Origin of the sequence: Microbacterium testaceum, assembly GCF_001476285.1 — a bacterium.
Lineage (GTDB): Bacteria > Actinomycetota > Actinomycetes > Actinomycetales > Microbacteriaceae > Microbacterium > Microbacterium testaceum_B.
Window position 1 is genome coordinate 1 of sequence record NZ_LDRU01000033.1, and the last position, 81,290, is coordinate 81,290.

The 81,290-nt window shown below is 70.6% G+C and carries 69 protein-coding genes; 33 read left to right on the forward strand and 36 right to left on the reverse strand.

Annotated features, from left to right (window positions below):
• The first annotated feature begins 30 nt into the window (after positions 1 to 30).
• A complete protein-coding gene (locus NS283_RS06735) occupies positions 31 to 1,815 on the forward strand; it encodes a DUF5605 domain-containing protein (protein WP_058596112.1) in 1,785 nt (594 codons plus the stop codon).
• Positions 1,816 to 1,847: 32 nt separating this feature from the next.
• Here NS283_RS06735 and NS283_RS06740 read toward each other — a convergent pair whose 3' ends face one another.
• From NS283_RS06740 to NS283_RS06770, 7 genes are all read right to left on the reverse strand, one after another.
• Positions 1,848 to 3,146, reverse strand: coding sequence for a COG1470 family protein (locus NS283_RS06740; protein WP_058596113.1), 1,299 nt, complete (start codon positions 3,144 to 3,146; stop codon positions 1,848 to 1,850).
• Between the two features lie 56 nt (positions 3,147 to 3,202).
• Positions 3,203 to 3,829, reverse strand: coding sequence for a hypothetical protein (locus NS283_RS06745; RefSeq protein WP_058596114.1), 627 nt, complete (start codon positions 3,827 to 3,829; stop codon positions 3,203 to 3,205).
• 55 nt (positions 3,830 to 3,884) lie between these two features.
• Entirely contained in the window at positions 3,885 to 6,779 is a 2,895-nt protein-coding gene (locus tag NS283_RS06750; RefSeq protein WP_058596115.1) for a hypothetical protein, read from the reverse strand.
• A gap of 103 nt (positions 6,780 to 6,882) precedes the next feature.
• Positions 6,883 to 8,244, reverse strand: a complete 1,362-nt coding sequence (locus NS283_RS06755; protein ID WP_058596116.1) for an ABC transporter substrate-binding protein — start codon at positions 8,242 to 8,244, stop codon at positions 6,883 to 6,885.
• An 85-nt stretch (positions 8,245 to 8,329) separates the two neighbouring features.
• Positions 8,330 to 9,292, reverse strand: a complete 963-nt coding sequence (locus NS283_RS06760) for a carbohydrate ABC transporter permease (RefSeq protein ID WP_081317292.1) — start codon at positions 9,290 to 9,292, stop codon at positions 8,330 to 8,332.
• 9 nt (positions 9,293 to 9,301) lie between these two features.
• Positions 9,302 to 10,246 (reverse strand): carbohydrate ABC transporter permease, encoded by a 945-nt coding sequence (locus tag NS283_RS06765; RefSeq protein WP_440589440.1) that lies wholly within the window; start codon positions 10,244 to 10,246, stop codon positions 9,302 to 9,304.
• Entirely contained in the window at positions 10,243 to 12,432 is a 2,190-nt protein-coding gene (locus tag NS283_RS06770; RefSeq protein ID WP_081317293.1) for an alpha-galactosidase, read from the reverse strand. The genes NS283_RS06765 and NS283_RS06770 overlap by 4 nt, the downstream gene beginning before the upstream one ends.
• Positions 12,433 to 12,565: 133 nt before the next feature.
• Between NS283_RS06770 and NS283_RS06775 the strand changes: the two genes are divergently transcribed.
• Positions 12,566 to 13,594: a LacI family DNA-binding transcriptional regulator gene (locus NS283_RS06775; RefSeq protein WP_058596117.1), complete on the forward strand. Its 1,029-nt coding sequence runs from the start codon at positions 12,566 to 12,568 to the stop codon at positions 13,592 to 13,594.
• A 114-nt stretch (positions 13,595 to 13,708) separates the two neighbouring features.
• Here NS283_RS06775 and NS283_RS06780 read toward each other — a convergent pair whose 3' ends face one another.
• Both NS283_RS06780 and NS283_RS06785 read right to left on the reverse strand, forming a co-directional pair.
• A complete protein-coding gene (locus NS283_RS06780; RefSeq protein ID WP_058596118.1) occupies positions 13,709 to 14,956 on the reverse strand; it encodes a Fic family protein in 1,248 nt (415 codons plus the stop codon).
• A gap of 74 nt (positions 14,957 to 15,030) precedes the next feature.
• On the reverse strand, positions 15,031 to 15,759 hold the full coding sequence (locus NS283_RS06785) for a FadR/GntR family transcriptional regulator (RefSeq protein ID WP_058596119.1): 729 nt from the start codon (positions 15,757 to 15,759) through the stop codon (positions 15,031 to 15,033).
• A 100-nt stretch (positions 15,760 to 15,859) separates the two neighbouring features.
• Here NS283_RS06785 and NS283_RS06790 point away from each other — a divergent pair, with 100 nt between their 5' ends.
• The 9 genes from NS283_RS06790 to NS283_RS06830 all read left to right on the forward strand — a co-directional run bounded on the left by NS283_RS06790 (position 15,860) and on the right by NS283_RS06830 (position 25,419).
• A complete protein-coding gene (locus tag NS283_RS06790; RefSeq protein ID WP_058596170.1) occupies positions 15,860 to 17,230 on the forward strand; it encodes an MFS transporter in 1,371 nt (456 codons plus the stop codon).
• Positions 17,227 to 18,978, forward strand: a complete 1,752-nt coding sequence (locus tag NS283_RS06795) for a dihydroxyacetone kinase family protein (protein WP_058596120.1) — start codon at positions 17,227 to 17,229, stop codon at positions 18,976 to 18,978. The genes NS283_RS06790 and NS283_RS06795 overlap by 4 nt, the downstream gene beginning before the upstream one ends.
• Entirely contained in the window at positions 18,975 to 19,445 is a 471-nt protein-coding gene (locus NS283_RS06800; RefSeq protein WP_058596121.1) for a ribose-5-phosphate isomerase, read from the forward strand. The genes NS283_RS06795 and NS283_RS06800 overlap by 4 nt, the downstream gene beginning before the upstream one ends.
• On the forward strand, positions 19,445 to 20,212 hold the full coding sequence (locus tag NS283_RS06805) for a triose-phosphate isomerase family protein (protein WP_058596122.1): 768 nt from the start codon (positions 19,445 to 19,447) through the stop codon (positions 20,210 to 20,212). The genes NS283_RS06800 and NS283_RS06805 overlap by 1 nt, the downstream gene beginning before the upstream one ends.
• Positions 20,209 to 21,003: a sugar phosphate isomerase/epimerase family protein gene (locus NS283_RS06810; RefSeq protein WP_058596123.1), complete on the forward strand. Its 795-nt coding sequence runs from the start codon at positions 20,209 to 20,211 to the stop codon at positions 21,001 to 21,003. The genes NS283_RS06805 and NS283_RS06810 overlap by 4 nt, the downstream gene beginning before the upstream one ends.
• Positions 21,000 to 21,866: a phosphogluconate dehydrogenase C-terminal domain-containing protein gene (locus NS283_RS06815; RefSeq protein WP_058596124.1), complete on the forward strand. Its 867-nt coding sequence runs from the start codon at positions 21,000 to 21,002 to the stop codon at positions 21,864 to 21,866. The genes NS283_RS06810 and NS283_RS06815 overlap by 4 nt, the downstream gene beginning before the upstream one ends.
• 9 nt (positions 21,867 to 21,875) lie before the next feature.
• On the forward strand, positions 21,876 to 22,628 hold the full coding sequence (locus tag NS283_RS06820) for an SDR family NAD(P)-dependent oxidoreductase (RefSeq protein ID WP_058596125.1): 753 nt from the start codon (positions 21,876 to 21,878) through the stop codon (positions 22,626 to 22,628).
• Position 22,629: 1 nt separating this feature from the next.
• Positions 22,630 to 24,312: a hypothetical protein gene (locus NS283_RS06825; protein WP_058596126.1), complete on the forward strand. Its 1,683-nt coding sequence runs from the start codon at positions 22,630 to 22,632 to the stop codon at positions 24,310 to 24,312.
• Between the two features lie 78 nt (positions 24,313 to 24,390).
• Positions 24,391 to 25,419 carry a S41 family peptidase gene (locus tag NS283_RS06830; RefSeq protein WP_058596127.1) on the forward strand — a complete coding sequence of 343 codons (1,029 nt, stop codon included), beginning with the start codon at positions 24,391 to 24,393 and terminating at the stop codon, positions 25,417 to 25,419.
• Positions 25,420 to 25,456: 37 nt separating this feature from the next.
• Here the strand turns inward: NS283_RS06830 and NS283_RS06835 are convergent, their stop codons facing one another.
• The 4 genes from NS283_RS06835 to NS283_RS06850 all read right to left on the reverse strand — a co-directional run bounded on the left by NS283_RS06835 (position 25,457) and on the right by NS283_RS06850 (position 28,285).
• The gene (locus NS283_RS06835) at positions 25,457 to 25,768 is read right to left on the reverse strand and encodes a winged helix-turn-helix domain-containing protein (RefSeq protein ID WP_058596128.1); all 312 of its coding nucleotides are present in this window, start codon (positions 25,766 to 25,768) and stop codon (positions 25,457 to 25,459) included.
• Positions 25,765 to 26,196, reverse strand: a complete 432-nt coding sequence (locus NS283_RS06840) for a hypothetical protein (RefSeq protein WP_058596129.1) — start codon at positions 26,194 to 26,196, stop codon at positions 25,765 to 25,767. Before NS283_RS06840 ends, NS283_RS06835 begins: the two co-directional genes overlap by 4 nt.
• 137 nt (positions 26,197 to 26,333) lie before the next feature.
• Positions 26,334 to 27,464 carry a Gfo/Idh/MocA family protein gene (locus tag NS283_RS06845; protein WP_058596130.1) on the reverse strand — a complete coding sequence of 377 codons (1,131 nt, stop codon included), beginning with the start codon at positions 27,462 to 27,464 and terminating at the stop codon, positions 26,334 to 26,336.
• On the reverse strand, positions 27,461 to 28,285 hold the full coding sequence (locus NS283_RS06850) for a sugar phosphate isomerase/epimerase family protein (protein WP_058596131.1): 825 nt from the start codon (positions 28,283 to 28,285) through the stop codon (positions 27,461 to 27,463). The genes NS283_RS06845 and NS283_RS06850 overlap by 4 nt, the downstream gene beginning before the upstream one ends.
• Before the next feature lie 111 nt (positions 28,286 to 28,396).
• On the opposite strand from NS283_RS06850, the gene NS283_RS06855 reads away from it, so the two are divergent.
• Entirely contained in the window at positions 28,397 to 29,020 is a 624-nt protein-coding gene (locus NS283_RS06855; RefSeq protein WP_058596132.1) for a TetR/AcrR family transcriptional regulator, read from the forward strand.
• A gap of 61 nt (positions 29,021 to 29,081) precedes the next feature.
• Here NS283_RS06855 and NS283_RS06860 read toward each other — a convergent pair whose 3' ends face one another.
• From NS283_RS06860 to NS283_RS06880, 5 genes are all read right to left on the reverse strand, one after another.
• Positions 29,082 to 30,338: an alpha-hydroxy acid oxidase gene (locus NS283_RS06860; RefSeq protein WP_058596133.1), complete on the reverse strand. Its 1,257-nt coding sequence runs from the start codon at positions 30,336 to 30,338 to the stop codon at positions 29,082 to 29,084.
• A 67-nt stretch (positions 30,339 to 30,405) separates the two neighbouring features.
• The gene (locus tag NS283_RS06865) at positions 30,406 to 31,923 is read right to left on the reverse strand and encodes a rhamnulokinase (RefSeq protein WP_081317294.1); all 1,518 of its coding nucleotides are present in this window, start codon (positions 31,921 to 31,923) and stop codon (positions 30,406 to 30,408) included.
• Entirely contained in the window at positions 31,920 to 33,956 is a 2,037-nt protein-coding gene (locus NS283_RS06870; RefSeq protein WP_058596134.1) for a bifunctional rhamnulose-1-phosphate aldolase/short-chain dehydrogenase, read from the reverse strand. The genes NS283_RS06865 and NS283_RS06870 overlap by 4 nt, the downstream gene beginning before the upstream one ends.
• A 152-nt stretch (positions 33,957 to 34,108) precedes the next feature.
• On the reverse strand, positions 34,109 to 35,275 hold the full coding sequence (gene rhaI, locus NS283_RS06875) for an L-rhamnose isomerase (RefSeq protein ID WP_058596135.1): 1,167 nt from the start codon (positions 35,273 to 35,275) through the stop codon (positions 34,109 to 34,111).
• The gene (locus NS283_RS06880) at positions 35,272 to 35,691 is read right to left on the reverse strand and encodes an L-rhamnose mutarotase (protein ID WP_058596172.1); all 420 of its coding nucleotides are present in this window, start codon (positions 35,689 to 35,691) and stop codon (positions 35,272 to 35,274) included. The genes rhaI and NS283_RS06880 overlap by 4 nt, the downstream gene beginning before the upstream one ends.
• A gap of 83 nt (positions 35,692 to 35,774) precedes the next feature.
• Between NS283_RS06880 and NS283_RS06885 the strand changes: the two genes are divergently transcribed.
• A complete protein-coding gene (locus NS283_RS06885) occupies positions 35,775 to 36,773 on the forward strand; it encodes a LacI family DNA-binding transcriptional regulator (RefSeq protein ID WP_058596136.1) in 999 nt (332 codons plus the stop codon).
• 128 nt (positions 36,774 to 36,901) lie between these two features.
• Here NS283_RS06885 and NS283_RS06890 read toward each other — a convergent pair whose 3' ends face one another.
• Complete coding sequence (locus NS283_RS06890) at positions 36,902 to 38,371, reverse strand: MDR family MFS transporter (protein WP_058596137.1); 1,470 nt, start codon at positions 38,369 to 38,371, stop codon at positions 36,902 to 36,904.
• A gap of 72 nt (positions 38,372 to 38,443) precedes the next feature.
• On the opposite strand from NS283_RS06890, the gene NS283_RS06895 reads away from it, so the two are divergent.
• The gene (locus NS283_RS06895; protein WP_058596138.1) at positions 38,444 to 39,067 is read left to right on the forward strand and encodes a TetR/AcrR family transcriptional regulator; all 624 of its coding nucleotides are present in this window, start codon (positions 38,444 to 38,446) and stop codon (positions 39,065 to 39,067) included.
• Here the strand turns inward: NS283_RS06895 and NS283_RS06900 are convergent.
• From NS283_RS06900 to NS283_RS06910, 3 genes are read right to left on the reverse strand one after another with little or no spacing between them, the layout of a single operon-like run.
• On the reverse strand, positions 39,051 to 39,896 hold the full coding sequence (locus NS283_RS06900; protein WP_058596139.1) for a transglutaminase family protein: 846 nt from the start codon (positions 39,894 to 39,896) through the stop codon (positions 39,051 to 39,053). The genes NS283_RS06895 and NS283_RS06900 overlap by 17 nt on opposite strands.
• 46 nt (positions 39,897 to 39,942) lie before the next feature.
• On the reverse strand, positions 39,943 to 40,875 hold the full coding sequence (locus tag NS283_RS06905; RefSeq protein ID WP_058596140.1) for an alpha-E domain-containing protein: 933 nt from the start codon (positions 40,873 to 40,875) through the stop codon (positions 39,943 to 39,945).
• Entirely contained in the window at positions 40,869 to 42,647 is a 1,779-nt protein-coding gene (locus NS283_RS06910; RefSeq protein WP_058596141.1) for a circularly permuted type 2 ATP-grasp protein, read from the reverse strand. The genes NS283_RS06905 and NS283_RS06910 overlap by 7 nt, the downstream gene beginning before the upstream one ends.
• Positions 42,648 to 42,781: 134 nt before the next feature.
• Between NS283_RS06910 and NS283_RS06915 the strand changes: the two genes are divergently transcribed.
• Genes NS283_RS06915 through NS283_RS06925 form a run of 3 tightly spaced genes read left to right on the forward strand, consistent with a single transcriptional unit; the run spans position 42,782 to position 45,845 of the window.
• Positions 42,782 to 43,639 carry a sugar phosphate isomerase/epimerase family protein gene (locus NS283_RS06915; protein WP_058596142.1) on the forward strand — a complete coding sequence of 286 codons (858 nt, stop codon included), beginning with the start codon at positions 42,782 to 42,784 and terminating at the stop codon, positions 43,637 to 43,639.
• Complete coding sequence (locus tag NS283_RS06920) at positions 43,636 to 45,375, forward strand: dihydroxyacetone kinase family protein (RefSeq protein WP_058596143.1); 1,740 nt, start codon at positions 43,636 to 43,638, stop codon at positions 45,373 to 45,375. Before NS283_RS06915 ends, NS283_RS06920 begins: the two co-directional genes overlap by 4 nt.
• Positions 45,372 to 45,845, forward strand: a complete 474-nt coding sequence (locus NS283_RS06925; RefSeq protein WP_058596144.1) for a ribose-5-phosphate isomerase — start codon at positions 45,372 to 45,374, stop codon at positions 45,843 to 45,845. The genes NS283_RS06920 and NS283_RS06925 overlap by 4 nt, the downstream gene beginning before the upstream one ends.
• A gap of 61 nt (positions 45,846 to 45,906) precedes the next feature.
• Here NS283_RS06925 and NS283_RS06930 read toward each other — a convergent pair whose 3' ends face one another.
• Both NS283_RS06930 and NS283_RS06935 read right to left on the reverse strand, forming a co-directional pair.
• Positions 45,907 to 46,560 carry a GntR family transcriptional regulator gene (locus NS283_RS06930; protein ID WP_153001401.1) on the reverse strand — a complete coding sequence of 218 codons (654 nt, stop codon included), beginning with the start codon at positions 46,558 to 46,560 and terminating at the stop codon, positions 45,907 to 45,909.
• Positions 46,561 to 46,679: 119 nt separating this feature from the next.
• Positions 46,680 to 48,008 (reverse strand): MFS transporter, encoded by a 1,329-nt coding sequence (locus tag NS283_RS06935; RefSeq protein ID WP_058596146.1) that lies wholly within the window; start codon positions 48,006 to 48,008, stop codon positions 46,680 to 46,682.
• A 167-nt stretch (positions 48,009 to 48,175) separates the two neighbouring features.
• Here NS283_RS06935 and NS283_RS06940 point away from each other — a divergent pair, with 167 nt between their 5' ends.
• The 4 genes from NS283_RS06940 (at position 48,176) to NS283_RS06955 (ending at position 52,152) form a co-directional block, all read left to right on the forward strand.
• On the forward strand, positions 48,176 to 48,946 hold the full coding sequence (locus NS283_RS06940; RefSeq protein WP_058596147.1) for an SDR family NAD(P)-dependent oxidoreductase: 771 nt from the start codon (positions 48,176 to 48,178) through the stop codon (positions 48,944 to 48,946).
• 29 nt (positions 48,947 to 48,975) lie between these two features.
• Positions 48,976 to 49,848, forward strand: coding sequence for a transketolase (locus NS283_RS06945; protein WP_058596148.1), 873 nt, complete (start codon positions 48,976 to 48,978; stop codon positions 49,846 to 49,848).
• Complete coding sequence (locus NS283_RS06950; RefSeq protein WP_058596149.1) at positions 49,845 to 50,834, forward strand: transketolase family protein; 990 nt, start codon at positions 49,845 to 49,847, stop codon at positions 50,832 to 50,834. Before NS283_RS06945 ends, NS283_RS06950 begins: the two co-directional genes overlap by 4 nt.
• Positions 50,835 to 50,928: 94 nt before the next feature.
• A complete protein-coding gene (locus NS283_RS06955; protein ID WP_058596150.1) occupies positions 50,929 to 52,152 on the forward strand; it encodes a carbamoyl-phosphate synthase large subunit in 1,224 nt (407 codons plus the stop codon).
• Between the two features lie 133 nt (positions 52,153 to 52,285).
• Here NS283_RS06955 and NS283_RS06960 read toward each other — a convergent pair whose 3' ends face one another.
• The 6 genes from NS283_RS06960 to NS283_RS06985 all read right to left on the reverse strand — a co-directional run bounded on the left by NS283_RS06960 (position 52,286) and on the right by NS283_RS06985 (position 59,092).
• Positions 52,286 to 53,467, reverse strand: a complete 1,182-nt coding sequence (locus NS283_RS06960; protein WP_058596151.1) for a zinc-dependent alcohol dehydrogenase — start codon at positions 53,465 to 53,467, stop codon at positions 52,286 to 52,288.
• Between the two features lie 86 nt (positions 53,468 to 53,553).
• Positions 53,554 to 54,273: a glycosyltransferase gene (locus tag NS283_RS06965; protein ID WP_058596152.1), complete on the reverse strand. Its 720-nt coding sequence runs from the start codon at positions 54,271 to 54,273 to the stop codon at positions 53,554 to 53,556.
• Positions 54,270 to 55,691, reverse strand: a complete 1,422-nt coding sequence (locus NS283_RS06970) for a bifunctional PIG-L family deacetylase/class I SAM-dependent methyltransferase (protein WP_081317295.1) — start codon at positions 55,689 to 55,691, stop codon at positions 54,270 to 54,272. The genes NS283_RS06965 and NS283_RS06970 overlap by 4 nt, the downstream gene beginning before the upstream one ends.
• On the reverse strand, positions 55,685 to 56,731 hold the full coding sequence (locus NS283_RS06975) for an acyl-CoA dehydrogenase (RefSeq protein ID WP_241492204.1): 1,047 nt from the start codon (positions 56,729 to 56,731) through the stop codon (positions 55,685 to 55,687). Before NS283_RS06975 ends, NS283_RS06970 begins: the two co-directional genes overlap by 7 nt.
• 304 nt (positions 56,732 to 57,035) lie before the next feature.
• A complete protein-coding gene (locus tag NS283_RS06980) occupies positions 57,036 to 58,202 on the reverse strand; it encodes an alpha/beta fold hydrolase (protein WP_058596175.1) in 1,167 nt (388 codons plus the stop codon).
• A 50-nt stretch (positions 58,203 to 58,252) separates the two neighbouring features.
• A complete protein-coding gene (locus tag NS283_RS06985; protein WP_058596153.1) occupies positions 58,253 to 59,092 on the reverse strand; it encodes a helix-turn-helix transcriptional regulator in 840 nt (279 codons plus the stop codon).
• Positions 59,093 to 59,243: 151 nt separating this feature from the next.
• Between NS283_RS06985 and NS283_RS06990 the strand changes: the two genes are divergently transcribed.
• Both NS283_RS06990 and NS283_RS06995 read left to right on the forward strand, forming a co-directional pair.
• Positions 59,244 to 60,179 (forward strand): SDR family oxidoreductase, encoded by a 936-nt coding sequence (locus NS283_RS06990; protein ID WP_058596154.1) that lies wholly within the window; start codon positions 59,244 to 59,246, stop codon positions 60,177 to 60,179.
• Positions 60,180 to 60,228: 49 nt separating this feature from the next.
• Positions 60,229 to 61,779 carry a molybdopterin-dependent oxidoreductase gene (locus tag NS283_RS06995; RefSeq protein ID WP_058596155.1) on the forward strand — a complete coding sequence of 517 codons (1,551 nt, stop codon included), beginning with the start codon at positions 60,229 to 60,231 and terminating at the stop codon, positions 61,777 to 61,779.
• A gap of 235 nt (positions 61,780 to 62,014) precedes the next feature.
• On the opposite strand, the gene rocD is transcribed toward NS283_RS06995, so the two are convergent.
• Together rocD and ddaH are read right to left on the reverse strand one after the other, a co-directional pair.
• Positions 62,015 to 63,232 (reverse strand): ornithine--oxo-acid transaminase, encoded by a 1,218-nt coding sequence (gene rocD / locus NS283_RS07000; protein ID WP_058596156.1) that lies wholly within the window; start codon positions 63,230 to 63,232, stop codon positions 62,015 to 62,017.
• Positions 63,232 to 64,110, reverse strand: a complete 879-nt coding sequence (ddaH, locus tag NS283_RS07005) for a dimethylargininase (protein WP_058596157.1) — start codon at positions 64,108 to 64,110, stop codon at positions 63,232 to 63,234. Before ddaH ends, rocD begins: the two co-directional genes overlap by 1 nt.
• 399 nt (positions 64,111 to 64,509) lie before the next feature.
• On the opposite strand from ddaH, the gene NS283_RS07010 reads away from it, so the two are divergent.
• From NS283_RS07010 to mtnB, 9 genes are all read left to right on the forward strand, one after another.
• Complete coding sequence (locus NS283_RS07010) at positions 64,510 to 65,505, forward strand: LacI family DNA-binding transcriptional regulator (RefSeq protein ID WP_058596158.1); 996 nt, start codon at positions 64,510 to 64,512, stop codon at positions 65,503 to 65,505.
• Between the two features lie 98 nt (positions 65,506 to 65,603).
• The gene (locus NS283_RS07015) at positions 65,604 to 66,926 is read left to right on the forward strand and encodes an ABC transporter substrate-binding protein (protein WP_081317298.1); all 1,323 of its coding nucleotides are present in this window, start codon (positions 65,604 to 65,606) and stop codon (positions 66,924 to 66,926) included.
• A gap of 63 nt (positions 66,927 to 66,989) precedes the next feature.
• Entirely contained in the window at positions 66,990 to 67,865 is an 876-nt protein-coding gene (locus NS283_RS07020; protein WP_058596177.1) for a carbohydrate ABC transporter permease, read from the forward strand.
• Positions 67,866 to 67,947: 82 nt separating this feature from the next.
• Positions 67,948 to 68,760, forward strand: coding sequence for a carbohydrate ABC transporter permease (locus NS283_RS07025; protein ID WP_193752640.1), 813 nt, complete (start codon positions 67,948 to 67,950; stop codon positions 68,758 to 68,760).
• A 107-nt stretch (positions 68,761 to 68,867) separates the two neighbouring features.
• On the forward strand, positions 68,868 to 71,252 hold the full coding sequence (locus NS283_RS07030; RefSeq protein ID WP_206542544.1) for a carbohydrate binding domain-containing protein: 2,385 nt from the start codon (positions 68,868 to 68,870) through the stop codon (positions 71,250 to 71,252).
• Positions 71,253 to 71,303: 51 nt separating this feature from the next.
• Entirely contained in the window at positions 71,304 to 72,233 is a 930-nt protein-coding gene (locus NS283_RS07035) for a glycoside hydrolase family 43 protein (protein WP_081317300.1), read from the forward strand.
• Positions 72,234 to 72,416: 183 nt separating this feature from the next.
• Positions 72,417 to 73,595: a hypothetical protein gene (locus NS283_RS07040; protein WP_081317301.1), complete on the forward strand. Its 1,179-nt coding sequence runs from the start codon at positions 72,417 to 72,419 to the stop codon at positions 73,593 to 73,595.
• Positions 73,592 to 74,293 (forward strand): acireductone synthase, encoded by a 702-nt coding sequence (gene mtnC, locus NS283_RS07045; RefSeq protein WP_058596160.1) that lies wholly within the window; start codon positions 73,592 to 73,594, stop codon positions 74,291 to 74,293. The genes NS283_RS07040 and mtnC overlap by 4 nt, the downstream gene beginning before the upstream one ends.
• Complete coding sequence (gene mtnB / locus NS283_RS07050; protein ID WP_058596161.1) at positions 74,290 to 74,922, forward strand: methylthioribulose 1-phosphate dehydratase; 633 nt, start codon at positions 74,290 to 74,292, stop codon at positions 74,920 to 74,922. Before mtnC ends, mtnB begins: the two co-directional genes overlap by 4 nt.
• A gap of 541 nt (positions 74,923 to 75,463) precedes the next feature.
• Here the strand turns inward: mtnB and mtnK are convergent.
• From mtnK to NS283_RS07070, 4 genes are read right to left on the reverse strand one after another with little or no spacing between them, the layout of a single operon-like run.
• Positions 75,464 to 76,660, reverse strand: a complete 1,197-nt coding sequence (gene mtnK, locus NS283_RS07055) for an S-methyl-5-thioribose kinase (protein WP_058596162.1) — start codon at positions 76,658 to 76,660, stop codon at positions 75,464 to 75,466.
• Complete coding sequence (locus tag NS283_RS07060) at positions 76,657 to 77,703, reverse strand: ABC transporter permease (protein WP_058596163.1); 1,047 nt, start codon at positions 77,701 to 77,703, stop codon at positions 76,657 to 76,659. Before NS283_RS07060 ends, mtnK begins: the two co-directional genes overlap by 4 nt.
• On the reverse strand, positions 77,700 to 79,262 hold the full coding sequence (locus NS283_RS07065; protein WP_058596164.1) for a sugar ABC transporter ATP-binding protein: 1,563 nt from the start codon (positions 79,260 to 79,262) through the stop codon (positions 77,700 to 77,702). The genes NS283_RS07060 and NS283_RS07065 overlap by 4 nt, the downstream gene beginning before the upstream one ends.
• Complete coding sequence (locus NS283_RS07070; protein WP_058596165.1) at positions 79,259 to 80,353, reverse strand: substrate-binding domain-containing protein; 1,095 nt, start codon at positions 80,351 to 80,353, stop codon at positions 79,259 to 79,261. The genes NS283_RS07065 and NS283_RS07070 overlap by 4 nt, the downstream gene beginning before the upstream one ends.
• A gap of 215 nt (positions 80,354 to 80,568) precedes the next feature.
• Between NS283_RS07070 and NS283_RS07075 the strand changes: the two genes are divergently transcribed.
• On the forward strand, positions 80,569 to 81,150 hold the full coding sequence (locus NS283_RS07075) for a 1,2-dihydroxy-3-keto-5-methylthiopentene dioxygenase (protein WP_058596166.1): 582 nt from the start codon (positions 80,569 to 80,571) through the stop codon (positions 81,148 to 81,150).
• Positions 81,151 to 81,290: the final 140 nt, after the last annotated feature.

Below are 81,290 nucleotides of genomic sequence, written 5' to 3' on the forward strand. Positions count from 1 at the left end.
GCCCGATACCCCCTGCCCCGAGGAGTTCCCATGTTCGACCGCCGCTCCACCTTCGGCGAAGCCCTCGACCACCCCGGCGCCCGCGCGGTGCTCGAGCGCCTGATGCCCGGCTTCGCGGCCTCGCCCATGGCCGCGCAGTTCCGCGGCGGCCGGCTGGGGTCGCTCGTCGCGCTCGTGCCGTCGCTCGAGTCGCCCGAGGCGCGCGCGCAGCTGTGGGCCGAGCTCGCCGAGATCGGCGACGCGGCAGAACGTCCGGCGTACTCCCCCGCGATCGCGCCGAACCCCGCTTACGAGGGTGACGATGTGGAGCGCGCCTCCGCCGTCATCCGCCCGGTCGCCGAGGCGAGCCGGTGGGGCGTGCTCGAGGTGCGCATCGACGGCCCCTCGCACGGCAACCCCTTCGTCGACGTCGACCTGCACGCCGCTTTCGCGCGCCCCGACGGCTCGACCGTGCGGGTCGGCGGTTTCTACGACGGCGACGGCGAGTGGGTCGTGCGCGTGCTCGCCGACCAGGAGGGCCGCTGGACGTTCTCGACCACCGCGACCGCGCGCTCGCTCGACGGCCTGACCGGGGAGGCTCACGTGGGGACGGCGCTCGACGGGGCGCACGGTCCGGTCCGCGTCGACGGCTTCCACTTCGCGCACGCCGACGGCACGCGCCACCGCCCGCTCGGCACCACGGCCTACGCGTGGACCCACCAGCCCGACGCGCTGCAGGAGCAGACGCTCGAGACGCTCACCGACGGACCGTTCCGCAAGATCCGCATGTGCCTGTTCCCGAAGTCGTACCTCTTCAACGCCAACGAGCCCGACGACTTCGTCTTCCCGGGCTCTCTCGCCGACGGCTTCGACCTCGAGCGTTTCGACCCCGCGCACTTCCGCCGTCTCGAGAAGCGCATCGCCCAGCTCGGCGAACGCGGGATCGAGGCCGACCTGATCCTGTTCCACGCGTACGACCGCTGGGGCTTCGCCGACCTGGGGCCAGCCGTCGACGACCGCTACGTCCGGTACGTCGTGCGCCGCCTCGCCGCGTTCTCGAACGTGTGGTGGTCGATGGCGAACGAGTACGACCTCGTCTGGGCGAAGGACGAGGACGACTGGGAGCGCCTCGCGGCGATCGTCGGCGAGGAGGACCACGCCGACCACCTCAACTCGATCCACAACTGCCGTCCGTTCTACGACTACTCGCGTCCGTGGATCACGCACGTCAGCATCCAGCGCGTCGACGTGTACCGCACCGCCGAGAACACCGACGAGTGGCGCGAGCGCTGGGGGAAGCCCGTCGTGATCGACGAGTGCGCCTACGAGGGCGACATCGACCAGGGCTGGGGCAACATCACCGGCGAAGAGATGACGCGCCGCTTCTGGGAGGGCGCCGTTCGCGGCGGCTACGTCGGCCACGGCGAGACCTATCTCCCCACCCCGGTGGGCGAGGTGGAGGTCCCGGATGCCGCCGGCCCCGACCGCGAAGTCCTCTGGTGGGCGAAGGGCGGCGTGCTGCACGGCTCCTCGCCCGCGCGCATCGGCTTCCTCGAGTGCGTGCTCGCCGAGGTGCCGGGCGGCGTGCTCGACCCCGCCCCCTCCGACTGGGACGTGCCGTGGGCGCAGTCGAGCGACGGCTCGGTCCGCGTCGCCTACTTCGGCTTCAACCGCCCGCGCTTCCGCAACGTCGTTCTCGGCGAGGGCGACTGGGCCATCGACGTCATCGACACCTGGAACATGACGATCGACCGGGTCGACGGCATCCATTCCGGCACCGCCCGGGTGGAGCTTCCGGGTCGGCAGTTCGTGGCGGTGCGACTGTCGCGCGTGTGACGCGCCTGGCTGTGCTCCGCGCCCGACGACGATCAGGATGACGGTTCGGTCGGCGGCGACGACGCGCGCCGCGCCTCTCGACGCCGCGAGATCGTCCAGGCCGTCGCCCCACCCCCGACGACGACCACTCCGCCGACGGCGAGCAGCACGGAAACAGGGGCACCCGTCTGCGCCAGCGCCTGCCCGGTTCCGGGACTCGCCGGTGTCTTCGGCTCGGGGTGCGGTGAGATGTCGACCGTGACATCGACCGGCTCCGACGCGTGGGCGGGCGAGGGAGCCACCCCGAAGGCACCGAACGCAAACAGCACGGCGATGCCGAGAGTCCAGACGCCGGTCGCGGCATCCCGACGTCCCTGTTCCCGCGCTTGCTCCACCATGTCCACCCAGTGACGCCGACGCCGACGCCGGTCCCACAGGGCGAGCGCGACGAGCGCGACGGCGCAGCCCGCGACGAGAAGCTGACCCCAGGGCATCGCGGGCACCGTGACGCGGGCCGTTGCGGTCACGCCGTCGCTGTTCCCGCCCGCGTCGGATGCCGTCGCGGTGACCACAGCGGTCATCGCGAAGAGCGGCCACACATCCTCGACGGTGACCGTCGACGACCTCTCGTCGCCCGGAGCGAGCTCGGGGAGGGGGTCGGAGCGGGTCGTCCGGGCCGCGAGCCCGAGCGGGCCGGTCACGGCGATCTCGTTCTGGGCGGTGAGGCGCGTGTTGCCGGTGTTCCGGGTCGAGAGGTGCACCTCGAGTCTCCCCGGGAGGAAGGGGTTCCAGGACGGCTGGTAGTCGGCGGTCGCGGCGGAGCTCACGGCGAGGGCCAGGTCTCCGGTCACGCGGGTCAGGACGCGGAATCCGATCCGCGACTCGACGCCCACCGTGTCCTGTTCGGAGAAGACGCCCGCGGCCACACCGGCGAGGTGATCGCCCGGCGTGGCATTCGCCGGCACGTCCACCGTGAAGGGAATGACGACGCTGGCACCGGGGTCGACCGAGACGGACGCCGGAAGGGTGATCCACGTGCCGGCATCCACCGAGGATCGTCCCACGGGGAGCATCGTGAACCGTCCGGTCTCGGTGAAGTAGCCGTCGGCTGCCGAGAGCGAGAAGACCACGGCCGCGGCACCGCGATTGGTGACGCGCAGATACTGCTCCTGGCGTGTGCCGGGGTCCATCGTCAGCTCCACCCACGGATGACCGGTCGCGTCGCCGGCCGCGGTGACGGGCTCGACCGACCAGCTGACGGAGCCGGCGGCGTGCGCGGGTGCTCCCGCGACGAGCACGGTGGACGTCGCCATCACGACGGCCAGGAGCAGTCGTCCGAGGAGGGCGCGCATGAGATCCCTTCGGGTGCGGCGTGCGGGTCGGGAACCTCGCACGCCGCACCGGTCGATCATTCGAAGAGAGACAGGGTGATGACGGCGGAGTACGTGCCCGCCTTCACCGTGGGCTCGACTTTCAGCGTGAGGTCGGCCGTCGCCGTCGAACTCACTCCTCCGTCGGGAACCGACTGCGGGTCGCCGAGGGCGAGCAGTTCCTTGTCGACCAGTCCGCGGTTCGTCGCGGCGTCGGTGCCGGTGTTCGGATCCAGCGACGTGCCGACGTCGCCGCCGACCGACACCGAGGCCTCATCGCCCGAGACGAGCCGCGGGCTCCATCCGATGTGGTCGGCGCCGATGGTCGCACCGCCCTCGGCGGTGAAGGCGCTCGAGCTGCCGAGGACGTACCACGACCCTCCCGAGGCGAGCTGATCGGGGGTGCGGGTGTCGGTGACGGTGACCTGCGGCAGCGATCCGGTGAACTGCCGCACCGAATCGGTCGATCCGTTCTCGGTCAGCGTCGCCCGACCGGGCGCGACGGTCATGGTGAGCGCTCCGGGCGGAGTGAGTGAGGTGATGTCGACGTCGACACCGATGTCGGTGTCGGTACCGGGCTGCGCGGCGACGGCGACGGCGGATCCGCCGCTGATGAGCAGCGCCGCCGTCAGCGCGGTCGCGCCCAGCACGAGATGGGTACGCATGGGTTGTCCCTTCGGGTGGGGTCGGTGGGGGCGGTCGCCCGCCCCCACCGAGGTGTCAGTTCTGCGCGTTGTACGCAGCGGTGAGCTGTTGCGTCGCGGCGACGCCGTTGACGGTGCCGCTCAGCGTGATCGTCGCCCGCCCCGCGGGAATCGACGTCTTCGTGGTGTTCAGCGAGACGCTGACCTTCTTGCCGGGCTGGACGGCCGAGAAGGTCTTCTTCCCGTAGCTGGTGTCGATCAGCACGTCGACCGCGACCGACGACGTGTTGGTCACGTCCACCGTGAGGTAGACCTTGCCCGCGAGCTTGCGCGTGGATGCCGTGGCATCCGCCTTGAGGAGCACATCCGCGGTGTTGGTGGTCTTGGTCACGAGGGGCGACAGAGCGAGCCAGTCGATGTTCGGCGCATTGCCCGTGCTGTTGCCCAGTCGGAGCGAGCCGGTCGTCGTCGTCAGGTCGAGCGGGACCGTGTGGGTCCAGAACCCCTTCCAGGTGTAGTTGTTGCGGAAAGCGCCGCGCGTGGTGGCGCCCCCGTCCTCCGTGACATCGAGGAACCGCGTGATCACGTCGGTGTTGTAGGCGTGACCGGTGTTCTTCTGCGCGTTGGAATACCGCACCGTCAGGTCGTACGCCCCCGCTCCGAGGCCCGCGGGGCGGCTCAGGGTGGCGTAGTTGTCGGCGCTGCCGCCGAGCCATCCGAGCTGCTGACCCGAGACGTTGGTGGGCTGGCCCGGCGTCTCGAGGCGGGCGGTGCCGTGCAGCGCGATCTTCGAGCTGTCCTCGCCCTCGACACGCACCGTCGCCGTGTCGCCGTCCGTGGCACGCGTGACGGTGACCGACTGCACGGCGGCGCCCTGCGCGGAGCCGATGCGCAGATCCGAGATGCCCTCGGCGAGGTGCACGCGAGCCGTCGACGTCCACGTTCCGGCCTTGTCCGCTCCCAGCCCGCTGATGCTGCGCGAGTTGAGCGTGACGCCGAGGCCGGCGGCCCCGGTGGTCGAGTAGCGGATCGCCACGTCGTAGTACCCGGTCTCGCGCGCGGACGGGAAGAACGTCGCCGTGCTGTCGCCCGACAGGGTCACGGCTCCCTTCGCGTAGTCGAGGGTTCCCGTGGTGCGCGAGAGCACCGCCGCGTACGTGGTCGTCTCGGGCCCGTCGATGCGGGTCAGGTCGAACCGGTCCAGCGAGACGTCCGATCCGGGGAGCAGCGTCGACCCGTCCGCGCTCATCCGCACGGACAGCTCGTGCCGCCCCTGCGTGAGTTGGACGGTGGTCTCACCGCGACCGCGGTAGCTCCAGTCGAAGCCCGCCTCGTACTCGATCGTCGCGGCGTTCTGACCGTCGACGAACAGCGCGTGCTTGCCGGGCCCGATCTTGGTTCCGTTGACGCCGGCGATCGCGCCGAAGCGGTACGTGCCGGTCGTGGGGACGTCGACGGTCCACGTCAGCGACGAGGTCACCTTGTTGGTGGACCCGACGTCACGACCCCCGGATGCCGAGAACGTCCAGTCCGCGGCCGGATCCTGGTTGTAGGCCGTCACGTCCTTGAGGACCGTGTTCTCGGCTTCGATGCTCGTCGACCACGTGGAATCGACGACGGGCGCGGTGGGCAGGGCCGGAGTGATGACGGCCTGGTAGGCGTCCAGGCGGTTGGTGCTGGGCACCTCCACCTGGATCGTGCCACCGACGGCGACGCGCTTGGTGACCACGACCGGCGGGGCCTGCGCCTCGCCCTCCTGTCCCGACCACTCCGCCTCGCGGATCTGGATGTCGACGGTGTTGCCGAAGACGGCCGGGTCGAGCCCGGACAGGTCGAGGCGCGTGGTGTTGTTTGTGCCGCCGAAGAGCACGGTGGCCTGCTTCTTCGACGTGTCGATCGCGCCGAGGCCCTGCAGGGTGTCGGGGGCGTTCAGCGACGGAGGGGTCACGGCCACCGTCTGTCCGCTGAGATCGCCGTACCACTTGAGCAACCACCATGCGCCGTTGGCACTGTTGTTCTTGGCCATGTTGTCGTTGAGGTTGCCCGCGTACGTCCAGTACGCGGTCTCGGCGTCGACCTTCTCGTCCTCGAACATCGACAGCCACTGCACGAGGTTGCCCGGCACGGACATGTCGCGCCGCATCGCGTACTCGGTGATGTTGACCGGCAGTGCCGTCATGCCGAGGTCGCTCTCGATCTTGCGGTACTCCGCCAGGTGCTGCCGGAAGTACTGCAGGCTGCTGCGCCCCAGCTCGTGCCACGTGAACATGTCGGGCAGGACGTTGTTCGCCTGGGCGTACGTGAGGAAGTCGCGCGTGCGAGTGGACTGCCACCGCGTGTCGCCGTTGCCGGCGATCTTCGCCTCCGGATAGACCTCTTTGATCGCCTGGTAGACGGCCTTCCAGTCCTGGAGGTAGGTGTCCTTCATCGTTCCCCAGTCGGCGTACCAGTTGCCGCCGTCGGGCTCGTTGAAGGGGGTGAAGACGTACTTCTCGGGGTGGTCCGACTCGTCGACGATGCTCTTGACGACCTTGCGGACGATGTCGAGGTAGGTCGAGAAGTCGGAGGGGCGCTTTCCGCCGTTGTAGGCCCAGTCGGGGTAGTAATCCTGAATGTTCGTCATGATGTACTTCCCCCCGTTCTCGAAGAACGCCCCCTCGACCTCGAGGGGGTCGCCGTTGGGGTGCTGGGCGCCGTGGGGAGCCTTCTGCGTCAGATTGGTGGGGTGGGCGCCGGCGATGATGGCATCCGTGGGGACGCCGTCGTCGGACAGGCCGTAGAGCATGCCGGAAGCGCCGCCCTGGACGGCGCCGTCGGTCTTGCTGAAGTCGACGCCGATGACGTCGACGGTCGCGGCGCTGGCCGGTGCGGCGACGCCGAGGCTGAGGCTGAGGCCCGACAGCAGCAGCGCGGACAACGCGGTGCATGCCGTGGCGCGCGTGACGCGCGTGCGGGCGCGGGGAATGGTCACGAGTACTCCTTCGTACGTGGTGCGGTGAGGAAAGGGGGACGTGCGGGTCGTGGGTTCCGGGGCGCCCAGCGGATGCCGAGCGCTGAGCGCCCCGGAAGGGGTGTCACTTGAAGAGCGCGTTGACCTGATCGTTCGCGGCCTTCAGGGCGCTCGCGTCGGAGGCGCCCTTCAGGTACGACTCGATCGCGGCCTTCATGGTGTCGTTGACGTCCGACCAGTGGTCGGCGATCGGGAGGAGCTTGGTCGTGCCGTCGGTCACCTGCTCGGTGAAGCCGGTGACGTCCCAGCCCTTGGCGGTGAAGGCGGCCTCGGCCTTCTCGGTCGAGCTCTTGACTGCGGGGAAGACGACGGCGGCTTCACCGATGACGTCCTGGCACGCGGCGGAGCCGAGGTACTTCACCCACTCCCACGCGGCATCCTGGTTCTTGCTTCCGGCCCAGATGCCGTCGGAGAGGCCGTTGAACAGGCTCGCGCGCTGTCCGCTCGGGCCGACCGGAGTCGGCGCGACCTTGGTCGGGACCTCGCTCTGACCGAGGTACGAGCCGTTCATCCAGCTGCCGTCGGTGACGAGGGCGTAGCGACCGGCGAGGTACCCGTTGAGCGGGTCCTGCTCCGACAGCGCGATGTCGACGCTGGGCATGTAGCCCTTGTCGATGAGGCCCTTGTACCACGAGAGGGTGTCGGCGAACTCCGAGTCGCCGAAGTTCCACGAGCTCGTCCACGGTGTCTTGTCGCCGTAGTACCAGTCGTTGCCCAGCGCGTAGGGCGACCACGTCTGCTGCCCGCTCGCGTTGAGGCCGTTGCCGCTCAGTGCGAGGCCGTAGACCGCGACCTTCGTCTTGTCGAAGCCGGCCTCGTCACCGCGGACGCCGTTCTGGTCGACCGTGAGGTGCGCGACGAGCTTCTCGAAGGAGCCGCCGTCCTTGGTGTTCCAGGCCAGATCGGCGAGCTGGTCGGCGGTGTACCCGGCGTCGGTCACCATCTTCTCGTTGTAGAACGTGGCGACGGTGTCGAAGTCCTTCGGGAGGCCGTACCGGCCGCCCTCCTGCGTGGTCCACAGGTCGGCGAGGCCCTCCTGGTAGATCCCGAGGTCGATGCCGTCCTTCTCGACCCGGTCGGAGATGTCGAGCAGCTGACCCTGCGAGACGAACTCCGGGTAGTACGAGAGGTGGTCGGCGAAGACGTCCGGGGCCGTGCCCGACGCGAAGCCCGTCGTCAGCCCCTGCCAGTAGTCGGACCAGCCGTACTGCTCGATCTTCACCGTGATGCCCGAGGACTTCTGGAAGTCGTCCGCGCACTGCTGGTAAGCGGGCTGCTGGTTGCTGTCCCAGAGCCAGTAAGTGATCGATTTGCCTTCCGCCGCATCGCTGCTGCCCGCGGAGGAACAGCCGGCGAGGATGACGGGAACCGCCGCGGCGAGAGCGGCGACCGCGACGGTGCGGCGCCTGCGTGAGATGGTGCGCATGGGAGTGCCTTTCGTGATGTGGAGGTGCGTTGCGGTTCCCGCCCGGCGGTTCGGGTCGCCGGGCGGGAGATCGGGGCCGGGGGGCCTACTTGATGCCGGAGTAGCCGAGGTTGTCGACGAGCTTCCGGCCGAAGAGGACGAACAGGACGAAGATCGGGAGTGCCGCGATGAGCGTTCCCGCCATCAGCCCGGCCCAGTCGGGTCCGGTCTGAGGGGTCTGCGATCGGAAGATCCCGAGCGCGACGGTCAGCACGCGGGAGTCGTCCGCGCGTCCGACGAGCAGCGGCCAGAAGTACTCGCCCCACGCGGTGATGTAGGTCAGCAGCGCGAGGGTGAAGAGCGGCGTTGATGACATGGGCAGCACGATGCGGAAGAAGATGCGCAGGTGGCCGGCGCCGTCGATCTTGGCCGACTCCTCGACCTCGCGACTGATGCCGAGGAAGAACTGGCGCATGAAGAAGATGGCGAAGGGCGTCATGAAGAAGAACGGCAGGATGATGCCGGCCAGTGTGTTCAGCAGGCCCAGGTCGCGGACGAGGATGAAGTTCGGCAGCTGTACGAAGATCGGCGGGATCATCAACGCGGTCAGGAAGAGGAAGAAGACGGCGTCTCGTCCCTTCCACTCCAGTCGGGCGAACGCGTAGGCCGCCATCGACGAGAACAACACCTGACCGACGGTGATGACGGTCGCGACGATCACGGTGTTGCGCAGGTACAGCCAGAAGTTGATCGACCCCGTCGTCCCGCCCTCGGCGGCGGCCTGCTCCGGGGACGACAGTCCGAGCACGCGCGAGAATCCTCCCCAGCTGAACTCGACCGGCAGCAGGCTTCCCGCATTCGTGTAGAGGGCGGTATTGGTCGAGAGGGCGGTGCGAAGCATCCAGTAGAAGGGGAACAGCGTGACGAAGAGCAGCACGATCAGCGCCGCCCACGCGATGATCCGACCGACGTTGATGCGACGGGCGCGACGAGCGGGAGTGTGCTCTTCTCGCCGCGAGGACGGGGACACCGACGAACGGGTCTGAGGCGGCGTGGCGGTGGCGGTCATCGGGATCTCCTATGCCAGGTCGGACGAGTTGGAGCGCATGATCTTCAGCTGGAAGTACGCGACGACGGCGAGCACGACCAGGAGGAAGACCGACATCGCGGAGGCGTAGCCGAGGTCGAACCGCTCGAAGGCTTGTTGGTAGATGTAGTAATAGATGACCCGGGTCGAGTTGATCGGTCCGCCCTCCGTCGTCACGGCCACGGTGTCGAAGATCTGGAAAGACCCCACGACGGTGATGACGAGGACCAGCGCGAGGACCGGGCGCAGGAGCGGCAGGGTGATGGAGCGGAACATCCGCACCTCGGACGCTCCGTCCAACGCCGCCGCTTCGTACAGCTGCGTGGGGATGGTCTGAAGCCCGGCGAAGACCAGCAGAGCGGTGTAGCCGACGTACCGCCACACGTTGATGAGAGCGATCGTGGGGATGGCGAGATGCTCGTTGCCGAAGAACGCCATCCGGTCTCCCCCGACGAAGTCGAGGAACACGTTGATGATGCCGGTGGAGTAGTCCATCATCCAGAACCACACGAGTGCCACGACGACGTTGGCCACGAGGTACGGCAGCAGGATGATGCCGCGGATCACCGCAGATCGGGTGAGACGGTGCATGAGCACCGCGATCCCGACGGCGAGGACGGTCTGCACGCCGATGTTGATGACGACGTACTCGAGCGTCACCCACAGGGCGTTCCAGAACAGCGGGTCGCCGAACATGCGCGTGTAGTTGTCGAGACCGATGAACTTCCCCGCTCCGATGAGGTTCTGGTCGGTGAAGCTGAACCAGATCCCGCGGAGCGAGGGGATGAGGTAGAACGCGAGGAACCCGAGGGCTGCGGGCGCGATGAAGAACAGGGCGATCTTCGCGTCACCGCGTCGGCGGCGCGAGGCCTTCGGGGCGACGATCGCGCGGGTGTCGAGAGCGCGCGTGTCGAGGGTACGGGTGCGGGTGTTCACGTGAGGGCCTCCACATCGAGCAGAACTGCGGTGTCCGGATCGAGGGCGGGGACGTGCACGCCCACCTCACCGAGGGCGGAGCCGGTGAGGACGATGCCGGTGCGATACCAGGAGGGGTGGATTCGGGGGTCGTACGTGGCGTCGGCCCCGGGACCCGCGACCGTGACCCGGTACTCGCGAGCGGGGTCGAGCCCCGGGAGCTGAACGCGCCCAGCAGGCCAGGTGATGTGCCGCTCCCGGAGAGTGAGCGAGTACAGGGCGCGCGCGTGATCCGGGTCGACGACCCCGTGCAGCCACAGGTCGCCGCTCTCCAGCGTCCGCCGAACGGTGCTCCCGGTGTGCAGGAGAGTGCGCACGGTCTTGTAGTAAGCCACCCATTCCGCGAGACGGGCGCGCTCTTCGGCGCTCGCGGCGGTGAGGTCCCACTCGATCCCGAAGTGGCCGAACAGCGCTGTGGCCGCACGGAAGTCCAGATCGAAGTGGCGGCGGGTGGTGTGCGCGCGTTCCGCGCCGACGTGGCTTCCCACGACCTCCGGAGGGAGAAGCTGCGCCGTCCACCGCTGGATCTGCTGCCGCTCGCGCGCGTCGATGCAGTCCGATGCCCAGACACGATCGGTGTGATTCAGGATCTCGAGGTCGACACGGGCTCCGCCGGAGGAGCACGACTCGATCTCGAGGCCCGGGCACGCCGCCCGGATGGCGTCGAGGAGTCGGTAGGTCGCGAGCGTCTGCTCGTGCACTCCTGCCCGACCGGTGCGGGTGGATCCGGCATCCATGAGGTCGCGGTTGTGGTCCCACTTGATGTAGTCGATCCCGTACTCCCGCACGAGCGAGACGATCTGCCGCTCGACGTGGGCGAACGCGCCCGGGTGCGACAGATCGAGCACCTGCTGGTGACGGAAGTCGATGGGCAAGCGACCGGGAACCTGCAGCAGCCATTCCGGATGGGATGCCGCGAGCTCGGAGGCGACGTTCACCATCTCGGGCTCGAACCAGAGACCGAACTGCATTCCGCGCTGCTTCACGCCGTCGACCAGGGCGCGGAACCGGCCGCCGCCCCACACGTCCTCGGCGATGACCCAGTCGCCCAGGCCGGAGGTGTCGTCTCGGCGAGAACCGAACCATCCGTCATCCAGGACGAACCGCTCGACCCCCACCTGCTGGGCAGCGTCCGCGAGAGCGAGGATCCGGGTCAGGTCGTGGTCGAAGTAGACGGCTTCCCACACGTTCATCACGACGGGACGCGCGGTGCGCGGGTGGCTCGGGCGCGCGCGCAGATACGTGTGGAACCGGGCGGCGACCTCGTCCAGGCCGGCACCGTAGGCAGCGAAGGTCTGCGGCGTCGAGTAGGTCTCCCCCGGCGCGAGCTGGATCTCACCGGGGAGCAGCAGCTCTCCGCCGAACAGGAGACGTTCTCCGGAGAACGCCCGCTCCGCGAGCGTGCGGTGGTTGCCGCTGAAGGCGACGTGCAGACCCCACGCTTCGCCCTGGCCGAAATCGAGGTCGGGCGTGCCGGCGGTCAGGATCGTGGCCGCGTCCGCCCCCGTGCGTCCGTGACGCCCCTCGCGCAGATGTGTGCCCACGGTGAACGCGCGCCACTGCGGGACCTTCTCTTTCCCCCACCGCCCGGCGAGGTCGAAGAGCAGGTCCGCCCGGGTGGGAACCGGCATCGCGAGCTGCAGCCCGTCCAGCGTGTAGGGGCTGTCGCCGGCGTTGGTGAGGCCCGCGGACAACCGCACGAGTCCGCTCGGGAGGAGGTCGATCGAGACGCTGAGGCTCAGGTCGGCGTCGACGTCGACCGCGTGCACGGTGACGGACCCACCCTGGTCCGCGCGGTCGGCGACATCGACGCTCACCGGGACGAACTTCGTCGACCACGCTCGCCCCGAGCGATGTCCGGCCAGCCCGGTCGTTCCCGTCCACCCGCGCGAGTTCTCCGGAAGCACCGAGGCGATGACGCTGGTGTCGACACCGTTCGTGGCGAGCGGAGGCAGGGCGTGGGCGGCGAGTTCGCGCAGGGCTTTGTCGTCCAGCACCCCCAGGTCGGCACCCCAGTGGATGACGAAGGGGAGCGCGTCGTCGGGCAGGCCGAGGATGAGCGAGACCCCCGAGGCACGCAGCGCCACGACGGACTCCCACGGGGCATCGAGCTCACCGGGGAGTTCGGAGATCACCTGAGTGGTCAAAGCTTCTTCGCCTTTCTCGACCCGACATCGGGCCTGCAAACGTTGGTCAAGCTAGCACGCACCGACGCGCTCTGCAAACGTTGGTCAAGATTTTCGCTGAGAAAAGATGAACGTTGGTCATTAGGCTGTCCGAATGTCCCTCGATCACCACGTCCCGGGGATCGTCGACGTCGCCGCGAAGGCCGGGGTCAGCCTGTCCACGGTCTCTCGCGTGCTCTCCGGCCGCACCCGCGTCAGCGACGCACTGCGAGCGAAAGTGGAGGCCGCCGTCGCCGAACTCGGCTACCGCCCCAACGCGGCCGCGCAGTCCCTCGTCAGCGGCCGCCGCTCGACCGTCGCGGTGTTCGCCCGCAACACCATCCGCTACGGGTACGCCGCGACCCTGCAGGGGATCGAGGAGGCCGCGCGCGCGGCCGGGTACGTCGTCCTGATCGCGGTCGTCGAGTCGGCAGACCCCGACGACATCTCACGCGCCGTGAACACCGCTCTCTCCCATCCCCTCGCGGGGGCCATCGTGATCGAGTTCGACAAGGTCGGCGTCGAAACCCTCGCGGCTCTCCCGCCGTCGCTGCCGGTCGTCGCGGCCGCCGGTGCTCGTCGCGCGGCGGGCGATACCCCGCACGCCTTCCTCGAGGATGCCGCCGGAGGCTACGAGGCCACCCGGTATCTGCTCTCCCTCGGGCATTCGACCGTGCACCACCTCGCCATCCCCGCGACCAGGCCGCGCAGCGGACGCGCGTGGGGATGGCGAAAAGCGCTTCTCGAAGCGGGCGCGACCGTGCCGCCGATCGTGCAGGCGAGCTACTCCCCCACCTCGGGGTACGACTCCGCACAGAAGCTGACCAGCGATCCGAGCATCACCGCGCTCCTCTGCGGCAACGACGAGCTCGCCATCGGCGCGGCGCGCGCTTTCCAGGAGAACGGTCGACGCGTCCCCGAGGACGTCAGCATCGTGGGCTTCGACGACCAGCCGTTCGCGCGGATGTGGATGCCGGCACTCACGACGGTCCGGCAGGACTTCGTCGACCTCGGCCGCCGGACGTTCGGGCTCCTCGAAGAGTGGCTGGCGCAGGGCCGGCGCCCCGCGGACTCAGCCGTGACCCCGACGCTCATCGTCCGAGAGAGCAGCGCGGCGCCCTCGCAAGAGCGCGCGACCGCGTAAAGACACCCGCGGGGGTCCGCCCCGCGTCGACGGTCTCGCGTTCGAACGAGTGTCGTGGCGCCCGCGGAACCACGCAGCTCGGGCCCGCGAGGCGTCAGTGGCGAGCGACGCTCCTCACCCGCGCTGGCGGCGCCCCGCTCTCGCGGCGAACGCATCGACAGCGTCCAGGATCTCCTCGCTCCGCCAGAAGGGACCGAGCTTGTGCTCCGCCTTCGAGCGGACGATCCCGGCGTCGACGAGTGCCTTCAGCGGCGGATAGACGTTGGGTTGAGCGACCCCGAGCTCCCGGGCGGCGGTCGCCGAGTCGAGAACGGGTCGGGACGCGAAGATGTCGAGGAGTCTCCAGGCGCTCGAGTCGCGGCGGGCAGTCAGCCGATCGTTCCAGGACGCGCGTATCGCGTCGATGTCGCAGACGAGCTCCCGGCTGTTGGACACCGCACGGAAAGCCGCGGATGCGAACGCGCGGACGATGAGGTTGGGGTCACCCGCGCGGTACGCGGTCAGCGCGGCGTGATAGCCCTCGACGTCCGCGAGGAGGCCCGCAGACACGGGAACAGCGACGTTCCGGGTGACGCCGCGGTAGCGGAGCATCGACTGCGCGAGGGCTCGCCCCGTTCGACCGTTGCCATCCGTATAAGGGTGGATCGTCTCGAACTGCGCGTGGGCGATCGCAACGGAAGTGAGTGACGGCACGTCCCAGCGCGCAACGAACTCAGCGAGGTCGTCGACGAGGGCCGCGACGCGATCGTGATGAGGCGGGACGAACTCGGCCCCGACGGGAGAGTCCCCGCGTGTGCCGATCCAGTTCTGTTCGCGGCGATACTCGCCGGGGGTGTGTCGGGGCTGCAGCTCCATGAGAGCCCGATGCATCGATGCAATGCTCGCGGGAGTGATCTCTTCCGCGAGGTCGAGAGCCGCCTGCAGCGAGCGCGTGTTCGCGGCGACCAGCTCCGCGTTTCGAGACCCCTTGGCCCCGAGCTCGGCGGAGAAGATCGCGCGTGCGGATGCCGTGAGGTTCTCGATCTGCGACGAGGAAGCGGCCTCCGAACGAAGCAGAACCGGGGCGAACCCGGACACCCTGCCACCGAGCTCCGCATCGAACCGTGCGAGTTCAGCCGCCGCCTCGTCCGCGTCAGCCGCGACCTCGGGGAGCAGGACGGGGTGCCGTGAGGCGATCAACGGCGGCACGGATGCGTCGTAGGCGACACTCGCTCGACCCGCGCGCGCGGCGCGGATCCCCATGGCAGCAGCCGGCACCCACTCGCGCTTCTCATGGTCGATCGCCGGCCACGACGGGACGGGCTGCTCGCCCGATTCTCCCGCGGTACCGCGGACGGGCGTCGACGATTCGTCAGAACCCATAAGAAGTCCCCCGAAATTTATGACTTAAGGAACTATCTCATAAAAACGAGTGCGACCCTTGTGGAGAGCCGCCGTCACTCACCCACGAGACGAGCCGACGCCGTCGCCATGTGCACGGCCATCGCGGATGCCGCCGCGTCGGCGTCCCGCGCCTGGATCGCGCGGTGCACGGCGTCGTGCTCGGCGATGGCCCGGGTCGCGTCGTCGGCGCTCTGGACCGCGCGATCGGCGTAGACCTGCAGGAGCGAGCGGACGACGTTGAGCTGGTCGACGAGGAGCGCGTTCCCGGCGGCGAGGCCGAGGGCGTCGTGGAAGGCACGGTCAGCGCGGGCGAACGCGTTGAGGTCGCCCTGCGAGCGCGTCATGTCGGCGAGCGTGGCGGCGAGGCGCTCGTTCGCGACGGCGTCGGCGCGCTCGGCGGCCAGACGGGCGACGTAGATCTCGAGTCCGGCTCGGAAGTCGAGCAACTCGCCGGTGTCGGTCTCACCGAGAAGCAGTCCCCAGCGGAGCGTCTGCGGCAGCAGGGCGCTCGCGGTGCCGCGCAGGTAGGTACCCGACCCGGGACGGACGTCGACGATGCCGAGGATCTCGAGGGCCGCGAGCGCTTCGCGCACCGCGGAACGACCGACGCCGAGCGTCGTGGAGAGCGCGCGTTCGGCGGGAAGGCGCGTCCCCGGCGCGATCGAGCCGGTCGTGAACAGGTCGAGCAGGCGACGCGCGACCTCGCTGACCGGCGACCCCGCGGGGAGGGCCTCGAGAGCGGCCGCGATCTCGTGACTGCGGTCGGCGGGGTAGGCGGGCACGACTTCAACCTAGCGCCCGACGAAGTTGCGCTTGCAATTGGTCAACCGGTTAGCCAATATGGACATGCGCACCGCAGCGTCCTCATCGAACGGAGTCACCGTGGACACCTCTCACCCCCGCGCGACGGAACCCGACGTCGCCCGCCGCGCCATTCGAAAAGTGGCCTGGCGACTGGTCCCCTTCGTCGCCCTGATGTTCTTCATCAACTACCTCGATCGCACCGCGATCGGCTTCGCCGCCCCGAACGGCATGAACGACGACCTCGCCCTGAGCGCCGCGCAGTTCGGCTTCGCCTCGGGCGTCTTCTTCGTCGGCTACATCCTTCTCGAGGTGCCGTCGAACCTCGCCCTGCACCGCTTCGGCGCCCGCCGCTGGCTCGCCCGGATCATGGTCACCTGGGGCATCGTCGCGCTGCTGTTCACGTGGGTGCAGAACTTCGAGCAGCTGGTCGTCCTGCGCTTCCTGCTGGGTGTGGCCGAAGCCGGCTTCTTCCCCGGCGCGATCCTCTTCCTCAGCCTGTGGGTCCCCGCGGCGCACCGCGGTCGCATCCTCATGCTCTTCTACCTCGCCCAGCCGCTCACGACCGTGATCGGTGCACCCCTGGCCGGTGCCCTCATCCAGCAGCACGGGGTGTTCTTCGGCCTCGAGGGCTGGCGCTTCATGTTCTTCGGCGTCGCGATCCCGGCGATCGTGATCGGTGTCATCGCGTGGTTCTACCTCAAGGACAAGCCCGCCGACGCCGGCTGGCTCGCCGCCGACGAGAAGGAGTGGCTGACCGCCGCCCTGGCGAAGGAGTCGGCCGCGACCGCGGCGAGCCAGAAGCACGTCTCTGCGCGCTTCGCCTTCCGCAGCGGCCGCGTGTGGATGCTCTCCTTCATCTACTTCGGCTTCATCTACGGCCTCTACGCCCTCGCGTTCTTCCTGCCCACGATCATCAACGGGTTCCAGGAGCAGACCGGAGCCAGCTTCGACGTGTTCCAGAAGGGCCTCATCACCGCGATCCCGTACGTCCCGGCGGCGATCGCCATGTACTTCTGGTCGCGCGACGCCTCGCGTCGAGGCCTGCGCACGTGGCACATCGTGGTCCCCGCGCTCGTGGGCGCGGTCAGCATCCCGCTGGCCCTGTTCGCGGGCTCGCCCGCCCTGACGATCGCCGTCATCACGCTGACCGCGATGGCGATCTTCGCGGCGCTGCCCAACTTCTGGACGCTGCCCACGAAGTTCCTCACCGGCGCCGCCGCCGCGGCGGGCGTGGCGCTGATCAACACGATCGGCAACCTGGCCGGTTTCAGCGCCCCGTACGTCACCGGCGCCGTGCACGACTGGACCGGCGGCTACGAGGTGCCGATGTTCATCGTCGGCGCCGTGATGCTGGTGTCGGCGATCCTCATGGCGGTCCTCGCTCGCCGGACGGCCTCCGCGCCCGCGGCGACACCCGCACCGGTCGAGGTCGAGGAGTCGACCCGGTGACCCGCCTCTGGAACGAGCCCGCGGCCTTCGCGGACGAGATGATCGACGGCTTCGTCGCCGCCAACGGCCGCTACGTCCGCCGCATCCCGGGAGGGGTCGCCCGCGCGACCACCTCGCCGGCCGGCCAGGTCGCGGTCGTGGTGGGAGGTGGCTCCGGCCACTATCCCGCCTTCGGCGGCCTGGTCGGCCCGGGCCTGGCGCACGCCGCGGCGATGGGCAACCTCTTCGCCTCGCCCTCGACGCAGCAGGTGTACGGCGCGGCGAAGGCCGCCGACAACGGCGGCGGCGTCTTCTTCACCTACGGCAACTACGCCGGCGACGTCCTCAACTTCGACGCGGCCGAGCAGCGCCTGCGCGACGAGGGCATCGACGCGCGGACCGTCACCGTCACCGACGACATCTCCTCCGCGCCGGTCGCGGAACGCCGCCGCCGGCGGGGCATCGCGGGCGACCTCACGGTCTTCCGCGCCGCCGCGGCCGCGGCCGAACGCGGCGACGACCTCGACGGCGTGGCCCGCGTCGCCGCGCTCGCGAACGAACGCACCCGCTCCTTCGGCGTCGCGTTCACCGGCTGCACCCTCCCCGGCGCCGAGGACCCGCTGTTCACCGTCGCCGAGGGCCGCATGGCGGTGGGGCTCGGCATCCACGGCGAACAGGGAATCGACGAGACCGACATCCCGACCGCCGACGGGCTCGCCGAGATGCTCGTCGCGGCCCTGCTCGACCCCGCCGAAGTGCCCGAGGGCGTGGCATCCGTGTCCGGCGCCCGCGTGGTGCCGGTGCTGAACGGGCTCGGCTCGCTCAAGTACGAGGAGATGTTCGTCGTCTATCGGCGCATCGCGCAACTCCTCGAAGGAGCCGGGATCGAGATCGTCGATCCGCACGTGGGCGAGTACTGCACCTCGTTCGACATGGCCGGCACGTCGCTGACGCTGTACTGGCTCGACGACGAGCTCGCGGCACTGTGGGAGCACCCCGTCGACACGCCCGCTTACCGCCGCGGAGCCGTCACCGCGACCGAGCGCGTGTCGGCATCCGCGATCGAGGCCGAGGCCACCGATGAGATCCCGGATGCCGATGACTCCTCGCGCGCGACGGCACATACCGTGCGTCTCGCGGTGACGGCGATCGCCGAGACGATCGACACGCACGTCGACGAGCTGGGGCGCCTGGATGCCGTCGCCGGCGACGGAGACCACGGCATCGGGATGCAGCGCGGGTCCCACGCGGCGCGGGCGGCGGCGGACGCCGCCGCCGACGCGGGCGCCGGGGCCGCCACGACGCTGCAGCGCGCGGCCGACGCCTGGGCCGATCGCGCGGGCGGAACCTCGGGGGCGCTGTGGGGAGTGATGCTCGCGGCGATCGCCCGCACGCTCGGCGACACCGGAACCCCGACCGCAGCCGACGTGGCGGCCGGCGTCTCCGCCGCTTCGCGCGCGGTCACCGACTACGGCAAGGCCGAGCTGGGCGACAAGACGCTCGTCGATGCGCTCGTGCCGTTCGCCACGACCCTCGCGCACGGGGTCGACGGCGGTGCCTCGCTCTCGGCCGCCTGGCGCTCCGCCGCCGTCGCGGCCGACCGCGCCGCCACCGCGACCGCCGACCTGCTGCCCCGCAAGGGCCGCGCCCGCACCCACGGCGAACACGCCGTGGGTACCCCCGACCCGGGCGCCGTCTCACTCGCACTCATCACCGCCGCGGTCGCCGACGTCCTGGCGTCCGCCTCCGAGAAGGGAACCCCCTCATGACCTCTCCCCTGCGCATCGTGGTCGGCTCCGACGACGCCGGCTTCGACTACAAAGAGATCCTCAAACGCGACCTCGAGGCGAACGACGGCGTCGTGTCGGTCATCGACGTGGGAGTGGATGTCGAGGGCCACACGCCCTACCCGACGGTTGCGATCGAAGCGGCCTCCCGCGTCGCGAACGGTGAGGCCGACCGGGCCCTGCTGATCTGCGGCACAGGACTGGGTGTGGCGATCGCGGCCAACAAGGTGCCGGGGATCCGCGCGGTCACGGCACACGATTCGTTCTCCGTCGAGCGCGGGGTGCTGTCCAACAACGCGCAGGTGCTGACGATGGGACAGCGGGTCGTCGGCATCGAGCTCGCCCGGCGCCTCGTGCGCGAGTGGCTCACCTACCGCTTCGACGACTCCTCGGCGAGCGCCGAGAAGGTCGCGGTCCTCACCGCGTACGAGAACACCGGATCTTGCTGATGACCGCGCCCGTGTGGGTGGGGGTGAGCCTGAAGACGTACTTCGGGCACGCCCGCGCTCTCGCGTGGATGGACGAGGTCGCCGCGGTCGTCCGCGAGACACCGGCCATCGCCTCGGGCGCCGTGCGGCTCGTCGTCGTTCCCACCTACGTGCAGATCCCCGCGGCGCTCGAGGCCTTCGCCGGAACGGGCGTGGTGATCGGCGCGCAGGACGTCTCGGCGCACCCGGCCGGGGCCTTCACGGGTGAGATCGCGGCGTCGGAGCTCGCGGAGATCGGCGTCTCGTACGCCGAGATCGGCCATGCCGAGCGCCGGCGCCTGTTCGGCGAGACCGACGCCGACACGGCGGCGAAAGCCACGGCGGCGTTGGCGGCGGGTCTGACTCCTCTGCTGTGTCTGGGTGAGACCGAGCGAGCCGACTCCGACGCCGCTGCCGCGACCGTCGTGGCGCAGCTGCACGCGGATCTCGAGGGCGCCCCCGCGGGTGCGGTCACCGTCGCCTACGAGCCGGTGTGGGCGATCGGCGCGGAGTCTCCGGCATCCATTCCGCACATCGTGCGCGTCACCCGGGCGCTACGCGAAGCTCTCGACGCGCTCCCCGCGCGCGCGGGCAGCGCGGTCGTCTACGGCGGTTCGGCGGGACCGGGCCTGCTCACCGTCCTGGACGGCGCGGTCGACGGCCTGTTCCTCGGGCGCTTCGCCCACGATCCCGCGCAGCTCCGACGTGTCCTCGACGAGGCCGCTACCCGCGCGGAGGTACGAGCATGATCGGCCTCGGGACCTACGCGTTCTTCTGGCAGCACTCGGCCATGGCCCCCGAGCCCCTCACGCTGCGCGGGGCGTTCGAGTCCACCCGCGCGCTCGACGTCGACCTCTTCCAGATCTGCGACTTCGCTCCCCTCGAGCACATGGGAGATCGCGAGCTGTCCGAGGCCGCGGCCGCCGCCCGCGACCTCGGGCTCACCGTGCAGCTCGGCACCAAGGGCCTCACGCCCGAGCGGCTGCAACGCTTCCTGCGTCTCGCCGAGGTCTTCGACGCGCGGCTGATCCGCTCGATGCTCAGCGGGCCGGAGGGCACGCCGTCCCTCGGCCAGGCCGAACTCTGGCTCGCCGACACCCTGCCGTCCTTCGAGGATGCGGGGGTGACCCTGGCCCTCGAGACCTACGAACAGGTCGCCACGGCCGATCTCGTCGACCTGGTGTGGTCGCTGTCGAGCGAGAGCCTGGGCATCTGCCTCGACCCCGCGAACGTGGTGGCACGCCTGGAGCAGCCCACCACCTGCGTCGAGACGTGCGCCGAACTCGTCGCCAACGTGCACGTCAAGGACTTCGCCTTCCAGCGCCGCGACGGCTGGGTCGGCTTCGAGTACACCGGCGCGCCGATGGGCTCCGGGCTGCACGACTACCCCCACCTGCTCGAAACCGTCCGACCGCGCGAACGCGGAATCGACGAGATCGTCGAGCACTGGCTCCCCTGGCAGGGGGATGCCGAGACCACCCTTCGCCGCGAGCGGGAATGGACCCGCACCACCATCGACTACCTGAGGAGCACCCCATGACCGAGACCACCACCGACCTCCACTCGATCGCCGTCATCGGCGCGGGCGGGAAGATGGGGATGCGCGTGTCGAACAACCTCGCGCGCACCGCCCACCCCGTGGCCTACGTCGAGAACTCCCCCGCGGGCCGCGAGCGCACGATCGCCGCGGGCCGCGAGCTCACCGATGCGTCCGTCGCGGTCGCGGACGCCGACATCGTGGTGCTCGCCGTCCCCGACCTCGCCCTCGGTGCGGTCACGGCCGAGCTCGTCCCGCAGCTGAAGGCCGGCGCGATCGTGCTGACGCTCGACCCCGCCGCCGCCTACGCGGGCCTGCTCACCACGCGCGACGACGTGATCCAGGCGGTCGCCCACCCCTGCCATCCCTCGGTCTTCCTCGAGCGCACGACGAAGGAGGAGTGGGCCGACACGTTCGGCGGCATCGCCGCCCCGCAGGACGCGATCGCCGCGATCGAGTCCGACGACCCCGAGAAGAAGGCGATCGTCGAGGCCACCGTCCGCGCGATCTACGCCCCGGTCATCGACGTGCACTGGGTGAGCATCAAGCAGCTCGCACAGCTCGAGCCCACGCTCGTCGAGACGGTCGCGTGCATGATCGGCTCGCTGCTCAACGAAGCGCTCGACGAGGCCATCCACACGATGGGCGTTCCCGAGGCGGCCGCGCGCAGCATCCTGTACGGCCACACGCAGGTGGCGCTCGCGAACGGGCTGCGCGGCGACAACCCCTTCAGCGACGCGTGCCTGATCGCAATGGACTACGGTCGCGAGAGCATCATCAAGGACGACTGGAAGAAGATCTTCCGCGACGACGAGCTCGACAAGAACCTCGCGCGCATGCTGCACCTCGACCACATCGAGCGCTGAGGACCCGACATGACCAGACTCCAGGGAAAGACCGCTCTCATCACCGGAGCGGCCACCGGGATCGGCTTCGCCGTCGCCGCTCGCTTCGCCCGAGAGGGCGCCCGCGTGCTCATCGGCGACAGGGACGCGGATGCCACGGCCGCAGCCGTCGAGCGGATCGGCGAGGCCGCGCGGGCCGCCGTCCTCGACATCTCCGACGAGTCGTCGGTCGCCGCGGCCTTCGCGGACGCGGAGGCCGCGGGCTGGACGCCCGACGTCGTCGTCGCGAACGCCGGCGTGCAGCTGTTCGGTCAGGACGCGCCGATCGCCGACCTCGACCTCGCGGTGTGGCAGCGCACGGTCGACGTGAACCTCACGGGGACCTTCCTCACGATCAAGCACGCGGTCCGCGCGATGCACGACACGGGAGGGTCGATCATCGTGACCGGCAGCCCCACCGGCATCAATGGAGAGGGTCGCGCCTTCACGGCTTACAGCGCCACGAAAGCGGGCATCCACGGGCTCTCGCGCACCGTCGCCGCGGCGTATGCCGATCGCGGCATCCGGGTCAACACCGTCGTGCCCGCCTACACCGAGACCTCTCTCGTGACGACGATCACCGACGACCCCGAGGCGCGCGCCGCGATCATCGGGCGCATCCCGCTCGGTCGCGCGGGCGCCCCCGAAGACGTCGAGGGCATCATGGTGTTCCTCGCCTCGGACGACGGGGCGTTCGCGACGGGATCGCTCTTCGCCGTCGACGGCGGCATGTCGACGCTCTGACATGACGTGGGCGGAGCCGGGACAGGCGTGGACGAGCGGGCGGTGGACGCTCGAGCTGCGTGGCGATGAGCTCGCCGACATCTCCCTCGACGGGACGGTCGTGCTGCGCAGCGTTCGCCTGGTGCTGCGCGACCGCGACTGGGGCACCGTCGATCTCGGGGTGGAGCGGCGCGAGGTCGCGTCCTCGGCGTTGACCCTGCACGTCGGCGGGGGCGGGATCGAGGGCACGGTCGCTGTGCACGCGGACGGCGACCGTCTCGAGGTCGTCGCCGACGTGCGCGCGGACGACGAGATCGAGACCAACCGCCTCGGCCTGGCCGTGCTTCATCCCCCGACAGTCGCCGGGGCGGAGCTCGCCGTTACCCACGCGGACGGCGCGGTGGAGCGCACGCGTTTTCCCCGCACGATCAGTCCGCACCAGCCCGCGTTCGACATCGCGGGGCTGGCGTGGGAGCACCGGGGTCTCGCCGTGTCGATGACTCTCGAGGGCGATGTCTTCGAGATGGAGGACCAGCGCAACTGGACGGATGCCTCGTTCAAGACGTACAGCCGCCCGCTGGAGCTCCCGTTCCCCTACCGGCTCGCCGCCGGGACGCGGGTGCGGCAGACGGTGTCGCTCCGGGCCGCCGGTCGAGCAGGCCTCGCCGCCGCCACCGAGGATGAGATCGTGCTGCAACCGGCCGGAGTCGTCCCCGCGATCGGCATCGGCGCGGCGACCGCCCCGGGGCCCGCACCCGCACCCACGCCGATCGGCTCCTTCGTGCATGTCGAACTCGACCTCGCCTCCCCCGCGTGGCGCGCGGCTCTCGATCGCGCCACCGCGTCGGGGCTCCCTCTCGACGTGCGTTTCGTGCGGGCCTCCGCCCCCGGGCTGTTCGAGGCGGCTCGTGCGCTGCGTGGTGTCCGCGTTCGCACGGTCGGCGCCTTCGCCGGCGACGGTCCTGAGAAACACGTGTCGGATGCCACGACCGTGGCCGCGCTACGTGAGGCGCTGCGCGAGGAAGGGCTCGACCTCCCCGTCGTCGGCGGGGCGCGCACGCACTTCACCGAGCTGAATCGGAGGCACGGCCTGCTCCCCGACGACCTCGACGGCGTCGGATTCGCGGTGACTCCGCTGTTCCACTCGCGCGCCACGGCGCAGCTCGTGGAGTCTCTCGGCATCCTGCCCCTCATCGCGCGGCAGGCTGTGGAGCTGTCGCGAGGCGTCCCCGTGCACGTCGGTCCCGTGACGCTGCGGCCGCACGTCGACGCGGTCGCGACGACTCCGGAACCCGTTCCGAGCGAGCCCGACCTGCGCGACGGCTACGGCCCGGCGCTCCTCGACGCGACCGATCCCCGCCAGAGCGCGCCCGAGCTGGCGGCGTGGACGATCGCGAGCCTCGCCGCGCTGACGACACCGGGCATCGCGTCGGTGGCGTTCTTCGAGGAGTGGGGGCCGCGTGGCATCCGGTCATCCTCCGGAGAGCCGTACCCCGTGGCGGAGGCGCTGGGCGTGCTCGCGGGCCTCGCGGGCGCTCCGGTCGAGGTCGGCAGCAGCGCCGATTCCCGCGTCTGGGTGATGACGGTGACGACACCGGGTGGGCGGGTGACGCTCGCGGCCAACCTCGATGGGACGGCCCGCGAGGTCCGCGTGCGAACGGACAGGATCATCGTGCCCGCCGGCGGATGGCTCCTGCGGGAGTGAGCGCTCGTCAGCCTCACGGAGGGCGGAATACTCCCCTGGACGGATGTGCCCGGCCGGCGGGATCACGACCATGGAAGGGTGAGCAACACCCCGAAGAACGATGCTGTCCGACCTCAGAAGCGCCGGCGGCGTCGGTACGTGATGGGCGCGGTGGCCGCCGTCGTGGTGGTGGTCCTCGGCGGCGCGGCCGCGTGGGGCGCCTACGAGTACGGTCCCCGTTTCGGCTTCTACCTGGTGCCGCCCACCCCCGAGCGGTACGCCGAGATCGTCGTCGACCGCCTCGACACCGGCTACTACGCGACCGGACCCGAGTGGGCCGCGGCGCGGGCCGAACTGCTGCATGCGGCGCCCTCGGCCCGGAGCGCCGAGGAGCTCTACCCGCTGATCGACGCGGCCACCCGCGCCGCGGGCGGGAAGCACTCGAGCTTCCAGCCTCCGGCTGAGACGCCCGGCGTCGAGGAGGTCACCTCGGCCCTCCCGGCGGTGTCGGCGGCCGACGGCGTGGGCGTCGTGACCCTTCCCGAGCTGGTCGACCCCGACGAGCGGACGCAGCAGGACTACGCCGACGTCGTCGCGACCGGGATCGCCGCGCACGCCGACGAGGTGTGCGGATGGATCGTCGACGTGCGCGGAAACGGAGGCGGCAACATGTACCCGATGCTCTCGGGCGTTTCCGCGCTGCTGCCCGACGGCCCGGCCCTGTCGTTCCGCACGCGGAGCGGCGACGCGACCACCGTCACCGTGCAGGACGACGGCGTCGGCCTCGGGGGCCAGACGGTCGTCACCGTGGCCGCGCGCGGGAAGGTCGCCGGCGTTCCCGTGGCGGTGCTTCAGGATGCCGGGACCGGATCGAGCGCCGAGGCCGTCGTGGCCGCGTTTCGAGGCGTCGACGGGGTCCGCAGCTTCGGGGCGCCCACCGCCGGGTACACCTCCGCGAACCTGCCGATCCCGCTGGCCGACGGGGCGAGGATCATCCTCACGCAGAGCATCTACGCCGACCGCACCGGGACGGAGTTCCCCGAGGTCCCGATCGCGCCCGACGAGGCGACCCCGGGCGATGCGGCCGAGGCCGCTCGGGCGTGGATCGGCGCGCAGGGCTGCCGCTGACGCGGGACGCGGCCGCCGGCGAGACGGCCCGCCCGATTCAGTCGAGCGATCCCGCGATCTCGCGCAGCGTCGCGAGGTGAGCCCGCCAGGCGGTGCGACCCTCCTTCGTGAGGGTGAGCGAGGTGCGGGGCATCTTGCCGGCGAAGGATTTGCCGACCGACAGGTAGCCCGCCGCTTCCAGCGTCGACACGTGCTTGCTCAGGGCGGAGTCGGTGATCTCCACGGCATCCCGAACCTCTTTGAAGCTCAGGGTGCTCGCCCGATCCAGGGCCGCGACGATCGAGAACCGCACGGAGTTCTGCAGCAGCTCGTCGAGCTTGTGCCGGGGGTGAGGAACGGCCGTGGTCATGACCGTGCCTCACGGGCGGCGCAGAGGAACGACACGACCAGGATGAGCCCCGATGCGATGCTCGCCAGCACGACCGACCCGTGGGCGAAGATCACCACGGCGAGCGCCGCCGCGTAGGTGACGAACCAGCTCACGATGTACGCCGTCCAGCGACGGCTGCGGGCGAAGGCCGCCCGGTCCTGAATGCTGATCACGAAGAAGAGGATGAGCGCGAAGGCCACGGCCAACGTGGCGACGTAGGCGAGGCCGAAAGCGTCGCCCGTCGCGAGGGCCATGGCGAAAGTCCCCATCGCCGTGGCGACGCCGAGCGCCACGATGAAAGTGATGTACGGCCACCGGGTCGCGTCGTGAGCGGAGCGGCTCAGCCGGTCGGCTCGGTCGAGGAGCTGCTGCGCTTCCGCGGGGGTGAGGGCGGTGTGTGTGTCCATGGGGTTCCTTCCGATACCTCCATGGTGTCAACTACTTTCCATATTGGCAAGTAGTTTCAGGAATTGACCCCTCGCACCCACGACGAACCCCGGCGACGCGACCCGCGAGAGGGCCGCGCCGACGGGGTCGGGGTCGATCAGATCGTGCGCGCGAAGGGATCGAAGTCGCGGGGCACGACCGGCACGGGAGCCGCGAGCGTGCTCTCGACGGTCGTGAAGGCCGCGTTCTCGATCGACTCCTCGGCCGACAGCATGATGTCGAGCACGTGGTAGCCGAGCTCACCGGTGGCGACGTGCGGACGGTCCTCGGCGATCGCGCGGACCATGTCGAGCAGGCCGAGACCGCGGCCGACGACCACGCCCTCCTGCTCGACGTCGATCCACGGCTGGTCGAACCGGGCGCCGTCGCGCAGCACGCCGAGCGGCTTGACGTAGCGCGTCGGCCCCTCGAAGCGGTTGGGGTCGGGCAGCACGATCGTGCCCTCGGTGCCGTGGATCTCGAGCACGCCGTGGCGCTCGAGGGCCGAGTCGAAGCTGAACTGCCCCTGCGCCTGCTGGCCGCTCTCGAACGCCGCGAGGAGTTGCACCGTGGTGGGCACCTCGACGTCGAAGAACGTGCCCTCGTCGGGCCCGGCGTGGATCTCGCGCTTCGCCTGCGGCTTGGCCCCGAGAGCCGCGACCCGGTCCACCGGACCGAGCAGGCTCACGAGCGCGGTCAGATAGTACGGGCCCATGTCGAGCAGGGGGCCGGCGCCGCGCGCGAAGAGGAACTGCGGTCCCGGATGCCAGAGGTCGGGCCCCTGCGTCTGGAACGACGCCTGCGCGAACACGGGCTGACCGATCACGCCGTCGAGGATCGCGCGCTTCGCGGACTGGAAACCCGGGCCGAGGACGGTGTCGGGCGCGGAGCCGATGCGCAGGCCCGCGGCCTCGGCGTCGCGCAGGAGCTGCGCGGTGCCGGCACGGTCGAGCCCGAGCGGCTTCTCCGTCCAGACGTGCTTGCCCGCGGCGATCGCGGCCGACGAGACCTCGACGTGCACGGCGGGGATGGTGAGGTTCACGACGACCTGGATGTCGGGGTTGCCGAGTACCTCGTCGGCGGTGCCCCACGAGGCCACGCCGTACTTCTCGGCCTTGGCGCGAGCGCGCTCGGTGTCGATGTCGCCGACCGCGAGCACCGTCACGTCGGGGAACGACGTGAGGTTCTCGAGGTAGGTGTCGCTGATGACACCGGCACCGATGATGCCGACTCCGACGGGGGCGCTCACGCGGCGAGGCCCTTCTCGAGCAGGAACGCGTAGCTGGCGGCGATGTCGTCGAACACGTCACCGGGAGCCTGGTCGTACTCGATGACCGCGTACTTCACGTCGGCGGCGACCTGCATGGCCTCGACGAGGGGCACCTGGCCCTCGCCGGAACGACGCTGGTCGAGCTGACGCGTGGCGCTGCGGTCGGCATCCGGGGCAAAGGGGTTGGGCACGGGAACGATGCCATCCTTGACGTGCACCGCCACCAGGCGCGAGCCGAGACGCTCGACGAGGGCCGGCACGTCCTGACCGCCGGTGAGCGCCCAGAAGAGGTCGAGCTCGATCGCGACGCGCTCGTCGGTCAGCGAGACGAAGTGCTCGAAGCCGCTCTTGCCGTCGACGTCGATGAGGAACTCCTGCGCGTGGTTGTGGTACCCGACGTTGAGCCCGAAGGTGGCGGCGACGTCGGCCGCCTTGTTCAGTCGCTCGGCGATGTCGGCGATCCCGTCGGCGGTCATCCAGCGTGCCGGGTCCACGAAGGGGTCGATCACGGTCGACATGCCGATCTCGGCGGCGGCTTCGAAGACCACCTCGGGAGCCGGGGTGGGGATCGAGCCGTCGGGCGTCCACAGCTCGTCCGAGAGCAGCGGGGCGTGTCCGGTCGGCGAGGCCAGGCCGCTGGCGTCCAGAGCCGCCCGGATCTCGGCGGGGCGGCGCACGAAGTCGAACGCCTCGACGTTGCGGAGGCCGATCGCGGCGAGGCGGTCGAGCGAGCCGCCCGGGTCAGCGGTGAATTCTGCGGCCAGCGTGTAGAGCTGGACGGAGGGGATAGGGAGCGACATCGGACCTTTCCTTGCTCGTCGTCGAGGGCGCCGCGAAGGCGCCGAGGGCATTGCGGGAACGCTACCACAAAACCGACCACTGGTTGCTTTTATCTCCCCTACACTGACGGGGTGACCAGCGACGACGAAGCCGAGGCTCCCGCGAGCGAGGGCGACGACCGCCTCGGACGCTCCGGCGCGTACACGAAGGGGGTCGCGCGGCGGCAGGAGATCCTCGACCGCGCGATCCACGTCTTCGCCGAGCGCGGGGCCGAGGGGGCGTCGCTCCGCAGCATCGCGCGGGCGCTCGGCGTCTCGCACGCGGCGCTCCTGCACTACTTCGACTCGCGCGAGCAGCTGCTCGTCGCCGTCTACGACCACGCGGCCAAGTCGACGCCCGCCGCCCCTGACGCGACCGCCCTGTCGTCGCTCACCGATTCCGCCGAGAACAACACCTCGGTACCGGGCCTCGTGGAGCTCTACACGACGCTCGTCGCCACGTCGCTCAAAGCCGACAGCGCGACCGCGCGCGAGTACTTCACCGACCGCTTCGCCCGCCTGCGCGAGGAGCTCGCCGACCGCCTCCGCGTCGAGCAGGCCGACGGCCGCGTCCGTGCCGACTGCGACCCCGACCAGGTCGCCGCGCTGTTGATCGCGGCATCCGACGGTCTGCAGGTGCAGTGGCTGCTCGAGCCTTCGATCCCCCTCGCCGACGTGCTCGGCGCCCTCGGCGGGCTGCTCGCTCCGCCGCGCTGACCGGGCCATAACGACGAACCCCCGGCACCCTTGAGGGCACCGGGGGTTCTCAGCGACAGCGTCAGACGCGCGCGTCGACCCCCTGGCCCGCAACAGGCACGAGCCGCGTGAGCTGCGTCACGTGGCGCGGCTCGAGCTCGTCGAGCGACGAGACGCCGAGGAGCGTCATCGTGCGCTCGATCTCGCTGCGCAGGATCGCGATCGTGCGGTCGACGCCCTCGCGTCCGCCGGCCATGAGCCCGTAGAGGTATGCGCGGCCGATGAGCGTGAACTTCGCGCCCAGAGCGATGGATGCCACGATGTCGGCGCCGTTCATGATGCCCGTGTCGACCATGACCGTGGCGTCCTTGCCCACCTCGCGCACGACGTGCGGCAACAGGCGGAACGGGATCGGGGCGCGGTCGAGCTGACGCCCGCCGTGGTTCGAGAGCACGATGCCGTCGACGCCGAGGTCGACCAGGCGCGCGGCATCCTGGACGTTCTGCACACCCTTCACGACGAGCTTGCCCGGCCACATGCCGCGGATGATGTCGAGGTCCTCGTAGCTGATCGTGGGATCCATCGCCGCGTTCAGCAGCTCGCCGACGGTGCCGCCGGTCGTGCTCAGCGAGGCGAACTCGAGCTTGGGCGTGGTGAGGAAGTCGTACCACCACCACGGACGCGGGATCGCGTTGACGATCGTGCCGACGGTTAGCTGCGGCGGGATCGAGAACCCGTTCCGCTTGTCGCGCAGACGGGCGCCGGCGATCGGGGTGTCGACCGTGAACTGCAGCGTGTCGAAACCGGCCTTGGCGGCGCGTTCGACGAGACCGTACGAGATCTCGCGCTGCTTCATGACGTACAGCTGGAACCAGTTGCGGCCGACGGGGTTCGCGGCCTTCACGCCCTCGATCGAGGTGGTGCCGAGCGTCGACAGGGTGAACGGGATGCCGGCGGCCGCCGCCGCGGAGGCCCCCGCCGTCTCACCCTCGGTCTGCATCAGCCGCGTGAAGCCGGTGGGCGCGATGCCGAAGGGCAGCGCCGAGGGGCCGCCGAGGATCTCGCACGACGTGTCGACCTCGTTCGCGGGACGCAGGATGTCGGGGTGGAACTCGACGTCCTCGAATGCGCGGCGAGCGCGATCGAGCGACAGCTCGCCCTCGGCGGCGCCGTCGGTGTAGTCGAAGGCCGCTTTGGGCGTGCGGCGCTTGGCGATCGTCCGCAGATCGCCGATCGTGAGCGCGGCGTCGAGGCGACGCTTGCGCGCGTCGAGCTCGGGCTTCTTGAACTGCATGAGCTCGAGGAGCTCGCCGACTTTGGGGAGCTGTCGCTGCACCATGGGTGTCTCGCTTTCGTGTGGTCTGACCACAGCATAGGGCCTGACGGGGTGCCCGCGGGCCGGGTTTTCAGGAGCGGGGATCGAATCTCACCGCGGGGAAGACGGATGCCACGCGAGCGCGCAGATCCTCGAGGGACGCGTCGGCCCCGAAGCAGCCGAGGGCACGCGTCTGGACGAGGACGTTGCCGAGAGCCGTCGCCTCGACCGGCCCCGCGAGCACCGGCAGTCCGCTGCGATCCGCCGTCGCCTGGCACAGCAGCGCGTTGAGCGCACCGCCGCCGACGAGGTGCACCGTGTCGATCTCGCGGCCGGCGAGCTCCCCCGCCGTGCGCAGCGTCCGGGCGAACGCGTCGGCGATGCTCTCGACGATGACCCTCGCGAAGGCCGCGCGGTCCTCGACGTCGGGTTCCGGCATCCCGAGCAGGGCCGCGATCCGCGCCGGCATGTCGCCGGGGGCGGCGAGCGAGGCGTCGTCGGCGTCGAACAGCCGCGCGGGAGCGGATTGGGCGGCGGCGGCGGCCAGCAGCGCGGGCAGGTCGACCGGGGCACCATCGCGCTCCGACCACGCGCGTACCGTTTCGCTCAGCAGCCAGAGCCCGGTGACGTTATGGAGGAACCGCACACGCCCGTCCACGCCGCCCTCGTTCGTGAAGTTCGCCGCGCGGGCGGCATCCGTCACGATCGGCTCCGCGACCTCGAGACCGACGAGTCCCCACGTGCCGCACGAGATGTAGGCCGCGTTCGACGACGAGAGCGGAACCGCGACGATCGCCGACGCCGTGTCGTGCGAGCCCACCGCGATCACCGGGATGTCCCCCAGCCCCCGCGCGAGCCCGACGGTCTCCCCCGGATCGACCAGGGGCGGCAGGACACGAGAAGGGATGCCGAGAGCCTCGGCGAGCGCGAGATCCCACTCCCCTGTGTGCGCGTCGAGCAGACCCGTGGTCGAGGCATTCGTCCGCTCCGCGACGCGTCGGCCCGTGAGCCGCTCGGCGAGGAGGTCGGGGATGAGCAGGCTCGTTTCGGCCTCGGCCACCAGAGCGTCGGCCGCGTACTGGTACACCGTGTTGAACGAGAGGAATTGCAGGCCGTTGCGGCGGTACAGCTCCTCGAAGGGGACGAGCCCGTGCACCGCGTCCACACCGCGCGCCGTGCGGTCGTCGCGATAGTGGAACGGTTCGGCGAGCAGACCATCCGCTCCGAGCAGGCCGTAATCGACGGCCCACGAGTCGATCCCCACGCTCTCGATGTTCGGTTCGCGACGGAGGGCCTCGGCGAGACCCGCCTGCACGTGCCCCCAGAGCGCCTCGAGATCCCAGTGCCAGCCGTCCTCCCTCTCGACGGGCCCGTTCGGAAAGCGCGCGACCTGCTCCAGCTCGAGCACGCCCTGGCCCACGCGGCCGATCATCACGCGCCCGCTTGTGGCGCCGAGATCGACGGCGGCGACGGCGCGGACGGCGCCGGGCACCGCGGCACCGGCGTCGGCCGCGGCGTCGGCGGCGTCGGAGTCAGCCACCGCGCCGCCGGCCCCGGCAACGATCGCGCCCGCGCCGTTCGCCGCGCCGCCCGCCGACGTCCCGCTCATCGCAGGAACGCCGCGGCGACGCCCGAGTCGACGGGGATGTGGAGGCCCGTCGTGCGCGACAGCTCGGGGCCGGTGAGCACGTACACCGCGTCGGCGACGTTCTCGGGCACGACCTCGCGCTTGAGGATCGTGCGGTTGGCGTAGAACTGGCCGAGGTCCTTCTCGTCGACGCCGTAGGTCGCGGCGCGGTTGGCGCCCCAGCCGGCGGCGAAGATGCCCGAGCCGCGCACGACGCCGTCGGGGTTGATGCCGTTGACGCGCACGCCGTGCTCGCCGAGCTCGACCGCGAGCAGACGCACCTGGTGCGCTTGGTCGGCCTTCGTCGCCGAGTAGGCGATGTTGTTCGGGCCCGCGAACACGGAGTTCTTCGACGAGATGTAGATGACGTCGCCGCCCATTCTCTGCTCGATCAGGGCCTTGGCTGCGGCTTTCGACACGAGGAACGAGCCCTTCGCCATGACGTCGTGCTGCAGGTCCCAGTCCTTCTCGGTGGTCTCGAGCAGCGGCTTCGAGAGCGAGAGCCCGGCGTTGTTGACGACGAGGTCGATGCCGCCGAACGCGAGAAGCGTCGCGTCGATCGCGGCCTGCACGCCCTCGGCATCCGCGACGTTCGCCGCGACGCCGATCGCGACGTCGGTCCCGCCGAGCTCGGCAGCGGCGGCCTGGGCCTTCTCGAGGTCGAGGTCGGCAACGACGACGCACGCCCCCTCCGCGGCGAGGCGGGTCGCGATGGCCTTGCCGATTCCGGATGCCGCGCCCGTGACGAACGCGATGCGTCCCTGATGCGTCTTGGGCTTCGGCATCCGCTGGAGCTTCGCCTCCTCGAGCGCCCAATACTCGATGCGGAACTTCTCGGCATCCGAGATCGGCGCGTAGGTCGAGAGCGCCTCGGCGCCGCGCATGACATTGATCGCGTTGACGTAGAACTCGCCCGCCACGCGCGCGGTCTGCTTGTTGGCGCCGTACGAGAACATGCCCACGCCCGGCACCAGCACGATGAGCGGGTCGGCCCCGCGGATCGCGGGGCTGTCGGCCGTGGCGTGCGCGTCGTAGTACGCCTGGTAGTCGGCGCGGTACTCGGCGTGCAGCTCCTTGAGCCGCGCGATCGCGTCCTCCACCGAGGCGTCGGCGGGCAGGTCGAGGATCAGCGGCTTGACCTTGGTCCGCAAGAAGTGGTCGGGGCAGCTCGTCCCCAGCGCGGCGAGGGCGGGTGCGTTCTCGGATGCCAGGAAGTCCAGCACCACGTCAGCGTCGGTGAAGTGGCCGACCATGGGCTTGTCGGTGGAAGCGAGGCCGCGGATCGTCGCGGCGAGCGTCGCGGCTTTCGCACGGCGCTCGGCCTCGGGCAGCGCGGCGAAGCCGTCGCGAACTCCGCCGAACGGCTCTGCGGCACCGTGTTCGTCGATGTACGCCTGCGCGGTGTCGATGATCCAGAGCGAGTTTGTCTCGGCCTCCTCCGAGGTGTCGCCCCACGCCGTGATGCCGTGCCCACCGAGGATCGTGCCGATCGCCTGGGGGTTCTTCTCCTTGATGGCGGCGATGTCGAGGCCCAGCTGGAAGCCGGGGCGACGCCACGGCACCCACACGACCCTGTCGCCGAAGATCTTCTCCGTCAGCGCCTCGCCGTCGGCGGCGGTGGCGATCGCGATGCCCGCGTCGGGGTGCAGGTGGTCGACGTGCGCGGCATCCACGAGTCCGTGCATCGCGGTGTCGATTGACGGGGCCGCCCCGCCCTTGCCGTGGAGGCAGTAGTCGAACGCGGCGACCATCTCGTCCTCGCGCTCGATGCCCGGGTAGACGTCGACGAGCGCGCGCATGCGGGCGAGGCGCAGGACCGCGAGGCCCTTCTCGGTCAGGGTGCCGAGATCGCCGCCCGAACCCTTGACCCACAGCAGCTCGACCGGCTCGCCGGTCACGGGGTCGATGTCGGTGCCCTTGGCGGAGGTGTTGCCCCCGGCGTAGTTGGTGACCTTGGGGTCGGAGCCGAGGCGGTTGCTGCGCGCGACGAGGTCGGCGGCGGTGGAGCTGGTCATGGTCTTCCGTTCATCTCAATTCGTCGGGTTCGAGGTGGGCGCGGTGATGGTCGCTGCGTGTCCAGAACACCCGGACGTTTTTCGCGCGGCTCCGGGTGTCTTGGACACTCAGTCGCGGCGGGCGCTCACGCGAGCGCCCGCCGCCGTTGCGGTCAGGCGCCCCAGCCGGCCTGCGTGCCGCCGACGCGCTCGGCGGCGATGCGGGGCAGGTATCCGGATGCCGCGAAAGCGGCCATCGGGTCGGAGGGAAGGCCGCGCGACTCGCGCCACTCGGCGAGCGCGGGACGCACGTCCGTGTAGAAGGCGTCCATCAACACCGCGTTGGCGCCGAGCACGTCGTTGGCCTGCTGGGCCGCGGCGAGCGCCTCACGGTCGACGAGCAGGGCGCGCGCCGTCATCTCCTGGACGTTGAGCACCGAGCGGATCTGCCCGGGGATCTTGTCCTCGATGTTGTGGCACTGGTCGAGCATGAACGCCACGTCGGGGTTGTTCAGGCCCCCGCCGCGAACGACCTCGAACAGGATGCGGAACAGCTGGAACGGGTCGGCCGCTCCGACGATGAGGTCGTCGTCGGCGTAGAAGCGCGAGTTGAAGTCGAACGACCCGAGCTTTCCGAGGCGCAGGAGCTGCATGACGATGAACTCGATGTTCGTGCCGGGGGCGTGGTGACCGGTGTCGAGGCAGACCATCGCCTTGTCGCCGAGCGAGGCGACCTGGGCGTAGGAGGTCCCCCAGTCGGGAACGTCGGTGTGGTAGAACGACGGCTCGAAGAACTTGTACTCCAGCACGAGACGCTGGTCGTCGCCGAGGCGCGCGTAGATCTGCTGCAGCGAGTCCTGGAGGCGGTCCTGACGGCCGCGCATGTCGTTCTGTCCGGGGTAGTTCGAGCCCTCGGCGAGCCAGATCTTCAGGTCGCGCGAGCCCGTGGCATCCATCACGTCGATGCACTCGAGGTGGTGGTCGATGGCCTTGCGGCGGATGCGCTCGTCGTGGTGCGTGAGGGCGCCGAACTTGTAGTCCTCGTCCTGGAAGGTGTTCGAATTGACCGTGCCGAGCTTCACGCCGAGGTCTTCGGCGTGGCGGCGGAGCGCCGTGTAGTCGTCGACGAGGTCCCACGGGATGTGCAGGGCCACCGTGGGCGCGAGGGCGGTCAGGCGGTTGACCTCGGCGGCATCCGCGATCTTCTCGAACGGATCACGCGGGGTGCCGGCGGTGGGGAACACGCGGAAGCGCGTGCCGGAGTTGCCGAACGCCCAGGAGGGCAGCTCGATGGCCTGGCCTTCAAGGGTCGAGAGGATCTCGGGAGACAGCGTCGTCATGATCGGGTGCTTTCGGTCGGGGCGGATGAGGGGGTCTCGGCGTTGGCGGGAGGGACGGATGCCGCGGGCACGGCCGCCGCGAGCTGTTCGGCGAGGTGGAACACCTCGGTGAGGGGGGTCGCGGCCTGATCGGGCCGACTCTCGAGTCCGATGAAGAAGGCGGACATCTCGTCTTCCCACTTCGCGGCGATCGGCGAAGCCGCGAGGTACGCCTGCGCGGCGGCATCGTCATCGGTCTCGTAGTAGCCGATGAGCCGGCCACCCTCGCCGAGGAACAACGAGTAGTTGCGGCGCCCGGCGGCGGCGATCTCTTCGAGCATCTCCGCGCGCACCGGCGTGTGACGAGCGACGTACTCGTCGACCAGGTCGGGCCAGATGCGGAGTTCGAAGCAGACGCGCGTGGTCTGTGCGGACATGGAGTGGTTCTCTCCCTCGAGAATGAATCGTTTCACGCCACCGTAGCACGCCGCGTGGACGCGTGCGATATCGTCGTCGGATCATGGCGGTCAAAATCAAAGACGTCGCAGCGCACGCCGGCGTCTCGGTGGGCACCGTCTCGAACGTGCTCAACGGCCGCGACACGGTGTCACCCGGAGTCGTCGAGCGCGTGCGCGCCGCCATCGACGCCCTCGGCTACGTGCGCAACGACGCCGCCCGCCAGCTCCGCGCCGGCCGCAGCCGCGCGATCGCGCTGGTCGTGCTCGACGTCGGCAACCCCTTCTTCGCCGCCGTCGCCCGTGGCGCCGAAGCGCGCGCCGCCGCCGACGGGTACGTCGTCCTCCTCGGATCCAGCGGGGCCGACGCCGACCAGGAACGCCTCTACGTCGACCAGTTCCGCGAGCAGCGCGTCGCAGGGGTCCTCCTCACCCCGGCCGATGCCGGCGGAGACGTCGTGGAGCATCTCGCGGCCGCCGGCATCCCGGTCGTCCTCGTCGACGAGCAGACCGCCGGAGACGACGTCTGCACGGTGTCGGTCGACGACGTCGAGGGCGGCCATCTCGCAGTCGCTCATCTTCTCGAGCAGGGGCGTCGGCGCATCGCCTTCGTCGCCGGACCGCTCACCACGCGGCAGGTCGCCGATCGTCTCGCCGGTGCCCGTCGGGCGGTCGACGACGTCGAGGGCGCGTCCCTCGAGGTCATCGAAACGGATGCCATGACCGTCCTCGCCGGCCGGGCCGCCGGCAAGGAGCTTCGAGAGCGCGCCGACCGCCCCGACGCCATCTTCGCCGCGAACGACCTGCTGGCAGTGGGCGTGCTGCAGGCGCTCACGATGCTCGGCGGCATCCGCGTGCCCGACGACATCGCCCTCGTCGGCTACGACGACATCGACTTCGCCGCCGCGACCGTGGTGCCCCTGACCTCGGTGCGTCAGCCCGCCGAGGCCCTCGGCTCGACCGCCGTCGACCTGCTTCTGCGCCAGCTCGACGGCGGCGTCGACCCCGCGGAGCGGCAGGTGCGGTTCCAGCCTGAGCTGGTCGTGCGGGCGTCGAGCGGCTAGGCGCCGCACCGGTCCGAGGTCCGGCGCCGTCGAGTGTCCAGAACACCCGGACATGCTCGCCGCCTCGTCCGGGTTTCGTGGACGCTCAGCGCGGGTGCGCGCCACCACGCGAACCCGCACCGCACGACTCAGTGCCCCGGCACGCCCTCCACACCCTCGGCCTGCTTCGGCGTCCGCACGAACGCCGCGAGCACGACCACGGCGATCGACAGGCACGCCGCGACGAAGAAGGCGGTGTGGATGCCGGAGGCCGTGGCGTCCACGACACTCGCTCCCCCGCTCGCCGCCGACGCGGCGCCGACCGTCATCAGTGTCACGAACACCGCCGTGCCCGCGGCTCCCGCGAGTTGCTGCACGGTCGACACGATCGCGGACCCGTGCGGGTAGAGCTCGCGCGGGAGCGAGCCGAGCGCAGAGGTCATCAGCGGGGTGAACATGAACGCCAGGCCCAGGCTCAGCAGGCAGTGCACGGCGATGACGAAGCCGACCGGCGTCGCGGCCGAGAGGGTGGCGAAACCCCACAGCGCCGCGCCGGCGACGACCGCGCCCGGGAGGACGAGCGGGCGCGCGCCGAAGCGGTCGAAGAGATTTCCGACGAGCGGGGCCATGAGCCCCATCAGCAGACCGCCGGGGAGCAGCATCAGGCCGGTGGGGAGCGTGCCGAGACCGAGGACGTTCTGCAGGTACAGCGGCAGCAGGATGAGCACGCCGAACAGCGTCGTCATCGCCACGACGACGAGGATCACCGCGACGGTGAACGACGAATGCCGGAAGACGCCGAGGTTCAGCAGCACCCGGTCGGTCGACCCGAGGCGCAGCTGACGGATCACGAAGGCTGCCAGAGCGATCGCGCCCACGGCCAGCGGCATCCAGACCGGGACGATCTCGTGCCCGCCCGCCGCTTCGCCGATGCTCGACAGGCCGAAGATGAGGCCACCGAAGGCCAGCGCCGAGAGCACCACCGAGATGACGTCGAGGGTGACGTGTCGCGTGTCGGTCAGGTTGCGCACCCACCGGGCGCCGAGCGCGATGGCGATCAGGGCGATGGGGATCATGACGATGAACATCGCCCGCCACGGGAAGACCGACAGGATGAGGCCCGACACGGTGGGACCGACGGCCGGAGCCACCGAGATGACGATCGAGATGAGCCCCATCATGCGACCGCGACGGTCCGCCGGGACGACGTTCAGCACCGTGGTGAACAGCAACGGGATCATGATCGCCGTGCCCGAGGCCTGGACGATGCGACCGACGAGGAGCACGCCGAACCCGGGCGCGATCGCCGCGATCACCGTTCCGAGGGTGAACAGACCCATCGCGGCGAAGAACAGGGTCCGCAGCGGGAAGCGCTGGATGAGGAAGCCCGTCGTGGGGATCACGACCGCCATCGTGAGCAGGAACGCGGTCGTCAGCCACTGCGCCGAGGCGGCGGTGATGTCGAGTTCACGCATGAGCTCGGGCAGAGCGACACCCATGATCGTCTCGTTCAGGATGACCACGAACGCGGCGACGACGAGCAGCGCGATGACGGCGCCCGGGCGCACGGCGGGCTTTCCGGGCGGGGCGGCGGCGGGAACGGTTCCGGTGGAGACCATGGTCGACCAATCTGAGCAGTGACGGGCAAGTTGGCAGTTACTGCCAATAAGACATCGACTACTGTATCGGACATGAGCACGCCGGCAGCCCCCGTCGAGGGATTGCGCGACCGTCGACGCCGCGAGACCGCCGTCGAGATCTGTGCCGCCGCCCTCGATCTGTTCGAGGAGAAAGGCGTCACGGGCACCACCGTCGACGAGATCGCCGCGCGCGCGGGCGTCTCTCCGCGCACGTTCTTCCGCCTGGCCGGCACGAAGGAAGACGCCGTCTTCGTCGACGACGGCCGCTTCGCCGACGCCCTCGCCGGGGTCGCCGAGGTCGGCGACGACATCGCGGCCCTGCTGACCGCGCTCCGTCAGGTGTTCGCCCGCGAACTCGAGCTTCTGGATGCCGATGCCCGAGCGCGCGAGCGCTTCCTGCGCGTGCGCCGGCTCATCGCACACGAGCCCGCACTGCTCGGGGCCGCCGTCCGCCGCGAGGTCACATCGGCGGACCGCTTCGTGCCCGAGATCGCCGATCGGATCGGCCTCGCCGAGCTCGACGTCCGCGCGGCCCTCGGTGTCGCCGGCCTCGAGATGCGGACGACCCTCGACGAGTGGGCTCGCCGCTACGACGCCGGCGAGACCGCCACCCTCGTCGCCCTGCACCGCGAGGTGCAGGCGCGGCTGAGCCGCGCCGTCACGTCTCGCGCGTGATCGTCACCTTCACCTTGAGCTGGCTCTTGCCCGGGCCGGCGTAGACACCGCGGAGCGGCGGCACGTCGTTGTAGTCGCGGCCCCGGCCGACGAGCACGTGACGATCACCGATCTCGATGTTGTTCGTCGGGTCGAAGCCCTGCCAGTCACCCGCGAACCACTCCACCCACGCGTGCGACTCACCGGTGACGGCCTCCCCCACCTCGGCGGAAGGCTTCGGGTGCAAGTAGCCCGAGATGTAGCGGGCCGGGATGCCGACTTCGCGCAAGGCCCCGATCGCGATGTGGGCGATGTCCTGACAGACGCCCTTGCGCGCTTCCCACGCGTCCACGGCGGTCGAGTGCACGCCCGTCACGCCCTGCATGTACTCGATCGCGTCGCCGATGGCCTCGGCGATGGCATGGGCAGCGGGTCCCGGGCGATCGTGCCGAGCGGCGATGGAGCGCGCGAGCTCGACGACCTCGGGATGCGGCGCCGTGCGACGCGTCTGCGTCAGCTGCTCGACCGTCGACACCGAGCCCGCCGCCTCGACGGCGAGCTGCTCCCACGTGATGTCGGCGTGCTCGATCGGGCGGGGCCGCACCTCGACGAGCGACCGCGCCGTGATCGTGAGCGCGGCGTGGGGAGAGAGCACGTCGAAGGCGGCGACGCGCGTGCCGAAGTAGTCGACGTACTGGTTGACCGACGTCGACGGCTCGATGTCGAGCGACGAACTCAGCACGAACTGACTGTCGGTCGAGTGCGGCAGCATGCGCGCCTCGTTGTACGACGCCGACACGTCGCCGGGATAGGCGAAGCCGGTCTGGTGCTCGATACGGAGACGCTTCATCGCCGGCCTCCCGAAGCCACCGCGGCCGCCGCGGACATGGCATCCATCATGAGATCTCTCCGATCCAGCTGGGCTCGGCCTGCGTCGGGAAGAAACGCGACCGGATCGCCTCCGACGCCTCGCGCGTCACCGTCTGCACGCGCTGCATGTGCTCGGGCAGGTCGGTGAGCACGTCGCTGACCGGGCGGTACTCGAGGTCGTTGCGGATCTGACCGAGCGCGCGCAGCACCGTGTTGGAGTGGCCGACGCGGTCGGCGCGGGGGTCGATCGCGCTCATGCAGTCTTCCGCGCGCTGGATCGAGTAGATGATCGAGCGCGGGAACAGGCGGTCGAGCAGCAGGAACTCGGCCGCGTTGCGGGCGCTCGGCATCCCTCGATAGGTGCGCAGGTAGGCCTCGTACGCGCCGCACGAGCGGAGGATCGTCGTCCACGACGGTCCCGAGACCTCGGTGAGCGACCTCGTCGCGAGGAGGCGGGCCGTCATGTCGGTGCGCTCGATGCTGCGCCCGAGCGTGAAGAACTGCCAGGCCTCGTCGCGGTTCGTCGACGAGTCGACGATGCCGATCGCCAGGGCGGCGCGCTCTCGCACCCACTGGAAGAACTCGTGCACCTTCTCGGTCTGCAGACGCCGTGGCATCCGGGAATTCGTGGTGTTGAGGATCTCCCAGAGCTCGGTCGAGACGATCTCCCGTGCGCGACGGGCGTTCTCGCGCGCCGCGGTGATGGAGTACGCGATGCTCGACGGGTTCATGCGGTCCACGGCGAGGCGGGCCAGCACGTCGTCGCGGCGGACCGTGTCGACGTTCTCGGGCCAGGCCGACCCCATGACGCTGAGCAGGGAACGGCAGGCGGTGTCCTCGTCGATCCACGGGTCCTCGAGGAGGAGCTGCAGGTGCACGTCGAGGATGCGCGCCGTCCCGTCGCTGCGCTCGATGTACCGCCCGATCCAGAACAGGCTTTCGGCGATGCGACTCAGCATGATCCGACCCCCTCGGCCCCCGACCCGGTCGAGGACCCCGAGCCCGTCGAAGGGTCCGGAACCCGTCGCTCGGCCTGTTGCTGCTGCTGCTCGGCCTGCGGACCGTGCTCGACGACGGCGTCCTGCTGCTGCTGTTCCTGCTGCTCCCGTCCGGCCGCACGCGGGTCGCGGGGAGCGGTGGCGGGAGCCGGCTGACCGTCGTAGATGATCGGGATCGACTCGGTCACCGCCGCCTGATCGGCGACGAGCCCCGAGACGCCGTTGCCCTGACCGTACTCAACGTGCGAGGGGGCCGAGCCGCCGACGACCCAGGTGTCCTTCGAGCCGCCACCCTGGCTGGAGTTGACGACGAGCTGCCCCTCGGGGAGCGCGACGCGCGTGAGCCCGCCGGGCAGCACCCAGATGTCGTCGCCGTCGTTCACGGCGAAGGGGCGCAGGTCGGCGTGCCGGGGACGCATGCCGTCCTCGACCAGCGTCGGGATCGTCGAGAGCATGACGACCGGCTGCGCGATCCAGCCGCGGGGGTCGGCGAGCAGACGTTTGCGGAGCGCATCGAGCTCGGCGGGCGAGGCATCCGGACCCACGACGAGCCCCTTGCCGCCCGAGCCGTCGACGGGCTTGACCACGAGCTCGGGCAGGCGGTCGAGCACCTCCTCGAGCGCGCCCGGATCCTCGAGCCGCCAGGTGTCGACGTTCTTCAGGATCGGCTCTTCGGCGAGGTAGTACCGGATCAGGTCGGGCACGTAGGTGTAGAGCAGCTTGTCGTCAGCGACGCCGTTGCCCACGGCGTTCGCGATCGTGACGTTGCCCAGCCGCGCGGCGAGCATGAGGCCGGGGGCACCGAGCATCGAGTCGGCGCGGAACTGCAGCGGGTCGAGGAAGTCGTCGTCGACGCGGCGGTAGATGACGTCGACGCGCTGCGGCCCGCGGGTCGTGCGCATGAACACCTTGCCGCCGATGCACAGCAGGTCGCGACCCTCGACCAGTTCGACGCCCATGAGGCGCGCGAGCAGCGTGTGCTCGAAGTACGCCGAGTTGTAGACACCCGGCGTGAGCACGACGATGTTCGGGTCGTCGATCCCGGGCGGGGCAGACGCGCGGAGGGCCGCGAGAAGCTTGTTGGGGTAGTCGCCGACGGGGCGCACCCGCATCGAGACGAACAGCTCGGGCAGCGTCTGGGCCATGACGCGGCGGTTCGAGATGACGTACGAGACGCCCGAGGGCACGCGCACGTTGTCTTCGAGCACGCGCATCTCGCCGTGCTCGTCGCGGATCAAGTCGATGCCCGACACCTGGATGCGGACACCGTTGGCACTGCGGATGCCGGCTGCCTGGCGGTAGAAGTACTGCGACGACGAGATGAGCCCCGCGGGCAGGATGCCGTCGCGCACGCAGTGCTGGTTGCCGTAGGCGTCGTCGAGGAAGGCCTCGAGCGCGCGGACGCGCTGCTTGACGCCGGCCTCGATCCGCGACCACTCGTCGTAGGCGATCACGCGGGGCACGGCGTCCAGCGGGAAGGGCCGCTCCTCGCCCGCGAAGTCGAACGTCACGCCCTGCGCGAGGTACGAACTGGCGAGCGACTCGGTGCGGCCGCGCAGCTCTTCCTGCGTCATCTTCGCGAGCGTCTGGTACAGCTCCCGGTACGCCTCACGAGAGGGGGCGGCTACTCCGGGACTCGCCGGAAGGCCGAACATCTCATCGAACGCCGGGACGCCGGAAGCGGTCTTGCGCGGCGCCAGCGTGGAGCCGTAACCGTCGAACAGGTCACCCATGCGACGACTCTACTCAGGGCTGTGTTGCGACGACGTTTCTCGCGCGCCATGGTTCGGTTCTACTGTCGACAGTTAGATGTCGACAGTGTAGTCTCGAGCCCAGAAACCAGCGGTCCGTTCAGAGAGGAACACCCATGTCGCTGAGCCCGCGCGTGATCTGCAGCACGATCACCCTCCGATACCTCCCCCTCGAGGCAGCGCTTCGCCAGATCGTCGAGCGCGGCTTCACGGGCATCGATCTCGGTGCCCTCCCCGGCGTCTGCGACCACGTCCCCTACGACCTCACCCCGGCCGCGGTCGCCGAGGTCGCCTCGACGATCGCCGACTCGGGCCTGTCGGTGATCTCGGTCAACGGCGACATCGGCGACCTGAACGTGCCGATGGATGCCGACGGCGCCGCCGCCCGGGCGCGCCACGCCGACCTGCTGCTCGACCTGGCCGCGCGCGTCGGCGCCCGCGCCCTGGTGCTGCCGAACGGCCGCCTCGACCATGAGCCCGTCCGCGACCTCGAGAGCGATCTCGACCTCGTCGCCGCCGAGCTCTCGCGCGTCGACGAGCGCGCTCGCGAGCGCGGTCTCGAGCTGTGGGTCGAAGCCCCGCATTGGTTCCGCTTCGCCTACGACCTCGACCGGTCCGGCGCGCTGCTCGACAGGCTCCCCGCCTCCATCGGCGTGGTGTGCGACGTCAGCCACATCACCGCCGGCGGCTCGACACCGCGCGTCTTCCTCGACCGCTTCGCCGACCGGGTGCGCCACGTGCACATCCGCGACGCCGCCCGCGGAGACATCCACCGCTCGGTCGGAAAGGGCGAGGTCGACTTCGGCGATCTCGCCGTCTCCCTCGCCGAGCACGGGTACGACGGGTCCCTCGCGCTCGAGCTCGAGACCCGCGACGTCGCCGACGACGACCGGGCCGACGCCGCCCTGACCGCGGGGCTGTTCATCTCGACGCAGCTCGACGCCGCGGCATCCGTCGCAGGGGGTGTGCGATGACCCGCCTGTTCAACGACCCCGCCGACTTCCCGCTCGAGCTCATCGACGGCTTCGTCGCCGCCCACCCCGACGAGGTCATGGCCGTTCCGGGCGGCGTCGTCCGCGCCACCGCGTACGACGAGGTGGCCGTGATCGTGGGCGGTGGCACGGGCCACTACCCGGCGTTCTGCGGCCTCGTCGGCGAGGGTGTCGCGCACGCTGCGGCGATGGGCAACATTTTCTCGTCGCCCTCGGCGCAGCAGGCGTACTCCGTCGCCCGTGCCGCGGACCGCGGGCACGGGGTCGTCTTCACCTTCGGCAACTACGCCGGCGACGTGCTGCACTTCGGCGAGGCCGCCGAACGCCTGCGCGCCGACGGGATCCCGACCGAGATCGTGCTCGTCACCGACGACATCGCCAGCGCTCCCGTCGGCGAGGAGCACCGCCGCCGCGGGATCGCGGGCGACCTCACGGTGTTCAAGACGCTCGGCGCCGCGGCGGGCGAGGGCTACGACCTCGCCGAGACCGTCCGGGTCGGCCGCCACGCCAACGACCGCACCCGCAGCTTCGGCGTCGCTTTCGCCGGATGCACCCTTCCCGGCGCGAGTGCGCCGCTGTTCACCGTTCCCGAGGGTTTCATGTCGCTGGGACTCGGCATCCACGGTGAGCCGGGGATCTCGGACGTCCCCATCCCGCCCGCCGCCGACCTGGCCGCTCTGCTGGTCGAACGCGTGCTCGCGGAGCGCCCCGAAGGAGCGGGCGATCGCGTCGCCGTCCTGCTGAACGGCCTCGGCACGGTGAAGTACGAGGAACTGTTCGTCGTCTACGCCACCGTCGCGCGCATCCTCGCCGAAGCGGGACTCGCCGTGGTGTCCCCCGACGTGGGCGAGCTGTGTACGAGCCTCAACATGGCGGGGATCTCGCTGACCCTCTTCTGGCTCGATGACGAGCTCGAACGCCTGTGGACGAGCCCGTCGGCGGCACCCGCCTACCGCAAGGGCGCCGTGTCGGCCACGACCGCGCTGAGCGCCGAGGAGCGCACCCGCCTGCGCGACCGCGCGGCGACGCCCTCTGACGCCTCGTCAGCGCCCGCGTCCGACGCCTCGCGCGCCAGCGGTCTGCGCGTCGTCGCCGCTCTCGACGTGCTGACCCGAACGGTCATCGACGCCGCCGACGAGCTCGGCCGCATCGACGCCGTCGCCGGCGACGGCGACCACGGCATCGGCATGGAGCGCGGCGCGCGCGCGGCTCTCGACGCGGCGCGTGCCGCCCTCGCTGGCGACAGCGGTGCGGGCACCGCCCTTGCGCGCGGCGGCACGGCCTGGGCCGACATCGCCGGCGGCACCTCGGGCGCACTGTGGGGCGCGGCTCTGCGGGCGATCGGCGGCCGCTTCGGCGACGCCGAGGCCGTGACCGCGCCCGCGGTCGCGGACGCGATCCTCGCCGCGCGAGACGAGATCGCCCGCCGCGGCGGGGCGGCGATCGGCGACAAGACGATGATGGACGTCCTCCTCCCCTACGCCGACCGCGTCGCCGCCCTCGACCCCCACGATCCGACGGCCTGGCGCGAGGCTGCGGCGCAGGCCACCGCCGACGCCGAGGCCACTCGCGACCTCGTCCCGCGCCTCGGGCGCGCGCGCCCCCTGGCCGCGCGCAGCGTGGGCACACCCGACGCCGGCGCGACCTCGCTCGCCCTGATCATCACGGCCGTCACGGATCACGTGCTCGGCGACGCCTCGAAGGAGAATCCCGCATGACCACCACCCCCTGGCGCCTCGTCCTCGGCGCGGACGACGCCGGCTACGCCTACAAAGAGGCCCTGAAGGCCGACCTCCTTGCCGACCCGCGCGTGGCATCCGTGAGCGACGTGGGAGTGGACGCCGACGGCCACACGCCGTACCCCACGGTCGCGATCGCCGCCGCGGAGCAGGTCGCTCGCGGCGAGGCCGACCGGGCCCTGCTGGTGTGCGGGACCGGCCTGGGCGTGGCCATCTCGGCGAACAAGGTCGCCGGCATCCGCGCGGTCACCGCCCACGACTCGTTCTCAGTCGAGCGCTCGGTGCTCTCCAACGACGCGCAGGTGCTGTGCCTGGGCCAGCGCGTCATCGGGCTCGAGCTCGCCCGCCGGCTCGTGCGCGAGTGGCTCGACTACCGCTTCGATACGTCATCGGCCTCGGCCGAGAAGGTGGCCGTGCTCAGCGCATACGAGGCGTCCGACTCCTGCTGAGTGCCCCTACGACGATGCCCCCGGCACCCGAGAGGGTGGACGGGGGCATCGTCGTCTGCGCTCAGGACGTGAGCACCTCGGCGGCATGCTGCATGTGCTTTTCGACGGTGAGGCCCGCCTGCACGGGGTCGCCCGCATCGATCGCGTCGACGATCGCGAGGTGCCGCTCGACATCCATGTTGTGCACGGCTCGCTCGACCCCGGAGTTCGTCACCGACATCTGGATCGAGCTCTCGAGCGCCGTCCACGCCTGCAGAAGGGTCTCGTTCTCGGTGAGGCGGCACATCTCGCGGTGGAAGTCCATGTCGGCGGTCAGCCGCTCTTCGACGGGTCCGCTGCCGGCGGCGGCGAGACGGGCCACGGCGGCGCGCAGGGTCAGCACGATCTCGCCTCGGTCTTCGCGCTGCGTCAGCTCGCGCGCGGCCATCGCCTCGAGCGCGCCGCGGACGGCGAAGAGATCGCGCACCTGCCGGTCGCTCATGTGGCGCACGAGAAGGCGCCCGCGGGGACCCGCCGTCAACAGCCCCTCGATCTGCAGCGATCGCATCGCCTCACGCAGGGTGCCCCGGCTGATCTGCAGGCGCGTGGCCATCTCGACCTCGGACACGTGCGATCCGGGAGGAAGCTCCCCGCTGACGATGGCGCCGCGCAGAGCATCGACGGCCTGCTCGCGCAGAGTCAGGCGCTGCAAGCCGAGAATCGACGATTCACTCATCAGAGCCCCCATGCGTTCGTTTTTCTCATCCTAGGTTCGCGCGGTCCCGGGCGGACACGCGCGTGGGCGCGGATGCGACGTCGATCGTCGCTTCCGCGCCCACGTTTCCCTCTCGAAGATCAGGCGATGCTGTGCTGACGTTCGGCCGCCACGACGGCCTCGCGCTGCTCGCGGGTCCACGTCTCGCGGGTCGCGAGCGCCGCGACCAGGCCGATGGCCGCGTAGAGCGAGAACAGGGCCGCGGGGCCGGCCCAGCCGAACGAGGCGAACAGCAGCGTCGTGATGAACGGGGTGAAGCCCGAGACCATCGCCGAGATCTGGTACGCGAGCGACGCGCCCGACGTGCGGGTGTTGGCGGTGAACAGCTCGGGGAACCACGCTCCCTGGCATCCGGCGAGCGCGTTCTGGAAGACCGCGTACGACAGCACGATGACGACCACGATCAGCGGGTACACAGCCGTGTTGACGCCGAGGAACATCAGGAAGCCCCACAGGATGCCGAGTGCGCAGACGACGATGTAGAGCGGACGACGCCCGATGCGGTCGGTGAGCTTGGCCCAGCCCCAGGTCGCGAAGATGCCGACGCCCGCGGCGATGCACAGCGCGGTGAGGGTCTGCCAGCTCTCGGTGATCTTGTTCGTGTTCAGGTACGAGATCAGATAGGTCACCGAGACCGCGTAGCCGGCCGTCTCCGCCACGCGCAGTCCGATGCCGCGCAGGATGTTGCGCCAGTCGGTCTTGATGACTTCCGTCAACGGCGATTTGAGGATCTTGCCCTCGCTCTTGACGTCTTCGAAGACCGGCGACTCGGGCACCTTGGAGCGGATGATCAGGCCCACGATGACGAGCAGGATGCTCGCGAGGAACGGCACGCGCCAGGCCCAGTCGCCGGGGAGGTGCACGCTGATGAGGAAGACGAGGTTGGCCATCAGCAGACCCACGGGGAAGCCGGCCTGCACGATTCCGGTGAACGACCCCTTGGAGCGCCACGGGGCGTGCTCGTAGGTCATGAGGATCGCGCCGCCCCATTCGGCGCCGAAGGCGAGACCCTGGATGATGCGCACGGTCACCAGCAAAATCGGAGCGACGATGCCGGCCACCGCGTAGGTGGGCAGGAGGCCGATCGCGAAGGTCGCGAGACCCATGACGATGAGCGACGTCACCAGGACGGGCTTGCGGCCGACCCGGTCGCCGAGGTGGCCGCCGATGATGCCGCCGAGGGGACGCGCGGCGAAGCCGACACCCAGCGTCGCGAACGACAGGAGCACGCCGGTCAGGGCGTCTCCCCCGGGGAAGAAGGCGGTGCCGAAGTACAGCGCCGCCGCGGTGCCGAATCCGATGAAGTCGTACGTCTCGATGACGGCTCCGACTCCGGAGCCCACCGCGACCCGCCGGACGTCTCTCGTCCCGCGGACCGGCCCTCGCATCTTGATGGCTTCTGTGCTCATCGCTGTGCCCTTTCTCACGTCATTGTGCCCGAGCGGTCCTCACCGCCGACGAGACCGATTCTGGAGGAGGTTCGTCCTACTGTCAACAGTCCAACGCTTGAACTGCTGACAAGATCGATCTAGCATGGCCGACGTCGCGACGACGCGACCGAAGAAAGGGTGATCCCATGACCACGACCCGCACCGCCGTCCTGACCGGCGCCGCCGCCGAACGGGGCATCGGCCGAGCCACTGCCCACGAGTACGCCAAGGCGGGCTGGGCCGTCGCCGTCCTCGACCTCGACGGACTGCTCGCCGAGAAGGTCGCCGCCGAGATCGCCGCCGAGCATGGTGTCGCCACCTACGGCGGGGCGGTCGACGTCGCCGACGAGGCGTCCGTGCAGGCCGCGCACGCCGCCGTGCAGGCCGAAGTCGAGGCCGGTCGCCTCCCCGCCGTCGGTGCCCTGGCGAACATCGCCGGCATCACCTCGCCCGTGCCGTTCCTCGAGACGACGCTCGACCTGTGGAACAAGGTCATGGCCGTCAACGCGACCGGCACGTACCTGGTCACGAAGGCCTTCCTGCCCGGCATGATCGATCAGGGCTTCGGCCGCATCGTCAACATGTCGTCGGTCTCCGCCCAGCGCGGCGGCGGCGTGTTCGGCAAGGTGCCCTACTCGTCCGCGAAGGCGGCCATCCTCGGCTTCACCAAGGCGCTCGCCCGTGAGCTCGGCGACTCGGGCGTCACCGTCAACGCCGTCACCCCCGGCGCCGTCGACACGAACATCCGCGTCGGGAGCACCGACGAGCTCGAAGCGAGCATCGTCGCCGGCATCCCGCTCGGACGCACCGCCACCCCCGAAGAGGTGGCCGCCGTCTTCGTCTTCCTCTCCAGCGACCAGGCCGCCTACCTGCAGGGCACCACGATCGACATCAACGGCGGCAGCCACCTGCACTGACCGCCCACCCTTTCGACGAGGAGTCACCGATGACCACTCAGACCCATCCGTCCGCGACGACGGACCGCCTCGCCACCGTCCGCCAGGGCGCTCAGCGAATCCGCCTCAACGCCCTGCACATGGGCGAGGTCCAGGGACAGGGCTACATCGGCCAGGCGCTCGGCGCCGCAGATGTCCTCGCCGCGGTGTACCTCGACCAGCTGCGCCACCGCCCGGCCGACCCGCACTGGGACGAGCGCGACCGCTTCCTGCTGTCGACCGGCCACTACGCGATCGCGCTGTACGCGGCCCTGGCCGAGGCCGGGGTCATCCCGCGCGAAGAGCTCGACACCTACGGCTCCGACGACTCGCGCCTGCCGATGTCGGGAATGGCCAGCTACACGCCGGGCATGGAGATCTCGGGCGGCTCCCTCGGGCACGGCCTCACCGTCGCGGTCGGTATGGCCCTGGGCCTGCGGCACCGCGGCAGCGACGCGCGGGTGTTCAACTTCCTCTCCGACGGCGAACTCAACGAGGGATCCACGTGGGAGGCCGCGATGAGCGCGGCATCCCACCGCCTCGGAAACCTCACCGCTCTCGTCGACATGAACGCCCTGCAGGCCGACGGCCCCACCGCGGGAGTCCTCGCGATCGAGCCGGCCGAAGAGAAATGGGCCGCGTTCGGGTGGAACACCCAGCGCGTCGACGGCAACGATCCGGATGCCGTGCTCGCGGCGTTCGACGCCGTCGCCGACCGCGATCCGGTGGGCGCCCCGCAGGTCATCCTGTTCGACGTCACCGTCGGCAAGGGTGTGCCCCTGCTCGAGCAGCGCGAGAAGAACCACTTCATGAGGATCGACGAACACGAATGGGCGATCTGCCGCGAACAGCTGATCGCGGGCTTCGAGGAGGCCGGCCGATGACCATCACCACGCCCAAGCTGAAGACGTCGGCGATGATCGCCTCGTTCGCCGACCCGGGGCAGAAGACGGCGCCGGCTCCATTCGGACACGCGCTGGCCGCCCTCGCCGACCGCGACGAGCGCGTCGTCGGCCTCAGCGCCGACCTCGCCAAGTACACCGACATGCACATCTTCCGCGACCGGCACCCGGAGCGGTTCTTCCAGATGGGGATGGCCGAGCAGCTCCTGTTCGGAGCGGCGGCGGGCATGGCCGAGGTGGGCCTGGTGCCCTTCGCCTCCACCTACTCGGTGTTCGCCGCGCGTCGCGCGTACGACTTCATCTGCCTCGACATCGCCGAGCCCAACCTGAACGTCAACGTCGTGGGCGGCCTCCCCGGCCTCACGACCGGCTACGGTCCGAGCCACCAGGCGACCGAGGACGTCGCGATCTTCCGGGGGATGCCGAACCTCACCATCGTGGATCCGTGCGACTCGGTCGACATCGCCGCGGCCGTGCCGCAGCTCGCGGAGCACGACGGCCCCACCTACCTGCGCCTCCTGCGGGGCAATGTGCCGACGGTGCTCGACGAGTACGGCTACACGTTCGAGCTGGGGAAGGCCAAGGTGGTGCGTCCGGGCGCCGACGTGGTCTTCGTCTCGAGCGGCCTCATGACCATGCGCGCGCTGCAGGCCGCCGAGCGTCTCGCCACCGATCGCGTCGACGTCGCGGTAGTCCACGCTCCGACGCTGAAGCCGTTCGACGAAGAGACCGTCGTGCGCGAGCTCGACACCCCGCGCCTCGCCGTCACCCTCGAGAATCACACGGTCGTCGGGGGTCTGTTCGAGACCGTCGCCGCAGCCCTCGTGCGCCGCGGCATCGGACGTCGCGTGGTGCCGGTGGGGCTGCCCGACGCCTTCCTCGACGCGGGGGCGCTCCCCACCCTGCACGAGCGGTACGGCCTGTCGACCGACGCGATCGTCGCGAAGGTGAAAGCCGAGCTCGGTTGACGCGCCGGCGTCGGGGAAGGGCATGCGCCCCCTCCCCGACGCCGCTGTCGATAGAGTGACGCCAACGTCCGCCGCCACGACAAAGGGTGCCTCCATGCGCGTGCTCGTCACCAGTTCCCGTAACACCTTCGCCCTCGACCTCATCCGCAAGCTCGGGAGCGTGGGACACACGGTCTTCGCGAGCGACACCTACGACGGAGCGGTGGGCAACCACTCGCGCTTCCTCGCCGGGCACCTCGCCACCCCGTCGCCGCGGTTCGAGACCGATGCCTTCATCGCCGCGGTGAGCGATTACGTCGAGAAGCACGACATCGACCTGATCATCCCCACGTTCGAGGAGGTGTTCTACCTCGCCGCCCGCGTGGCCGACCTCCCGTCCGGCGTCCGCCTCTTCTCCGGCACCTTCGCCGACCTCGCGCGCCTGCACGACAAGGCGAGCTTCCAGCGCCTGGCTCAGGATGCCGGGGTCCCCATCCCCGAGACGGTCGTCGTCACCTCCCCCGAGGAACTGCGGACCGCGATCGACGGTTTCCCCCGGTACTTCGCCCGCGCGGCGTTCTCGCGCGGCGGGGTCGGTCTGCTGACGAACACCGGCCCGCTCGCCGGCAAGATCCCCGTCGAGGAGTGCGTTCCCACGCCCGAGCAGCCCTGGCTCGTCCAGCCGTTCGTCGACGGGCCGATGGTCTGCACCTACAGCGTCGTCGTCGACGGCAAGGTGCAGGCGCACACCACCTACAAGGCCGCCGAGCAGTGGGCGCACTCGACCGCGATCGCGTTCATCGCCGTCGACAGCACCGACACCCTGCGCTACACGCAGCAGATCGTCGACACGCTCGACCCCGGGTTCACGGGGCAGATCTCGTTCGACTTCGTCGACCACGGCACCGAGGCGGCCCCCGACTACAAGATCATCGAGTGCAACCCGCGCCCGACCAACGGCGTCATCCTGCTCGAAGCCGAGGACGTGTCGAAGGCGATCCAGGGCGAGCTCACCGAGCCCGTCGTCGCGATCCCCGGCACGGAGCGCCAGATCACCCTCGCGGTGCTCGCCGACGCGTTCACCGAGCCGCTGAAGCACCTGCCGAAGACCCTGCACGACCTGCTGCACGTGCGCGACGTCGGCGCGGGCTGGTGGGACGGCGCGGCGATGCTCTGGAGCCCGGCGACCATCGTCCACGGCGCCAAGATCTCGCACGGCGACCGCAAAGAGATCCTCGCGGCGCTCGGCGACGACATCGTGTGGAACGGCGAACCGATCGAGGGCATGAGCGACGCGGATGCCGAGGCCCTCGAGGCGGTGCACGCCGGTCGCGCGTAACTCCCCGGCATCCGGAGTCCCTGGCTGAGCGCCCCGAGCCGTCCCGCGGAGTCCGCGGCCGACACGCCGCGACGGACGACCCCCGCCCGGCGTGTCACCGCAGATCTCCGCGAGACGGTACGCGCGCGGGGCCTCACGCCCCCGGGCGCAGCACCACCTTGATGCAGCCGTCCTCCTTCTTCTGGAACGTCTCGTACAGGTCGGGGGCATCCTCCAGCGGCGCGTGGTGGGTCACCAGATCCATCACTCCGAGAGGGTCGGCGGGGTCCTCGACCAGCGGTAGCAGGTCGTCGATCCAGCGCTTGACGTTGCACTGTCCCATGCGCAGGTTCAGCTGCTTGTCGAACATCGTCTTCATCGGCAGGATGTCGGCCTCGCCCGCGTACACGCCGCTGAGCGACACCGTGCCGCCGCGCCGCACGAGGTCGATCGAGGCGTACACCGCCGCGAGCCGGTCGATCCCGGCCTTGTCCATGAGCTTCCGCGCGAAGGAGTCGGGCAGCAGGCCGACGGCGTTCTGCGCCAGCTTGGCGCCGCCGTTGCCGTGCGCCTCCATGCCGACGGCATCCACGACCCCGTCGGCTCCGCGCCCCTCGGTGAGGTCGATCAGTTCGTCGACGACCGTGTCGGTCAGGTCGTAGGTCAGGATGCCGTGCCGCTCGGCCATCGCCCGCCGTTCGGGCTCGGGCTCGATGGCGAGCACCCGATAACCGAGGTGCACGCCGATGCGGGCGGCGAACTGTCCGACCGGGCCGAGGCCCATGACCGCGAGCGTGCCGCCCTCGGGGACGTTGGCGTACTGCACGCCCTGCCAGGCGGTGGGCACGATGTCGCTGAGGAACAGATACCGGTCGTCGGGCAGGTCGTCGCCGACGCGGATGTGGTTGTAATCCGCGAGCGGGACGCGCAGGTACTCCGCCTGGCCGCCCGGCACCTGACCGTAGAGCTTCGTGTAGCCGAAGAGCGCCGCGCCGCTGCCGTACTCGCGCACCTGCGTCGTCTCGCATTGCGACTGCAGTCCGCGGCGGCACATGAAGCAGTGCCCGCACGAGATGTTGAACGGCACGACGACGCGATCGCCGACCGCGAGGTTCGTGACGGCCGAGCCGACCTCGACGACGACGCCCATCGGCTCGTGGCCGAGGACGTCGCCTCTGTCGATGAACGGGCCGAAGAGTTCGTAGAGGTGCAGGTCGGAGCCGCAGATCGCCGTCGAGGTGATCTTCACGATCGCGTCGGTCGGTTCGAGGATCTCGGGGTCGGGGACCTCCTCGACGCTCACGTTTCGCGTGCCCTGCCAGGTCAGTGCCTTCATGGTGGTGCCTCTCGTTCCGGGGGACGGCCAGTCTGCGCGGCGGTCCGAGAGTGGCCGAGGTGGTTGACGGACCCCCGCCCGATGGGTCAGGCACCCGGTGCCGCGAGCGGCGGCGCATCGACCCACGCGTGCACTCGGCGCAGGAACGCGGCGTACCCGCCGGGGGTGCGCCCCATGAATCGGCCCGACGTCTCGACCTCGTGCACGTCGCTCGCACGTTCGCGCGCGCCGAGAGCCCGCACCGCGCGCACGAGGGCGACGTCCTCGTGCTCGACGAGATCCCGGATGCCACCGGCCTCGACGTACGTGCTCGCGCGCACGCCGAGATTGGCCCCGTGCACGTTGCCCGGCGGCCGACCGCGCTCGTGCGTGGCTCGCCAGTACGCCGCGTGGCGGGCGCTGAGGTCGGCGAAGTCGGGGCGGACCGTGCCGAGGACGAGGTCGATCCCGGCATCCATCAGCTCGAGCTGGTGCGTGATCCAGTCGCGCGGCACGATGGTGTCGGCATCCGTCATCGCGATCCACGTGTCGCCCGGGGCCGAATCGAGGGACGCGAGCGCGTGCGCGACACCTGTGCGGCGGGCGGTTCCGACGTTGCGCGCCGAGATCTCGAGCGCCTGCACCGGCCACCGCCGCGTCTGCAGGCCCGTGGTGTCGCTGCATGCGTCGAGCACGACGACGATCGTCGCCGAGAGATCCGGCTCGCGTTCGCGCGCGTGCGCCATCGCCCGGGTGACCGAGGCGAGGCAGCGCCCGATCAGCGCCTCCTCGTCGTGCGCGGGGATCACCACGGCCACCGCCCTCACGGCACGAGTCCGGTCTCGGTCGCCACCGACCGCGCTCCCGGACGCGCGAAGACCTCGAGCACGAAGTCCTCCTCTTCGTGGCGCACCAGGCGCACGAGATCGGGTCGCGCGGCGAGAGCGTCGTGCACGTCGTCACCGGTCCACGGGTACTCGGCGACCGGATGCCGCCAGTGACAGGCCACGAGATGACCGTCCTCGCTCAACGAGCCGACGCTCGCGGTGAGACCGCGGCCGAGATCGTCACCGGCCCAGTAGTACGCGACTTCCGACAGCACGGCGAGGTCGAACTCCCCCTCGGGCCAGTCGCCGGGGAGCGTCGCGCGGCGCAGCTCGACGTGCCCCTGCCCCGCCAGGCGTGTGCGGGCCCGGTCGAGCGCGGCGGCAGCCAGGTCGACCGCGAGCACCCGATCGCACCGCTCGGCGAGCGCGGCCGTCAGCGCTCCGGTCGAGCACCCCGCTTCGAACGCCGAGCGGTAGCGGCGGCGGGGCAGGGCGGCGAGCACCGCGGCTCGTTTGCGCTCCTCGTACCAGCGCGAGTCGAAGCCCCACGGGTCGTCGTGTCGCGCGTACATGTCGTCGAAGTAGTCCTGCCCGACGGAGGGTCGCTCAGCGGATGCCGTGCCGACGTCCGGGGCCTCCTCTCCGGCAGGGCCCGGAACCGCGGCGGGGGCCGGGACCGGGGCGAAGAACACCTCGCTGTCGCGGACGAAGTGCGCACGCATGCGGGCGTGGATCATCTCCTCGTCGCCGGGAGCGGACGACAGCGGGAGGATCTGGCTCGCGTGCGCGGCGAGCGCTCGGGTCTTGGCATCCTGAGCCTCCGGGGCGAGGGGCAGGCGCTCGGCCCGATCCCACGGCACATCGTCGGGGCCGCCCCAGTGCCAGAGCCAGATGGGGAACGCGCGCGAGCGTACCTGCCGCGCGGCGCAGACCTCCTCGACGACCTCTCCCACGACGCGGTGATCGCGATGCCCGTCGCCTCGCCACGGCGACAGCACGAGCACGCGATGCGGACCCGCGCGGTCGAGGGCGTCGCGAAGCGCCGCGGCGATCGTGTCGCGATGCTGGTCCGTCCCCCCGTCGGGCAGCCCGAGGAAGATCGCCGGCTCGACCAGACCGAGGATGTCGGCCGCCTCGAACACCTCCCGACGGCGGCGCAACGCCAGCGTCGCGGGGCTGTGCGTGGGCGAGTCGGGGTGGGATCCTTCGCCGTCGGTCACGACGAGGAGGTCGATCGGGATGCCGCGGCTCGCCGCCGTCGCCAGCAGACCCGCCGCGCCGAGGCTCTCGTCGTCGGGGTGCGCAGCGACCACGATCACCCGATCGACGTCGAGGTCGAGCGCGGGGATGTCGCGGCGGAGAGCGGCGGTCCAGACGTCCTCGTCCGTGCCGGGATCACGGTGGTCGAAGCTCACCACGCGCCCCTCCCCGCCGCGACGTCGCCGCCGATCCTCGCGAGGTCGCGGTCGGCGTGGTGCTGCCGGACGTACACCTGCATGTCGGCCACGCGCCGCGCGTGCGCCGCATCGGCGACGAGCGGGCCGGGTCCGAGCGCATGAGCCGCCTCGGTGAGCGTCGTCTCGACCGCGTCGGCGACCACCTGGCGCGCACGGTTCGCCCGCAGACCCTCGGATGCCGAGCTCCCCCCGTCGAACACCGTCGCCGTCTCGACGAGCACGGCGCGTGCCGCCCACAGGGCGACGTCGGCGCGGCCGAGGTGCACGCGCGCGAGCTGGTCGGCGCGCTCCCCCGCCGCGGCCTCGGCGAGCGCGTCGAGCAGGGGAACGGCGCCGCCCCACCAGCACGCCGCGACGCCCACGCCGCCGTGCGCGAAGCCCGGACGGCGCAGATACCACCCGGCATCCCCCACCGGGACGGCCGGAGCTCGGTCGACGTCGATGGGCGCGCTCACGACGCGGTCGAGCCCGCGGGCGTGCCACGGTCCGGAGCGGGCCGTGACGGCGGGATGCCGGAGGTCGAGCGCGAAGAGCTGCCGACGGTCCTCGTCGATCCAGGCGGTCACCAGCGCGTGGTCGAGGTCGGCGGCGAGGGAACACCACGGTTTCGTGCCGTGCAGCGTCCAGGTGCCGGCATCCTGTGTCGCCAACAGCCGCACACCGGGGCCCTCCGCGGCGAAGACGCCCCACGACCCGCTCGTGTCGACGTCGGGTGCGAAGCCGGCCGCGGCGGCCTCGTCGAGGATCGCCAGGGCGTCGAGGTGCGGCTCCAGCATCCGCGCCGCGGCGACGTCGCGCGCGGCGACCGAAGCGAGCAGCTCCCACGTCGGTGCGCGCGTGGAGGGCCGCGGGACGCCGGTGATCCAGGCGAGCGTGGCGGCGAGGTCGGTGCCGAGGTCGCCGACGGCATCCGCCCCGGTCAGCGTCGCACGCACGTCGTCGAGGCCGGGGGCGTCGGGCGGGAACAAGAGGGGGAAGCGGGGATGGTCGCCGTCGGTCACGCGCGCCAGGTTCCGCGGCCAGGTCGGTTCGAGCCAGATCCTTGACACGGCCACGCATCCCGGGCAGGCGCTGCCCGACGCCCACCGGTTGGGCTCCGGGCCCGCGCCGAGCTCGTACCGTCAGGCGGAGATCACAGCCGACACGCCGCCCACCGGCCACCCCGCACGGCGTGTCGCCCACCGACTCCGCACGACGGCACACCACCCACCCGCCGAACGGCCGCGAGTCGTCCCCCAACTCCGCACGACGGCACACCCACGGCACCACTGAGCCCTCACCGGCACGGACAACGGATGCCGCGGATCAGCGGTGCAGCACGCGCTTGCGCAGGAGGGCGTCGAGGTGGGCGACGTGGAGCAGCAGGGCGGGGAACGACGCCGACAGCCCCTTCCGCGGCAGACGATCGAGCGCGGGCTCGTCGGCGGGCAGCCGATCCTGCTGGCCCCGGACCAACCGCCGCACCGCGTTCAGCAGCGCCATGGGGTGGGTGTCGAGGGCGCTGTGCCCGTTGTGGATGCGCACGAGGGTGGCATCCGGAGCCGCCGCGACCACGCGCTCGGCGATCGCTGACGGGGTGCGCAGATCGCGGTCGCCCGAGAGCACGACGAGCGGCCAGTCGAAGGAACGCACCGCCTCGATGAGGTCGTACGGCTCCCCGACGAACGCCGGATACCGCGACGCCAGCGGGAGATAGGTGCGGGCCGGGTCGAGCGGGTGCCCGTCGGGGGTGCCGCCGTATCCCAGCTCGCGGAAGGCGATCGTGCCGACGAGGTCGAACTCGTAGATGCCCGGGAAGCGCGCGATCTCGGCGCCGCGCGTGGCGTAGGCGCCCAGCGCCCGCCACGCGAAGCCGGGCTCGTGCCGCACGAGCGGATGCACGAGGTCGGGACCACCCAGCTCGTACGCGGCACGCACGATGTCGAGCACGACTCGTTCCGAGACGCCGGCGGACACGAGACGCCTGACCCCGCGCGCCATGTCGTCGTCGGCATCCCAGAACAGCCCCCGCAGGCACGCGCGCTCGATGTCGATGTCGTGCGCCGACTGCAGGGCGGAGTCGAGCAGCATCGCCGAGACGCGTTCCGGATGCCGTGCCCCGAACGCCATGGCCAGGTAGCTGCCGTACGACGAGCCGACGATCACCGCGCGGTCGATGCCCTCGGCGTCGAGGACGGCCGCGAGATCATCGAGCACAGCGGTGATGCGCATCGCCGGGGGCGGCAGCGCACGCCCCTCGAGGTCGTGGCGCGAGCGGCCGACGCCCCGATGCTCGACCATGATCAGGTCGAGGCCGCCGCGGGCCGCCCAGCGACGCAGACCCCGATAGGGCAGGACCGATGCGAGCCCGGGGCCGCCCGGGATCACGAGAACGGGGGTCGCGCCGCGCGGTCCCGAGCGCACGTAGGCGAGGTCGAACGCCGGGGCCCCGTCGGCGGCGGGGCGCCGAACCCGGCGGACGTTCTCGCGCATGCTCAGCACGCTACCCGTCCGCGCGGCGCCCGCGGGCGCGGGCGTCGACCTCACGCGGGGACGGTGGGTCCGACCACGGCCAGCAGGCGCAGTTTCTCCGCGCTCTCGCTGCCGGGTGCCGCGGTGTAGACGAGCAGCGAGTGGCTCGTTCCCGGATCGATCAACGTCTGGCAGTGCACCTCGATCTCCCCCACCGTCGGATGAAGGAAGTGCTTGGTGTCGGCTGGTCTGAGGCCCACCTCGTGGCGCGCCCACAGCTCGCGGAACTCCTCGCTGCGTCGCAGCAGGTCCTCGGCGAGGCCGGCGGCGCGGGAGCCGGGTCCGCGCCGACCGACGATCTCGCGGAGCCCTGAGGCGAAGAGACGGCTGAGGAACGCGTGATCGTCGGGGAGGTAGAGCGAGCGCGACGCGGGGTCGACGAACCAGCGGTAGCCGAGGCTCCGCATCGGGCCGCGGCGGAGGGCCGCGTCTCCCATCAACGCCAGGCCGAGGCGGGACTGGCGCAATGTCTCGCCGAGCTCGGTGACGACCTCTGCCGGGGTGTCGTCCAGGCGGTCGAGGACGCGCAGCAGACCCGGGCTGATGTGCTCCCCGCCCAGCCCGTGCTCGGAGGGCACGTGACCCGCCAGGTGGAACAGGTGATCGCGTTCGGCGCGCGACAGGTGCAGTCCCTGAGCGATGGATGCCAACATCTGCTCGGACGGCTGGGGTCCGCGCTCCCGCTCCAGCCGCGCGTAGTAGTCGGTCGACATGTGGCTCAAGGCGGCCGCTTCTTCGCGCCGCAGCCCTCGGGTGCGCCGCCGCGCGCCGCGCGGGAGTCCCACATCCTCGGGCTGCAGCGCCTCGCGGCGGGTGCGCAGGAAGTCCGCCAGCGCGGCTCGATCGATCACGTCGTCCTGTCTACCGTCCCGGATCGCCGCGAACCAGGGCGCGCCGATCCCCCTCTGCCGTGCCGTGTCCTCGCGAGCCGGGGATCGACAGGCCCTGCCTCCGCCCGGTCGACCGCGTGAGGCTGAGACGACGAACCTCGAAGGAGACCTCATGACCCGCGACATCCCCCTCCCGTCCCTCACCGGCAAGCGCGCCGTCCTGACCGGCGGCAGCGACGGCATGGGACTCGTCATCGCCGAGCGACTCGCGGCCGCCGGGGCCGACCTCGTGCTTCCCGTCCGCAACCGGGAGAAGGGCGAGCGGGCGGCGCGTGGCATCCGGAACCGTCACCCGGAAGCCCGGATCGCGGTGCACGACCTCGACCTCGCATCGCTCGGGTCGGTCGCGACGTTCGCTGCCGTCATGGAGGACGAGGGGATGCCGGTGCACCTGCTCGTCAACAACGCCGGGGTCATGACCCCACCGTCCCGGCAGACGACCGTCGACGGGCACGAGCTGCAGTTCGGGACGAATCACCTCGGCCACGTCGCCCTGGTGGGGCACCTGATGCCGCTGCTGAAGGCCGGAGGAGCGCGCGTCGTCAGCCAGGTGAGCATCGCCGCCGCTCGCGGGCGCATCGCGTGGGACGACCTCGAAAGCGAGAGGAACTACGACGGGCAGCGCGCGTACGCGGCGTCGAAGATCGCGCTCGGCCTGTTCGCGCGCGAGCTCGACGAGAGGTCACGGCGCGAGGGGTGGGGCGTGCGCAGCGTCGTCTCGCATCCCGGCGTCGCGCCGACGAGCCTGCTCGCCGCCCGCCCCGAGATCGGCCGCGCCACTGACACCATGGGCGTGCGGGTGATCCGCTGGATGTCGGCGCGCGGGCTGCTCGTGGGCACCGCGGCCACGGCCGCTCTGCCGGCGCTGCTCGCGGCCACCACCGACGACCCGCGCAGCGATCTGCTCTACGGCCCGAGCGGCGTCGGCCACCTCGGTGGGGCGCCGGGGACGCATCCGCTGTACCGTCCGCTGCGCGACCTCGACGAGGCGGCGCGCGTCTGGGACACGTCGCTCGAGCTCGCGGGGGTACGTGCCGGTTCGCTATGAATCACGAGCTCTCGGCGCCGTGACCCCCGGGGGTCCGTAGGCTCCCCTCGTGGCCCCCGCATCCTCCCGACCGCGCGACCTCCCGGCGATCATCCCGGCGATCGTCGCGTCGATCGCGGCGACCGTCCTCGGGGCAGGTCTCGGCGAGCTGGTCGCGGCGCTCATCTCGCCCTCGGCGAGCCCCTTCGCGGTGATCGGCGGGGGCATGATCGACATCGCCCCGGCGTGGGCGAAAGACCTGGCGATCAGCCTGTTCGGGACGGCGGACAAGACCGCCCTGCTCGTCGGCATCGCGGTGCTGCTGCTCGCCGTGGCGGGGGCCGCGGGCGTCGTCGAACGGCGTCGACCCCCGTGGGGGCGAGTGATCCTGGCGGCGATCGGTGTCATCGGCGCTCTCGTGTCGCTGGCGCGCCCCGACGCGGCGCTGCTGTCACCCGTGCCGTCGCTGGTCGCGGGCGTCGCCGCCGCCGTCGTGGCGGGACTGCTCATCGGCCGTCTTCGACCCGCGGCGGTCGCTCCCGAGGCCTCGACCGGTCCCACCCGTCGCGGGGTGCTCGCGCTCTCGGGCGTGGCGGTCCTTGCCGGTGCTCTGGCCGCGGCCGGATCCGTCGCGCTGAGCAGCGGGGCCCGAGCGGTCAGCGCGGTGCGTGCCGCCCTCCGCCTTCCGACCCCGACGACCACGACCGCGGTCCCCGCGACCGCCGACCTGGGAATCGACGGCCTCTCCCCTGTGATCACGCCGTCGTCCGACTTCTACCGCATCGACACCGCTCTCGTGGTGCCGCAGATCGACCCGGCCACCTGGAGCCTGCGCGTCCACGGCCTCGTGGAGCAGGAGATCGTGCTGCGCTGGGACGACCTCGTCGCCCTCCCCCAGAAGGAGACGGTCGCGACCCTCGTGTGCGTGTCGAACGAGGTCGGCGGCGACCTGATCGGAAACGCGCGGTGGCTCGGCGTACCGATCCGCGACGTCCTCGCGCGCGCGAAGCCGACGGCGGAGGCCGACATGGTGCTCTCTCACTCCGTCGACGGGTTCACGGCATCCAGTCCCCTCGAAGCGCTGACCGACGACCGCGACGCCCTGCTCGCGATCGGGATGAACGGCGAACCGCTGCCCCTCGCGCACGGGTTCCCGGTGCGCATGGTGGTGCCCGGTCTCTACGGGTACGTCTCCGCGACGAAATGGGTGAGCGAGCTCGAGGTCACCCGCTACGACCGGGCCGAGGGGTACTGGACCTCGCGCGGATGGTCGGAGCGCGGACCGGTGAAACTGCAGTCGCGCATCGACGTTCCCCGCGCGGGGGCCCGTGTCGCCGCGGGTGACGCGGTCATCGCCGGTGTGGCCTGGCAGACGCACGTCGGCGTGGCGGGCGTCGAGGTGCAGATCGACGACGGTGCCTGGCAGCCCGCCAGGCTCGCGAGCGCGATCTCGACCGACACCTGGGTGCAGTGGAGCCTGCCCTGGACCGCGACGAGCGGATCCCACACCGTGCGCTGTCGCGCGATCTCGACCACCGGCGAGACCCAGACGCCGAATCGCGCGCTGCCCGCTCCCGACGGCGCGACCGGCTGGGACGAGATCACGATCTCGGTCGCCTGACCTCCGCCCCGCGCCGGGCGCGCGCGGTTCGCGGCGTCGGCCCGTGGCATCCTGTGTCCCACTTTGTGCAGGAATCACACCTGAGAACCGCACAACGTGGGACACGCCGTCGCGCGGATGCCGCGCACCCGATCCCGGAGCCTCGCACATGTCCCACTTTGCGCAGGAATCACACCTGAGAACCGCACAAAGTGGGACACGGCCGACCGGAGGACCGGAAAGGCGCCTCAGCGAGTCAGGCCGACAGCACGTGCCGCAGCTGCTCGACGGCCCAGTCCAGCTCGGTCGCGCGGATCGTCAGCGGCGGGGCGATGCGGATCGTCTGGCCGTGCGTGTCCTTCACGAGCACGCCACGGGCGAGCAGCTTCTCGGCGATCTCGCGACCCGTTCCGTACGCCGGGTCGATGTCGACGCCGGCCCACAACCCCGCGATGCGCACCTCGGTGACGCCGTGGCCGACGAGCGCCTGCAGCGCCGCCTCGAGGTGCTCGCCGAGGGCCTTCGCGCGAGTCTGGAATTCTCCGGATGCCAACATCTCGACGACCCGCAGACCCACCGCGGCGGCGAGCGGGTTGCCGCCGAACGTCGAGCCGTGCTCGCCGGGGCGGATGACGCCGAGCACGTCCTCGTTCGCCACGACCGCCGACAGCGGGACGATGCCGCCGCCGAGGGCCTTGCCGAGGAGGTACATGTCGGGGACGACGCCCTCGCGGTCGCACGCGAACGTCTCGCCCACGCGGCCGAGACCCGACTGGATCTCGTCGGCGATGAAGAGCACGTTGTTCTCGGTGCAGATCTCGCGGACCCGGCGGAGGAACCCCTCCGGCGGCACGACGACGCCCGCCTCGCCCTGGATCGGCTCGAGGAGCACCGCGGCGGTGTTCTCGTCGATCGCCGCGGCGATGGCATCCGCGTCGCCGTACGGCACGTGCACGAAACCGGGCGCGTAGGGACCGAAGTCGTCGTGGGCGACCGGGTCGTCGCTGAAGCCGACGATCGTGGTCGTGCGCCCGTGGAAGTTGCCGTTCGCGACGATGATCGTCGCGGCATCCGGGGCGATGCCCTTGGACCGGTAGCCCCACGCGCGGGCGACCTTGATGCCGGTCTCGACGGCCTCGGCCCCGGTGTTCATCGGCAGCACGAGGTCTTTGCCGCAGAGCTGCGACAGGGCCGTGGCGAAGGGCCCCAGCCGGTCGTTGTGGAACGCGCGGCTCGTGAGCGTGAGCTTCCCGAGCTGCTCGCGAGCCGCGGCGAGGATCGCGGGGTGACCGTGCCCGAAGTTGAGGGCCGAGTATGCCGACAGCAGGTCGAGGTACCGCTTGCCCTCGATGTCAGTGACCCAGACGCCCTCGGCACTGTGCGCGAGGACGGGCAGCGGGTGGTAGTTGTGCGCGACGTGCGCGCTCTCGGCCTGGATGAGGGCGAGACCGAGGTTCTCGAGGGTGGCGCCCATCACGCACCCCGCAGTTCGAGCGTGCAGCACTTGATCCCGCCGCCGCCGAGCAGCAGCTCCGACAGGTCGACCTTCACGGGGGTGTAGCCGCGCTCGCGCAGCTGCGCCTCGAAGCCCACGGCGCGCGGCGAGATGATGACGTTCTTGCCGTCGCTGGCGGAGTTGAGGCCGAACACTGCGCCATCGGCATCCGAGACCCGGATCGCGTCGGGGTAGCGCTCGCGGAGGATCGCCTGGCTGCGCTCGTCGAAGGCGTTCGGGAGGTACGCGATATTCGCTTTCTCGACGCCGCCGGGGCCCTCGACCGGGTCGAGCACGGCGATCGCGGTGTCGAGGTGGTAGAAACGCGGGTCGGTGAGCGTCAGCGAGACGACCTCGCGCGAGAAGACCTCGCCGACCTCGCGGTGGCTGTCGCCGGTGGAGCGGAATCCGGTGCCGGCGAGGATCGTGTTCCCGACGAGCAGGAAGTCCCCCTCGCCCTCGTTCACCTCGACGGGCTCGGCGACCTCGAAGCCGTTCGCGGCGAACCAATCGATGAACGCGGGAGCCTCGGCGGCGCGCTCGCGGAAACGGAACTTCGGGCCGTACGCGACGCCGTCGATCACGAAGCCGCCGTTGGCCGTGTAGACCATGTCGGGCAGGCCCTCGACGGGGTCGATGAGCTCGATCTCGTGGCCGAGCTGCGTGTAGGTGTCGTACAGCGACTGCCACTGGCGCAGCGCTAGCGCGGTGTCGGTGGGGCGGGACGGCTCCATCCACGGGTTGATGCTGTAGCTCACCGTGAAGTGCTCGGGCCGGCACATGAGGTACCGGCGGTGCTGCTGGACGCGATCGACCGATGAGGTCTCGACAGCGGCGGCGGAGGGGGTAGCGGACATCTCTGCTCCTCGGAGAAAAGGTGCGGCGGACGCTGTCCTGGGGCTCGGTGGCCCTTCGAACCCGTAAGTGCCGGAGCACCGCGCGGGGAAAGGTCGGTCCGAGCACGCCGCGCTCATTCTCGCACGGGCGCGCGGGGAGGCGCGAGCGGCGCGCGTGCGGGGAGTCGCGAGCGGCGCGCGAGCGGGGAGGCGCGAGCGAGCGCGGCGTTCCGGCGGAGAGCCGCCGCGGCACACCCTCAGCGATGTGCGCCGGGACATCGGCATCCGGCCGGATCCGACCGATAGTGCGCCGCAAGCCGACGGCGGGATGCCGACTCTGTGCCGCCGCGATCGCCATTGGTACGCTCCAAACATGGGCAGACGAGCGGGCGAGGACGGTGGTCGAACGTGCGACGCCGAGTGACTCTGGAGCACGTCGCCGCCGAGGCCGGGGTGTCGAAGAGCAGCGTCTCGAACGTCATCCGCAACCACCCGCACGTGCGCGAGGAGGTGCGGCAGAAGGTCAACGCCGCGATCGAGAAGCTCGGGTACCGCCCGCAGGCGATCGGCCAGAATCTCGTGTCCGGACGCACCGGGCTGGTGGCACTGGCCATCCCCAACTTCGCCCAGCCGTACTTCGCGGAGATCGCCCGCTCCGCGGTGGCCGCGGCGGACGAACTCAGCATGCGACTCCTGGTGCAGCAGACCGACAACCTCCTCGACAAGGAGCGGGAGGCGGCCGACGCGTGGAATCTGGGCGCCGCCGACGGCTTGATCTTCAGCCCGTCGGTCATCGGCGACGACGAGATCGAGAGTCGGCGCGCGGGGATGCCCCTCGTACTCCTCGGCGAGCGTTCCCACCTCACGACGGTGGACCGCGTCGGGATCGACTCCATCGCGATCGCCGAGATCGCCACGCGCCATCTGATCGACCAGGGTCGCACGCGGATCGCGATGATCGGCGAGAAGACCTCCGGCGACCAGTTCGTCGTCTCGGAGCGCGAGGAGGGCTTCCATCGAGCACTCGCCGCAGCAGGGCTCACGGAGGCGAGTCCGGTGGGGGCCGTGGACGATTGGACACGGGAGGACGGATCGGCCGCCGTCGATGCCCTCGTCGCCTCCGGGGACACGTTCGACGCGCTCTTCTGCGCGAACGATCTCCTCGCGCTCGGTGCGATGTCCGCCCTGCGCCGGCACGGGTTGCGCGTCCCGGAGGACGTGGCCGTGATCGGCGTCGACGACATCGAGGATTCGCGCTTCTCGACTCCCGCCCTCTCCACCGTCTTCATCGATAAGGACTGGATGGCCCGACAGGCAATTCGCCTGATCGCGAAGCAGATCCAGAACGCGGACGCACCACCTGAACAGCTGAGCGTCCCCTACCGCCTGATCCCGCGCGCGTCGACGTCGCTCTGACCGCGCTTGACACGCGGTCACGGAGGCATGACAATCGTCATCGTTCCAGTTTGGAGCGCTCCAAACCACACGTTTCAGATCTCAATGGAGAGCACGCGATGCACCAGCACACCCGAGCCGTTCGCACCGGCACCCGCCCCTCCTCGACCTCGCGCGCGGCGTTCCGACACGGCAAGACCGTGGTCGCAGCCGTCCTGGGCGCCACGCTCCTTCTCGCCACCGCGGGGTGCAGCACGGCAGCCGGCGCCGGTGACGGCGGCAAGACCGTCCTGAAGGTCTACGGATGGAAGGGCGGCGACGCCGAGCCGGCGAACATCAGCGAGATCAACGACGCCTTCGAGAAGGCCAACCCCGACATCGACCTGCAGTTCGAGTTCGTCCCCGCCAACGACAAGTACACGCAGCGCGTGCAGCCCGAACTCCTGGCCGGCAACGCCGCGGACGTCATCATGACCGACTCCGCGAAGGTTCAGGACTGGGGCTCCTCCGGATACCTCGAAGATCTGTCGTCGAGCGACTGGACGTCGAACGTCCGCTCCGAGGTGACACCCTTCATCCAGAACGCCGGCACCACCTACGCCCTCCCGATGGAGGTCATCGGCATCTCGCTGTACGCCAACAACGATCTGCTGAAGAAGGCCGGCGTCGACAGCGTCCCCACCACGTGGCCCGAGTTCGAGGCGGCCCTGCAGAAGGCGAAGGATGCCGGCATCACTCCGTTGTCCCTCCCGAACAAGGGCGGCTGGACGGGGTCCTCGGCGCTGAACGCGATCGCCGCCTCGCTGGTCTACAAGCAGAACCCCGACTTCGACCAGCAGTTCCTCGACGGCAAGGCATCCTTCAGCTCGTGGAAGACCTCCGCGCAGCAGCTGATGGATCTCCAGTCCAAGGGCTTCGTCAACTTCGCCGATGAGCTCGGTGTGGACGAATGGACGACCGGCATCTCCGACTTCGAGGCGGGAAAGAGCGCGTTCTACGTCCAGGGCGCCTGGAACCAGTCCGCGTTCGAGAAGGCCGGCCTGAACGACTCATTCATCCCGTGGCCCGCGGAAACGTCGGGCGCCTCCAACGCGAACCTCTTCGTGGGCACGATGTGGAGCGTCAACGCCGCTTCCAAGGTCAAGGATGCCGCGGAGAAGTACGTCGACTTCTGGGCCGACAGCGCGAACGCCTCCCCGTTCCTCGAGGCGGAGAACGCCGTGTCGCCCTTCTCCAACGGCACCAGCCCGTCCACCCCGGTGACCAAGGCCTTCGTGGATGCCGTCGACGCGGGCGACTACCGCATCCTGCCGTCCAACACCTGGTTCAGCGCCGCCGGCGAAAAGGTGATGCAGCAGGAGGTCCAGGCCCTGTGGCTCGGTCAGCAAGACATCGACCAGACGCTGCAGAACCTCGACAAGAAGCTCGCGCCCACCGGCTGACGAACCTCGATGGGACCGGGCGGCACCGCTCGCCCGGTCCCATCGATCCCCACGGAGACGACGATGATCCACCGCAAACCCCTGACCGCTGCCCTCTTCCTGGCCCCCGCCCTCGCGATCTACCTGCTGATCGTCGCGTACCCGCTCTTCCAGGGGATCTCCCTGAGCCTCACCGACAGCAAGGTCGGCAACGCGGGTCACTTCGTCGGTGCCGCCAACTACGCCAAACTCGCCACCGACGGCGACGTCGTCCGGGCGCTGGGAATCACCGTCGTCTACGCCGCGGTCGTCGTGGTGGTCCAGAACGGCATCGGACTCCTGCTCGCACGCGCCCTGTACAACCGGCCGCGCGTGCGCCGGTTGGGCAATGCCCTCGTCCTCGTCCCGACGCTCATGTCGGCGGTCATGGCGGCCTTCATCTGGAACTCGCTGCTGTCGCCCGACGGGTCGATCAACAGCCTCCTTCGCGCCGCCGGCCTGGACGCGCTGACCCGTGTGTGGCTAGGGGACCCGGCCACCGCTCTCTGGGCGATCGCGCTGGTGAACATCTGGATGTTCGCCGGGTACTCGGCATCCATCTTCCTCGCCGGGTACATGAATCTGCCCTCCGATCTGCTCGACGCGGCGCGGGTGGACGGAGCTTCCGGATGGCAGCGCTTCACAGCCGTCGAATGGCCGCTGCTGGCACCGGCGTTGACCGTGAACATCACGCTCTCGCTCATCGGCTCGCTCAAGGTCTTCGAACTGCCCCTCGTGATGACCAACGGCGGGCCCGCGGGCTCGACCACCACCCTGACGATGCTCATCTTCTTCAAGATCTTCGGCGGACAGGGCAGCTTCGCCTACGGCGCGACCATCGCCACCCTCCTCCTCGTCGTGGTCGTCGTCCTGGCGAGCACCACCCAGGCCCTTCTTCGCCGTCGCGAAGACCGCATCTGACCCGGATCGGTACGAGAACATGACTGTTTCCCCCACCCCCCGCGGTGTCGCTTCAACTCCCCGTCGCGGAGTTCGACGCCCCGTGTCCGCCCTCATCGGCGACGTGCTCCTCACAATCACGGTCCTGCTGATCGTCGCCCCGTTCGTCTACACCGTGATCGCCTCTCTCCGACCGGCCGCGGACATCACGGCGGATCCGCTGGGGCTTCCCACCCGGATCACGTTCGACAACTTCGCCAACGCGTTCGCGAAGATGAACTACGCCCAGGGCGTCCTGAGCTCGACCGTGGTGCTGCTCGGCTCGCTCCTGCTCACGATCCTGCTCGGGGCTCTCGCCGCCTATCCCCTCGCGCGCATCACCCGTCGGTGGACGACGTGGACCTACCGCCTCTTCATCGCCGGATCCACGGTGCCGATCTTCGTCCTGATCGCCCCGCTCTATCTGCTCCTGCGCGACCTCGGTCTGCTCAACAGCTACCAGGGGCTGATCTTGACCTACGCGGCGATCAACCTGCCGGTGGCGATCTTCTTCTACACCTCGTTCTTCCGGCAGATCCCCCTGGAGCTCGAGGAGGCCGCCGCACTCGACGGCGCGGGCTCGGTCCGGACGTTCTTCGTCGTCCTCTTCCCGCTCCTGCGGCCTATCACCGCCACCCTCGCGACCTTCCTCACCATCACCGTCTGGAACGACCTCGTCGTCCCGCTCGTGTTCGTCCAGAACCCCGCACTGAAGACCGTGATGGTGAACGCCTACTCGCTGGTCGGCAGCTACTCGCTCGACCCCTCGCTGCTGTTCCCGGCCGCACTGCTGGGCGTCGCGCCCCTGCTCGTCGTCTTCGTGATCCTGCAGCGCCAGGTCGTCGCGGGTCTGACCATGGGCGCCGTGAAGTCCTGACCCCCTCCGAAACGAAAGGCAAGAAGACAATGACGTCATCCATTCCACTCCGGCCTCGAACAGTCGCTCTGGCGATACTCGGTGCCCTGACCCTCGCGGTCGCTCCCGTGATCGCCGCACCGGCCTCGGCCGCTTCCACGGCGTACTACGTCGACTGCTCGACATCGACCAACGGGACGGGCACCTCGGCCTCCCCGTTCAACGCCCTCTCCGCCGTCAACGCCCTCGCCCTCGGGCCCGGCGACAGCGTGCTGTTCAAGTCGGGAACGACGTGCACGGGCCAGCTCTCCCCCGCCGGCTCGGGCAGTTCGGCATCCCCGATCCAGATGAGCGCGTACGGCACCGGCGCGAAGCCGATCATCGATGCCGCCGGTGCGGTGGGTCCCGTCATCCACCTCGTGAATCAGCAGCAGTGGGAGATCTCGAATCTCGAGTTGCGCAACGCGGCGACGACTCCCGCGTACCGCTCCGGCATCCTCGCCGAGAACTCCTCCGGGGGCGTGCTCACCCACCTCAAGGTCACCGGGATGACGATCCGGAACATCAGCGGGTACTCCGGCGGCTGGTACGCGACCAACGCCGGCGTCGGCGTGCAGACGAACCACACCACCACCGTCTCGACCTGGGACGACATCACCATCTCGAACAACACGTTCGATCACGTCGACCGCATCCCCGTGGCGGTGACTCCCGACCGCGATGGTCAGGGCACCGGTCTCAGCACGAACGTCCGCATCCAGTCGAACACGATGCGCTACTCCGGCGGCGACGACATCCTCGTCGTGAAGGGCCAGGGCGCCCTCATCGACGGCAACGACACCGCGTACGGCGGGTCCAAGTCGCTGAACGCATGCCCGCCGAGCGGTCAGTACTGCAACGGGGCCTCCGCCTCCATCTGGATGTCCGGCAGCAACGACACCGTCGTGCAGAATAACTCCGCGGTCTGCTTCGTCAACGAGGCGGACGGTCAGGGCTACGACGTGGACTGGGGCAACCACAACACGACGTTCCAGTACAACTACTCGCGCAACAACCGCGGCGGGTTCATCCTCGTCATGCCGCCGATCAACGTTCCCGACGAGCCGACGTCCAGCACCCCGAGCGACGGCACGATCATCCGGTACAACGTCAGCGAGGACGACACCAACACCGGGCCCTGCCCGCTGCAGCCTGCGTCGCAGGGACCGAAGGACGTCATCCACTTCGCCGGTGGCATCCCGAACCGTACGAACTCCGCCACCGCGCAGCCGGACATCTACAACAACACGATCTTCATCCCGTCCGGACGCTCGACCTACGTCACCGGGAGCCGCAGCGGCGTGAGCGCCAGCGGCTCATACAAGTTCCGCAACAACCTCGTCGTCAACTTCGGCACCGGCGGGTACGTGCAGACCACGGGTTCGGTGTACGCCAACAACCTCCTGTACGGCAACCCGCACTCCACCGCTCCGACGACCGGGACGATCACGCTCGATCCGCAGCTCGTGGGGCCGCTCCCCACGGCGTCGCAGACGTCCACGGGCGCCTCGTCGTTCCGCATCCGTCCGTCGTCTCCGGCACTGGCTCGCGGAGTGGCGATCGCGAACAACGGCGGCCGTGACTTCGCCGGCGCGACGATCGGAACCGTGCCCTCCATCGGCGCCTACGAGCAGCCCGTCGACAACCTCGTCACCAACCCCGGCTTCGACACCGGCAGCCTCACCGGGTGGACGACCAGCGGGAGCGGCACCGCCGCGACGGCGAACACGTCGGACTTCGCCAACGGAACCGCGTCGGTGAAGACCGGCACCGCCAACAGCGGCGTCCAGCAGACGATCTCGGGGCTCGCGTCGTCGACGACCTACCTGCTGACCGCGTCGACGAAGGTCGCCACGGCGGGAGAGCAGGTCGCCCTGGGGGCGAAGGACTTCGGCGGGACCGAGACCTTCGCCCGTTCCACCGCGACGGCGTGGGCCCCCACCACGGTCGTCTTCACGACGGGAGCATCCTCCACGTCCGCGACGATCTACTGCTACAAGAACAGCGGATCCGGCACCGGGTCGTGCGATGCGTTCAGCCTGCAGCCGCTGACCTCGCCCGCGAACCCGATCGCCAACCCGGGCTTCGAACAAGGGTCCCTGGGCTCGTGGTCGACGTCGGGATCGGGCACCGCCGCGACCGTCACGACGTCGGCCGCCGCGACCGGCTCGTACGGGCTGCAGACGGGTGCGGCGAACTCGGGTGCACAGCAGACCATCACGGGCCTTGCGCCCGGGACGTCGTACGTCCTCACCGGGTCGCTCCGCGCGGCTGCGGGTGAAGAGATCGCGCTGGGTGTGAAGGGGTCGGGAGCGGCCGAGACGTTCCAGCGCGTCGGCGGCGCCCTCTACGGGCCGGCGACCGTGACGTTCACGACCGGCACCAACGTCACCAGCGCGACCGTCTACTGCTACAAGAACAGCGGCTCCTCCGCGGGTGCGTGCGACGACATCCGCCTGACCCGCCTGGGTTGACCCTCGGGAGGGGGCCGACGGCCCCCTCCCCCTCACGAAAGCACGACACTCATGCCGCACCTCTCCGAGCTCCGCATCCGGGATCCGTTCATCCTCCGATTCGAGGGGAAGCTCCTCCTGTTCGGCACCACGGACGACGACCCATGGGGCGGACGCGGCCTCGGATTCGACCGGTACGAGAGCATCGACGGTGAGGACTGGGCCGGTCCCTTCCCCGCCTTCCGGCCGCCGGCGGACTTCTGGGGGCGGACGCAGTTCTGGGCGCCGGAGGTCCATCTCTATCGCGACCGCTGGTGGATGTTCGCCACCTTCGCCGACGGCTCCGGCGGGCGTGGCACCCAGGTGCTCGCCGCAGAAAGCCCGGACGGCGCGTTCCAGCCGTGGTCCATCGGCCCGGTCACCCCGGACGGGTGGATGTGCTTGGACGGCACCCTCCACGTCGACGAAGCCGGCGAACCCTGGCTCGTTTTCTGCCACGAGTGGCTGCAGGCGGGCGACGGCCGGATCTACGCGCAGCGCCTCTCGGCGGATCTCACTCGGAGCGAAGGAGATCCGCACCTCCTGTTCGCCGCGTCGGACGCGCCGTGGGCGCGCCCCTTCCGCAACACCGACACGGGGTACGAGACGAGCGCCTACATCACCGACGGCCCCTACCTGTTCCGGGACGCGGACGGGCTCGCCATGGTGTGGTCCAGCGGCGGCGACGGCGGCTACTCGGTGGGCCTGGCCCGCAGCGCCTCCGGCCACGTGCTCGGCCCGTGGCGTCATCAAGACCGTCCGATCGTCGACTCGGACGGAGGCCACGCCATGGTCTTCGAGGCGGACGGCGGACTCGCGCTCGCCTTCCACCAGCCCAACGACGTCCCGCGCGAACGGCTGCGCGTGACCGCCCTTCTCGCAGACCACGACGGCTATCGACTCGGCGACGCGGCACGAGTCGCGGCCGCCGGCCCGTCCGCCGACGCGCGCGTTCTGCCCTGATCGGCGGGCGAGGGTCACGGCCCGCCCTCGGCGATCCGCGTCCAGTCAGCGGCATCCGGCCCCAACGAATTGAGGGTGCGCAGATCGCCCGCACCGCCGGCATCCCTTCGGCACCGCGCCGACCACCGTCGCGCGGCGTCATCCGCACGGCGCGTGTCGGCGGGCCGTGGGAGGATTACGGCGATGTCTGCCACCCTCGAAAACTCCGTCGTCCTCGACGAAGCCGCCGGCGTCGTTCGCATCCTCGATCGCCGCGTCTTCCCCTCTCGCGTGGAATGGGTGGATGCCACCACCCCCGACGAGGTCGCTTCGGCGATCCGCGACATGGTGACGCAGAGCTCGGGGCCGCTGTACGCCGCGACCGCCGGCATGGGACTCGCCGCGCTGCAGGCGCGGAGGCTCCCCCTCGGCGAGGCGCGCACGGCGCTCGGCCGCGCGGGCCGTGCCCTGGCCACCGCGCGACCGACGAACGCCCACCCGCGTGACGCGGTCGCCCGGATCCTCGAGGCGGGGAGGGATGCCGACGACACCGACGCCCTCGTATCCGCCACCCTCGACACGGCCCGGGCCGTCGACCGCGACTACCGCGAGGGGAGCCTGCGCCTGGGCCGTGCGACCCTCTCCCTGCTGCCGGAGTCGCCGCGCGTCCTCACGCACTGCTGGGCCGACGCCTACCTGTTCGGGCTCGTCGCCGCCGCGCGCGAAGCCGGCCGCGAGATCGAGTGGATCGCGACCGAGACCCGGCCCTACCTGCAGGGCGCGCGGTTGACCGCGCATTCGCTCCGCGAGCTCGGCCAGAGGGTCACGCTCATCACCGACGGGATGGCCGCCGCTGCCCTCGCGTCGCCCCGGGGCGTCGGCTCCGGACCGATCGACGCGGTCGTGACGGCCGCCGACCGTGTCGCGCTCGACGGTTCCGTCGTCAACAAGGTGGGGACGCTCGCGCACGCGGCCGCGGCGGCGGCGTTCGGCATCCCGTACTACGCCATGATCGAGGCACCTGACCCGGGCGCGCCCACCGGCGACGATGTCGTCATCGAAGACCGCGACCCGACCGAGGTTCTCGAGGTGCTGGGCCGCCGCACCGCGAGCCCCCTGGTCACCGAGGCCTGGTACCCGGCGTTCGACGTGACCCCTCCGCGACTGGTCACCCGCATCGCGACCAGTCGCGGCACATTCGAGCCCTCCCGCGTCGGCGAGCACTTCTCGACCGATCCGGAAGCGAGCGCCACCGAGCCGCCCACACCGGCGCTGCGTCGGCGTCGCTCGCGTGAGAACCCCGCCCCCGTGGCATCCACCGCTCAACCCGAGACCATCGCGTTCCGTCCCGTGAACGCCCGATCCGACGAGGATTCCGAATGACCTCCCTCTCCGCCGACGTGGTCGTGCTCGACATCGAGGGCACCACGAGCGCCGCCGGATTCATCCTGGGCGACCTGTACGACTACGCCCGCCCGCGCCTCGACGAGGTGCTCGGCCGCGATGACGAGACGGTCCGCGCCGCCCGCGCCGCCGCGATCGCCGAGACGGGTCTGGATGCCGACGCCACCGACGCCGAGGTCGCCGAGGCGCTCCGCGGGCTCATGGCATCCGATGTGAAGTCGACGCCGCTGAAGACCCTCCAAGGCATCATCTGGGCCGAGGGCTTCGCCGCGGGCGAGATCCACTCGCAGTTCTTCGAGGACGTGCCGCCACGCCTGCGGGAGTGGAGCGAGGCCGGCATCCGGCTCGCCGTGTACTCGTCCGGCTCGGTCGCGTCGCAGGTGCCGTGGTTCCGGCACGCGCCGCAGGGCGACCTCACTCCGCTCGTCGAGGACTTCTTCGACACGGTCAGCGCGGGGCCGAAGAAGGAGGCCGCGTCGTACGAGCGCATCGCCGCCGCCCTCGGCGTCGCCCCCGAGCGCGCGCTCTTTCTCACCGACCACCCCGACGAGGTCACCGCGGCGCGTGCCGCCGGCTGGCAGGTCGTCGCGCTGGACCGCGCCGGCGAACCGTGGCACGGGACGTCGTTCGCGGCGCCGTCGGTGGCATCCTTCGACGAGATCGAGCTGACGCGATGACGCTGCCCGCGCCCGAGCGGGTGCGCGCGGCCGGGGCCGCCCTCGCCGCCGAGGCCTCGCGCTTCTCGGGCTACGGCTGGATGCGCGGCACGTCGGGAAACCTCTCGGTCGTCGTCGACCGCGACCCGCTCGTGCTGGCCGTGACGGCGTCGGGGCTCGACAAGTCCGAGCTCACCGATCGCGATGTCGTGCTGATCGACGCGGCGGGCGAGTCCCTCGACCCCGGCGACCCACGACCTCCGTCCGCCGAGGCGGGACTGCATGCCCACATCGCCGCGCGGACCGGGGCGAACGCCGTGTTCCACGTGCACGCGTTCAACGCGGTCGTCGCCGGGCACCGGTGGCCGGAGGGCGTCGAGATCCGCGACATGGAGATGCTCAAGGGCATCGGCCATCGCGCGCACGACGAGACCGTGACGATTCCCGTCATCCGCAACCACCAGGACATGACCGTCGAAGCGGCCTGGTTCGACGAGGTCTACCGCCCGGGCACGGCCGAGGTGCCCGAGGTCCCCGCGCTCATCGTCGCGAGCCACGGCATCTACGCGTGGGGTGCCGACGTCGCCGCCGCGCGCCGCCACCTCGAGATCACGGAGTGGCTGCTGCGCTTCGCCGTCGCGACGCGCTGAGCCGCGGGCGCTGTCGGGTCGCGCGGGTGAGCGCGGCCCGGTGGGCGCCGCTGGGCGGCCGGCGATGCGGCACGGCCGGGGCCGTCGGGCGGGCGCGGCGGCACGCATAAACGCGATCCACGCGCATAAACACGCGCTCCTCGCGTTTATGTGAGCGGATCGCGTTTATGGGCGGCGCGAACGGCGGGACGAGACCGACCGGACACGCACAACCTCCGACACCCGGCATCCGCCACTCGCCCCAGCGCCGCACCAGCGCGCGGGCCCGACGCAGCCCACGCTCACCCATAAACACGATCGACGCACAAAAACACGCGCTCCTCACGTTTATGTGAGCGGATCGCGTTTATGCGCGGTGCGGCGACGCGGCACGGCGGCACGGCGACGCGGCACAGCGACGCGGCGACGCGGCACAGCGACGCGGCGGTGCGGCAAAGCGACGCGGCGGTGCGGCAAAGCGACGCGGCGGTGCGGCACACGGCGACGCGTTACCGCGACCCGGCACCGCCGCCCCGAACCGCGGATGCCGCGCGCCCACGCGTCAGCCGAGCAACGCCACCGTGCGCTCGGTGAGCACGCGCGGGTCGGCGTCCTCGAGGCGGGCGGTGCCGAGCGTCCGCGCCGCGCGGAGCACGAGACGCGCCGCGACAGCGCGCTCCGGCTCGGGCAGCGTCTGGATGTCGGCGACCTTCGAGAACCCGACGATGCGGCGCACGGCTTTGGCCGCGGCGTAGGCGGCGGCGTCCGACCGCACCTGCGCCAGCGTGTGTTCGAGCACCTCGTCGCCGTAGACGCGCGGGTCTACACGTTCGGGCCAGCGGCTCCGGAACTCGGCCTCGAACGCGTCGACGAGTTCCACGGGCAGCCGGAGCAGCGTCTCGGCGTCGGCCGACCGGCCGAGCACGTGCGCTCGTGCAGCGGCGATCACGAGATTCGCCCACACGGCGCCCAGGTCGAAGCCGGTGGGGCCGTACGTGCCGAACTCCGAGTCGAACGCCCGGACCGAGGCGCCCTCGGCGCGCACGAACACCGATCCGGTGTGCAGGTCGCCGTGCATGAGGCTCTGCGTGCTCTCCTGGAACCGCTGCTTCGCGAGCCCCATCTCGCGCACGAACGCGCGGTCGGCGCGCAACTCCCGCACGTCCTCCTCGTTCGCGGGCAACCAGCCGTTGTGCTCGTGGTCGACGTACGGCTCGGTGAACACGAGATCCTCGGTGATCTCGCTGAGCTCGGGATTCGTCGCCTCGGCGATGCGACGCCGCCGCTCCGGGCCGGGCGTGCCGAACACGCTCGTCGCGAATCCGACGGCGCCGACGTACCGCCCGAGCTCGGCGGCCGCGTAGGGGTGCAGTCGCCCGGCGATCAGCTCTCCGCGCCACACCGCGTGGTCGCTGAGGTCTTCGATCGACAGGGCGAGGTTCTCGGCGTCGAAGCCGTGGAACGCGGGCACGTGCGCGGGGTCGATCTTCTCGTGCACGCCGAGCACGACAGCCTCGCGCGCCGCCCGCTCGCGCGTGAGCGGCCACGACGGATCGACACGGACGTGCGGGAGCGACTGCTTCACCACGACGCCGTTGCCCGCGGCATCCTTCACGATGAAGACGAGGTTCAGATTGCCGTCGCCGACCTCGACGACTGAGACGATGGATGCCGGATCCACCGGCCCCGCAAGGTGCGGGCGGGCGAGGAGGTAGGCGGGGACGGACTCGACGGTCAGCTGATCGGTGAGAAGAGTCATGATGCGGTGGTGCTCCCGGCGACGATGGTGGTCTTGCGACGGCGGAACGTGAAGCTGAACAGCAGAGCGACCAGCAGCACGAGGCCCTTCCCGAAGTCTTGGATGTAGTACGGCAGCCCCATCATCGAGAACCCGGTGACCATGACGGCCACGAGGACCGCGCCGAGTGCCGTGCCCCACGCGTTCGGACGTCCGATGCCGAGCACCGAGACGCCCACGAGCGCGACGGCCACGGCATCCAGCAGCAGGCTGTTGCCGGCCGAGACGTCGCCCTGCCCGATGCGGGCGGCGAGCACGAGACCCGCGATGGATGCCAGGATGCCGCAGCCGATGTACGCCGCGGCGCGGTAGGCCTTCACACGGATGCCGGCGAGCCGCGCGGCCTCGGGGTTCGACCCCACCGCCGCGAGGGCGCGTCCCCAGCGTGTGCGGTCGAGCACGAACCACAGCACGACGGTGAGGCCGAGGAAGAGCAGCACGGGGACCGAGACGGGGCCGATCGAACCGCGGTCGAACCAGAGGAAGTCGGGGGTGAAGCGCCCGGGAGCGGTCGTGCCGTCGTCGAGGGTCATCTGCGACGAGATCGACTTGCCGTCGACGATGATCAGCTTGAGTCCCACCACCGTGAACATCGTCGCCAGCGTCGCCAGCAGGTCGGGGATGCGGGCGAAGACGATCAGCGCCGCGTTGATCGCACCGATGAGCGCGCCGGAGAGCAGCACGACGCCGACGGCGATCCCGCCGACCTGATTGCCGATGACCATCGTCCACGCGGCGATCGACACCGCGAACCCGGCGTTGGCCCCGACCGACAGGTCGAGCCCGCCGACGGTCATCGCGAGCGTCACGCCGAGACCGGCGATGCCGATCGGGGCGATGAACTTCAGCATCCCGAAGATGTTCTCGGGGGTCGCGAACGCGGGCTGGGTGACCGCGAAGAACACGATCAGCAGCACCGTGACGGCGACGAAGCCCCATTTCGCGATGGCATCCACGGTCCGGGAGCCGACGCTCGGTCGCGACGGAGCGAGGGCGGTGGTCATGCGGTTTCCTTCCGGTGGCCGGGGTCGTCGAGCAGCGCGGCGACGATGCGCGCACGGTCGAGCCGTCCGGCGGGGGTATCGAGAGCGATGCGGCCCGACACGAGGACGACGATCCGGTCGGCGACCTCGAGGATCTCGTCGACGTCGCTCGAGAGCACGAGCACGGCGGCGCCGGTGGCGGCCCGCTCGCGGACGGCGGTGCCGATACGCCGGCGAGCGCCGATGTCGACGCCGCGGAACGGCTCGTCGAGCACCGCGACGCGCGGTTCGGTGCGGAGCCAGCGGCCCACGACGACCTTCTGCTGGTTGCCGCCCGAGAGGTCGTCGACGCGGGCCTCGATCGAGGGGGCGACGACGTCGTAGTCCTCGACCACGGCGTCGGCGGCCGCGCGTTCGCGGCCCGGAGCCATGACGCCGAAGCGCGACAGCGCCCGCAGCACGGGAAGGCCGACCGTGTGGGCGATCGACCACCCGGGTTGGATGCCCTGACGCTGGCGGTCCTCCGGCACGAGCACGACGCCCGCGGCCTGCGCGGCCGCCGGATCCGCCGGTCGGTACTCGCTGCCGTCGAGCCGCAACCGCGCTTCGGTATCTGCACGGACGCCCGTCACGAGCTCCGCGAGCTCGGTCTTGCCCGCTCCGAGCAGACCCAGGATGCCGGTCACCTGACCGCCGTGGACCCGGAGACCGAGCGGGGCGCTCCCCGGGAGGAGCCGTGCCCCGTCGACCGAGAGCACCTCGGCGCCCGCGGGGAGCGGCTCGTCGACGTGCTGCTGGAGCTCGGTGGGCACGCCCAGCATCGCCTCGAGCGCCGCGTGCCAGTCGAAGGGACGCTCGGCCTCGAGCTCGATCCGGCCATCGCGGAGCACGACGATCCGGTCGGCGAGCCGCTCGATCTCGCCGAAGCGGTGGCTGACGAACAGGATCGCGAGGCCCTCGTCGCGGAGAACACGCAGCACCGCGAACAGGCGATCCGCCTCGGCCGCGGTCAGGGCGGAGGTGGGTTCGTCGAGGATCAGCAGGCGCGGCGTCGAGCGCAGGGCGCGGGCGAGCACCACGAGCTGGGCGTCGGAGGTGCCCAGGCGCGCGGCATCCGCTCTCAGAACCTCGTCCGACCATGAAAGGCCGAGGCGATCCAGGGCGGCGCGAGCCACCCGCTCCGACTCGCCCCGGCGCACGACACGGTGCCCTGCACTCGCCAGGTCGGTGAGGCCGAGGTTGTCGGCGACGCTGAGACCCGAGACGATCCCGTCGGCGATGCGCTGATGCACCGTCTCGATTCCGGCGCGACGGGCTCGGGCGGGCGAGGTCAGGCGCTGGGTCGATCCGCCGACCGCGATCTCGCCGGTGTAGGCGGCGTTGGCGCCCGAGACGGCCCCGATGAGGGTGGATTTGCCGGCGCCGTTGGTGCCGAGGAGCGCCGTGATCGTGCCGGGGCGCAGCGTGAGCGACACGTCGCGCAGCACCTGATTGCTGCCGAAGCGTACGCCGACGCCGCTCAGGCGGACGACAGGGGTGTCGTCGACCGGAGCGGCGTCGGCGTGGAGGGGTGAGGTCATCCCGAGATCGCGGGGAGCCAGTCGGCCACCACGGTGTCACTCAGCAGGAGCGACGGCTCGGCCTCGCGGAGCTGGGCGACGTTGGTGATGCCCTTCTCGAGCAGGAAGTCGCGCGTGATCGTGATCGCGGGGAACTGCACGCTCGTCTCGTCGAGCTGACCGGCGAGCGAGAGCGCGAGGGCGCGGACGACACCCGCACCGACCGCGGAGGGGTCGGTCGCGCTCGTGGCGACCCACGGGCTGCCGTCGGCGGTCATGACCTCGATGTCGGCGTTCGAGATGTCGATGCCGTAGACCTTGACCTTGTCCTGCAGGTTGTTCTGCTGGACGGCCTGCACGACGCCCTTCGTGATCTCGTCGTAGGGCGCGAAGATCGCCTGGATCCCGGGGTTGGCCTTGAGCGCGGCGTCGATGAGCGGGATGTTGTCGGTCGCGGTCGACTCAGTGACCTTGCCGGTGAAGAACACCTGGTCGAGGTTGTGCTCGGCGACGACCTCGTCCCACACCTTCTTGCGGCGCTCGAGCGGTGCGAAGCCGTCGGTGCTGGCCAGACCGACCTTGGCACCGTCGCCCACGTCGGCGACGAGCTGGTCGAGCACGCCCTGCGCCATCGACGCGTCGGACTGCGACGTCACGATGACGCCGGTGGGGTCGTTGAGGGCGAGGTCGTAGACGATGACCGGGATGCCGGCGGCCACCGCATCGTGCACGTGCGACTCGATGGTGTCGGTCTGACCGTGGTCCACGATGATCGCGTCGGGCTTCGAGGCGATCACCTGCTCGAGATCGGACGCCTGCTTGGCGTTGTCGTTGCGGGCGTCGAAGACGGTGAGGTCGATGTTGATCGCGGCGGCCTGGGCCTTCGCTCCCGCCGTCCACGCGGTGAAGAAGTCACCGGCGCCGGACTGCTGCACGAGGGCGACCTTGACGGGCGCGCCGTCGAACGGTGCGGGCAGGTTCTCGACCTTCTGCACGGGAGCCGCCGAGGCCGCGGGGGCCGCGGTGTTCTGCTGTGCGCAGCCGGAGAGGGCGAGGGCGGCGATGCCGGCGGTCGCGAGGAGCGTCGCCCAGCGGTGGGATCGAACGGACACGGGGTCCCCTTCGTCGAGGAGTCGGGTGCGAGGTCCGTCCGAGTGCTGTGTCGGTCGGGCCGTCGAGCAGTCAAGCAGCACCGACCGAACACGGGTTATTCGAGGTTGCACTTTGTTACACCGGCACCGCCGATCATGCGGCCGAAGTGGGCACTCGAGTCGAATCGGCGAGAGAATCGGATCATTCCGCCCACATCGCGCCGAGAGGAGGAGCCGTGACGCTCCTGACCGTCTGGAAAGAGACCGACCCGAGCACGCCCGTGCTCGAGACCACCGACGAGGCCGAGATCCGCGAAGCGCTTGCCGAGCTCGGCGCCCGCTTCTCGCGCTGGGAGATCCGCGACGTTCCCGCCGGCGCGTCGCAGGACGAGGTCCTCGCGCTGTACGCCGCTGAGATCGGTGAGGTCAAGGAGCGCGAGGGCTACACGCTCGTCGACGTCGTCGCCCTCGACCCCGTCCAGGACAACTACGACGAGGTGAAGACCCCCTCGCGTCAGAAGTTCCTCTCCGAGCACAAGCACGACGACGACGAAGACCGCTACTTCGCGAAGGGCGCGGGCGTCTTCTACCTGCACGCGAACGAGAAGGTGCACGCGGTGTACTGCGAGGCGGGCGACCTCATCTCGGTGCCGGCGAACACCACGCACTGGTTCGACATGGGCACCGCGCCGCACTACGTGAGCGTCCGCTTTTTCCACGACGACGACGGCTGGGTCGGCCACTTCACCGGCAGCCCCATCGCCGAGTCGTTCGCGACCTTCGACCAGCTCGCGGAGCGCCGCGCGCAGCTCGCCTGACCCCGGCGCAGGCGACGGCCCGCCCCGGGGCCCCGCCGGCTCTCGGAAAAACGCCCGTTCCTCGCAGGTTTCCTCACGGATTCTGCGGGGAACGGGCGTTTCTGCACGCCCGGCCGTCGTGCGCCCCGGCACCCCGGCAC

Excerpts from the sequence above, each read along its gene's own strand:
- NS283_RS06735 (WP_058596112.1), top strand. The coding sequence starts at position 31 with ATGTTCGACCGCCGCTCCACCTTCGGCGAAGCCCTCGACCACCCCGGC.
- NS283_RS06740 (WP_058596113.1), bottom strand. The coding sequence starts at position 3,146 with ATGCGCGCCCTCCTCGGACGACTGCTCCTGGCCGTCGTGATGGCGACG.
- NS283_RS06745 (WP_058596114.1), bottom strand. The coding sequence starts at position 3,829 with ATGCGTACCCATCTCGTGCTGGGCGCGACCGCGCTGACGGCGGCGCTG.
- NS283_RS06755 (WP_058596116.1), bottom strand. The coding sequence starts at position 8,244 with ATGCGCACCATCTCACGCAGGCGCCGCACCGTCGCGGTCGCCGCTCTC.
- NS283_RS06760 (WP_081317292.1), bottom strand. The coding sequence starts at position 9,292 with ATGACCGCCACCGCCACGCCGCCTCAGACCCGTTCGTCGGTGTCCCCG.
- NS283_RS06775 (WP_058596117.1), top strand. The coding sequence starts at position 12,566 with ATGTCCCTCGATCACCACGTCCCGGGGATCGTCGACGTCGCCGCGAAG.
- NS283_RS06780 (WP_058596118.1), bottom strand. The coding sequence starts at position 14,956 with ATGGGTTCTGACGAATCGTCGACGCCCGTCCGCGGTACCGCGGGAGAA.
- NS283_RS06800 (WP_058596121.1), top strand. The coding sequence starts at position 18,975 with ATGACCTCTCCCCTGCGCATCGTGGTCGGCTCCGACGACGCCGGCTTC.
- NS283_RS06805 (WP_058596122.1), top strand. The coding sequence starts at position 19,445 with ATGACCGCGCCCGTGTGGGTGGGGGTGAGCCTGAAGACGTACTTCGGG.
- NS283_RS06810 (WP_058596123.1), top strand. The coding sequence starts at position 20,209 with ATGATCGGCCTCGGGACCTACGCGTTCTTCTGGCAGCACTCGGCCATG.
- NS283_RS06815 (WP_058596124.1), top strand. The coding sequence starts at position 21,000 with ATGACCGAGACCACCACCGACCTCCACTCGATCGCCGTCATCGGCGCG.
- NS283_RS06820 (WP_058596125.1), top strand. The coding sequence starts at position 21,876 with ATGACCAGACTCCAGGGAAAGACCGCTCTCATCACCGGAGCGGCCACC.
- NS283_RS06825 (WP_058596126.1), top strand. The coding sequence starts at position 22,630 with ATGACGTGGGCGGAGCCGGGACAGGCGTGGACGAGCGGGCGGTGGACG.
- NS283_RS06835 (WP_058596128.1), bottom strand. The coding sequence starts at position 25,768 with ATGACCACGGCCGTTCCTCACCCCCGGCACAAGCTCGACGAGCTGCTG.
- NS283_RS06840 (WP_058596129.1), bottom strand. The coding sequence starts at position 26,196 with ATGGACACACACACCGCCCTCACCCCCGCGGAAGCGCAGCAGCTCCTC.
- NS283_RS06850 (WP_058596131.1), bottom strand. The coding sequence starts at position 28,285 with ATGTCGCTCCCTATCCCCTCCGTCCAGCTCTACACGCTGGCCGCAGAA.
- NS283_RS06860 (WP_058596133.1), bottom strand. The coding sequence starts at position 30,338 with ATGGTGCAGCGACAGCTCCCCAAAGTCGGCGAGCTCCTCGAGCTCATG.
- NS283_RS06865 (WP_081317294.1), bottom strand. The coding sequence starts at position 31,923 with ATGAGCGGGACGTCGGCGGGCGGCGCGGCGAACGGCGCGGGCGCGATC.
- NS283_RS06870 (WP_058596134.1), bottom strand. The coding sequence starts at position 33,956 with ATGACCAGCTCCACCGCCGCCGACCTCGTCGCGCGCAGCAACCGCCTC.
- rhaI (WP_058596135.1), bottom strand. The coding sequence starts at position 35,275 with ATGACGACGCTGTCTCCCGAGATCCTCTCGACCCTTGAAGGCCAGGCC.
- NS283_RS06880 (WP_058596172.1), bottom strand. The coding sequence starts at position 35,691 with ATGTCCGCACAGACCACGCGCGTCTGCTTCGAACTCCGCATCTGGCCC.
- NS283_RS06885 (WP_058596136.1), top strand. The coding sequence starts at position 35,775 with ATGGCGGTCAAAATCAAAGACGTCGCAGCGCACGCCGGCGTCTCGGTG.
- NS283_RS06890 (WP_058596137.1), bottom strand. The coding sequence starts at position 38,371 with ATGGTCTCCACCGGAACCGTTCCCGCCGCCGCCCCGCCCGGAAAGCCC.
- NS283_RS06895 (WP_058596138.1), top strand. The coding sequence starts at position 38,444 with ATGAGCACGCCGGCAGCCCCCGTCGAGGGATTGCGCGACCGTCGACGC.
- NS283_RS06900 (WP_058596139.1), bottom strand. The coding sequence starts at position 39,896 with ATGAAGCGTCTCCGTATCGAGCACCAGACCGGCTTCGCCTATCCCGGC.
- NS283_RS06905 (WP_058596140.1), bottom strand. The coding sequence starts at position 40,875 with ATGCTGAGTCGCATCGCCGAAAGCCTGTTCTGGATCGGGCGGTACATC.
- NS283_RS06910 (WP_058596141.1), bottom strand. The coding sequence starts at position 42,647 with ATGGGTGACCTGTTCGACGGTTACGGCTCCACGCTGGCGCCGCGCAAG.
- NS283_RS06915 (WP_058596142.1), top strand. The coding sequence starts at position 42,782 with ATGTCGCTGAGCCCGCGCGTGATCTGCAGCACGATCACCCTCCGATAC.
- NS283_RS06920 (WP_058596143.1), top strand. The coding sequence starts at position 43,636 with ATGACCCGCCTGTTCAACGACCCCGCCGACTTCCCGCTCGAGCTCATC.
- NS283_RS06925 (WP_058596144.1), top strand. The coding sequence starts at position 45,372 with ATGACCACCACCCCCTGGCGCCTCGTCCTCGGCGCGGACGACGCCGGC.
- NS283_RS06930 (WP_153001401.1), bottom strand. The coding sequence starts at position 46,560 with ATGAGTGAATCGTCGATTCTCGGCTTGCAGCGCCTGACTCTGCGCGAG.
- NS283_RS06935 (WP_058596146.1), bottom strand. The coding sequence starts at position 48,008 with ATGAGCACAGAAGCCATCAAGATGCGAGGGCCGGTCCGCGGGACGAGA.
- NS283_RS06940 (WP_058596147.1), top strand. The coding sequence starts at position 48,176 with ATGACCACGACCCGCACCGCCGTCCTGACCGGCGCCGCCGCCGAACGG.
- NS283_RS06945 (WP_058596148.1), top strand. The coding sequence starts at position 48,976 with ATGACCACTCAGACCCATCCGTCCGCGACGACGGACCGCCTCGCCACC.
- NS283_RS06950 (WP_058596149.1), top strand. The coding sequence starts at position 49,845 with ATGACCATCACCACGCCCAAGCTGAAGACGTCGGCGATGATCGCCTCG.
- NS283_RS06955 (WP_058596150.1), top strand. The coding sequence starts at position 50,929 with ATGCGCGTGCTCGTCACCAGTTCCCGTAACACCTTCGCCCTCGACCTC.
- NS283_RS06960 (WP_058596151.1), bottom strand. The coding sequence starts at position 53,467 with ATGAAGGCACTGACCTGGCAGGGCACGCGAAACGTGAGCGTCGAGGAG.
- NS283_RS06980 (WP_058596175.1), bottom strand. The coding sequence starts at position 58,202 with ATGCGCGAGAACGTCCGCCGGGTTCGGCGCCCCGCCGCCGACGGGGCC.
- NS283_RS06990 (WP_058596154.1), top strand. The coding sequence starts at position 59,244 with ATGACCCGCGACATCCCCCTCCCGTCCCTCACCGGCAAGCGCGCCGTC.
- rocD (WP_058596156.1), bottom strand. The coding sequence starts at position 63,232 with ATGGGCGCCACCCTCGAGAACCTCGGTCTCGCCCTCATCCAGGCCGAG.
- ddaH (WP_058596157.1), bottom strand. The coding sequence starts at position 64,110 with ATGTCCGCTACCCCCTCCGCCGCCGCTGTCGAGACCTCATCGGTCGAT.
- NS283_RS07015 (WP_081317298.1), top strand. The coding sequence starts at position 65,604 with ATGCACCAGCACACCCGAGCCGTTCGCACCGGCACCCGCCCCTCCTCG.
- NS283_RS07020 (WP_058596177.1), top strand. The coding sequence starts at position 66,990 with ATGATCCACCGCAAACCCCTGACCGCTGCCCTCTTCCTGGCCCCCGCC.
- NS283_RS07035 (WP_081317300.1), top strand. The coding sequence starts at position 71,304 with ATGCCGCACCTCTCCGAGCTCCGCATCCGGGATCCGTTCATCCTCCGA.
- NS283_RS07040 (WP_081317301.1), top strand. The coding sequence starts at position 72,417 with ATGTCTGCCACCCTCGAAAACTCCGTCGTCCTCGACGAAGCCGCCGGC.
- mtnC (WP_058596160.1), top strand. The coding sequence starts at position 73,592 with ATGACCTCCCTCTCCGCCGACGTGGTCGTGCTCGACATCGAGGGCACC.
- mtnB (WP_058596161.1), top strand. The coding sequence starts at position 74,290 with ATGACGCTGCCCGCGCCCGAGCGGGTGCGCGCGGCCGGGGCCGCCCTC.
- mtnK (WP_058596162.1), bottom strand. The coding sequence starts at position 76,660 with ATGACTCTTCTCACCGATCAGCTGACCGTCGAGTCCGTCCCCGCCTAC.
- NS283_RS07060 (WP_058596163.1), bottom strand. The coding sequence starts at position 77,703 with ATGACCACCGCCCTCGCTCCGTCGCGACCGAGCGTCGGCTCCCGGACC.
- NS283_RS07065 (WP_058596164.1), bottom strand. The coding sequence starts at position 79,262 with ATGACCTCACCCCTCCACGCCGACGCCGCTCCGGTCGACGACACCCCT.